Below are 85,948 nucleotides of genomic sequence, written 5' to 3'. Positions count from 1 at the left end.
AATTGGCAGAGCAGCGGATTCCAAATCCGCGTGTTGGGAGTTCGAATCTCTCCACCCCTGCCATATTTAAGGCTCTAGCAGAAATGCTAGAGCCTTTTTGGTATATGAAGGAAAGAGTACCAGTCTAGCTGGAAGAGTAGCAGATTCCCCTAATGCCTAAATAGTGCGTGTTGGGAGCTGAGCCGCCAGCCCGCTTGGTAGCAAGTCATATCGAATTTCCGGAGTGCCGGTCCAATCTACCCCTGCTACCTTGTAAAGCCTCAGCAGAAATGCTGGGGCTTTTTGCGTTTTTGTCTTTTCAGACTAACTCTGAGTGCTTGCTCGATAATTTACTCGAATCTGTTAGTTACCGACCTAGTTCTTCTGGGATCTTCTAAGTCTTCAACAGAAGTCCTGAAGCTTCTCCGCATCTTCGTTATTTAAAGTGAGTGTTGCCAGAAGCTAACGTGATAAGAGGTCGACTTCCTGTTATTATCGGCGCTGAATTCTAATAATTAGGAAGCAAGTCTATGCCACATCTTCGATTTAGAGCGGTCGAGCCACAAGCGGTTCAAGCGCTATCAAAACCACTTACTGACGAACTACAGCCTCTTATGGATTGCCCTCGCGAAGATTTTACGTTCGAATATATCTACAGTACATTTTTCAACGAAGGTGAAGTAAGTGCTGCTTATCCTTTTGTTGAAGTTTTATGGTTCGATCGCGGTCAAGAAACGCAGAACAAGGTTGCAAAAGCAATAACTCAACAAGTACGTGGTATTGTGGGTGAAGATATCGATGTTGCGGTAATTTTCTCTGCACTCTCTCCTAAAGGCTACTATGATAATGGTGACCACTATTAAGGAATGAGCGTGATGAAGCTGAGTCTTTCTTTTTGTTTAAGTTTTCTATTCTCAGCTTCTCTTTATGCAACTCCGTGGGAGCAGGTCTCTGGTCCCACAAATAACACTTCTTCCTCTATCGGCAGTTATGCCAATGGCTGTCTAGACGGCGCATCTCCACTTCCTTTGGATGGTATTGGTTACCAAGTGCTACGTAGCAAAACGAAGCGTTACTATGGGCACCCACATACGATCAGTTTCATTCAAGAACTAGCAAAAAAAATGAATCAAGATTTAAGCACAACGTTGTTGGTTGGTGACTTGTCATTGGCTCGTGGCGGGCGTTTCTCTTCTGGACATTCTAGTCATCAAACAGGTTTAGATATCGATATCTGGTTGCGTCTAGCCGATGAACCTTTGTCGTACAATGAGCTCCAGCTGCCTAAACCAATGAGCGTAGTTGATCTTAAAAAATATAAGATTTTGGAAAACCGTTGGGAAACTCGACACTTTGAACTGATTCGTAGCGCAGCGCAAAGTGAGGGTGTAGCTCGTATTTTTGTTCACCCGGTGATAAAAGAGCAACTTTGTAAGCAGGAAGGGGGAAAAGACAGGGGGTGGTTACGCAAAGTTCGCCCTTGGTGGGGGCATCATTATCACTTCCACGTTAGATTAAACTGTCCGGAGTCGAGTGCTAACTGCATCAACCAGGCTCCTCCTCCAGTGGGTGATGGTTGTGGAGCTGAACTTGCGAGTTGGCAACCTAAAGCTACGCCACCTCCCGTGGCTAAAAAGACAGTCAAAACTACGCCCAAGCCTAAGAAGAAAAAGATAATGCCTGCACAATGTCAGCCATTGCTTACTAAGAAGTAAAGGGTAATTCCTTCCTATCAAGCTGCGATTAAACCTACTAGGTATCTCCATTATGAAACTGGAGAAAGATCATTCTTTTGTCTACAGTGAATAATACCAGTATAAAAACTAACCTAATTAGTTTTGGTGGCATATTACAGAAATCTAAATTAAACAAAGGGTTATGTGGTTTTTCTTGTAGTTATAACTCTGGTTTTACAAAGATCTTTTCGTCGCGATTCTCTGGTTTCTTAGCAATATGTCTGTTGGTTGGTGAAAGACAAATGGCAACGCAGACAAGTGTATTGAGGTGGGTATGGAGACTTTCCCCATCTAAGAGTTAATCAAGGACAAAACCATGACTATGATTTGTGCAAAAGAATTTGCAGAGTGGTTAAGACACAGATTTAGCAGTGAGAATAAGGGAGTCTATCTGACTCGAGAGGATGTTAATCACCTGACAGGACGTCAGCGTCTTGACCCGGGATTTGTTAATGATGTGCATTACGAACTAATGCAATATGGGATGGCTTTCGTTACGGATACGAGTCGAGAGAATTTCTATTTGATACCTGTCTCACAAGCTGAAAATTGGCGTGAAAGGCTAGAGTATCATTTCGAGAAAGAGCTCTTCTGCAACATTATTCCTATCGAGAAATCAGGTTAAAAAAAGGTTCAACTTTGAGCGCAAAGTTGAACCTCTTTCAATTACGCTAGCCCTTGAATAATCACGAACTTCTCTAGCAATTGCTCTTCAGTCTCGACATGATTTGGGTCGGTAATAATGCACTTCGTAATTGGACACACCGACTGACATGTTGGTTTTTCGTAGTGACCTTTACACTCTGTACATAGAGCAGGGTCAATTTCGAAAATGCTGTCACCCATAGTAATTGCACCATTAGGGCACTCAGGGTCACACATGTCGCAGTTGATGCACTTATCGGTAATAAGTAGTGCCATGATTACTTACCAGTTGGGTTACGGGTATCCTGACCTGCATTTAAGTTACGCATCAACAGACCGTATTCCAGATCCATGTCTTCTGGAACCGGGATAAATACAAAGTGACCGTTACCTTTTGCGTCTTCAATTGATTCTGACTTACGGTTTTCCATCGCTTCTAGCGTGAAGATTACGTTGCCTTTTGGCGTCATTAGCTCAAGGCTGTCACCAACGATGAACTTGTTCTTCACTTCAACTTCTGCCATGTCACCGCGACGTTTGCCAGTGAATTCACCAACAAATTGTTGTGCGTCAGATACAGAGTAACCGTAATCGTAGTTCTGGTAGCTGTCGTGAGTGTGACGACGTAGGAAACCTTCTGTGTAGCCACGGTGAGCTAGGCTTTCTAGCGTACCCATTAGGCTCTCATCGAATGGACGACCAGCAACTGCGTCATCAATCGCTTTGCGGTAAACCTGAGCAGTACGTGCACAGTAGTAGAATGACTTGGTACGGCCCTCGATCTTCAATGAGTGAACACCCATCTTAGTTAGACGTTCTACGTGTTGGATTGCACGCAGGTCTTTCGAGTTCATTATGTAAGTACCGTGCTCGTCTTCGAACGCCGCCATTTTTTCTTCTGGACGGTGACTTTCAGAAAGCAATACCACTTCGTCAGTTGGTTTGCCGCGACCGATAGTGGTTTCAGGGCGTTCGTCAGCAACTTCGATTGCTTGAGCTTCGTTTGGATCGAACGCTTCAACAATTTGACCAGCGTCGTTTTCTTTGCCTTCCTCGACTTTATATTCCCAACGGCATGCGTTAGTGCAAGTACCTTGGTTAGGGTCACGCTTGTTGATGTAACCGGACAGTAGGCAGCGACCAGAGTAAGCCATGCATAGAGCACCGTGAACGAAAACTTCTAATTCAGTTTCAGGACAATGCTCGCGAATTTCTTCGATTTCTTCTAGAGAAAGCTCACGAGAAACGATCACGCGCTCAACACCGTTAGCAGCCCAGAATTTAACAGTTGCCCAGTTTACTGCGTTCGCCTGCACAGACAGGTGAATTGGCATTTCTGGGAACGCTTCGCGAATCATCATGATGAGACCTGGATCAGACATGATAAGTGCGTCTGGACCCATTTCTACCACTGGTTTAAGGTCACGGATGAAAGTTTTAAGCTTAGAGTTGTGCGGTTGGATGTTGCATACCACGTAAAGCTTTTTGCCTAGGGCATGCGCTTCGTTGATACCGATTTGTAGGTTTTCGTGGTTGAACTCGTTGTTACGTACGCGAAGGCTGTAGCGAGGTTGACCAGCGTATACTGCATCTGCGCCGTAGGCGAATGCGTAACGCATGTTTTTAAGGCTACCTGCTGGAGATAGTAGCTCTGGTACGAATGCTTTCTCTGTTGTCATTGCTCAATTCTCTTAATATCTGATCACAAGTCAGGCCAATTCCACCTCATGGAAATGGGGCGCAAATTTTACGTCAAAATGTGACCTGTGACTAGGAGAATTATGTTTTAGATAAACAAACGCCCTCAAAAAAAGTGAGGGCGTTATGGTTAATCTTTGTACGAAATTAAGCGTTAGGGTTTGGCAGACCGCCCAATGCTTCGTATAGATTTGGTAGGAAAGCGCTGAACTCGCCACACATTAGAGAGAAGTCTGCGTCGAAGCGAGCAGCCTGATCTTCGCGTGGGATATCATCGTTTTGGTCTTTTAGTTCATCAGAGAACTTCAGACGTTTGATGCCAGAATCTTCTGCCATGATGAATTCGATACGATCTTGCCAGTTCAGTGCTAGCTTAGTCACAACTTTGTCTGCAGCGATGTGGTTGCGGATTTCATCGGTTGTAAGCTCTTGCTTCTTACAACGAATCACGCCGCCTTCTTCTAGCACAGACTTAAGCTCTGCTTCGTCCATCATTGTGATGCCTTGTGGTGTATCACCAGTTTTTACCCATTCAGTTAGAGTTGTTTCGATCGCAACTTCTGGGATTGCTGGTACAACAGGCAGGCTACCCATTGTCTTACGTAGTAGTGCCAATACGTCTTCTGCTTTTTTGTAGCTGCTTGCATCAACAAGGATGAAGCCTTCTTTTGGCATAATCAGCACGTAAGTGTGGCTGCTACGGCTGAACGCACGTGGCAGGAGGTCCATTACGATGTCATCTTTCAGGTTGTCTTTCTCTTTCTTTTTAAGAGGACGACCTTCCTGTGCTTCCATTGCTTCTACTTTTGCATTTAGTGAGTCTTTGATCACTGAAGCAGGCAGCATTTTTTCTTCTTTCTTAGCGCAAATCAGAATGCGGTTTTCAGAAACGTGCGTCATCATGTCGCCATTTCTACCCATCGCGCTAACCCAGCCAAACTTTTGCTTATCTTGGCTTCCACAAGGGGTGAATCGGAACTCGGCTAGTTGAGTTTCCAGTTGATCGGCGTTGAAGTTAACCTCGCGGTTAACGCGGTATACCAGACAGTTTTTAAACCACATAAATCTTCTCTAGGCTTGATGACAAGGGACTAATCATAGGGAATTTTCCCGGCGTTGTCCTAATTGAATTGAAAAAGATCATGATGAATCTCAAAAGAAAGTTATATGAAAATTTGTTTTCAAAGGTCACAAAAGTGTCATAATTGGTAGTAATAATGCTTATGCATAGAGGGGCGCTTTGTCCTTTAAATTCATTAGCTCAACTAACATAAGGTTATTCAATTATGTCTAGAAGGATTCTGGTTGTTGAAGACGAAGCTCCGATTCGCGAAATGCTATGCTTCGTGCTTGAACAGAAAGGTTATCAAGCAGTAGAAGCAGAAGATTACGACTCTGCGGTAACCAAACTGGCTGAACCCTTCCCGGATTTAGTGCTACTAGACTGGATGCTACCAGGTGGCAGTGGTATTAACTTCATCAAACACATGAAGCGCGAAGAGTTAACTCGCAACATTCCCGTTGTGATGCTGACAGCTCGTGGTGAAGAAGAAGACAAAGTGCGCGGCTTAGAAGTTGGCGCGGATGACTACATCACCAAACCTTTCTCACCAAAAGAGTTGGTTGCTCGCCTTAAAGCCGTTATTCGCCGCGTAACACCGACTGCGCTCGAAGATGTGATTGATGTACAAGGTCTGAAGTTGGATCCTGTTTCTCACCGTGTGACCGCAAATGATGAAGCGGTTGATATGGGACCAACAGAGTTCAAAATGTTGCACTTCTTCATGACGCACCAAGAGCGTGTTTACAGTCGTGAACAACTACTAAACAATGTTTGGGGCACCAACGTGTATGTAGAAGACCGTACCGTTGATGTACATATTCGTCGTTTGCGTAAAGCGCTTGAGGCCGCAGGTCACGACAAACTCATCCAAACTGTTCGTGGCGCAGGATACCGTTTCTCGACGAAGGCATAACATCGCTAGCAGCTTATCAATACCATTTCTGGAGTAATGAGTGGTTGAAAGATTGACTTGGAAAAAGCTGGCCTGGGAGCTGGCTTTTTTTTACACCCCTTGGGTGATAATAGGTTGGATATTCGGTTATATGCCGTGGTTGCTTTTGGCGGCCACGGCTTTGCAGCTTGTATGGCATTTGCATAATCAGGTGCGCTTGTCGGCTTGGCTGTGGGATGAAAAGCGTCTTACGCCACCGTCAGGTAGTGGCAACTGGGAATCGTTATTCAACGGTTTATACCGATTGCAACAACGTCAGCGTCGTAAGCGTAAAGAGCTTACCAATTTGATTCGCCGTTTCCGTAATGGTGCTGAATCGCTGCCGGATGCGGTGGTGGTGTTTCGTGCTGAAGGTAACATCGTATGGTGTAACAAGCTCGCGCAACACCTTTTGGGTTTCCACTGGCCGGAAGATTCTGGGCAACCTATTTCTAACCTCATCCGTACTCCAGACTTTATTAAGTACATCAATAAACAAGACTTCTCAGAGCCGCTAGAAATGCGCTCACCATTGAATGTCGAGCGAATGTTGGAACTGCGTATCGTACCTTACACCGAAGGGGAACACCTGATGGTGGTGCGTGATGTGAGCCAACTTAAACAGCTTGAAGGTATGCGTCGTAACTTCTTCGCCAACGTATCTCATGAACTTCGTACACCGATGACGGTACTGCAAGGCTATCTTGAGATGACAGAAGATCCAGATATGATTGTTGGTCCAATGTGGACGAAAGCGCATGGGGTGATGACAGAGCAGCTCAACCGCATGAACAGCTTGGTTAATCAGCTTCTGACGCTGTCTAAGATTGAAGCGGCACCAATGCATGAGTTGGAAGATGTGGTCAATGTCCCTAGCATGTTAGAAGTGCTAGAAAAGGAAGCGGTAAGCCTAAGTGGTGATGATCAACATCAGTTGAAGTTCGACGTGGATTCTAGTCTGCGCGTGCTCGGCGATGATGACCAACTGCGTAGTGCTATCTCTAACTTGGTGTACAACGCGGTGAAATACACCCCACCTGGTGCACACATCAACGTTCGTTGGTATCAAACCGCACAAGGCGCTTGTCTAGAGGTTGAAGACAGCGGTGATGGTATTGAACCACAACACTTACATCGATTGACCGAGCGTTTCTATCGCGTCGATAAAGCCCGCTCACGAGATACCGGCGGCAGTGGTCTTGGCTTAGCCATCGTGAAGCACGCGTTGAGCCACCATGACTCTCATCTCGAAATTTACAGTGAAGTTGGTGTCGGCAGTAAGTTCTCCTTCATCCTACCAAGTCGTTTGGTGGTGAAGTAATGAGTGTCGTATCCAAAGCAATTAAGAAAATCACTCTAGCCACGTTAGTGCTTTCCAGCGTAGCTATTGCACAAGATAAACCGTTGCCGAATTATCAAAAGACGACTGGCATAGCAGGTAACTTATTGTCTGTCGGCTCAGATACGTTAGCAGGCATGACTACGCTTTGGGTGGAAGAGTTTAAATCTATCTACCCGAACATTAATGCTCAGGTACAAGCGTCTGGCTCATCGACTGCGCCACCGGCGTTAACAGAACAAACTGCGCAATTCGGTCCAATGAGTCGCTCAATGCGTATGCGTGAGATCGAAGCATTTGAGCGGGTGCATGGTTACAAACCAACGGCGCTTCGTGTTGCGATTGATGCGATTGGTATTTTTGTGCACCAAGATAATCCAATCAAAGGGCTTAATTTCCATCAGTTGGATGCGATGTTCTCAGCGACTTTACGCTGCGGCGAAAGTGAGTTCATCACCAACTGGCGTGAGTTAGGCATCAAAGCTGAGTGGGCAAAACGTAACTTGCAGCTGTTCGGGCGTAACTCAGTATCAGGTACGTACGGTTATTTTAAAAGTAATGCCTTGTGCGGCGGCGATTTTAAAACTCGTGTGAACGAGCAACCGGGATCTGCCTCAGTGGTGCAGTCTGTGGCATCAACGATCAGTGGTGTAGGTTATTCAGGCGTAGGCTATCGCGTGGCGGGTGTTCGCTTAGTCCCAATTGCGAAAACAGGCACAGATTATGTTAGCCCAGTACGTGAAAATATCATTTCAGGTAAGTACCCACTATCACGTTATCTTTATGTATACGTGAATAAACATCCTGATTACCCGCTAAGCCCAATTGAAGCTGAGTTCATTCGCTTTATGTTCTCTGCCCAAGGGCAAGCACTGGTTGCGAAAGACGGTTATGTTCCGATTACTGCCGATTTCGCTGCAGAGGAATTAAAAAAGGTCGGTTTATAAGCCGACCTTTTTCTTTATCTCATTGAGTTCGTAGTTAGAAGTTCAATGTCCATCCTGCGCTTTCCCAGCGTTGCTGTTCTTCCTGCAAATCTGCATCGAGCAGTTTGTTATTCTCCAACCAATCTTCCTCTGCGCAGGTAAGTACCCACTTATCTTCTTCTATCGATAATGTCAGCTCTGGTAGCGGGTCATCATTGCGTTGACCGTTGACCACAATCGCTAGACGCAGAATCTTAATTAAGTTGATGATGTCACTCTCTTTGTAGAGGTTAAACTCTGGGAACTCATTCAACTTGAGGGATTTACGTTGGAAGCGAGCTAAAGTCGCCAATACCAATTGCTGCTCGCGGTTAAAGCCGGGTAAGTTGGAGTGCAGCAGAATGTAGAATGAGTGACGATGGAAACCGCGCAGACTGATACTCAAGCCGACTTCATGCAGCAAAGCCGCCCATTCCAGTAAATCAAACAACTCACTTTTCTTCTTGATACCTAGTTCAGAACGAACATTGCACAGCATCTCTCTTGCATGACCTTTTACGCGTGCAGCGTGTTCGATATCAACGCGATGTTGTTTTGCTAGGTTTTCTGTGGTGCGCATACGAATATCAGAACGAGCGAAGCGTTCTTCCATCTCGTAGAGCAGGCCTTCACGTAATGCACCATCCGAGAAGAACATCTGGTTGATTTTTAGTGATTGGAAGATGGCAGATAAAATGGCTACACCAGCGGCAAAGACTGGCTTACGTTCGTCGGTCAGACCAACTAGTTCAATATCATCAATGGACTCAAATTCGCATAATGTGTCGATGAGCTTACCCAAACGCTTGTTGGTGATCAGCCCATCTTCATGACCTAAACCTATCAAGACTTCGCGAATCGCTTTAATAGTACCTGAAGAGCCGAGAGCAATATCCCAGCCTTTCTTACGGTATTTTGCAGCAATGGATTCCATGCGCTGCTCTGCGGCGAGAATCGCTTTGCTGAAGTTCTTGCGCGACAGTTTGCCATTATTGAAGAACTGCTCGGTAAAACTCACACAGCCCATTTGCTTACTGTTGAGAAGCTCTGGCTCAAACTCTTGACCTATGATCATCTCGGTACTGCCGCCACCGATATCGACGACCAGTTTGGAGTTAGACTCCGCTTGAGTGTGCGCTACGCCGAGGTAGATGAGGCGAGCTTCCTCTTCGCCCGGAATGATTTCAATTGGAAAAGGCAGCACCTCTTTGGCTCGTTTTATAAAGAGGTGGGCATTGTTAGCGCGCCTTAAAGTGTGGGTGGCTGCAATTCTAACGTTTGAAGCTTCAAAGCCTTGCAAGCGTTCGGCGAACATTGCGAGGCACTCAAGACCTCGCTCCATTGCAGCATGGCTTAGGTTGAGCTCTGAATCGAGTCCGGCAGCTAAGCGCACTCGCTGTTTATGGCGGCTGACTAATTGCAGGTCACTTCCAACAACTTTCGCCACCACCATATGGAAGCTGTTCGACCCAAGGTCAATGGCTGCAATATGGCGTACATCTTGTTCAAGTATTTGAGGCATCTGCTTTTTGTTTTCTTGTTTGCTTCTCTATATTTTTAAGATAGTCGTAGATGGAAACTTGTGAGCGAACTTTTTTACGATTACCTCGCGGTACGTAGCTGTTGCTCATCTCTTTATCTATCAAACGAGCCTTTACTGTATCGGTAAAGTGAATGTTAGTTATATCAATAATTCGCTGTTTCAAACGTGGATCACGAACCGGAGCGGCAACTTCAATACGATGATCGATATTTCGCGTCATCCAGTCCGCTGATGAGATATAAACCTGCGGGTCGCCATCATTGTGGGTGATCACGACACGAGGGTGTTCAAGGAAGCGGTCCACAATACTGATGATGCGAATGTTCTCGCTCACGCCTTCAATACCCGGGACGAGTGAACACATACCGCGGATGATCATATTAATTTTCACCCCAGCATTGCTTGCTCCATAAAGTTTATTGACGATGCCTTTGTCGACTAAGTTATTCACTTTGATCGTCAGTGCTGCTTTCTTGCCGGCTTTGGCGTTGGCAATCTCCCCATCAATCAGACGGTAGAGTTGTTTACGCGAATTGCGTGGTGAAACGATGAGGTGATTAAACCTGACTGGACGATATGGGTTCTCGATATAGCCAAAGACGTTACGAACCTCATTGGTAATTTCTTGATCTGCAGTTAGCAACGCGAAGTCGGTGTAGATGCGTGCGGTTTTCTCGTGGAAGTTGCCTGTACCGATATGCGCATAACGTACGATTTCGCCTTCTTCGCGGCGGCTAATCAGGAGCAGTTTTGAGTGAATTTTCAAACCCGGCGCACCAAAGATAACGTGCACGCCTGCATCGGTGAGTACCTTTGACCACTCGATATTAGCTTCTTCATCGAATCGGGCTTGCAGTTCAACCACCACAGTTACGCTTTTGCCATTGTGTACCGCATCGATTAATGAGTTCATCAAGCGCGAATCTTTGGCTACGCGGTAAATGTTAATCTTGATCGCCAACACTTTAGGATCGAAGGAAGCTTGGCGAACCAGTTCAGAGATGTGATCAAAGGTGTGATAAGGGTAGTAAAGCAAAATGTCTTTGGCTTTGATCGCATCGAAACTGTTGGCGTAGCCTTCGAAGTCGGCACACTTCATCGGTGGCATAGGTTTGTTTTCTAGGTACTCACGACCAACATTTGGGAATCCAATGAAGTCTTTAAAGTTGTGGTAACGACCACCGGGAATCAAACTGTCGTAGTTAGAGATTTGCAGTTTGCTGCACAAGAAATCGAGCATCTCTTGCGGCATTTCACGTTCATAAACAAAGCGCACAGGCATGGCAGTTAAGCGTTGGTTCACTCCTTCAGACATCTGTTCGAGCAAGCTGTATTCGATCTCTAGGCGCAAATCGTATTCGGCATCGCGGGTCATCTTCATCGCGTAGCCATTTAGCTCGTCATAATCGAAGAAGCCTTTAAACAGCTCATCCAGACAGTAACGGATGATGTTGTCGAGCAGAATGATGGTCTTGCGACGTTTGCCTTTTTGCTCCGGAACCATAACAAAGCGGGGTAGGTGGTCAGTTGGGATTTCGAGTAAAGCGTATTGGGAATGATCGTCTTTGCGCAGATCGACGGTAATGTAGGCGTATTCGTCTTTTAGAAACTGCAACACATCGATGTCATCTTTAATCAAAAGCGGAGTGATGTGTGGCATGACTTCTTTGCGAAAGTACTTGGTGATCCAGCGTTTTTGCGTGTCGTCCAGTTGATTTTCATTAACCAAGAAAATGCGGCGTCGCGCCATTTCTCGGATCAAGTCACCGTACAGTTCGTCAAATTGTTCGTTCAGCCTCAATGCTTTGGTTTGCATCTTAGTTAACAAGTGCTTAGAGTTATCGCTTCCACCTCGTTCTTGGCTGATCAAGATCCGACGTTTTACGTCTGCAAAGCGAACCTTGTAGAACTCATCTAAGTTATTGGAAAAGATCCCCAGAAAGCGAATACGTTCGATTAGGGGGACGGTTTTATCAGCGGCTTCTTGTAATACTCTCTCGTTAAAAGACAACCAACTAAGTTCTTTTTCTATATAGAGTTTTTCTGCGCTCATAACCTTACCTAGCCTAAAATGAAGTAAATCCGCACTCATCTGTGGGATAAAAAAAGATGAGCCTGAACATTATGAGGTTTACGTTACAGATTTATTTCATAACACGGTCTGCATAAGAGTTGTATTCTTTTCAGTTGTTTAATGTGATCTGTAATATAATTGTCATCTTAACGACATATTCTAGTACTAAGTCAAAAAGGGTAGAGAGATCAATGGCACAAGCCGAGTTTTCATTGCAGGAAAAAGATAAAAAACGATTGATCAAAGATCGTTTGGTTCGATTTGCAGTGACATCCGGTGGTGTAGGCGTTCTTGCTGCTCTCGTGTTGATCTTCGTTTACCTTGCAATGGTGATCATTCCTCTGTTTTCTGATGCAGAGATCGAAACCAATTATGCCGCTCGTGCCACCCAAAGCGGGAAGCCACTCGCAATTTCCGTTGATGATTACTCTCAAATCGGTCTGGTGTTAACCCAATCCGGTGAAGTGCGCTTTCTTCCTCTCGATGATTCCAGCAAACCAGCGCTGTACACTCAGCAGATAGCCAACAACCCAGTGGCATTTTCTCAGTCTGCGCCGGGATTAGGTTGGTATGGTTTGGTTGATGACCAAGGCAAAGCGCACATCTTCAAACCGGAATTTAACGCAACACTGCGCGAAAACACTCGCCCACCAGAAGTAGTGCCGTTTCGCACTTCAATGGATATGCAACTGACAGATGCATCCGATCCTGTTAAGAAGTTTGTTTTTAGTGCTTCTACGCAAACGCCAACCCTTGTTTGGCAAACACAAAGCGGCGTAATAAAAGCGCGTTGGCAAGTTCCTCAACTATTAGATGCATCACCTGTTACCCATGATTACACCTTCTCTTCAGGTTTTGATGCGCCAGACCAAATGTTGCTGACGCCAGATGGCAATAACCTTTACTTGCGCAATGGTTCAGAGCTGATTGTCTTGGTGAAAGGTGACAATAAGTTCTCAGTGCGTGAAGTGATCGATCTGACTCAGGGGGATAAAAAGCACTCTGTGAGAACGATGGATTTGTTGGCTGGGGCGTATTCTCTGCTTGTTACGCATAACGATGGTCGTGTATCGCAATGGTTTGATACGTTGCAGGGCGACCAGCGAACTTTGACTCACATTCGTGACTTTAAGTTGGCGTCTGAGCTGAAGTATTTACTTCCCGATTCACACCGCAAAGGTTTCTACAGCTTTTACACCAACGGTACGTTGCAAAGCCACTACACCACCAGTGAGAAGTTGGTGTTGTTTAAACGTGCCTACAAACAAGCGCCAGTGATGGCAGGAATGTCGAATAACGAGCGCTACTTGATCACATGGCAAAACGACGAATTAAATGTCGCGTTTGTTGATAACCCGTACCCAGAAGTCTCTCTGTCCTCCTTATGGCAAAAGGTTTGGTATGAAGGTTACCCAGAGCCCGAATTTGTGTGGCAATCTACCTCAGCCAGTGATGACTTCGAGGCGAAATTCAGCTTAGTGCCAATTGCGTTTGGTACCATCAAGGCGGCAATGTTTGCAATGTTGTTCTCGGTACCACTGGCTGTACTGGGCGCAATTTATACCGCTTACTTTATGTCACCACGTATGCGCCGTGTGGTGAAGCCATCCATCGAGTTAATGGAAGCTTTGCCTACCGTTATCATCGGTTTCCTTGCCGGACTTTGGTTCGCCCCGATTGTGGAAGACCATTTGATTACTGTTGTGGTGATGCTGTTTGTTCTTCCATTGAGCACCATGGTGATGGGCGGTCTATGGGCGCTGATTCCACAGCCGATACGTAATCGCCTGCCAAACGGATGGCATGCTTTGGTCTTAATGCCTTTGATTTTGCTGTTGATCGGTTTGGGTGTGTGGGTATCACCAATGCTTGAACAAGCCTTCTTTGGCGGGGACATGCGTTTGTTCCTAACTGACCATGGCATTGGCTTTGATCAACGTAACGCGCTGGTGGTTGGCTTGGCGATGGGCTTTGCGGTTATTCCAACGATTTTCACCATTGCCGAAGATGCGATTTTCTCTGTGCCGAAACACTTATCGGATGGTTCATTAGCACTTGGCGCGACGCCATGGCAAACCCTGATTTATGTGGTTCTGTTAACAGCCAGTCCGGGGATCTTCTCGGCAATCATGATGGGACTTGGGCGTGCTGTGGGCGAAACCATGATTGTATTAATGGCGACAGGTAATACGCCATTAATGGATTGGAACGTGCTAGAAGGCTTGCGTAGCTTGTCGGCGACCATTGCGGTTGAATTGCCAGAATCGGAAGTGGGCAGTTCGCATTATCGATTGTTGTTCCTATCGGCATTAATTTTGTTTGTCTTCACCTTTGCGGTGAACGCCTTGGCGGAATGGGTTCGTCAAAGACTAAGAGATAAATATCGTGCGTTGTAATCAGTTAACGAAAGAGCGAGTAATAGCGTGTTAAATTGGATTCGTTCTGGCGCACCTTGGATTTGGTTAACCGGGGGAGCGGTAAGCATCAGTCTGCTTTCTGTCCTCGGTTTATTGCTATTGATTGGCTGGAAGGGGCTTACTTACTTCTGGCCTGCGCCACTTTATCAATGGAATGTTGCTGCGCTGACTCCGGTGCAGGGCGAAGTGCTGCATGAAAATTCGATTCTGGTTGGTCAGGTTTACGAGCGCAGCTTTGTGCCAAGAAGTTACCTACCAGAAGAAGCGGCGAATAAACTCGCGGATGACGAAGAGTTTGCGACGCGCCTAAACATCAAAATTGCCAACCGTGAATTGTACCCAGCGGACTTTATTTCTGTGTTGAGAATGCAGTTGGATGATCCAACTACGCCGGGCGAATGGGCAGTGATTGAACGCAGCAGCGGTGGCTACTTCTTCGGTAAGTTTGTGGCCTTCCAAGATGGTAACACGCGTTACGAAAATGACATTCAAAAGCTTTTGGATCAAAAGCTCGATGATGCCGAAACCTTGCATCACGAAATCGACATGCTGGTGGATGACCAAGTAAAAGACTTGGGATGGCAGTTAGAGCAGCTTCGCTTAGATAAACGTAAGCACGAGCTTAACGACACCATCACTGAAGAGTTTTTAGCAAACAACAGCAAGCGTAAGGCAGAAATTGAAGCAGAGTTAGCCAAGCTAGACATGCAACTTGACGGGCTGCGCTTAGGCTTCTCTGATTATGCGCTGATTGTCGAAGACATGACTGGGGCTCAAGTTTCGATTCCATTAGAAGACATTTTGGACTACTGGTATCCAAACCAAATGTCACTGCCTGAAAAGGTTACCCATTGGGGAAAACAGGTTTGGAAGTTCTTATCCGAAGACCCTCGCGAATCGAACTCTGAAGGTGGGGTTTTCCCAGCGATTTTCGGTACGGTTTTCTTGGTTATCATCATGTCGATCATCGTGATGCCATTAGGTGTGGTTGCGGCGATTTATTTGCATGAATATGCCAAGAATAATGCCCTAACTCGGGTGATCCGTATTGCGGTGATTAACCTTGCAGGTGTTCCTTCTATCGTTTACGGCGTATTTGGTTTGGGCTTTTTTGTTTATACCATTGGTGCCTCAATCGATAACCTGTTTTATGCCGAGCGATTACCCGCTCCAACCTTTGGTACGCCGGGCTTGTTGTGGTCTGCACTGACGCTAGCGGTCTTGACGCTACCGGTGGTGATTGTTACCACAGAAGAAGGTTTAACCCGTATTCCTAGTTCAGTTCGCCATGGCTCGTTAGCCTTGGGTGCAACGCAGTTCGAAACGCTTTGGCGTGTGGTTTTGCCTATGGCAACCCCTGCGATAATCACTGGTTTGATTCTCGCAATTGCTCGGGCTGCGGGGGAAGTGGCGCCATTGATGTTGGTGGGGGTCGTGAAGTTAGCTTCTAGCTTGCCAGTGGATGGGCAATTCCCTTACGTGCATTTGGATAGAAAGTTCATGCACTTAGGTTTCCACATTTACGATGTTGGATTCCAGACTTCGAATATCGAAGCTGCGCGTCCGTTGGTTTACGCGACTTCCTTCTTACTCGTGACGGTTATTGTCGGACTAAACTTAACAGCAATCAGTATTCGTAATAATCTGCGAGAGAAATACCGAACTTTAGGACAAGATTAAGCATGTTTAACTTTGATAATACATTAGGTTATGAGCCGCCATTGGATGTGCACAACCTGACGGATGAACAAACGGCTATCTCGATTGAGAACCTTAATCTTTTCTATGGTCAGACTCAGGCGTTGCATGATATCTCCATGCGCATCCCAAAAGGACGCGTAACCGCATTCATCGGACCGTCCGGTTGTGGTAAATCTACATTGCTGCGCTGTATCAACCGCATGAACGATTTAGTCGAAGGTTGTAAGGTGACGGGGAAAGTACGCTTGCACGGTAAGAATGTGTACAACCCAAGTGTGGATGTTGCCACGCTGCGCCGCCGAGTAGGCATGGTATTCCAGCGCCCAAACCCATTCCCTAAGTCAATTTACGAAAATGTGGTTTACGGTCTTCGTCTACAAGGGGTGAAGAACAGTCGCATGCTAGACGATGCGGTCGAGCGTTCACTACGTTCTGCGGCATTGTGGGATGAAGTAAAAGACCGTTTACATGAAAACGCATTTGGACTTTCTGGTGGCCAGCAGCAGCGTTTGGTGATTGCACGCGCCGTTGCGATTGAGCCAGAAGTACTATTATTGGATGAACCGACATCGGCGTTGGATCCAATCTCAACTTTAACTATTGAAGAGCTTATCAACGAGCTCAAGACTCAATATACTGTGGTTATCGTTACCCATAACATGCAGCAAGCGGCGCGCGTCAGTGACCACACTGCGTTCATTCATATGGGTAAGTTGATTGAATACTCGGATGCGGATTCGATCTTCACCTCTCCAATGAAGAAACAAACCGAAGATTACATTACCGGTCGTTACGGTTAAGCCGCGACCTTTCAAGGATTAAAAGGAAAGCCATGCACTTTGGACGTCACATCTCAGGACAATTTAACGTAGAGCTAGAATCGATTCGTACCCATGTACTCACCATGGGAGGCTTGGTAGAACAGCAGTTGTCGTATGCTATTCAAGCCTTGCACAAGGAAGACATCGAACTGGCGCGTAAAGTTGTGCGTGATGATCACAAAGTTAATGCGATGGAAGTGTCGATTGATGACGCTTGTACTCGCATCATTGCTAAGCGTCAGCCTACAGCAAAAGACTTACGCTTGATCATGGCTATCATTAAGACCATCACAGATCTTGAGCGCATTGGTGATGTTGCAACACGTATTGCCTATGTGGCGATTGAAAGCCCATCATCGAAAGAGCGCCAATTCCAAGTCTCGTTAGAGCCTTTATGTCGTCAAGCAATCCAAATGTTACACCAAGTGCTCGATGCGTTTGCTCGTATGGATGTCGAAGCCGCAGCAGAAGTACACAAGCTTGATGATAAGTTGGATGCGGAATACGAAGCGGTGATTCGTCAGTTGATGACTTACATGATGGAAGACCCGAAAAACATTCCACATATTCTGCAAGTGATGTGGTCGGCGCGAGCCATTGAACGCGTGGGTGACCGTTGCCAAAATATCTGTGAATACATTATCTACTTCGTGAAAGGAAAAGATGTACGCCATCTAGGTGATCAAAGCATCGATGACGTACTGAAGTAAGTCTTAGAGGCGCAAACCAAAGCCTAGAGAAAAGTTAATGGCAGTGTCTGTGTAGGTGTGTGTTTTATCGTTCATGAAAACGTCTAAATCCGCACCTGCTCGAACTGATAATATTGGGTTAACTTGATATACGTAAGCGCCACCAATACTCAATCCGTTCGCATCTCTTCGTTCATTGCGATATGTTCCATCGTACTGCGCTAATCCTAAGCTCGCTTGAAATCCCATCTGTGGTTGATGACCAAATAAGTGTTGAAAGCCAATACGGTAGGCGTCAATGGTTTCATCATAATTACCGCTCTTATAAGTAATCTGAGAGTAATCAAAATACAGCGCATCAAAGCCCGCAATATCGGTCGCCCCCAATTGGATACCTGCCCCTCGAAATGAGCCAATCTTAACTTCTGGAGAGACATAAATACCTGAAGCTTGGACACTAATAGGAGCGAGAATAAGGGCAGCGAGAAAGAATTTGCGTTTCATAGAGTTACCTAAATAAAAGCCTTCCTTGGCTATGAACTTATTGAGTGCAGTTTTTACTTAAAGCTAATTTGAACACCAACGCCGCCAGCAACGTCAGATGAAGAATATTTGCCTGATGATTCATAGTGGAATGTGCCCGACAGGCTTACTTGATCACTTAGACCGTACGCACCACCAATCGCTACTGCTTCTTTACTACCAGAAAAACCCACACCGGCACCGATTGCCAGTTCACCATTGGTTGCATAAGGGCGAGCGTTGGTGACTGCGTGTAGACTTGCGCGAATACCATCCATTTGTTCTGCTTGTTGGTTTAAGCGGTAGTCGTATTCTGCGGCTAAGCCTTCTAAGTGGTTCAGGCGGTCATCCGTCGGGTTATTTTCAATAGGGTTTGATGGCAGTTGCGGTGTTGGACGCTCTGGGACTTCAGGAATACCGTTGTCTGGTTCAGGAAGCGTTGGGTGCTCTGGTGCAGCTTCGATTGGTGGTGTTGGTGATTGATCTGGATGTGGACGATCTGGCACTCCAGGAACACCGTTATCAACTTCTGGTAGAACAGGTTGCTCTGGCACACCTTGAATTGGGTTGGTTGGAATGCCTGGGTGTGGACGATCCGGGATAACAGCTGCAATTGAGCTGAAAGAAGCAAGAAGGGTGCAAGCAGCGGTAAGCTTTACAATTTTTTTAGTCATGTCTGAACTCTCAATAAGTAAACGAGGGACAGCATCCTTACTGTAAGCAATCGCTTTTTGTCATTTCCCTTAAAAGCAGGGCTATCTTATTGAGAAGTATGATTTATGACTAAATGGCTATCGTTATCTCAGTGATAATTAAATCTTATCACCCTGTAATTTTAGACCTTGTTGAATAAGCTCTGTTAACCATTTTACTAGTGGGTTATTCCGGTTTCTCACATGCATATGAGCGTGAATAGACTTCATTTGTGGTTGACCATCAATCGTGACATCAACGGCTCTTAATCCCGGAAATTGCTCTACCGGAAGTAAATTGGAGTGAGGTAAATACATGTCGGTGTGTTTGACGACATCAAGTATTGCAGAGACCATTTCTGAGCGAAAGCCAATGCTGTGTTCAATGCCCATTTCGGTAAGAAGCTCAGATGCGTAACTGAACTTGTCGTTCCAACCTGGGGAAATCAAAGAAGCAATTGGGTATCCGCCAAGATCATGTGGCTCAACATGAGTCTTGGTGATTGGGTGATCTTCACGGACAAAAATACGCCCTTTCAAATCCAGTAGCTTCGGCGTGTAGATCTCTTTATTGGTCAGAAGTAACTCGTAATTTACTCCCATCAGTGTTTCACCTTTCAAGATCTCATCAACCGTGCTGTTCGACCAACCAACTAATTCAAGTTGAGCATTAGGTGCTAACGCTCTCATTTGTTCGAAGAGGAAACCGGGCAAGCAAGTCATTGTGATTGGTGCCAGTGCAATTCGAATTTTGTTGTCCACTTCGGCAGGATCAAACTGATGAGAGCGATTAACTGCGGCAGCTAAACCATCGAGATGGGGGGTAATATCATTGGCAAGAGATTCGGCGAACGGTGTCGGTTCAAGACCAGTTTTGACCTTCACAAACAGCTCATCATCGAAGTGATTACGTAGCTTTTGTAATGCCTGACTGATCGCTGGCTGAGAGACAAACAAGCGCTGTGATGCTTTACGCATGTTTCGCTCTTGCATCAAAACCATAAAGGTCTTGAGCAGATTCAGGTCAAGGGTGTGAAACAGGTCTTTCGCCATGATACATCTCTAATATTTATCAGGAACGAAGGTTTGATCGTCGATAGGCGCACGGACATAACCTTCTTTATTCAACTCTGGCAATTCGATAACTGGATGCTCAAGTTCTTCGTATTCGACTTGACTAAGCAGATGGCTGATACAGTTCAATCGAGCTTTCTTTTTATCATCAGAAGGGACTACCCACCAAGGACAGTTTTTCGTATCTGTGTAGGCAAACATCTTATCTTTTGCCTCTGAATATTCTGCCCAGCGATTGCGTGATTCCAAATCCATTGGGCTGAACTTCCAGCGTTTAATCGGGGTGTTGATGCGTTCTAGAAAGCGCTTTTCTTGCTCTTCATCGGAGACCGAAAACCAGTACTTAATTAAGATGATGCCAGAGCGCTGAAGCATGCGTTCAAACTCCGGGCAAGAACGGAGAAACTCTTCATATTGATCTGGGGTACAAAAGCCCATGACTTTCTCTACGCCGGCACGGTTGTACCAACTGCGGTCAAACAGTACGATTTCTCCAGCAGCAGGCAGATGTGCCACATAACGCTGGAAGTACCATTGTGTTTTTTCTTTCTCTGTTGGGGCGGGAAGGGCTGCGATACGGCAGACACGAGGGTTGAGTTTTTCAGTGATGCGTTTGATGGTGCCACCTTTGCCAGCGGCGTCACGTCCTTCAAAAAGTACCACGACTTTAAGCCCTTTGTGTTTGACCCACTCTTGGAGCTTAACCAACTCAATTTGCAGTTGTTCTAGTGCTTCTTCGTATTCCTTTTTCTTCAGTTTCGCCATGTTTCCTCCCGTCCTTAGTTATCAATATGTTAGCACTCAATAACCAAAGACGGGATTTGAAAGCTCTTAATTGAGAGCTGTTACCATGTTCGCGATAGCATCGGTGTTGGTGACTGGAATCGAAAAATCATCTATATCGGCAGCGCCCATTTTGCTTTGCTCGGCAATAAAGGTCATGTGACTTGGGCGAGTTGTCTTGCCAGATAAATGCACTTCAGTGACTTTGGCTTGTTCAACGATCTGACCAACATTGTCCGCATTCACACCGGCGCCCGCCATGATCGCAATGCGTCCTTGTGCTTGTTCAACTAAGGTTTTAAGCACATCGATACCTTGCGGTGCCGAAGGCGCAAGACCGGAGGTTAAAATACGTTCACAACCTAAGCTGATCACTTCTTCTAACGCTTTTTCAGCGTCGCGACACTGGTCAAAGGCACGATGGAAGGTCACGCCTAAGCCAAGCGCTTGAGCAAATTCACACAGCGCAGTTGCGTACGGCATATGAATGTTGCCGTCTTGAGTGAGCACGCCGAGTACGACACCATTCAAGCCTGCTTGTTTAGCGGCTTCAATATCCCAACGCATCATTTCGATTTCTTCCTCACTGTAGAAGAAGTCGCCTTGGCGAGGGCGAATCATCGCGTAAACCGGAATAGTAGAGCGTTTAGCGGCTTGCTGCATAAAGCCATAGCTTGGGGTTAAGCCACCCAAAGCAAGTGAAGAGCAGAGTTCGATGCGGGTTGCTCCACCGGCAATCGCGTTGTGGAGAGATTCAATGTTATCAATACAGACTTCAAGTTGAGTGTTCACTAGGTTGTCCTGAATTATTGTAATTACAGCAAATACTAGCAGGACAAAAGGGGAGAATCTGTACTGAGACGGAGGGAAATAGAGGTAAACTTTTTGCGTGATGCTTGCCTCTTTTGCTTTTCAAAAATGCAGATAAAAAGAAAGCCCAGAGTGAACTCTGGGCTTTTTTATGACTTTACTTAGACTGATTGGCGTTTGCGGTTTTTCCGCTATAGCTTTTTGCTTTATATATACATCCAACCAACACGCCCGTTGAGCTTGGGCTATGTAGTCTATTACTTGCTTAGGTCGTCTGCGTGCTCAGATAGGAACGCTGCAACACCTTTTGGAGATGCGTCCATACCTGCTTTACCTTCTTCCCATTGTGCAGGACATACTTCGCCGTGCTTCTGGTGGAAGTTTAGTGCATCAACCATGCGTAGCATTTCGTCGATGTTACGACCTAGTGGTAGATCGTTAACTACTTGGTGACGTACAAGACCTTCTTCGTCGATTAGGAAAGAACCACGGAAAGCAACGCCTGCTTCTGGGTGCTCTACATCGTACGCTTTACAGATTTCGTGTTTAACGTCAGCAACTAGAGGGTATTTAACTTGACCGATACCGCCATCTTCGATAGCAGTGTTACGCCATGCGTTGTGAGAGAACTGAGAATCGATAGAAACACCGATTACTTCAACACCTTTAGCTTGGAAATCAGCTAGACGGTTGTCGAATGCGATTAGCTCAGATGGGCAAACGAAAGTGAAATCTAGTGGGTAGAAGAATACTACTGCTTTCTTACCTTTAGTGAATTCTGCAAAGTTGAAGTTTTCAACGATTTCGCCGTTACCTAGAACAGCTGCTGCAGTAAAGTCAGGGGCTTGACGACCTACTAGTACCATTTTTTTGCTCCTAAAAAATTTGGTTTGATCCAAACCTACATTCAGTTATTTAGGTTTGGTCCTTGTTTGTGCGAGACAAACTATAGTACAGATTGTAGTATTGAAAAAAGCGAAATAAATAGATTGAGTTCATCGAAAAAAGCGATAATAACGAAACTATTATCTCGATCACTGGAACAGCAATAGATACAAATAGAATTATGAATAAATGGCCTAGCTTGAAGCAGTTACACTATTTGGTCACTCTGCATGAAACTCGACATTTTAGTGATGCTGCTGAGCGTTGTTTTGTCAGTCAATCTACCTTAAGTAAAGGCATCCAAAACCTTGAAGAGTTGATTGGTTGCCCGCTTTATGAAAAGAAAGATAAAAAAAGCCCATTAGTTTTCACCCAAGCTGGTGAGATGGTGGTGCAACATGGTCGAGAACTGCTCGCTAAAGGGCAAGATCTTGTTGAGCTGGGGCGTCTATGCCAAGGCGATGATATGGAAGGGCAGCTAAAAGTAGGTTGTATTCCGACCATTGCTCCTTTCTTATTGTGCGACCTTGTTCAGGAGGTGAACTACCGCTTCCCTCAATTAAACCTTCTATTAAGAGAAGACACGACGACTAACTTGCTGCAAGCACTTCGCCACGGTGAGTTGGACGTGTTGATTCTGGCTCTGCCTGTAGAGATAGAAGGAATGGAAAGCCGAGTAGTGGGACAAGACCCGTTCCGCATGGTGATCAGTGCCAATCAAGCGGATTCCGTTCCTGTGCCGATCCGTTATGCAGACTTGCCAGATGAATCCGTCTTCTTATTAGAGAAAGAGCACTGTCTTACAGAGCACGCGGTTTCAGCATGTAAGTTGACGGACAAAGAGAAGATCAACCCATTCACCGCAACCAGTCTTCATACATTGGTGCAAATGGTGGCGAATGGTCTGGGCACCACGTTTATCCCGCAAATGGCGATTGATCATGGTTTGCTACACAACCAGAACTTAGTGGTGATCGACCCTCCTGGTCAGCAAGCGTATCGCGATATTGGTTTGGTTTGGCGTCCGAGTTCGTCACGATCAAACACTTTCAATCAATTGGCAGAAGTCGTCTCTGAACTGCTTTAGCTATTAGTATTAGCCTGCTACTCCCGATCTAATATCAAAAAGCGCACTAGAAATAGTGCGCTTTTTAGCATTTTATTCTGTGCGTGAACTTTGACTTGTAAAATTTTACAGATGAACTTTCATGAAGCTTTCATAAAATAGTGAAATTTCACAATGTTAATTTTACACAACTGCCTGTGTAACGCGTTTAAGTCGCGTTTAATTTCCTCTTCCTAGCCCTTGTGAATACAAGGATTTTTCTCCTGCCTCACTATTCATACGCTTGTTTGAATTCAAAAATAACCTGTAAATTTGATGTAATTTAATTACGTAATAACTTACAAATTGAACTCAAAAATCAAACACTTGTTTGATACCGAATAAAACTTTGAATTTAACGTTTTGTTTACTTGAGGGGTTTCGCTTAAACCTTTGTTGGGTTAGCTTAATTAAAGGCTTGTAAGACTTATGTCTAGATTGAAAAAGCAATTCAGGTTGCGCAAGGTATAGACACAACGAAACGAAGTGGACACCAAATCTAAGGATCTAATTTGTTGTTCATAACTTACAAATGTAGCTTTAGGCTGACTGCCCAAGATGGATAAAGCACGTTAAGGATGAATGATTATGCTTGCTCAGACAGAACAAAAAACACAACAACTAAAGCAAACCCAAGGCATGCTTGAGGTGAATGGAGTCGTTGCTCCTGAACATCAAGCAATTTTCCCTGTTGAAGCCCAAACCTTTTTATCTCTACTGTGTGAAAAATTTGCCGGACGTGTTGAACAGTTACTGGAAGCACGAGAAGAGAAGCAAGCACGCATCGATGCTGGTGAACTGCCAGACTTTCTACCAGAGACACAAGACATTCGTGAAGGAAGCTGGAAGATCCTTGGAATCCCGCAAGATCTGCAAGATCGCCGAGTGGAAATCACTGGACCAACCGATCGCAAGATGGTGATTAACGCACTGAATGCGAATGTAAAAGTGTTCATGGCAGACTTCGAAGATTCGATGTCCCCTGCGTGGAGTAAAGTTCTGGATGGTCAAATTAACTTGCGCGATGCTGTTAATGGCACCATCAGCTACACCAACCCTGGCAATGGTAAACACTATCAGCTGGCAGAAGACCCAGCGGTGTTGATCTGCCGTGTTCGCGGACTGCATTTAAAAGAAAAACACGTAACGTGGCACGGTCAGATCATTCCAGGTGCGCTATTCGATTTCGCTCTGTACTTCTACAACAACTACAAAGCGCTACTGAAAAAGGAAAGCGGTCCTTACTTCTACATCCCAAAACTGCAATCGCATCATGAAGCGAAGTGGTGGAGCGAAGTGTTCCACTTCACCGAAGAGTATTTCGGTTTGGATACAGGCACCATCAAAGCGACTGTCCTGATTGAAACCTTACCAGCCGTATTCGAAATGGATGAGATTCTGTTCTCCCTGAAAGAGCACATCGTTGGTTTGAACTGTGGTCGCTGGGATTACATCTTTAGCTACATCAAAACACTGAAAAACCACCCAGATCGCGTACTACCGGATCGCCAAGTGGTGACCATGGACAAGCCATTCCTCAACGCTTACTCAAGATTATTGGTTCGTACTTGTCATAAACGTGGCGCATTTGCAATGGGCGGTATGGCAGCCTTTATTCCGGCTAAAGACCCACAAGAAAACCAAAAAGTACTGGATAAGATCCACAACGATAAATCGCTAGAAGCTACCAACGGTCATGACGGCACTTGGGTTGCACACCCAGGCTTGGCAGACACCGCAATGGAAGTGTTCAGTGCCACACTGGGGAACCGTACCAACCAATTGGACGTGAGCCGTTCAGAAGACGCACCAATAACCGCCGCAGAGCTGCTTGAACCGTGCGAAGGTGAACGCTCAGAAGAGGGCATGCGCCATAACATCCGCGTTGCGCTGCAATACATCGAAGCTTGGATCTCTGGCAATGGTTGTGTGCCGATTTACGGGCTGATGGAAGACGCTGCAACGGCAGAAATCTCCCGTGCTTCTATTTGGCAATGGATTCAACACGGTAAGTCGCTCGACAACGGATTGAAGGTCACTAAAGAGCTGTTCGAACTCTATCTTAAAGAAGAGATTGAAGTCGTGAAGCAAGAAATTGGTGAGCAGCGTTACCAAGCTGGTCGATTTGAAGAAGCGGCAGACTTGATGGCAAGGCTCACCACAAGCGATGAACTGACCAACTTTTTAACCATTCCAGGTTATGACTACTTGGATTAACCCAAAGACTTAGAACACTCAACTTATTTAACTAATACATGTTCATTTAACTAATACGTGTTTGTTTAACGACTACGTGAAAGATTCGAGGCAGATAAGGATGTACTGCCTGAGAACGGAAAACTCAACGCACATGCACAAGTGCACATTATAAGAGGGATAGACCAATGACTAACTTAACTCGCCGCCAACAAATTGAAGCTCTGGAAAAAGATTGGGCAACCAACCCACGCTGGAAGAACGTAAAGCGTACTTACACAGCAGAAGAAGTGGTAGAACTGCGTGGCTCTATGGTGCCTGCGAACACAATCGCACAACGTGGTGCTGACAAACTTTGGTCACTGGTCAACGGTAGTTCCAAGAAAGGCTACGTAAACTGTCTTGGTGCACTAACGGGTGGTCAAGCCGTACAGCAAGCAAAAGCGGGTATTGAAGCAATCTACCTATCAGGTTGGCAGGTAGCGGCGGACAACAACACCGCTTCGACGATGTACCCAGACCAATCTCTGTACCCAGTAGATTCTGTACCGTCGGTAGTAAAACGCATCAACAACTCATTCCGTCGTGCAGATCAAATTCAGTGGTCAGCAGGTAAGTCACCAGAAGACGAAGGCGGTATTGATTACTTCCTACCAATCGTAGCGGATGCGGAAGCAGGCTTTGGTGGTGTATTGAACGCTTACGAGCTAATGAAATCGATGATCGACGCAGGTGCGGCAGGTGTTCACTTTGAAGACCAACTGGCATCCGTGAAGAAGTGTGGTCACATGGGCGGTAAAGTACTGGTTCCAACTCAAGAAGCAGTGCAAAAACTGGTAGCAGCTCGTCTTGCTGCGGACGTTGCTGGCACGACAACGCTGGTAATCGCACGTACCGATGCAAACGCAGCAGACCTTCTAACGTCTGATTGTGACCCATACGATAAAGACTTCATCGAAGGCGAGCGTACTCAAGAAGGTTTCTACCGTGTGCGTGCAGGTATCGACCAAGCTATCTCGCGTGGTCTGGCTTATGCGCCATATGCGGATCTTATTTGGTGTGAGACAGCAACGCCATGTCTAGAAGAAGCACGCAAGTTTGCAGAAGCGATTCATGCAGAGTACCCAGACCAACTGTTGGCATACAACTGTTCGCCTTCATTCAACTGGGAGAAGAACCTAGACGCAGAAACCATTGCTAAGTTCCAACAAGAGCTGGCTAACATGGGCTACAAGTACCAGTTCATTACGCTAGCAGGTATCCACAACATGTGGTTCAACATGTTCGAACTGGCACACGCTTACGCTCAAGGCGAAGGTATGCGTCATTATGTTGAGAAGGTTCAACGTCCTGAGTTTGAAGCGGCAGAAAAAGGTTACACGTTCGTAGCGCACCAACAAGAAGTTGGTACGGGCTACTTCGATAGAATGACCAATACAATCCAAGGTGGTAACTCATCAGTGACAGCACTGACAGGTTCTACTGAAGAAGACCAATTTTAATCATCATAGAGTCGACTATTACTACGTTAGTAATGACATCTTTGAGCGGCGATTGAGCCGCTCTTTTTTTGTCTACGATTCGAGAAACACGTAGTGGCGTATTAATCCGCTTCGATTTCTTCCGGCTCGGTTTCTTCTTGAAGCTCTAACAAGTTAATTGCAATAGTCACAAAGTCTGTATCAGTGATGATGCCGACCAAGTGACCTTTATTGACCACTGGCAAACAGCCGACTTTATGCTTTTGCATATAGATTGCGCTTTCTTTTAAACCTGCCCTTGGTTCGGCAGTCATGATGTTGGTGTGCATCATTTGGTAAAGCGGAGTATCGAGGGTAAAAGATTGTTCTGCCTCATCTGGGTGCAAGCAGGATTCTTGTGCGGCAAGAATATCGCGTTGAGTCACCAAGCCTTTTAAGTGTTTATTGGCATCAACAACCGGAATATGTCGAATATCAAGCGCGTCCATCATACTTTTTGCGTCACGTAATGTGTGCTCACGCAGCAAGGTATGAGGGTTGCGAGTCATCATGTCTTCAACCTTGATCATAGAGACCTCCAGCGGCATTGTCCTTCTCTTAAATATAGAGAATATTTTGCTGTATATCTGGGAGCTAACTCGTTTTTCACTAATAAAATAATACGATTAGATGGAGATCAATCAGAGGTGAAAATGGACTGGTGTTTTCCATAAATCCAGCTACTCATTTAGGGCGATGTTAGGATGTAAGCGCTATCATAAATAACCAAAGCTAAGGCGTTGAAACCTTAGCTTTGGTTACTCTTAACGTTGCTTGAAATGCACACAGATAAGACCATACGCTTTCGCATCGACACAGCGACCAATGTAGTGTTTACCAGGTTCGTTCACAGCGCAGTGGCGAGGGACTTGTTTTAAGGCACAAGCTTGTTGCTGAGCTCGAAACAAATCTGTTCTCTCATCGCCAAAACTGCTGACAGAAAACAACAATATTGAAGCACTTAAAGTGGCTAGAAAGATCTTCATACTTACCTCAATTTATCATCAAAGAGCGTATCGCTCACTCTCAATATAGTCGCCCTTATCTCTATTGATAGGTTTGTTTTTAATTGGTAATTGCAGGGTGGAAACTCAATGCGAGTCAGTTTGCACTTTTGACTGATAAGGTGTGTAGACCGCAGTTAATCCAATGAATTGAATCGCACATTTTTACTTGCTTGATTTTCCAAGATAAGCCTGTGGAAGAAGATACGCTCAGGCTTACCAGATTGAAGATAACAACCTAAATGAAACGAACAACGTGTAACAAACTCATTGCGCTGACAGTAGCGGCATTCAGCATGCAATCTGCTCAGGCAATTGTGCTAGGAGATGAGCAAACCGACCCGGTAGATCGCGTGACTTTACGAGCAAGTAACATGGCAGAGTTCCCGTTGTGTGGCGGCACTATGCTGACTGAACGATGGGTGTTGACTGCGGCACACTGTGTGGTGATGGGGCAGGGAACCAACGAAGCGAGCTACTATGTGACTCCGCCGGGAGAACTGTCGGTGAATGCCAACGTTTATGAACTTAACTCTGCTGGGCTGGATAACTTCTATCCTGTGTCTCACGTTGTGGTTCACCCCGACTACACGCGGATTTCAAAGGCTGAGATTGACAGCAATGGCAATGTGAAACCTATCCAAACGGGTTTAGACTCAGACATCGCGTTATTGTATCTCACACGCCCAGTAGCAAATGCACGCTTTGCTGACTTAGCGAATAAAACTGATATGGAGAATATCGAAGCGCGTCTGGCAGCGGATTGGAACGATAACGACCTGACCAATCAACGTGTCGAAAACGTGCAAGTATTTGGGTGGGGAACCACTCAGCCGGATGCATCTGAACCTTCCAATACGCTCAAAACTACCATCAGTACATTTTTACCTATCGATAAATGTTATGAGCGTTTAGAAATTGGCAGCAGTTTTCCGGGGATCATTGATTCCAGAGAGAACCAAACCAAAATCTGTACACTACCAACGAAAAACCGAGTGTTAGAACCGGATAGCCACACTCAGTATGGCAACTCCGCGTGTAAAGGTGATAGTGGTGGTCCGCTGGTGGATGTGGCGACGGGCAAACAGATTGGAATTGTTAGTGGTGCGCCTCTTATTCTGCCAACGTGTGGCTCTTTGACGATCCCAAGCTTCTACACCAAAGTGAGCCAATATTACGATTGGGTGCAGTCTTACATCACCGCCGGTGGCCCACCGAGCAGTTACATCATTGAGCCGAATTTCATCAAAGAAGCGAATAGTGGAAGTGGTGGTGGGGAAGAGGAGTGCCACGATGGCATTGCGACCAACAATTGTGATTTCAGAGGTTCTGAGGACGACGGTGGTAGCCTAGGCGCTTGGCTATTCGGCTTATTGGTTCCACTGGTGTGGGCGCGCCGACGCAAAAGTTAAACGATCAACGACTGATAAACATTTTAAAAAGCAGCGAACTTCGCTGCTTTTTTTATGCGCGTCTGTTTTGCGTCTTTCACGTTTTATTACACTCTTGGTGAAAGCTTTTACAGTCAATCTAGGGGGATTTGCTTGCTATTGCAGCATGTAAACATATACTAGTCTGCTGCGAAAAACTCGTCGCAATTTTATCGTCGTCTTTGACGTGATTTGACCAATAGATAAGACAAGTAACATGCAAGTATCAGATTTCCATTTCGACCTTCCAGATGAACTCATCGCTCGCTACCCTCAACCAGAGCGTACCGCTAGCCGACTGCTGCAAATGGACGGCAATACTGGTGAACTTATTGATGGCACGTTTACCGATGTGCTGGAGCAGGTTCAAGCCGGTGACCTAGTGGTTTTCAACAATACTCGCGTTATTCCTGCGCGTTTGTTTGGTCGTAAAGAATCAGGCGGTAAGCTAGAAGTGTTAGTGGAGCGCATGCTCGACGAGAAAAGCATTCTGGCACACGTTCGTTGTTCGAAATCGCCAAAACCAGGTACAACGATCTTTGTTGGTGAAAACGATGAATACTCAGCACAAATGGTCGCTCGTCATGATGCACTGTTTGAACTGAAATTTAATTCTGATAACACGGTACTAGAGATTCTGGAAGAAATTGGTCACATGCCACTTCCTCCATACATCGACCGTCCAGATGAAGACGCGGATAAAGAGCGTTACCAAACGGTTTATAACCAAAAGCCTGGTGCGGTTGCTGCGCCAACGGCGGGTCTTCACTTTGATGATGTTCTGCTTGAAAAAATCAAAGCGAAAGGCGCTGAGCTAGCATACGTTACTTTGCATGTGGGAGCGGGTACGTTCCAGCCAGTTAAAGTGGATGACATCAATGATCACCACATGCACGCAGAATACGTTGAAGTACCACAAGACGTAGTGGATGCGATTAACGCAACTAAGGCGCGCGGTGGTCGCATCATCGCTGTAGGTACAACGTCTGTTCGCTCACTAGAAAGTGCAGCGCAAGACGCGCTTAAGAAAGGCACAGAACTGGTTCCATTCTTTGGCGATACTGAAATCTTTATCTACCCTGGTTACGAGTACCAGCTGGTGGATTGCTTGATCACCAACTTCCACTTACCTGAATCAACCCTGATCATGTTGGTAAGTGCGTTTGCAGGTTACGAGAACACCATGAATGCTTACAAGCACGCGGTGGAAAACAAATACCGTTTCTTCTCGTACGGTGATTCAATGTTTATTAAAAAGAAGACCGCATAATGTTTTGACCCCTCTCTAGCCCTCCTCTCAAAAAAGGGGGAGGCTAGGAGGGGGAGAAAGTTAACGATTTACGAGTGCTAGCAGTAAGCTAGGAAATAAAGTGGAATCTCTGCTTTGTCTCTCGCACGGAAAAGCGACCGCTCCTTAAAGTAGGGTTTATCACCCTGTATACATAGTCAGACTGTTTCTCTGACACCCGGAGGCATCGTGAAATTAAAATTCGATCTTAAGAAGAAAAACGGCAATGCACGTCGTGGTCAATTGACCTTCGAACGTGGCACTGTTCAAACTCCTGCGTTCATGCCAGTAGGTACTTACGGTACCGTTAAAGGCATGACACCAGAAGAAGTGAAAGGTACTGGTGCAGAAATCCTGCTAGGTAACACTTTCCACCTATGGCTACGTCCTGGTCAAGAAGTGATGAAAATGCACGGTGACCTGCACGATTTCATGAACTGGCACGGTCCTATTCTTACCGATTCAGGCGGTTTCCAAGTATTCAGTCTAGGCAAAATGCGTAAGATCACTGAGAAAGGTGTTCACTTCCGTAGCCCTGTAAACGGTGACAAGATTTTCATGGACGCGGAAAAGTCGATGGAAATCCAAAAAGACCTAGGTTCTGACATCGTAATGATCTTCGACGAGTGTACGCCATACCCGGCGACACACAACGAAGCGAAAAAATCGATGGAAATGTCACTACGCTGGGCACAACGCTCACGTGATCACTTCAACAAACTAGAAAACCCGAACAACCTATTTGGTATCGTTCAAGGTGGTGTTTACGAAGATCTACGTGATGTGTCTATCAAAGGTCTGACAGAAATCGGCTTTGATGGTTACGCAGTTGGTGGTCTTGCAGTAGGCGAACCGAAAGAAGACATGCACCGTATTCTTGAGCACACATGTCCACAACTTCCAGAAGATAAGCCTCGTTACCTAATGGGTGTAGGTAAACCGGAAGATTTGGTTGAAGGTGTTCGTCGTGGTATCGACATGTTTGACTGTGTAATGCCAACGCGTAACGCGCGTAATGGTCACCTATTTGTTACTGGTGGTGTGATCAAGATCCGTAATGCGAAACATAAAACGGATACAACTCCGCTAGATCCGCATTGTGACTGTTACACTTGTCAGCACTACAGCAAATCGTACCTTCACCACCTAGAGCGTTGTAACGAAATCTTAGGTGCTCGTCTGAACACTATCCACAACCTACGCTACTACCAGCGTCTGATGGAAAGCATTCGTAAGGCGATTGATGAAGATCGTTTCGATGAGTTTGTTACTGAATTCTATGAGCGTCGTGGTCGTGAAGTGCCACCGCTTGCAAAAGAGCAGTAATTGACAGATTAAAAGAATTAAAGCCTTTGGCATGTTGCCAGAGGCTTTTGCTAATAAAGTAGGCTAACGTACGTTATTTTTGAGAAGGTGATCTCTATTACTTAATCTCAAACTTGAATCTAAATTACGAAAGCCCAACTTGTTGGATTATCAATAAAATATAATGAGGATGTTTTAATGTTTATTTCTCAAGCTCACGCAGCAGCAGAAGGCGCACCAGCAGGCGGCGGTTTTGAAATGCTAATCATGCTAGGCATGTTCGCGGTGATCTTCTACTTCATGATCTACCGTCCGCAATCTAAGCGTGTTAAAGAACACAAGAACCTAATGTCTTCTATGGGCAAAGGTGATGAAGTTCTAACAAGTGGCGGTCTAGTGGGTAAAATCACTAAGATTGCTGAAGACAACGATTTCATTTCAATTGAGCTAAATGCAAACAATGAAGTTGTAATCAAGAAAGACTTCGTAACTGCAGTGCTACCAAAAGGTACGCTGAAGTCTCTATAAAACAGCTAAAGGATCCTCGCTGTGCTAAACCGTTATCCATTATGGAAGTACTTGATGGTATTTTTTGCCATCATCACCGCTGCGTTGTACGCACTTCCAAATATCTACGGTGAAGATCCGGCTATTCAAGTTACAGGGGCGCGTGGCGCCTCTGTAGATATGTCAACGCTGGATGCTGTCACCAAAGCTCTTGATAAAGAGCATCTCTCTCATAAATCCATTGCTCTCGAGAATGGATCAATCCTTGTTCGTTTCAATGACACTGACACTCAAATCAGTGCCCGCGATATCATCAGCGAAGCGCTTGGCAAAGATAAAATTGTTGCACTAAACCTTGCTCCATCTACGCCAGATTGGCTAGAAGCAATCGGTGCGTCGCCACTTAAGCTAGGTCTTGACCTGCGCGGTGGTGTTCACTTCCTAATGGAAGTTGACATGGACGCGGCGATGGAGAAGTTGGTTGGTCAACAAGAAGAAGCTTTCCGTAGCGAACTTCGTGAAGCTAAGATCCGTTACCGTGCAATCCGTCCTTCTGGTACAGAAGGTGTGGAAGTACTGCTACGTAATGAGGAGCAGCTAGCGGAAGCGAAAGCAACGCTAGAAAAGAATCACCCAGACATGAACTTTGTCGACTCTGATTCTAATGGTCGTTACGCGTTGATTGCCACCTTTACCGAGCAACGTTTACAAGAGATACGTAACTACGCAGTTGAACAAAACATCACGATTCTTCGTAACCGTGTTAACGAACTGGGTGTTGCTGAACCATTGGTTCAACGTCAAGGTGCTAGCCGCATCGTAGTTGAGCTACCAGGTGTTCAAGACACAGCTCGTGCGAAGGAAATTCTAGGTGCTACAGCAACACTAGAGTTCCGCGAAGTTGACGATAAAGCTGACCTATCAGCGGCGGCAAATGGTCGCGCGCCAGCAGGTAGCGAAATCAAGATGGACCGTGATGGTCGCCCAGTTGTGCTTAAGAAGCGCGTTATTCTTGGTGGTCAAAGCATCACGGATGCAAGTTCAAGTGTTGATGAATACGGTCGCCCACAAGTTAACATCTCGCTAGACAGCGAAGGTGGCAACAAAATGTCCGCGTTCTCTAAGAAGAACATCGGTAAGCTAATGGCTACCGTGTTTGCAGAATACAAAGACAGTGGTCGTCGTACGCCTGAAGGCAAAGTTATCCTTGATAAGCATGAAGAAGTTATCAACCAAGCAACGATTCAATCGGCTCTTGGTCGTAACTTCCGTATCACGGGTATCGACTCTGCAGCAGAAGCGCACAACCTAGCACTTCTACTTCGTGCTGGTGCACTAATCGCACCGATCTCTATCGTTGAAGAACGTACCATTGGTCCATCAATGGGTCAGCAAAACATCGATATGGGTATCCAAGCATGTATCTGGGGTATGGTTGCGGTAATGCTGTTTACGCTGCTTTACTACCGTGGCTTCGGTCTGATTGCTAACATTGCGTTGATGGCAAACTTGGTTCTTATCATTGGTGTAATGTCGATGATTCCAGGCGCTACCATGACGTTGCCAGGTATTGCCGGTATCGTCTTAACCGTCGGTATGGCGGTCGATGCGAACGTGCTGATATTCGAGCGTATCCGTGAAGAGCTTCGAGATGGACGCAGTCCTCAGCAAGCGATCCACCAAGGTTACGCAAACGCATTCAGTACCATTGCCGATGCGAACATCACAACGCTTATCACTGCAATCATTCTATTTGCAGTGGGTACAGGCGCAGTGAAGGGCTTCGCGGTAACACTATCTATCGGTATCTTAACTTCAATGTTCACCGCTATTGTGGGTACACGTTGTATCGTGAACCTGATTTACGGTGGCAAACGCGTTGATAAATTGTCGATCTAAGGCTGGGAATTAATATGTTTCAAATTCTAAAAGCAGAAAACACGATCGGCTTTATGCGTTGGTCGAAAGTCGCGTTCGTATTCTCCATCTTTATGATCGCTGCTTCTATCTTCACGCTATCAACCAAATGGTTGAACTGGGGTCTAGACTTTACTGGTGGTACGCTAATCGAGGTAGGTTTTGAACAACCTGCAAACCTTGAAGAAATTCGTGCAGCACTAGATTCAAAAGGCTTCGGCGATGCGACAGTTCAAAACTTCGGTAGTGCTCGTGAAGTGATGGTTCGTCTTCGTCCACGTGACGACGTTTCAGGTGAAACGCTAGGCAACCAAATCATTGGTGCGATCAAAGAAGGTACTGGCGAAAGCGTAGAAATGCGTCGTATTGAATTCGTAGGTCCAAACGTTGGTGATGAGCTAACAGAAGCGGGCGGTCTGGCGATCCTTGTATCGCTAATCTGTATCCTGATCTACGTATCAATGCGATTTGAATGGCGTCTAGCGGCTGGTGCGGTAATGGCACTGGCACACGATATCATCATCACGCTGGGTGTATTCTCATTCCTACAAATCGAAGTTGACCTTACCATCGTAGCGGCGCTACTAACGGTAGTCGGTTACTCGCTCAATGATACCATTGTTGTATTCGACCGGATTCGTGAAAACTTCCGTAAGATGCGTAAGGGTGAACCTTCGGACATCATGGACGCTTCAATTACTCAAACATTGAGCCGTACTTTGATTACGTCTGGTACGACGTTGTTCGTGGTAATTGCACTGTTCATGCAAGGTGGTGCGATGATTCACGGCTTTGCAACAGCGCTATTACTAGGTATCACTGTTGGTACTTACTCTTCTATCTACGTAGCATCAGCGCTAGCGCTAAAACTGGGCATCCAGAAAGAGCACTTGATGCCACCTCAAGTAGAAAAAGAAGGTGCAGAGTTCGACGAGATGCCATAAGGCAGATTGAGAACCGAAAACAAAAACCGCTGAGCAGTCAGCGGTTTTTTTATGCTTGATAGATTTGATTGTTTCACTTTTCTTTGAAGTATTTCCAGCTTGAATTGTAGTTTTTTGATTGAGTTGAATATCGGAAGTATGTTCAACAATTTCGGGGGGAAATAATGTCAAGGCAAGCTGAAATAAAAGTACAGTTACTGAAGTTTGTAGAGATTTCTTACAAACACTATAAAGGCGTTACCACCAAGCTAGTTACTGGGCAGGTAAATGTCCGAGAGCTTTTAGAGCAGTGCGAGTGGGGGCTTTGTAAGTACAGATTTAAGCCGAGTAAAATTGATCAAGCGCTCCGTGAAGCTGGGGTTTAGTTGATTATGCTAAATAGAATTCTACCTATTCCGGTTTTACTCAGTGTTTCAGGGCCCTGCATAGCAAGCCCACTCCACGATACTTACCTTGATATACGCAATAATTTATACAAGATGCAGTATATCGAGGTGGTAGAAGCTATGGCAGGACCAAACCTATCGATTGAAGAGCTAAATAGTATTAAATCTCACCCAATAAAATTTGGTCATCAATTTCCATTTTTATCATCCATCCCATCAAGTTTGGTTACGGAGCTGTCTTACTTTGAAGCATACAGTGAGGATGGAGGCGTTGGGTGTCTTTCCGTAAACGGATTTGGAGATGTATACCAGCCAGTCACGGTTTCGTTGCAGTTTCTAATGAAGGAACAAGTATGGAAGGTTAAGCACGTAAAAATAGACCACTTACCTGACTACGACCGTTTCTATAAACAGGCAGATTGTTCGATATAAAAAAGCCCCGCTCAATGAGCGGGGCTATTCAAAAGTTATCAGCGTGACGGGCTTAGTATGACTTCAGAATCTTACTTAAGGATCGCGCTGTTGCCGTTTTCGCGAACGTGTTTAAGGATAGATTTCACGCCACGAGCACTAGAAGCAACAATGTTACCAGACTTCATGTAGTCAGTACCGCCAGCGAAGTCAGTTAGGATTGCGCCAGCTTCACGAGCGATAAGCTCACCTGCAGCCATCTGCCAAGGTTTTAGACCTAGCTCAAAGTAACCATCTACACGACCAGCTGCCACATAACATAGGTCAAGAGCAGAACAACCGCTACGACGGAAGTCAGCACACTCAGTGAATAGAGAACCTACGATCTTGATGTAAGACTCAGAGTGTTGCTTCTGTTTGAATGGGAAACCAGTCGCAAGAACAGTACCGTGTAGGTCTTTAAGTTGAGTAACACGGATACGAGCGTTGTTTAGCTGAGCGCCAGCACCGCGTTGTGCAGTGAATAGCTCGTTTTGCATTGGATCGTATACACAAGCCACTTCAGTTTTACCTTTGAAGCGAACCGCGATAGATACTGCGAAAGTTGGGTAACCTTTTACAAAGTTATTAGTGCCATCCATTGGGTCGATGATCCATTGTACGTCTTTATCTTTACCTTCGATAAGACCAGCTTCTTCAGCAACGATGCAGTGCTCTGGGTAAGAGTGCTTGATAGTATCGATGATGATAGCTTCTGCTTCTTTGTCTACATTAGTAACAAAGTCATTAGTGCCTTTTAGCGTAGATTCAATTTTATCTGTGTTTTCTAATGATTTAGCAATGTGATTGCCTGCCTTTCGCGCAGCGCGAATAGCAATGTTTAGCATTGGATGCATACGAATTTCCCAACGGATGTTAAAGAACAATTTAAAGCGGCGGCGAGTATACCAGAGTCAAACGAAAAGGGAAGTGGTTATTTTTTGTGCGCAAGCAAAACGAGTTGTGATAGCTATGTCAATAGAGAAGAAAACAATTGATGAGAATGCGAATAGAAGCCCGCTTCACTCTAGGGTGTATTAGAAAATTATGATAATATCCCTCGGTTTTAATTCAGGTAGCAAACACAGATGTTGGATCAAGTAAAAATCGTACTCGTCGGAACTTCTCATTCAGGCAACATTGGCTCGGCAGCTCGAGCAATGAAAGTCATGGGTTTAAGCCAACTAGTATTGGTTGATCCGCAATGTGAAGTCGATGATCAAACCCTTGCGCTTGCTGCTGGTGCTGGTGATATTGCTCAAAATGCCACTGTAGTAAGTACGCTTGAAGAAGCCATTGAAGATTGCGGTCTTGTTGTGGGTTCAAGTGCTCGCTCACGTACACTTGAATGGCCAATGCTTGAGCCACGTGAGTGTGGAGAAAAGTTTGCAGTTGAAGGGCAAAAGCACCCAGTCGCATTGGTCTTTGGTCGAGAAAGAACCGGTTTAACGAATGATGAACTGCAAAAGTGTCACTATCATGTTTGCATTCCTGCTAACCCTGAATACAGTTCGCTTAACTTAGCGATGGCCGTCCAAACGTTGAGCTATGAAGTTCGCGTTGCACACCTCAACCTAGAGCAAAGTCAATACGCCCCAAGTGAGCCTGAAGAGTATCCACGTCATAAAGAGCTAGAAATGTTCTTTGAGCACCTTGAAAAGGTGATGGTTGATACCCAATTTATCAACAAAGAACAGCCGGGTCAGGTGATGAACAAGCTGCGTCGTTTGTACTCACGTGCACGACCAGAGGCGCAAGAGTTGAATATTCTGCGCGGTGTTTTGACGGCGATCGAAAAGAAACTCTGAACAAATAATAACCACTTTAGGTGTAAGGATGAATACCTGACTAAAATAGTCAAATAAATACTTGACCGTTTTAGTCGGGTATGGAAAAATCCTAATCATTACAAACCATGTGGATACGGTGTGGTATGAAACTTACATCTAAAGGAAGATATGCGGTGACAGCCATGCTGGATGTGGCACTGCATTCGCAACAAAACCCAGTACCTCTTGCAGATATCTCAGAGCGTCAAGGGATCTCGCTCTCATACTTAGAGCAGCTTTTTTCAAAATTGCGTAAAGCAGGTCTTGTAGCCAGCGTTCGTGGTCCTGGTGGTGGTTACCGACTTGGAGCAGACGCGCACAGCATTGCCATTGGCACTGTGATTGCCGCGGTTGATGAGTCAGTAGACGCAACCAAATGCCAAGGCAAAGGCGATTGCCAGGGTGGCACTCGTTGCTTAACTCACACCCTATGGCGTGACCTGAGCTCTCGTATTAGTGACTTCTTGAATAACATTACGCTCGGTGAGCTAATGACAGACAATGAAGTTTTAGAAATTTCTGATCGTCAGGACATTGATCTGGCGGTAACTCATGGGCTTTCAAACAAAAATACAACCGCCGCGCCCATCGGTGTAAACGTCCGCTCTTAGCGGTCAGCATTTTACATTGGAGTAGAGAATGAAACTGCCGATTTATCTTGATTATTCCGCTACATGTCCAGTAGATCCTCGTGTTGCTGAAAAAATGGTTCAGTACATGACAATGGATGGCACATTTGGCAACCCAGCTTCGCGTTCGCACCGTTACGGCTGGCAGGCAGAAGAAGCTGTAGATACTGCTCGTGAGCAAATTGCTGACCTTCTAAATGCAGATCCTCGCGAAATCGTATTCACATCTGGTGCGACAGAGTCTGACAACCTTGCTATCAAAGGTGCAGCACATTTTTACTCTAAGAAGGGTAAACACGTAATCACTTGTAAAACAGAGCATAAAGCGGTTCTTGACCCATGTCGTCAACTAGAACGCGAAGGCTTTGAAGTGACTTACCTAGAGCCAGAATCAAACGGTCTGATCGATCTAAACAAACTTCAAGCAGCGATGCGAGAAGACACTGTTTTGGTATCAATCATGCATGTTAACAACGAGATTGGTGTAATCCAAGACATCGCTGCAATCGGCGAACTATGTCGTGAACGTAAGATTGTGTTCCACGTGGATGCGGCACAGTCTGCGGGCAAACTGCCAATCGATGTTCAAGAATTGAAAGTTGACCTAATTTCACTGTCTGCGCACAAAGTATACGGTCCTAAAGGCATTGGCGCACTTTACGTACGTCGTAAGCCTCGTATCCGTCTGGAAGCGCAAATGCACGGTGGTGGTCATGAGCGTGGTTTCCGTTCGGGTACACTTCCAACTCACCAAATCGTGGGTATGGGTGAAGCGTTCCGTGTAGCGAAGGAAGACATGCAAAAAGATTACGATCACGCGCTAGCACTTCGTAACCGTCTTTTAGATGGCGTTAAAGATCTAGAAGCAGTAACGGTGAACGGTGATCTTGAACAGCGTGTTCCACACAACCTAAACGTGAGCTTTGCATTCGTAGAAGGTGAATCTCTACTGATGTCACTGAAAGACCTAGCAGTATCTTCTGGTAGTGCTTGTACATCAGCGAGCCTAGAGCCATCTTACGTTCTTCGTGCACTTGGTCTAGACGACGAATTGGCGCACAGCTCAGTACGTTTCTCATTTGGTCGTTTCACGACTGAAGCAGAAATTGATTACGCAATTGAACAAATCCGCGTTGCAGTGACTAAGCTACGCGACATGTCTCCTCTATGGGATATGTACAAGGAAGGGGTTGATCTGAGCACTGTTGAATGGGCTCACCATTAATCTCACGGACTGAATAGAGGATTCGAGGTAATTTATCATGGCATACAGCGAAAAAGTAATTGATCACTACGAGAACCCACGTAACGTTGGTTCGTTCGATAAAGAAGACCCATCAGTAGGCAGCGGCATGGTTGGCGCACCAGCTTGTGGTGACGTAATGAAGCTTCAAATCAAAGTGACGCCAGAAGGCATCATTGAAGACGCGAAATTCAAAACATACGGTTGTGGTAGTGCAATCGCTTCAAGCTCACTAGTAACTGAGTGGGTAAAAGGCAAGTCTATCGACGAAGCGGCATCTATCAAAAACTCTGAGATTGCAGAAGAGCTAGAGCTTCCACCAGTGAAAGTTCACTGCTCAATCCTTGCGGAAGACGCAATCAAAGCAGCGGTTGCTGACTACAAGAAAAAACACCAGGAATAATTATTCCGTATATAATGGGAGCCCTTGAAATGCTCCCATTCCAAAACGTAATTTAGACAGACTAAGGTGCAGTATGGCCATCACAATGACAGAATCAGCGGCAAGTCGCGTAAAAGCATTCCTAGATAACCGAGGTAAAGGTATCGGTTTGCGTCTTGGAGTGAAGACGACAGGCTGTTCCGGCATGGCTTACGTTCTTGAGTTTGTTGATGATCTAAACGAAGAAGATGAAGTTTTTGAACTGTCGGATGTAAAGATCATCATTGATAAGAAAAGCCTAGTATACCTAGACGGTACTGAGCTGGATTACGTTAAGGAAGGGTTGAATGAAGGTTTTGAATTCAACAACCCTAACGCGAAAAGTGAATGTGGTTGTGGTGAAAGCTTCAACGTCTAATTGACTGTCCTTCTGGGCAAGCGAGTCCAGAAGGCTTTACTAGGACCCGATCTTAATGAATCACTTTGAATTATTTGGGCTACCAAGTCAGTTTCAGCTGGATGGTAGCCTTCTTTCTTCTCAGTTCCGAGAACTACAAAAACGCTTCCACCCAGACAACTTTGCGACTGCCTCAGAGCGTGATCGCTTGATGGCTGTTCAAAAAGCAGCGCAAATCAACGATGCGTATCAAATACTTAAGCATCCAATCTCTCGCGCTGAATACATATTGGCAGAAAACGGCACAGAAATTCGTGGTGAGCAACAAACCATGCAAGACCCGATGTTCCTAATGGAACAAATGGAACTGCGTGAAGAACTGGAAGACATTGCTGACAGCTCTGATCCTGAATCAGCGCTTTTTGACTTCGATTCTAAGGTCAGCAAAATGTACAAACAGCATTTGGCGAGTGTAGAACAAGAACTTGACCAAGGTCTTTGGGCGGAAGCTGCAGACCGAGTTCGTAAACTCAAATTCATTGCCAAGCTAAAGAACGAAATTGAACTGGTTGAAGACAAGCTCCTCGGCTAGTTAGCGCGACAAGGACCCATCATGGCATTACTTCAAATCGCAGAACCGGGCCAAAGCTCGGCACCTCATGAGCACAAGTTAGCAGCGGGTATCGACTTAGGTACTACCAACTCTTTGGTTGCGTCTGTTCGCAGCGGTGACGCAAAAACACTGAAAGACGATCAAGGTCGTAGCATTTTGCCTTCTGTGGTGAACTACGCACAGGACTCGGCTTTAGTTGGTTACGAGGCAAAAGCAAAAGCAGAGCAAGAACCAGAAAACACCATTATTTCGGTAAAACGTCTGATTGGTCGTTCACTAAAAGACATTCAAGCTCGCTACCCATCTTTGCCTTACCAATTTAAAGAAAGCGACAACGGTCTGCCTATTTTGCAAACTGCGCAAGGTGACAAGAACCCGATTGAAGTGTCTGCCGATATTCTTAAAGCACTAGGCAAACGTGCAGAAGAGACACTCGGTGGCGAGTTAGCTGGCGTGGTTATTACTGTTCCTGCTTACTTTGATGATGCTCAACGTGCTGGTACAAAAGATGCGGCGAAATTGGCGGGGCTTCATGTGCTACGTCTGCTTAACGAGCCGACAGCTGCAGCGATCGCTTACGGCCTAGACTCTGGTCAAGAGGGCGTGATTGCGGTTTACGATCTAGGTGGCGGTACGTTCGATATCTCCATCCTACGTTTGTCAAAAGGCGTATTTGAAGTATTAGCAACAGGTGGTGATTCTGCGCTAGGCGGTGATGATTTTGACCACCTATTAGCGGATTACCTAATGGAGCAAGCTGGTCTAGAAGCACCGCTTTCTGCTGAGAAAAACCGTGCACTACTGAACATTGCAACAGCAACTAAGATTGCTTTCTCTGAGCAAGACAGTGTTGATGTTGATGTATTTGGTTGGAAAGGTTCTGTGACTCGCGAGCAGTTCGAAGATCTGATTCGTCCGCTAGTGAAGAAAACCCTGATGTCTTGCCGTCGTGCATTGAAAGATGCGGATGTGGATGCGGAAGACGTACTTGAAGCGGTTATGGTTGGCGGTTCAACTCGCACATTGCTTGTTCGTGAAATGGTAGGCGAATTCTTCGGTCGTACACCACTGACAAGCATTAACCCAGATGAAGTTGTTGCAATCGGCGCGGGTATTCAAGCAGATATCCTAGCGGGTAACAAACCTGACTCTGAGATGCTGCTTCTGGACGTTATTCCTTTATCTCTTGGTATTGAAACCATGGGCGGCTTGGTTGAGAAAATCATTCCACGTAACACCACTATTCCTGTGGCTCGTGCGCAAGAGTTTACGACGTTCAAAGATGGTCAAACGGCAATGAGCGTGCACACCGTACAAGGTGAACGAGAAATGGTGGATGACTGTCGTTCATTGGCTCGTTTCTCATTAAAAGGCATTCCACCGATGGCGGCTGGGGCTGCACACATTCGCGTGACGTACCAAGTGGACGCTGATGGTCTGTTGTCTGTCACTGCGATGGAAAAGAGCACGGGTGTTCAGGCTGAAATCCAAGTGAAACCTTCTTACGGTTTAAGCGATGACGAAGTCGCAAACATGCTGCGTGACTCGATGACTTACGCGAAAGAAGACATGCAAGCTCGTGCACTGGCTGAGCAGCGCGTAGAAGCGGATCGTGTGATTGAAGGTTTGATTGCTGCGATGCAAGCTGATGGTGATGAACTACTATCAGACCAAGAGAAACAAGACCTATTAAAAGTGATTGAAGCGCTGATTGAACTGCGCAACGGCGAAGATGCGGACGCTATCGAGCAAGGCATCAAAGACACCGACAAAGCAAGCCAAGATTTTGCGTCGCGCCGTATGGATAAATCGATTCGAGCTGCACTGTCAGGTCAGTCAGTTAATGATATATAAGAGATAAGTAGTTATGCCTAAGATTATTGTATTACCACACGAAGATTTGTGCCCAGAGGGTGCAGTGTTGGAAGCAAACACTGGTGACACCGTTCTAGACGTAGCGCTAAAAAATGGCATTGGTATCGAACACGCATGTGAAAAGTCATGTGCATGTACTACCTGCCACGTGATCATTCGTGAAGGTTTTGATTCGCTAGAAGAGAGTGAAGAGCTAGAAGATGACATGCTAGATAAAGCATGGGGTCTAGAGCCTGAATCTCGTCTTGGTTGCCAAGCAAAAGTAGCGGATGAAGATTTGGTTGTTGAAATTCCAAAATACACGCTAAACCACGCGTCGGAAGATCACTAATACTATCTCCCCAACATAGGGGCGAAGCAAAAGGAAGATGAGCAATGAAATGGACAGATTCTCGCGATATCGCGATTGAGCTTTGTGACAAGTTTCCCGACTTAGATCCTAAAACCGTACGTTTTACCGATCTTCACCAATGGATCATGGAGTTGGATGAGTTTGACGATGAGCCAAACCATTGTAATGAAAAGATTCTAGAAGCGGTTATCTTGTGCTGGATGGACGAAGCAGATTAATGCTCAATTCGGCGGTAAAACGCAGCAGAGTTAACAATTCTCACTAAAAAAAGCGGACCTTTAGGTCCGTTTTTTTATCAAGTTGACATTTTTACCCTACATAATGCTAACATCCGTTAGTTATTAAAAAAGAAGAGGCGTAGGCAACGCCGTTATAAGACAAGGAGAAACCATGTCTACACAGATGTCTGTATTTCTTAGCCAAGAACCAGCGGCACCACATTGGGGCGACAAAGCACTGCTTTCTTTCGCTGAGAATGGCGCAACCATTCACCTAGGTGAAGGTCACGATCTTGGTGCGATTCAACGTGCAGCGCGTCAACTCGATGGCCAAGGAATTCGTTCAGTTTTACTTGCTGGTGATAACTGGGATTTGGAGAGCGTTTGGGCATTCCACCAAGGTTACCGCAACCCGAAAAAACACGGCACACTAGAATGGGTTGAGCTTTCGGAGCAAGATCAAGCAGAGCTTCACGCTCGCATCACTTCTACGGACTTTACTCGCGATATCATCAACAAAACTGCAGAAGAAGTGGCGCCACGTCAATTGGCAACCATGGCAGCTGAATTCATCAAATCTATCGCGCCACAAGGTACAGTAACGGCTCGTATCGTTAAAGATAAAGATCTGCTTTCAGAAGGTTGGGAAGGTATTTATGCCGTAGGTCGTGGCTCTGAGCGCACATCGGCAATGCTGCAACTTGATTACAACCCAACAGGCGATGAAAACGCACCAGTCTTTGCATGTCTAGTAGGTAAAGGCATCACCTTTGATTCAGGTGGTTACAGCTTGAAACCATCAAACTTCATGACAGCTATGAAAGCGGATATGGGCGGTTCAGGTACGATAACTGGCGGTCTTGGTCTTGCTATTCTTCGTGGTCTTAATAAGCGTGTAAAGCTTATCCTTTGTTGTGCGGAGAACATGGTCTCTGGTCGCGCACTTAAACTTGGCGACATCATCACTTACAAAAATGGTAAGACCGTTGAGATCATGAATACCGACGCAGAAGGTCGTTTGGTTCTTGCTGATGGTCTTATTTACGCAAGTGAGCAAAACCCTGAACTGATCATTGACTGTGCGACCCTAACGGGCGCAGCGAAGAATGCACTAGGGAACGATTACCATGCATTAATGAGCTTTGATGATGAGCTTTCTCATCAAGCGCTAACGGCGGCAAACCAAGAGAAAGAAGGTCTGTGGCCACTGCCTCTTGCTGATTTTCACCGTGGCATGCTGCCGTCAAACTTTGCTGACCTATCTAACATCAGTTCTGGCGATTACTCACCTGGCGCAAGTACAGCGGCAGCATTCTTGTCTTACTTCGTCGAGGATTACAAGAAAGGTTGGTTGCACTTTGACTGTGCAGGCACGTACCGTAAGTCAGCGTCTGATAAGTGGGCTGCAGGCGCAACAGGCATGGGTGTTCGCACACTTGCTCGTTTCTTGAACGAACAAGCAGCAAAATAAGACTTTTACCAGTGCAGACACCCCGTCTGTACTGGTATAACTAAGAGAGACGCAAGTCACTCATATAAAACTATTATTACAAGTACAAAAAGGAAACTTTATGGCTCTAGAAAGAACGTTTTCAATTGTTAAGCCCGACGCTGTAGAACGCAACCTGATTGGTGAAATCTACCACCGTATCGAAAAGGCGGGTCTACGTATCGTTGCTGCAAAAATGGTTCATCTGACAGAAGAACAGGCGAGCGGTTTTTACGCAGAACATGAAGGCAAACCTTTTTTCCCTGCACTGAAAGAGTTCATGACATCTGGTCCTATCATGGTTCAGGTTCTTGAAGGTGAAGATGCAATCGCACGCTACCGTGAGCTAATGGGCAAAACAAACCCAGAAGAAGCAGCATGTGGCACTATCCGTGCCGATTACGCACTAAGCATGCGCCATAACTCTGTTCATGGTTCGGATAGCCCTGAGTCAGCAGCTCGTGAAATCGAGTACTTCTTCCCAGAGTCAGAGATTTGCCCTCGCTAATCTTGTACTAATTTGCTTCCTAAGCCTCGGATCTTTCCGGGGCTTTTTCTTATCTGTTACTTAGAAAGAATGAATGATAATAATTGGCTAAAATTTAATCATTAATATTTTAATGCCTTAGCGAAGTCGGGGTCTTACAGCCCTTGTTGTAGCTGCATAAAGGCTGTACAATTCGCGCCCTTATTCTTGTTTCAGTCATTGAGAGGCAACATGACCACTGAAAAAATCAATCTACTCGACTTTGATCGCAAGGGCATGCGTCAATTTTTCGCGGAAGAGCTAGGCGAAAAAGCGTTCCGTGCTGATCAGGTTATGAAGTGGATCTACCATTTCGGTGTTGATGACTTCGATAACATGACGAACATCAACAAGAAACTACGTGAAAAACTGCAGTACAAGTGTGAAATCAAAGCACCAACGGTAGCAGAGGCTCAACATTCTTCAGACGGCACAATTAAGTGGGCGATGAAGGTGGGTGACCAAGACGTAGAAACGGTCTACATCCCAGAAGATGACCGCGCAACATTATGTGTGTCTTCTCAGGTTGGTTGTGCGCTGGAGTGTAAGTTCTGTTCAACCGCTCAACAAGGTTTCAACCGTAACCTAAAAGTATCTGAAATCATTGGTCAGGTATGGCGTGCTGCACGTGAAATCGGCTTACAGAAAGAAACGGGTCGCCGTCCAATCACTAACGTAGTGATGATGGGGATGGGTGAGCCACTTCTTAACATGAAGAACCTTATCCCTGCGCTTGAAATCATGCTTGATGATCTTGGTTTCGGTCTTTCTAAGCGTCGAGTTACCGTATCAACGTCAGGTGTTGTTTCTGGTCTTGATCAGATGACCGGTAAAATTGATGTAGCATTGGCGATTTCTCTTCATGCACCAAACGACAAGCTACGTAGTGAAATCATGCCGATCAACGACCGTTGGGATATCCAAGATTTTCTCGCGTCTGTTCGCCGTTACATCGCGTCTTCAAATGCTAACCGCGGTAAAGTTACGGTAGAGTACGTGTTGCTTGATCATGTGAACGATGACATGGACCACGCACGTGAGTTGGCAGAGCTGATGAAAGATACGCCATGCAAGATCAACCTGATTCCATTTAACCCGTACCCAGGTTCACCTTACAAGAAACCAAGTAACTCACGTATTGACCGTTTCCAAAAAACATTGATGCAATATGACCACACCGTAACGGTTCGTAAAACACGTGGTGATGATATTGATGCTGCGTGTGGTCAGTTAGTCGGTGATGTTATTGACCGTACGAAACGTACCGCAGCTTTAAAAGCAGCACGTGGTGCTGAAACTATCGATGTAAAAGCGGTTTAAGACGCCAAGAATAAAGAAATAGCCAGAGCCTTATGCTCTGGCTATTTTGTTTATTACAAGTGGATTGTCATTTGATGCTGACAGACTGAACGGTGCTAATTTTACTTTGCTGTGTCAATTTTTGGACAAAAGCTTGAGCTATCTGTTAATTTGAGAGCAAAGAGTTTTTGTCTTCGTTAAACATTCGCTTATCATGGTGAGTGAAATATAACTACGACATTGACTATTCTCAGTATTTTTTCCAATACGCTTTGCTGAACCATTGCAAGACGAGCATTCTTACTCTGACTACTGAGAATTTCTAAAAGATTATTTTTGGTTAACGCGTTTAGGCTAGCTATCTTTAAGTGAGGCTTAATTAGAACAAAAACGAAAATAAATAACTGCGTTAGCCACCAAACAGATTAAATACCGCCATTATGACAGAACACGAAAAGACTAATGAAGTGCCGCTTTCTATGGAAGCAGGCACAATACTAAAAAACAAACGCGAATCTCTAGGCATGACTCAGAAGCACGTTGCTGATCGCCTTAGACTTCGCGTTTCTGTTATTGAAGACATTGAAAACAATCGATTTGAAGAACAACAGGTCACGACATTCACGCGTGGCTATTTGCGTTCGTATGCAAAGCTCGTTGGTCTTGATGAAAAGATTGTTTTGGCAGCTTTAGAGCAAACATCTGAAGTTCATGTGAAGCCGCAAGAAACAGAGATGCAAAGCTTCTCTCGTAAAACCAAGCACGAGAAACACAACAGCCGAATTATGTTGCTGACTTGGGCCATCGCGATCGTGATTACCGGTATCTCCGCGGCATGGTGGTGGCAAAACCAACAAGAGAATAGCCTTACACAGTTGAGTTCTGAAACGGCAGAAACAGAACATGTTGCCAATGATGCTGATATCGATCAGATGAGCGCAGATGAGCTAATCGCAAGCACTCCAGCTGAAATTGCTCCTGTATCTGCTGCGCCAGCGGTTGTTTCTGAAGCTGATACGACAATGAGCGCGACTGATGAGGGGATGGCTGAGTCAACAGTAACTCTGACAGCTGAAGCTGTTGAGGAAACCGCTCAAGAGCCTGTTGCGGTTATCGAAGATGCTCAAGCGGCAGAAGAGCCAGTAACTCCAGTTATTCCAGAAGGCATGACGTTACTGACTATGAAATTTAAAGCTGATTGCTGGATTCAAGTTAAAGACGCAAACGGCAAAACACTGGTAAGTGGTACTCGCAAACCGGGTCAAGATGTAGAACTTGCCGGAAAAGCACCGTTTAAAGTGATATTAGGCGCACCTGAAGGCGTAACAATGACATTTGCAAGTGAACCTGTCGACCTTTCTGGGTATACTTCAGGCAAAGTAGCTAGATTCACTTTACCGTTATAAATATTATGCAACACGAATCTCCAATTATTCGTCGTAAATCGACGCGTATTTATGTGGGTGATGTGCCAATTGGTGATGGTGCACCAATTGCTGTACAGTCAATGACAAACACTCGCACGACTGATGTGGAAGCCACAGTCGCACAAATCCGAGCATTAGAAAAAGTGGGTGCAGACATTGTACGTGTTTCTGTTCCTACCATGGATGCGGCGGAAGCCTTTAAGCTTATCAAACAGCAAGTGTCAGTGCCGCTCGTTGCGGACATCCACTTCGACTACCGTATTGCACTGAAAGTGGCAGAGTACGGTGTTGACTGTTTGCGCATTAACCCAGGTAACATTGGCAACGAAGAGCGTATTCGTTCGGTTGTTGATTGTGCCCGTGACAAAAACATCCCAATCCGTATTGGCGTCAACGGTGGCTCTTTAGAAAAAGATCTGCAGATGAAATACGGTGAGCCAACGCCAGAAGCATTGGTGGAATCGGCGATGCGTCATGTGGATCATCTAGACCGCCTTAACTTTGACCAGTTCAAAGTTAGTGTGAAAGCGTCGGATGTATTCCTAGCGGTGGATTCATACCGCCTATTGGCAAAGCAGATTGACCAGCCACTACACCTCGGTATCACCGAAGCTGGTGGTGCAAGAGCTGGTGCTGTGAAGTCATCGGTTGGTCTTGGTATGCTTTTAGCTGAAGGCATCGGTGATACGCTACGTATCTCGTTGGCGGCAGATCCGGTAGAGGAGATCAAAGTTGGCTTTGATATTCTTAAGTCTCTGCGTATTCGCTCACGTGGTATCAACTTTATTGCCTGTCCAAGCTGCTCACGTCAGGAATTCGACGTGATTAACACAGTAAACGCATTGGAAGAGCGCCTAGAAGACATCATCACACCTATGGATGTGTCTATCATCGGCTGTGTCGTAAACGGCCCAGGTGAAGCTGAGGTTTCACACCTAGGTCTGGCAGGCAGCAACAAGAAGAGCGCATTCTACGAAGACGGCAAACGTCAGAAAGAGCGTTTTGACAACGATGATCTAGTGAATCAGCTAGAAGCGAAAATCCGTGCGAAAGCATCTGTATTAGATAAAGCTAACCGCATCGATATCAAACAAGAAGATTAATCTCATAGCTTGAGCACACTAAGTGTGCTCGGGTTACTAAGCGACGGTAATAATTGTGGCAAAGAAAATCCAAGCAATCCGAGGCATGAACGATTGCCTTCCAACTCAGTCTCCGCTGTGGCAAAAACTTGAAAACGCAGTAAAAAGTACTGTGAGCGCATACGGCTATAACGAAGTGCGCATGCCAATCGTTGAAGAAACAAACCTATTCAGCCGTGCGGTTGGTGAAGAGACTGATGTCGTTTCAAAAGAAATGTACACTTTTGATGATCGTAACGGAGACAGCCTAACACTTCGCCCTGAAGGTACGGCGGGTTGTGTGCGTGCATGTATTCAAAACAGTCTGATCAACCGTGACGAACAGCGTCTGTGGTACATGGGACCTATGTTCCGCCATGAGCGTCCGCAGAAAGGTCGTTACCGTCAATTCCACCAGTGTGGTGTTGAGGTGTTCGGTCTAAATGGTCCAGACGTTGATGCTGAGCTTATCATGATGACTGCACGTCTATGGCGTGAGCTGGGGATCAATGAGCATGTTCGTCTTGAGCTTAACTCTATCGGTTCTCAAGAAGATCGCGCAGACTACCGCACGGCACTGGTTGCATTCCTTGAGCAACATATCGATGTGCTAGACGAAGATTGTAAGCGTCGCATGCACACGAACCCACTGCGAGTTCTGGATACGAAGAACCCTGATGTTCAGGCTATTTTAGGTGATGCACCTCGCCTTTCTGAGTACTTAGGTGAAGAATCTAAAGCACACTTCGCAGGTCTATGTGAACTTTTAGACGCTGCAGGTATCGAATACACAGTTAACGAGCGTCTAGTTCGTGGTCTGGATTACTACAACCGCACGGTATTTGAATGGATCACTGAGAGCCTAGGTGCTCAAGGTACAGTATGTGGCGGTGGTCGTTACGATGGTCTTGTAGAACAATTGGGTGGCAGTGCAACACCAGCCGTTGGCTTTGCTATGGGTCTAGAGCGCCTTGTACTGATGCTAGAAACGCTAGAGCTAACAGACGTTCGTCGCAGTGTAGATGTTTACGTTGTGACAGCAGGCGAAGGCACAATGATGGTTGGTATGAAGCTAGCAGAACAGCTTCGTGAAGCTATTCCAGGCGTTCGTGTGATGAGTCACTTCGGTGGTGGTAACTTCAAGAAACAGTTTAAGCGCGCAGATAAAGTCGGTGCTGTAGTAGCATTGGTTCTGGGCGAAAACGAAGTTGCAGAAAACACCGTAGTACTAAAAGACTTGGTGGGTGGTGAGCAAGAGACTTACAACCAAACAGAAGTTGCTGAGAAGATCGCAGCACTGATTTAAGTCTTTTAATAAGCTAAAGATTAAAATCCTAATTCGTAATAGTAAGGCTCCCAAGATAGGAGCCTTTCGACGAAATAGGAACAATGGCAGCCTCGCTGTCATTTACATGTTTTAAGAGGACAGGAAGTGGAACTTTACGATACTGAAGAACAACAAGTTGAAGCCATTAAAGACTGGTGGAAGGAAAACGGCAAAGCCGTCATCATCGGTGCGGTTGTTGGTTTAGGTGGTCTATTTGGCTGGCGTTACTACCAGGATTCTGTGATTCAGGCGAGTGAAGCAGCTTCTCAAAGCTACACAACAGTAATGAACGCCCTGCAAACCAAAGGTGCAGACGCACAAGCAGATATTCAAGCGTTCATCGACTCAAACAAAGTTAAAGAATACTCAGTACTTGCTGCGCTTCAGTTAGCAAAAGTACAAGTAGATGCCAAAGATCTTTCAGCTGCACTTGAGCAACTTAAGTGGGCTCAAAGCAACACTAAAGATGCCGCGCTAACTCCACTTATCAGCTACCGTATTGCGCGTATTGAAGCAGAAATGGGCAACTTTGACGCTGCAAATGCAGAACTAGGCAAAGTAACTGACGCTGCATGGACGGGTCGTATTGCAGAACTTCGTGGTGATATCGCTCTTCGTCAAGGTGACAAAGAGGCAGCATACACGGCATACACTGAAGCTCAACAAGCTGCAGATGCTAGCCCTGCACTACAAATGAAATTGGACGACCTGGCGAAATAAGGACCGCATTGGATGAAAAGAGTCTTTAAGAAAGCCTTGTTAGGGGCATTAACAGTGGGAATTCTGGCTGGTTGTGCTGGCGAGGAAGACACCATTGTCATGGCTCCATTGCCTCAGGTAGATAGTCAGTTTACGCCAAGTGCGGAATGGTCAACGTCGATTGGTGATGGCGTAGGTCATTATTTCTCGAAGCTGTCTCCTGTTGTTGCTAACGACACATTGTTTGTTGCAAGTCGTGATGGTCTAGTCAAAGCATTAGATCCAGAAAACGGTAAGCTCAAATGGCAAACTGACCTAGAAGAAGATGTGATTGCACGCCTTTCTGGTGGTATCACAGCTGCGTATGAACACCTTTACATTGGTTCTGAAAATGGTGAAGTGATTGCACTTGAGCAAGAAACCGGTGACATCATCTGGCGTATCGAAGTAGGTGGTGAGGTGTTAGCGAAACCCGTCGCTGACTCTGGTTTGATCATTGTAAATACTAGCCGAGGCACTTTGATTGCTTTGGATGAAAGTACTGGTGAGCAACGCTGGGCGCTGAGCACAGAAGTTCCAAACCTAACGCTGCGTGGCGATAGCACGCCAACGGCTATTGGTGGTGGTGTATTCTGGGGGACAGCAAACGGTCGACTAGCTGCGGCAATTGTTGAACGTGGTCAATTGATCTGGCAACAACCAGTAGGTACTCCAAAAGGTGCTACGGAAATCGATCGTCTTGTAGACGTTGATTCTTCACCGATTGTACTGGGCGGCACTCTTTTCACTGTTGGTTACAACGGTCAACTTATTGCAATCGACTTACGTTCTGCAAATCCAATTTGGAAGCGTAACTACTCGTCAGCAACTGATATTGCTACAGACGGTAGCCGTATCTTCGTGATCACAGAAAAAGATCACGTAGTTGCAGTAGATGCACGCAGCGGTACAGAGCTTTGGGAAAACAGCAAGTTGGAATACCGCCAGCTTACTGCTCCAGTGATTGTTGATAACTATCTAGTGGTAGGCGACACATTAGGTTACCTACACTGGATGGATCGTTCGACTGGCGAATTCGTTGCACAACAATATGTCGATGACAGTGGTTTTGCTGTTGGTCCGACACTATTGTCTGATGGTTACGTGATTACAACTCGCAATGGCGATGTAAAGAAACTAACCATCAACGAATAATATCGTGATATAATTCACATTCGGCTCCTGGCTGGTAACAGTTAGGAGCCGTTTTGTTGTTTGAAATTTTTATTTATTAACCGTTATTCCTGACGTGGTTATAGGTAAAAAGCTGGTTTGATTTGGCATCAAGCAAGTCGTTACCTATAACTACAGAAGAAAGATTATTGTAGAGGTTGTTATGGTACCTGTTGTTGCTCTTGTGGGGCGTCCGAACGTAGGTAAATCTACACTATTTAACCGATTGACACGTACGCGTGATGCGTTGGTTGCGGACTTCCCTGGCCTAACGCGAGACCGTAAATATGGCCAAGCTCGCCTTGGCGAAGAACATGAATTCATCGTTATTGATACCGGCGGTATTGATGGCACGGAAGAAGGTGTAGAAACAAAGATGGCGGAACAATCGTTAGCAGCGATTGATGAAGCTGACGTAGTGCTATTCCTTGTTGACGGTCGTGCTGGATTAACACCATCTGATGAAGCGATTGCCGCGCATCTGCGTAAAATCGAAAAACCAGCAATGCTGGTAGTAAACAAGATCGATGGTATTGATGCTGATGCTGCTTGTGCCGATTTCTGGCAACTTGGTGTTGATGACATGTACCAAATCGCTGCGGCACACGGTCGTGGTGTGACAGCATTGTTGGAACGAGCGTTAGCGCCATTTTTCGATGATCTTCTAGCAAGCGAATCTGAAGAAGGTGAGATTGAAGATCTGACTGAATTCGAAGATGAAGAGCTAGCGATTGAAGATTACACCGAAGAAGATGCTGAAGCGGAGTTCAAACGTTTGCAAGACCAGCCAATCAAATTGGCAATCATTGGTCGTCCTAACGTTGGTAAATCAACACTAACAAACCGTATTCTTGGTGAAGAGCGCGTCGTGGTATACGACATGCCAGGCACCACTCGTGACTCTATCTATATCCCAATGGAACGTGATGGTCGTGAATACGTGTTGATCGATACTGCAGGCGTACGTCGTCGTGGTCGTATCAACGAAACAGTAGAGAAGTTCTCTGTTGTTAAAACACTGAAAGCCGTAGAAGACGCAAACGTGGTTCTATTGGTTATCGACGCGCGCGAAAACATTTCTGATCAAGACTTGAGTCTACTTGGCTTTGCATTGAACGCAGGTCGTTCAATCGTACTAGCCGTGAACAAGTGGGATGGTCTAGATAACGAAGTGAAAGAGAACGTGAAGAAAGAACTCGACCGCCGTTTAGGCTTCGTTGATTTTGCACGTATTCACTTTATCTCTGCGCTTCACGGTACAGGCGTTGGTCACTTGTTCGAATCGATTCAAGAAGCGTACAAGTCAGCAACGACACGCGTTGGTACTTCTGTTCTAACTCGTATCATGAAGATGGCAACAGACGATCACCAACCGCCAATGGTCCGTGGTCGCCGTATCAAATTGAAATATGCGCACGCGGGTGGTTACAACCCACCAATCGTGGTTATTCACGGTAATATGGTTCGCGATCTACCAGATTCGTACAAACGTTACTTGATGAACTACTTCCGTAAGTCTCTGGAAATCATGGGTACACCAATCCGTATTAACTTCCAGAACAGCGATAACCCGTACGAAAACCGTGGTGGCAAGCTGACTCTTTCTCAAGAACGTAAGCGCAAGCGTATGATGTCTGCGGTGAAAAACCGCAACAAGTAATCGCTAAGATTTTCTGAATACCCAAGTTTCGACTTGGGTATTTTTTTATAAGCAGATTTTTGCTCGAACCAATGCATTAGAAGTATGACTAACATGACGATCACAGCTACCAAAACTCGCTTCTGTCATCAAACTTGGCAACTGGAAGCACCAGTACAACTTTCTCACTCAACTGAAGAAGTCACTTACGTTGTTACTGAGGAGAGCCCTTTTCATCCTGTCAGCCACATTTGGCCAGATCATCCTGCTGACAAAGGCACATTAACTATCAAGGGTATGAGCTTTGAAGTGCTCGATTGCCAAGTTGGTGCGGTAGAACTTGCGAGTGGAAAGTTGTTCGTCGGTACTGAAATTCCGGTAAAACGTGATACGGAAGGGTGGGTGTTTGTTGTGGTACATGTGTTGCCACGTACAGAAGCTATTTCCGTTGGTGATGCTGCATTACTAGAAGTAGATAAGGAATACCAACTGTCACTGAGTCGTGGTCATAGTGCTGGGCACATCGCATACCTTGCGCTCAACAAGGTACTTGCACAAAACTATTGGCGAAAAGATGCAGATCGTAAAGACCCACATGGTAATTATGACTTCAACAGCTATGCCCAAGAGACCAGCTTTGTTACCCCAGATAAATGTCTGGATACCTATCGTTTAGGTAAAACACTCCGTAAAAGGGGGTTAAACAGTGCAGATATGCTGTCTGACCTAAAAAGCATCGAACAACAGGTGAATGTTCTGTTGAGAGATTGGCTAAAAAGGGACGTTGCGATCACCATCGATTGCCATGGTGAACACCTTACCGATTCACGTTACTGGCAGTGTGATTTAGGCGAAGGTGAAATCGCTGTCATCCCTTGTGGGGGAACGCATGCGAGCCATTTGAATGACTTTGGTTCCATCCAAGTAACACTGGTGGAGATAGACTCACAAACCATCGAAATGCACACCGATGTAATTCGCTAATTTAGCTTTTTGATCTTTTTATTATATTCTGTTTGTGTGTTTTTTTGTGCTGAAGTGTGGTTTTAAATTCTGTTTTAAATTGAGGGACAGAATATGTAACTTATGCTTTCGGTGTGTGGTTATATAAATATTCTTTTAAGGGGTGATCGCTGATCAAAAGGGTAATATCCGATGATCAGCATGCGATCTTTTATAGTGCCGCGTTCGCATAATGTGAGTTAGTTACCTGTGTCATATTAATAGATTTATTATATTTCAGGTTAATAAACATAATAACGATATGATTACGCCATTATGGATAAAGATAGACTGTTAGATGCTCACCGAGCAGTCAATCGTCTTTTAGGTAAGCTTGCTCTGGGAATGGAACGCAATAGCCTCAACAATGAGGTTATTAAGTTAAGTGAACACCTATTCGGTAAGAGGCAAGCTTCCATACTTCGATTGCACCCCGATACCAATACATTGCACTTGGAATTTGCTCCGCATTTACCTGATTTCTACAACCAAGCTATTGAAGGAGTCCCCATTGGACCAAAGGTCGGGTCTTGTGGTGCTGCTGCATTCTTAAAACAAACTGTGGTTGTTAGCGATATCGATCATCATGTTAACTGGGCACCTTTTCTTAAACTCACTCAACAAGCCCAACTTCATGCGTGCTGGTCAGTGCCGATTATTGCATCGGATGGTCATGTTCTGGGTACATTTGCTATTTACAGTAACGCCCCTTCCAAGCCTCACCCTTATGAACTTGAAGTGCTCGAAATGCTAGCTGCCTTGTATGCCGTTGCGCTAGAGAAATACCGTTTAGAAGAACAGCTTCATTTTCATGCCAGTCGAGATCCTCTCACGCACTGCTTTAACCGTCGTGCTTTGTTGTCAGAAGTTGACCGGAAAATAAACGGTAAATGTGGTCGTAATGCCTTAGTCGCCTGTTTCTTCGTTGATATTGATGAGTTTAAGTATATTAATGACCGATTTGGTCATGAGACTGGTGATCAAGTTTTAGTACTAGTAGCTGAACATTTAAAACAAGCTTTTCGCTCTTGCTCGGTGATCGGACGTTACGGTGGTGATGAATTTGTCGGTTTTTGTTGTTTCCCAGATGAGCAGACCTACTTTCACTTTGTTTCTCGTTTAGCGGATGAGCTTAATCAGATTTACCAATTAGAAGAATATCAAGTCAAAGCCAGCATTGGCGCTTCTTGTAGTACAGCTAGTGAGCGTGCAGTGTTGCAGCAGCTTATTCAACAAGCTGATGTTGCTATGTATCAGAACAAGCGTGCTAAGCGAGCGTGATAAAGATCAAGGCGTTAAGCTGGCTTATGATTAGACTGTAAGTCAGTGAATTGAAGTTATTTAGAGGAAGTTATGCAACCAAATATTTGCCCAACTTGCAACGTAGAACTGGAATGGACTGGGCAATATCACTGTAATCAGTGCGACTCAGATTATAAGAAGGTAGGGTTTTGCCCAGATTGCGATGCGGAGTTAGAAAAATTACAGGCTTGTGGTGCGGCAAACTATTTCTGCAATAGTTGTAATGAACTCAAATCGAAATCACGTGTTCGATTTGAGTTTCAAAAAGTCAGTTAATTAACCGTTGAGCGAAGCTCACCATCAGATAAGCGGGTGACTAAAACGTCGCCCGTTTTTACATCCTTTGCTTGGGTAACAACCTGACCTTGCTCAGTCTGAGTAATTGAGTAGCCACGTTTTAGTGTTGCCAGTGGGCTTACCGTATCTAGCTTCTCTGCCGCGATTGCCAGTTGGTGACGTATAGTCAGTAACTTGCGATCCATTGCATCCATTAGCTTTTGCTCAACGCGGTCAAGCTTCGACTTCTGCTCAGCCAAATGTTTTACTGGTGAGTTCAGTTGTAGGCGATGATGTTTGCGTTCTACCGCTTGTTGGCGTGTCGTGATGAATCGTTGCATCGCGCGTTGTAGGCGCATGTCCAACTCATCAAGTTGTTGCGTCTGACGCTGCAATTGATAGCTTGGATGCTGGCGCTCTAAACGGTGCATCAGTTGAGCCGATTGCTGTTTCTGTTGCGCTAGGTAGTAACGCATTGCACTGGCTAGCTTATGTTGGCGAGTCACCAAAGCTTGATCTTTGTGGCTGTTATCGCGGCTTACCAATTCAGCCGCCGCTGATGGAGTCGGCGCTCGCATGTCCGCTACAAAGTCAGCAATTGTCACGTCAACCTCATGACCAACTGCACTGATGATCGGAATTTGGCTTGCTGCAATAGTGCGAGCAAGGATTTCGTTGTTAAAGCACCAAAGGTCTTCTAACGAACCGCCACCACGACCAACAATCAATACATCACATTCGTCACGACTGTTTGCACGACCGATTGCCTGCGCAATTTGAATCGCGGCTTCTTCACCTTGCACCATGGTTGGGTAAACTACCACGGGTAGGGAAGGATCACGACGTTTCAATACGTCTAAGATGTCGTACAGTGCTGCACCGGTTTTTGAGGTGATCACACCAACGCGTTTTGGGTGCTCAGGTAAAGGCTGCTTATTGGTTTGAGCAAACAAACCTTCTGCTGCCAATTTCATCTTAAGTGCTTCGAACTCTTGTTGCAGACGACCATCACCTTCAGGCTGCATGCTCTCAATGATCAATTGATAGTCACCACGAGGTTCGTACAGAGACAGACGTGCTTTAACTAATACTTGATTGCCGTTAGCAGGTTTGAAAGTGACGCGACGATTGTTACCACGGAACATGGCACATTTAACTTGAGCGCGAGAATCTTTAAGAGTGAGGTACCAGTGACCAGAGACGGGAGCTGAAAAGTTGGATATCTCTCCGACAAGCCAGACGATCCCCATTTCGTTTTCGAGCAGCAGACGCACTTCGGCATTGAGACGAGAAACAGTGAAGATGTTTTGATTGGTCTGGGAGAGCACAGCTAATTCCGTAGACGTGAGTATGGAAATTAGCGGCAATATAATACATATCAAGGGGGTAATTGCAAGAAAAAAATTAAAAAATTTGTGGTCAAGCGATTGCGTTAACCGTATAATCCCTCCGCAATATCTAATCCAAATGTAGCCAACAACCTAAAACTGGTTACCCTCATTACGCGAAACGATGAGATTGGATTGTCTTTTTACTCCTCTAATTGTGAGATATTGCAAATGCTAAGAATTGCCAAAGAAGCGCTGACATTCGATGATGTACTACTCGTGCCAGCTCACTCCACCGTTCTCCCAAACACAGCTGATCTTCGCACTCAGTTGACTAAGAACATCACCCTAAACATCCCAATGATTTCAGCGTCTATGGACACTGTTACAGAAGCTCGTCTAGCTATCGCGCTAGCGCAAGAGGGTGGCATTGGCTTTATCCACAAAAACATGTCTATTGAGCAGCAAGCTGCTGAAGTTCGTAAAGTTAAGAAGTTTGAAGCTGGTGTCGTTTCTGATCCAGTAACTGTTAGCCCTGAAGCGACTATCGCTGACGTGGTTGCACTGACTGAAAAACACGGCTTCGCAGGTTTCCCTGTCATCACAGAGAACAACGAGCTTGTAGGCATTATCACTGGTCGTGATGTGCGCTTTGTTACTGACCTTTCTAAGAAAGTGTCTTCAGTAATGACAGCAAAAGAAAACCTTGCAGCAGTAAAAGAAGGTGCAACACGTGAAGAAGTGCAAGAGAAGATGCACGAAGCACGCGTTGAGAAAGTATTGGTTGTGAACGATGAGTTCCAACTAACCGGTATGATCACTGCGAAAGACTTCCACAAAGCAGAACGTAAACCAAACGCATGTAAAGATGAGCGCGGTCGTCTACGTGTTGGCGCAGCCGTTGGTGCTGGCGCTGGTAACGAAGAGCGTGTTGCTGCTCTAGTTGAAGCGGGCGTTGACGTTCTACTTATCGACTCTTCACACGGTCACTCTGAAGGTGTACTAAACCGTATCCGCGAAACTCGCGCAGCTTACCCAGATCTAGACATCATCGGCGGTAACGTTGCGACAGGTGCTGGTGCTAAAGCACTTATCGAAGCGGGCGTTAGTGCTGTGAAAGTGGGTATCGGTCCTGGTTCAATCTGTACTACTCGTATCGTAACGGGCGTTGGTGTTCCTCAAGTAACAGCAATCGCAGACGCAGCAGAAATGGCGAACTCATTCGGTATCCCAGTTATCGCTGACGGCGGTATCCGTTTCTCTGGTGACATCTGTAAAGCAATCGTAGCTGGCGCATCATGTGTGATGGTTGGTTCAATGTTCGCAGGTACAGAAGAAGCACCGGGTGAAGTGATTCTTTACAACGGTCGTTCTTACAAGTCTTACCGTGGCATGGGGTCTCTTGGTGCGATGTCTCAAGGTTCATCTGACCGTTACTTCCAGTCTGACAATGCAGCAGACAAGCTAGTACCAGAAGGTATCGAAGGTCGTATCGCATACAAAGGTCGTCTAAAAGAAATCGTACACCAGCAAATGGGTGGTCTACGTTCAAGCATGGGTCTTACTGGCTCTGCAACGATTGAAGATATGCGTACTAAAGCTGAATTTGTTCGTATCTCAGGTGCGGGCATGGCTGAATCACACGTACACGACGTTCAAATCACTAAGGAAGCTCCAAACTACCGTCGCGGTTAATTTTTACTGTTGTAAAAATAAAACCTATACACTCGACGTAAACGTTTGCTTTTTTTCCTTGAAGCATTAATAAGAGGCGAGTACACTCGCCTCCGTTTTAATAACCTAGCTTATAAGACTGCTCAAAATGACTAAAAATATTCATGACCAACGTATTCTGATCTTGGACTTCGGTTCTCAGTACACTCAGCTAGTAGCGCGCCGTGTACGTGAAATCGGTGTTTACTGTGAACTGTGGAGCTGGGACGTTGAAGAAGCGGATATTCGTGAATTCAATCCAGACGGTATTATCCTCTCTGGTGGTCCAGAAAGCGTAACGGAAGATAACTCTCCACGCGCTCCTCAATATGTATTTGACTCTGGTGTGCCAGTATTAGGTGTATGTTACGGCATGCAAACTATGGCTGAGCAGCTAGGTGGTAAAGTAGCGGGTTCTACAGAACGTGAATTTGGCTACGCACAAGTTAAAGTTTCTGGTGAATCTGCACTATTTAAAGATCTTGAGCTAACTCAAGACGTGTGGATGAGCCACGGTGACAAAGTAGTAGAAATTCCTGCTGACTTCGTGAAAGTTGGTGAGACAGACACATGTCCGTACGCTGCGATGGCGAACGAAGAGAAGAAGTACTACGGCGTTCAGTTCCACCCAGAAGTAACGCACACGAAAGGCGGTCTACAAATGCTAGAGAACTTTGTTCTTGGCGTATGTGGCTGTGAGCGTCTATGGACTTCTGAATCTATCATCGAAGACGCGGTTGCTCGTATTAAAGAGCAAGTGGGTGACGACGAAGTTATCCTAGGTCTATCTGGTGGTGTTGATTCATCGGTAGTAGCGATGCTAGTTCACCGTGCAATCGGCGACAAGCTAACGTGTGTATTCGTAGATAACGGTCTTCTTCGTCTAAACGAAGGTCAACAAGTAATGGATATGTTCGGCGACCAATTTGGTTTGAACATCATCAAAGTTGACGCTGAAGAACGTTTCCTAAAAGCACTTGAAGGCAAATCGGATCCAGAAGAGAAGCGTAAGACAATCGGTCACGTATTCGTAGACGTATTTGATGAAGAGTCTAAGAAGCTGAAAAACGCGAAATGGCTAGCTCAAGGTACGATTTACCCAGACGTTATCGAATCTGCTGCATCTAAGACTGGTAAAGCGCACGTGATCAAATCACATCACAACGTGGGCGGTCTTCCAGATGACATGGAAATGGGTCTTGTTGAGCCACTACGTGAGCTGTTTAAAGATGAAGTTCGTAAGATCGGTCTAGAGCTTGGTCTTCCGTACAACATGCTTTACCGCCACCCATTCCCGGGTCCTGGTCTAGGTGTTCGTGTTCTTGGTGAAATCAAGAAAGAGTACTGTGACTTGCTACGTCGTGCAGACGCTATCTTCATTGAAGAGCTACACGCTGCAGACCTATACAACAAAGTATCTCAAGCGTTCACGGTATTCTTACCAGTTCGCTCTGTAGGTGTAATGGGTGATGGTCGTAAGTACGATTGGGTTGTATCTCTACGTGCGGTAGAAACTATCGACTTTATGACTGCGCATTGGGCACACCTACCATACGACTTCCTAGGTAAGGTTTCTAACCGTATCATCAACGAAGTTGACGGTATTTCTCGCGTGGTTTACGACATTTCTGGTAAGCCACCAGCGACAATCGAATGGGAATAATATTCCCTTCATATTTGAAGTAGCAACGTTGTTGATTTGTCCATTTCACCCTAATCACATAGTAAACCTATGCTGATAGGGCTGAAATGGCTTGTTGCCTAGTTGCAACTCCAACTATTTTGGGAATTAGTTGGAGTACTTGACGTAAAGATTAAAATAGTAAAACCAGCCTTCGGGCTGGTTTTTTTATGCCTGAAAAGTGTGAACGCAGGTCTCAACTTTTTTATTAGAAAATATATACATGCGACATTGTTGAATGTATATTCATTTTTGGTGTCTAAATATTAAAGTTGGTATTGCTATGGAACAGGCAGACGTTACCTCCCTCATCCCCATCATTATTACGTTAGTCCTTGCGCTAACTACAAGAAACGTTGTTGTCGGTCTTTTTGCCGGTGTTGTTAGCGGTGTGGCTATGTTAGAAGGCACATTCGTTGATAAAGGTCCGCTCGATTCGTTTAGCGCACTGATGAAAAGTTACCTGTTGCCGCAACTGACAGTTACAATGCGGGCGTCATCCTTCTTTTGGTTTTCATTGGTGGTTTTGTTGCCTTGATGGAGAAATCTGGCGGTGGCGTGGCGTTCGCTAAAAAGGTCACTCAGTGGGTTGCAAGCAAATGCCAAGCACAGCTTTCTGCTTGGTTTGGCGGCGTTGTTATTTTCTTTTCAGACCTTGGTACACCGTTAATTGTTGGTCCTGTCTTTCGTCCTCTTTTTGATAAACTGAAAGTCTCTCGCCAGAAGCTAGCCTTTATCATCGATTCAACTTCATCCCCAGTGGCGATCCTCATCCCTTTCATCGGTTGGGGCGTTTATATCATGAGCCTGATTCAAAAAGAGTTTGCTGCACTGGATGTAGGTATCAGTGATTGGGATGCTTTTATTGGCGCGCTCCCTTACCAGTTTTATGCCTTTTTAGCGATCGCGATTGTTCCGATTGTCTCTTTCTTCAAGCTGGATTTTGGACCAATGGCGAAAGCCGAACAGCTTGCAGAGCAGGGTTCTGATTTTGGAAAAGTGCAAGATTCATTAAATGTGTTTGAGCATAAAAATGCAAAAACAAGTTTTGTTTGGGCACCGCTGCTCGTCATGCTAGTTGTGCTTTGCTCGATTCTAGTGCCTCACGGTTTTCCATTTCAGAAAGTCGCAGGCTCGACCTTCCGTGCTGCATTGTCGTCGGCGTATTTCTTTGCTGCAATTACCCTAATTAGCTTGATGGCGTTTTATGGCGTGAGAAAGCTCTCTGATGGCATTCAGGTTTACCTAAAAGGGATGTCGAACATGATGTCCGTTGCGGTGATTTTGGTTCTTGCTTGGTCATTGAGTTCGGTTGGCAAGGAGCTTGGCGCAGCGGCGTACATTGCAGAACAAGCGCAGGCTGGTTTCCCTTATTGGTTATTGCCAGCGGTGGCATTTTTGTTAGCTGGTATTATTTCGTTCGCAACAGGATCGTCGTGGGGGACATTCGCTATTATGATGCCGTTGGTTATCCCAACTGCAGTTGCGATTGATGCACCATTGTTGGTGTGTATTGGTGCGGTTCTGTCTGGCGGTCTATTTGGTGATCACTGTTCGCCAATTTCTGAAACCACCATCTTGTCTTCGACTGGTGCTGGTTGCGAGCAGTACGAACACTTTAGAACTCAATTTCCTTATGCGGTGCTTAATGGTGCCATTGCCCTAGCAAGTTTTCTTGTCGCTGGGGTAATGGCTTCGCCTGTGATTGTACTGGTGGCGGTTGTGGTTCAGTTTGCTGTCTATTTATTGCTTTCTAAACAGAAATCTTCGCAGGCTTTAGAGTCGATAACAGCCAACCAATAACCAAGAATAAAAACGGGGGAAGGTTCTCCCGTTTTGTTTTGAGTCAAGGTAACAGTTTTTGTGATACCCGCTGTGTAACAGTATTTATTTATAAACTTTGCGTCGCAGAATGAATGGGCTTTACTCGGCGTTTTTTCTACATGATCCACTATGTGTCTAGTTATTCCTTGTATATTGTATTGATAAATACGGAGATTAGACATGTTTGCACTCAAACATCTGCCTCTTGCATTAAGCTGTGTGCTCGCGGCACAAGCTCATGCCAGTATGAATATCCAACCTGATCCTCAAAACCCGAATGGCTACGTGATCGCTCGTGGTGACATTCAAGCGGTTGAGCAAAGCAAAACATCTGACCCAATGTATGCCATCTGGGCACAGGCGTTAGAGACTCGTCCGAACAGCGTTGTAGAAGCTATCGTACCGGGCGCAGCAGGTAACCTAGAAAACGTTAAACGTGTTGAACGTGTATTCCCCGAAAGTGAGTGGGACTTCCTAACGCAAATGGCTGCGCCTGAATACACTTATACTCGTTTCTTACGTGCGATAGGTAAGTTCCCTGCATTCTGTGGTGAGTACACCGATGGTCGAGACTCTGACGCAATCTGTAAGAAATCCATCGTGACAGCATTTGCGCATTTTGCTCAAGAAACTGGTGGTCACATTGCGGTTGATAACGTATCAGACAACCCACTTGCATTAGAAGAGTGGCAGCAGGCACTCGTGCATGTACGCGAAATGGGATGGTCTGAAGGTCAAGAGGGTTACACCACAGGCTGTGGTCAGAACGATTGGCAAAATAAGCGCTGGCCATGCGAACCTGGTCAAGGGTATTTTGGGCGTGGTGCCAAACAGCTTTCTTACCACTTTAACTATGGCGCATTCTCTGAAGTAATGTTTGATGGCGATGCATCGGTGCTGCTGAAGAATCCGGGTTTAGTCGCTGACTCTTGGTTGAACTTGGCTTCTGCAATTTGGTTCTTCTTAACCCCTCAAGCGCCAAAACCAGCGATGTTACACGTAATTGATCGTACATGGGTGCCATCGCAACGTGAGATCGATGCGGGCATTGGTTACGGTTTTGGTACCACTATCAACGTCATCAATGGCGGTATTGAATGTGGCGAGCAAAACAAAGACAAAGGTCAGCCTGTTAACCGTATTCGTTACTGGGAAGGTTTAGCAGCGCATTATCAAATTCCTATCGAAGCTGATGAAACCAATACTTGTTGGCAACAAACGCCGTACGGTAGCTTAAACCTTAACGGTGCGACTGATGTGCTTTACACCAACTGGGATGGTAACTGGAAGTACTACTCAGATCGCCCTGGGGGTCATTCATTTGAGTGTGAATTGGTTGGCTTCCAAACCGCATATTCGGCTCTGGTAGCAGGAGATTACGAGAAATGTGTTACCAACTTCTACCAATCTCACGCGGGTTGGCCTGAAGTACGCATTGTCGACAAACTAGACCCAGTCGATCCGGTTGACCCACCTGTAGGTGGTGTTGCTGCATGGGATGCTGGCAAGGTTTATAACACAGGCGACCAAGTCTCTTACAAGGGGGCGGTATATGAAGCTAAGTGGTGGTCACAAGGCAATGAGCCGACCAAAGGTGACCCTTGGAAGCTCGTTTCGGGCACGCCAACCGAGCCACCAACGACTGAACCTCCTGTGACAGAGCCACCAGTAACTGAGCCTCCAGTAACCGAACCACCGGTGACGGAGCCTCCTGTTTCAGGGGACTTTATCGCATGGGAACCAGGTGTCACTCAAGTAGCCAATGGTGACAAAGTGACTTATCAAGGTAAGTGTTTTATTGCGAAAAATGGTCCGGGTGTATGGGAAACGCCAACCCAGAGTAACTGGTTCTGGGATGAGATCTCTTGCCAGTGATTGAACAATAAATAGTCTAAGTATCTATAAAGACTCTGCTTTTTAGTAGGGTCTTTTTTTATTCATTTAATTGCCTATTTGTGCAATCTAAGTTTCCAATAACGTCTTTTCTCTTTTGTTTTTTAGTCCATTAAAATTCGCGCGCAATTTTTATCAACATTTTTGAAAACAGGTACGCTTACATGTCTACTAAACTGGCTAACCCAGCGCCGCTAGGCCTAATGGGTTTCGGTATGACCACGATTCTGCTTAACATCCACAACGCAGGATTCTTCCCAATTGACTCAATGATCCTAGCAATGGGTATCTTCTACGGTGGTCTTAGCCAAGTTCTTGTTGGCATGATGTGCTTCAAACGTGGTGATACTTTTGGTACGACTGCATTTACGTCTTACGGTCTGTTCTGGCTAACACTGGTTGGCCTAATCGTAATGCCTTACATGGGTCTTCCTGCAAGCCCTGCACACTTTATGGGTTGGTACCTACTGCTATGGGGCATCTTCACTGGCTTCATGTTTATTGGTTCTCTATGCTACCCAGTAGCGAAGCAAGTCGTATTTGGCTCTCTTACTATCCTGTTCTTCCTATTAGCTGCACGTGACTTTACTGGTAGTGAGCTGATCGGCACTATCGCAGGCTTTGAAGGTATCTTCTGTGGTGCAAGCGCAATCTACTTCGCAATGGCTCAAGTACTAAACAACGAGTACGGTCGCACGGTTCTTCCAATCGGTGAAAAGCAAAAGCCTCAAGTTGCAACGCAAGAAATCGCAGCATAATCGCTTCGAATTGAATGCAAAAGAAAAGGGTTAGCCACTGGCTAACCCTTTTTTAATGTCCTTTTCGGACCACTGCTTTTTCTTATATACCCGCCAACCTGCTGGGGGAGGAGGTTAATGAGGCATTAGGTAGATGGTTGTTCTACTGTTTCTGCCGTGTCGCTATCCGCTGTAGGCGCTTTGCCTGTTTTACGTTTGTACTTTTCTTCCCAGTAGTCAGCACCTTTGATACCAAGCGCAACAGGGTTGAATGTGTACTCTGTAACCCCACGTTTTTGCTGCTCTTCATAATCAGCTAGAGCTTTTAGTGCTGGCTTAGACATGAAGAAGATGATCAGAATGCCGACAATATTTAGCCATGCCATTAGACCTACGCCTACGTCACCCATTGCCCACGCAAGGTTAGCTGTTTTAACCGTACCGTAGAATACCGCTGAGATCAGAATGACCTTCAAGATAAACATCAGACCGTTTACTTTTACTGTGCGACGGATGTAAGCGATGTTGGTTTCTGCGATGTAGTAGTACGCCAAAATCGTTGTAAAGGCGAAGAAAAACAGAGCAATCGCGATGAATGGTTTACCCACACCCGGAAGGGCACTTTCAATCGCCATTTGCGTAAATACAGGACCATTTGCACCGATATCTGCTGGAAGGTTCTGTACTAAGAACGCACCTTCGACTGCACCGTGTACGTTGTACGCACCCGTGATAAGAATCATAAATGCGGTTGCTGAACACACTAGCAGTGTATCGATGTAGATAGAGAATGATTGAACCAGACCTTGCTGTGCTGGGTGATCAACACTTGCTGCTGCTGCAGCGTGAGGACCAGTACCTTGACCTGCTTCGTTAGAGTAAACACCACGTTTTACACCCCAACCAATCGCAGCACCAATACCCGCCATCGGTGTGAATGCATCACCAATGATCATGCCAACAATACGTGGAATTTCACCGATGTTAAGTAGGATGATAACGAATGCTGTGATGATGTACGCCAGAGCCATGAACGGAACTACGATTTGAGTGAAGTTCGCGATTCGTTTCACACCACCAAAGATAATGAAAGCAAGAATGACACAGACAACCGTACCAGTGAAAATTTTAGCGAAACTGAAGGTACCAATAGCGGTTTCAATCATGTCACCTGAGCCAAATGCTGCTTCTACTGCGTTACCAATACTGTTCGATTGAACGCCAGGAAGCAGAACACCACATGCAAAGATGGTTGCGATAGCGAAGATCCAAGCGTACCACTTTTGACCCATTGCTTTTTCGATGTAATAAGCTGGACCACCGCGGAATTCGCCTTCGTCTTCTTCTTTATAAATCTGTGCGAGTGTTGATTCTGCGTATGCGGTTGCTGCGCCAAAGAAGGCGACAACCCACATCCAGAAAACAGCACCTGGACCACCGAAACCGATAGCGGCTGCAACACCTGCAATGTTACCTGTACCTACACGGCCAGATAGTGAAACGGCCAAAGCCTGAAATGATGAAATCCCCTTGGTTGAACTCTTACCAGAAAGTAGCAAGCGCCACATTTCAAAGAAGTGACGAATCTGCACAAAGCGCGTCATGATCGAGTAGAACAAACCAGCGCCAAGGCACAAATAAATCAGTACCGGACTCCAGATAATTCCATTCAGAAAATCAACTAATGACTGCATGAGTATTTTCCCTGTTTGTTATGGTTGTGGTTGTTTTTCGTACAACACATTACCCTTTTTTGTAATGTAATTGTTAACCTTTTTGACTAAAAATCCTTTGTAGCGTGATGATGAACACAGAATGGTTAAATATTGTTAAAAATTGGTTCTTGTTATGTTTGTGTGTGGTTTTTATTGGAAATGACAATGAATTGATTGAATATGCAGCACATTGTCATGAAAATGTGCTGCGAGATATGGAAGTCATATCTTCTGAATGCTATTCAACATGTGGAATAATGTTCTATTTGAAATGGTTTGCAGGTGTTTAGGCGTAACGGCTTAGGCTCAATTCTGAGTGATTTGTTACTTTGCTTTCTGCACCGATCATAATGTCGGCAAGGAGTTGTCCTGACCCACAAGCCATGGTCCAACCTAGCGTCCCATGTCCGGTATTCGTGAATAAATTGTCGTAAGGGGTCGCACCAATGATGGGTGTACCATCGGGCGTCATGGGGCGAAATCCTGTCCAAAATTCGGCTTTAGTGAAATCGGCACTTTGCGGAAATAAATCTCGAATCACCATTTCAATCGTATTCTTGCGCTTTTGCGGTAATGAAGGATCAAAGCCCGCAAGTTCAGCGGTCCCTGCGACCCGGATGCGATCGTCAAAGCGTGTCATTGCCACTTTATAGGTCTCATCCATGACGGTAGATCGCGGTGCAAATTGTTCACATTCAATCGGAACCGTCAGTGAATACCCTTTGACGGGATAGATCGGAATATCGATCTCAAGCTGCTTGAGTAACGCCGTTGAGTAACTGCCCGAAGCAAGTACAAACTGGTCTGCTTTAAATAAACCACGATCCGTTTGGACACCCATGACCTTTTTGCCTACGGTAACCCAATTGCTTACCTCTGTATTGAATTCAAACCTGACACCATAAGCTTTCGCCAGCTTAGTTAACTGCTGACAAAACTGGAAACAATCTCCGGTTTCATCATCGGGTAGGTACAACCCACCGACCAGTTTTTCTTTTACTAACGCTAACCCAGGCTCTTGTTTGATGCAGTGCTCGACGTTCATTAGCTGAAAACGTGTACCGCTTTGTTCTAACAACTTAAGGTCTTTTTCTATGGCGTCTAACTGCTGTTGAGATCGAAATACTTGTAACGTTCCGAGTTGGCGACCTTGGTATTCAATCGCATGATCACGTCTTAGCTGCTCTAAACAAGTGCGGCTGTGATTGGCGATGGATAGCATTCGTGCTTTGTTGATCTGATAGCGAGATAAGGTGCAATTAGACACCATTTTCGTAGCCCAGCGGATAAGCTCTGGGCTGAGAGACGGTTTTATTTTGAGTGGGGCATGCTCTTCGGTTAGCCATCTCACGGCTTTGAGTGGAATGCCTGGGGCTGCCCATGGTGAGGAGTAGCCGTAAGAGATTTGTCCTGCATTGGCGAAGCTGGTTTCCATCGCACTGCTTGGTTGGCGATCGATCACGGTGACCTGATAACCTGCTTGAGCTAGATACCAAGCTGAGGTCAAACCGATAACACCACTACCTAATACGATGACTTCCATTGATGTGCTCCACACATTTTCGATGTGCGCAGTTTGTCTTCTTTACCTTTTGTTAACAATCGATATAAATTACATCCAGTGTTTAGAAAAACTATAGGCTCAGGATGAAAAGTAGTGTCGTAAGTGGATTGTGGTTATTTAGCCAAGTAGCGGAACACAACAGTTTTACTAGTGCAGCAAAGGTATTGCACTTGACGACAGGCGCAATTAGCCAGCAAATTATCCAATTGGAAGAGCAACTAGGCTTTACTTTGTTTGAACGCCATTCGCGAGGAATTAGGCTGACACCTAAAGGTTTGCAGTTATCTCAGGCTTCGCAATTTCACTTCTCTGAACTTGGGAAAGCACTTGAAGAGCTACAGATTGAAAAGCCCCACAATGAAATTCGCCTCAAACTGACACCTTCTTTTGCATTTAAATGGCTGGTTCCTAGGCTTGAAAGCTTCCACCTAAATAACCCCGACCTGCAAGTACAGATTTTTGCAGAGGGAGCGCTTGTGAATAGTGAGCTGAAGGATTACGACGTTGCAATTGACTATGGTCCGCACCCGTATCGAGACAAAAACGCGAAGCGGATTCTTGATGAGCAACTTCTTCCAGTGATGAGTGTCAAATACCTTGAGGATCATGGGTGGCTAAAAACACCTAAAACGACACCAGAGCAATGGCGAGATGCGACGTTATTGCACGATGCTATGCCATGGGATAAAGCGCCGCGTGACTATGAGTGGCTCTATTGGGCATCAAGTATGGGGCTGGATTTTAAAACGGATTCTGGGCATTTTTTTAATCGAACGGATATGGCGATGTCCGCAGCTGAAGCCGGCGTTGGTATTGCGATGGCACGTATGGCACTGGTGGAGGATGAACTTAAAAATGGTCGTTTGGTTTCACCATTTGAACCCGTTGATGCCAACGCAGGGTACTACTTGATCATTAACACGAAAAGCGAACCAACCCAACGATTTAAAAAGTGGCTTTTACAACAAGTCCGGTTGTAACTACCGAGAGTTATGTTTGGTTCATGTGTTTAAGAAGCCACAATGAGTGAACACAGAAGATTAACAATGCGGAGTTATAACCTCAGATAAACCGCCTCTTACGAGGCGGTTTTTTTATGCATTTAAGCTTTATGCGTTTTGAGGTACGGCTTGAACCGGCGTGGGTGCCGTGGTCAGTTGTACAGAATCTGCTGCGAGATACGTGGTAGTGGAAGGGAAAGCAAATTCAGCTCCTTCTGCCGTAATGATCTTATCAATCAGCATCAGAAGTTCTTGTTGCAGGTTAAGGAAGGTTTCCCTATTTGTGGTGTTTAAATGAGCGAGAACCTCAATATCCAGACTGTACGCATTGAAGGCACTAAAGTGAACTCGAAGGGGAGAATCTAAAACATCTGGATGTTCTTGGAGTAATGCCGTGATTTTCTCTGTAATGAGCTGTAATTGCGCCATGCTAGTCTCATAGCGCAACCCGATAGTCGCTTTGAAAGGATAACGGTCACGGCGGCTATAGTTGATGATCTCTCGCTTGATAAGGTCACCATTAGCAATCGTGATTTGCGTTCTGTCTTTTGCTCTGATGCGTGTTGAGCGCACTCCTATTTGTTCTATGACTCCTGACTGGCTGCCAATTTGGCAGTAATCTCCAACTGACAAGGATTTATCTAAGAACAAGATAACCCCACCGATTAAATTCTCCATAGTTGGACGGATAGCGAGCGCGATTGCCATCCCCCCTAAACTCAACCCCGTCACGATGCCGTAAACGGGAACGCCCAAGCGATTCAAACCATAACCAAGGCAAGCAATAGCGGCCATCGAACCCAGCAAAGTACCGATAATTTGTGTCAGGCTTTGGCGCAGTGTGGTGTTAGTGCGTTGTTTACTCATTAGTAGGCGACACGTTTTGTAAATCAACAGATAAGCGACTTGGCTGAGCAATAGCCAACAAATGAGCTCTATGACGATATTGAGTGTCGACATTAGTACGCCAGTTAAATTGAGTTGGTAGTCTGCGAGATAAAGAAAACCGCTTAGTGTGAGTACGGCAAGTATCGCTTTTGAAATTGGCGACTGGATATGGTTGTAGAGTAAAGCAAGCACAGAGATGGTCGCAGAAAGAGACAACGCCAGCCCTAACCATTGCCAGATTGCTTGGTCGCCATATTCCAGCATAAATACGCTAGGTAATGCTTCTACGAGGTGAAACCATGTTGGCGGAATAAGTCTTCCCGCGCTTAGCGAGTAATATTGATAGTAATCTAAGCTAGCTCCGGAATGAGAGGGTAAGTGTTTAACCAGCAAATAATCACTGTACAAGCCGTGCACGGTTTGCTCGGAAAAACGATACTGACCATCGGGTTGCTTGATCAACTCTAACCCCGTATCTGGAATTTGCCAGCGGGTTAGGGTGTTGTTATCGGGAATGAGAGATAAGTCTGTAGGTGGAGCTCGGTCGAGTATTTCCTTCATCAACATGACAGATTCAATAGCGACTCGAGTTTGGCTAGATTCTGGGACTTTAGACAGATCGAAGGCTTGCGTTGCTTTATCGAACAACGCGTAAATACGTTGTCGGTTTTGCTCTGTATTTTGAGCTGGATCTTCAATGATTTCGGTTAGTTGCTGATTGGCTTGTGACACCAAAGTATCAAAGCTTGTGAGTGCTTTTCTAGGGCTAGAGAGATCGGGAGGTGCGAGGGGGAAAGTCTCATTTGCCTGAGTGAAGAAAGCGAAAAGCACCAAACACCCAACGATCATCCATGATGTGATTGTTTTCATAACATTATCCTAGCCTTATGATTATTGGATAAGTTTAGTCAATGATTTTCATATGCGGAAAAAGCTAACGTTGTTATTCCTCTCTTTTGGACCATCTGAACAGAAATAATCCACTCCCCTGTGACTTGAGCTGCTTTTCTTTGTTGAAAAAATCGGCAATATAAAAGAATAACCATTCACTCAATAGTTCAGGGAAGATGCATGAAAGACGAAACACTCTCGATCCATTTTGGCTACGAAACCGACCCAACAACCAAATCAGTAGCGACACCGATTTACCAGACGGTAGCGTATGAGTTTGATAATGCGCAACATGGTGCGGATTTATTCAACCTTGAAGTTCCGGGCAATATTTACACTCGTATTATGAACCCAACCAATGACGTGTTGGAAAAACGCATGGCAGCGTTGGAAGGGGGGATTGCTGGTTTGGTTGTGAGTGCAGGTAGTGCGGCAATTAACTACGCTATTCTCACGCTCGCGCAAGCTGGCGATAACATCGTTTCTACTCCTCAATTATATGGTGGTACTTACACCTTGTTTGCGCATATGTTGCCAAGCCAAGGTATTGAAGTGCGTTTTGCCAAGGACGATAAGCCTGAAAGTCTTGCTGAGCTTATCGATGAGAATACCAAAGCGGTTTACTGTGAAAGCATCGGTAATCCGGCAGGGAACATCATAGACCTAGAACGTGTTGCCGAACTGGCTCATGCGCAGGGCGTGCCTGTGATTGTAGACAATACGGTCGCAACTCCTGTGCTATGCAAGCCAATCGAATTTGGTGCCGATATCGTGGTTCATTCGCTCACTAAGTATGTTGGTGGGCATGGTACGACGCTGGGTGGCATCATCATTGATTCTGGGAAGTTCCCGTGGGCACTGCATAAAGATCGCTTCCCAGTATTTAATCAGCCTGAGCCTTCTTACCACGGCGTGGTTTACACCGAAGCATTTGGTGAGGCGGCTTTTATTGGTCGTGCTCGTACCGTTCCTTTGCGTAATACTGGTTCTGCTTTGTCACCAATGAATGCCTTTATGCTGATGCAGGGGCTGGAAACGCTGTCGCTGCGTATGGAGCGTCATACCGAAAATGCGCTGAAAGTCGCGGAATACTTAAGCCAGCACGAGAAAGTGAGTTGGGTAAGCTACGCGGGTTTACCTACTTCGGAATTCTATCCATTGGCAGAAAAATACATGCAAGGTAAACCATCAGCGATATTGTCGTTTGGCTTGAAAGATGGTTATGAAGCTGGTGTGCGCTTTTACGATGCATTGAAGATCTTTAAGCGTTTAGTGAACATTGGTGACGCAAAATCGCTTGCATGCCATCCGGCGTCGACTACGCACCGTCAATTGAGTGAAGCGGAGCAAAAGCAAGCGGGCGTCTCCCCAGAGATGATTCGCTTGTCCGTCGGTATTGAACACATTGATGACATCTTGGTAGACCTTGAACAAGCCCTTAATGCTTAATTATTGAATTAAAAGTGAAAAGCAGCTCTCTGATAGGGCTGCTTTTTGAAGACACCGTCGATATTCAACTTTCATTTCAGACCCTATTTCTTTTTCAAATCCCATTTCGTTTTCTATTCCAAATTGTGACCGAGCAGCATGCCTTAATCCCATAAATTCATTATGGTTGAATGGATAAATGATAATAACTATCATTCTCAGTGTTTATTTTTAAATAGGTGAATAGTCATGTCGGGACTCAACTCAGTAGACAGCTTCGATCCAAGCAGCAGTTGGCAAGGGCTAACTCTGACCGATAAAGCTGCCAATCAAATTAACAAGCTGCTCGAAAAAGACGAATCTCTATGTGGCTTGCGACTCACAATTAAGCCTTCAGGTTGTGCGGGCTACGCGTATGTACTGTCCACCGTGGATGAAGTCATCGCTGACGATCTTGTATATGAGCATCTCGGCGCCAAGTTATTTGTGCCTCTTGATGCCATGCCTTATCTCGATGGAACAGAAGTGGACTTCATTTCACAAGGGTTGAACCAGATGTTCCAGTACAACAATCCTAAAGTACAAAGTGCTTGTGGTTGTGGTGAAAGTTTTAATGTGTAAAAGCGAGCACTGCTCTAGGGCAGTGGCTGGTTTTAAATGGTACCGACAATGACACAAAGTGGTATTGAGATCCAAGAAGATGTTCAAGCTTGGGTTGATGATGATAGTTACAAACAAGGGTTCTACAGCAATATTGCGACAGACCAGTTAGCAAAAGGCATCAATGAAGATGTTGTACGTGCGATTTCTGCCAAAAGAGACGAACCTGAATGGATGCTGGAGTTCCGACTTCGGGCGTTTCGAATTTGGCAAACCATGGAGGAACCGCATTGGTTAAAAGCGCACTACGCCCCGCTTAACTATCAAGATTATAGCTATTATTCCGCGCCATCTTGTGGTCAGTGCGATGATACTTGTGCTGGCGATGAAGCATCGCAAGACCCGGAGTTTTTGACTAAAGAAGTCGAACAAGCTTTTGACCTGCTGGGTGTGCCAGTTCGTGAGGGAAGCGAAGTCGCTGTTGATGCAATCTTTGACTCCGTATCGGTCAAAACCACGTACAGTGAAAAATTGGCAGAGAAAGGCATCATTTTTTGCTCATTCAGCGAAGCGATTCACAAGTACCCTGAGTTAGTACAAGAGTACCTAGGGACAGTCGTCCCGCCAGAAGATAACTTCTTTGCAGCGCTAAATGCTGCCGTTGCGTCGGATGGCACCTTCGTTTACATCCCCAAAGGTGTTGAGTGTCCTATGGAGCTCTCGACCTATTTCCGGATCAATGCTGCAAAAACAGGTCAATTTGAACGTACGATTTTGATTGCTGATGAGGGCAGCTATGTCAGCTATATCGAAGGATGTTCAGCACCATCGCATGATAATTACCAGCTGCATGCTGCGGTGGTAGAAGTGATCGTCCTCAAAGATGCTTACGTGAAGTATTCGACCGTACAAAACTGGTTCTCAGGCAAAGATACCAACGGCGGTATCCTCAACTTTGTGACCAAGCGAGCGCTGTGTAAAGGCAGTGGTTCAAAGATGTCTTGGACTCAATCCGAAACGGGATCTGCCATTACATGGAAGTACCCAAGCGTCATTCTCCAAGGGGATAACTCGATCGGTGAGTTTTATTCCATCGCGTTAACGTCGGGTAAGCAGTTGGCCGACACTGGCACTAAGATGATCCATATCGGTAAAAATACCAAGTCCACCATCATCTCAAAAGGCGTCTCCGCTGGGTACAGTGAAAACAGCTACCGCGGATTAGTGAAGATCTTACCGAGCGCTGAAAATGCGCGAAATTTCACTCAATGTGACTCGATGCTCATCGGTCCGGATTGTGGGGCGCATACCTTCCCTTACGTTGAAGTAAAAAACAACTCCGCTCAGGTCGAGCATGAAGCAACCACAACCAAAATTGGTGAAGACCAACTGTTTTACTGTTCACAACGAGGCATTGCTGAAGAGGATGCGATCTCAATGATTGTGAACGGTTTTTGTAAGGATGTGTTTTCCGAATTACCGCTGGAGTTTGCCGTAGAAGCACAAAAATTATTGGCAATCAGCTTAGAACACAGCGTTGGATAATGAAAAATGTTAACAATTAACAACTTAAAAGCCCAAATTGAAGAACAAGAAATTCTAAAAGGAGTCAATCTTCAGATTAACCCTGGAGAAATTCACGCCATCATGGGACCAAACGGTTCCGGTAAAAGCACGCTGGCAAGCACGCTCGCAGGACGTGAAGACTACGAAATTACCGATGGATCTGTCGATTTCAACGGCAAGGATTTATTGGAATTAGATCCTGATGAACGTGCAGGCGAAGGCGTGTTCTTGGCATTCCAATACCCTGTCGAAATTCCGGGAGTGAGTAACCATCTCTTCTTACAAGCATCAGTGAATGCGGTGCGAAAATACCGTGAACTTCCGGAATTGGAACGCTTTGAACTTGCGGATTTAATTGAGGAGAAAATTGAGCTTCTCAATATGCCGAAAGACTTACTTTCTCGCTCGGTAAACGTCGGCTTTTCTGGCGGAGAAAAGAAGCGTAATGACATCTTGCAAATGGCGGTACTTGACCCACAACTTTGCATTTTGGACGAGACCGATTCTGGATTAGATATTGATGCACTTAAAGAAGTTGCTAATGGCGTAAATAGCCTAAAAGACGGCAAACGTTCTTTCATCATTGTGACCCATTACCAACGCATTCTTGATTACATCAAACCTGACTTTGTGCACGTGCTGTATCAAGGAAAAATCATCAAATCGGGTGATTTCTCTATGGTGGCTGAGTTAGAGGAGAAGGGCTATGGTTGGCTCACCGGAGAGGAGTAATTGTCTATTGCCATTCAGTGACTATTTAAAGCCTCGTCTGATTGAGTTAGATGAGGTTGCCAAATACCATTGGCAAGCCGCGTTAGCACAAGGATTACCGACTCGTCAGCATGAAGATTGGAAATACACCTCGCTTGAAGGCTTCGATGCCATTGATTTTTCCAGCCAGCGTGAGACTGATGTATCGATGGCTTTCGTTCAGGCTCACAAGCTTGATATGGATGCAGAAAGGTTAGTTTTTGTGAACGGTCAGTTCCAACCTAATTTGAGTGATATTGATGGCGAGGCATTTCGACTTTCTTTACTTAATGGTGATGCAAAACAAGCGTTGCCTGCCGCGATTGCACCAGAAATCTTTTTGCATCTCACGGAAGCATTTTCCGATACGACTTTGTTGATTGAGGTCGATGCCAAACATACCGTAGCCAAGCCTATTTACTTGATGCAAATTGAGTCTCGACCTCAAGGTGGTATGGCACACCATCGCGTACACCTAAAAGTCGGACAAAGTAGCGAAGTTAAAATTGTTGAGCACCTTCTTTCTGCTTGTCATGGCAATCGTGTGGCAGCAAGTTATTCCGGTTCGCGGCTTACGATGGAGGTTTCGGACAACGCTGAACTTACCCATTACAAGCTCTGCTTGGGTTCTGCGGAACATTACCATTTTGCTCACAATGATCTTTTCGTTGGACGAGATGCAAATGTATCAAGCCAGACCTTTTTGCTCGCTGGTCAATTGACGCGCCACCACACCAGCTGCCAGTTAAATGGCGAAAATACAGAGATTGAAATCAACAGTCTAGCGCTACCTAGCCATCAGCAAACGTATGACACGCGTACTTACCTTGAACACAACAAAGGGCATTGCACGAGTCAGCAACTGCACAAAATTATTGCTAGTCAGCAAGGCAAAGCAGTATTTAACGGCATGATCAAAGTCGCCCCAAACGCGCTCAAAACTGACGGACAAATGGACAATCACAACTTGTTGCTAAGTAAAGCGTGTGAGGTCAACAGTAAGCCTCAACTGGAGATCTATGCGGACGACGTGAAGTGCAGTCACGGTACTACCACAGGAGCATTGAGCAAAGAGCAGGTGTTTTATTTGCAGGCTCGCGGATTGCCAAAGCACCAAGCTGAACAATTGATCACCCTTGCCTTTGCCGCGGAAGTCGCAGAGGCGATTGATATTGACGTTATTCGTACGCTGGTTTTACAGCATATAGAGTCCAAGCTAGCAGAGGTAAATGCATGAGCTCTTCCATAACAGCGCAACGAGCACACTTTCCAACCTTACATCAGGAAGTGAACAACAAGTCTTTGGTTTACTTAGACAGCGCAGCAAGTGCACATAAACCATCGGTTGTGATTGAACGAGTCGACACCTTTTATCGACATGAAAACGCAGCGGTTCATCGTGGAATCCATCATTTGAGTGCTCATGCGACAGACTTGATGGAACAAGCGCGTGATAAGGTTCAGCAATTCATTAGTGCCAAGCTGCGTGAAGAGGTGGTTTTTGTTCATGGAACCACGCATGGCATTAACCTTGTTGCGAATGCTTATGCGAAAGCGCAGTTGACGGAAGGCGATGAGATCATCGTGTCTGAAATGGAGCATCACGCCAATATCGTGCCTTGGCAAATGCTAGAACAAGACATCGGGATCAAAGTGGTGGTGTGGTCGCTAGAGCTTGATGGAAGCTTGAGTTTGGATACGCTGAAAACGCTGATGACTGGGCGTACTCGCTTATTAGCGGTCACCCACGTCTCTAATGTGCTTGGTACCATTAATCCGGTCAAAAATATCATCGAGTTGGCTCATCAGAATGGCACCCGAGTGCTGGTAGATGGGGCACAAGCAGTGATGCACCAAGCGGTCGATGTACAAGAAATTGACTGCGACTTCTATGTCTTTTCAGGGCATAAGCTCTATGGTCCGACAGGGGTAGGGGTGTTATACGCGAAGAAAGAGCTGCTTGATATTATGCCTCCGTGGGAAGGTGGCGGCGCGATGATAAAAGAGGTCGATCTTTACCAAGGAACCACTTATAACGACGCGCCATGGCGTTTTGAAGCTGGCACTCCTAATGTTGCAGGCATTATCGGTTTGGGGTGTGCGATTGATTATGTGCTCGATCTTGGATTTGAAGCGATTGGTTGCTATGAACAAGCATTGGTTGACTACCTCTACGATCAATTAAAGACGGTGCCGGATATTGTCATTTATGGTCCTCAAGAGCGCTGCGGCGTAGTGTCATTCAACCTTGCACAAGTGCATGCCTTTGATGTGGGTAGCTTTTTAGATAAGTACGGTGTTGCGATTCGAACGGGACATCATTGCGCTCAACCTCTGATGAAATACTACCAAGTACCTGCGATGTGTCGTGCATCGGTTGCTTTATATAATAATCAACAAGATATTGATGTTTTGGTTTCTAGTCTAAAACGTATCCATACCTTGTTAGTCGGATAGGAAAGAGAAAGCAGTGGACCAAAAACAATTAATTAAAAACTTCAATCGATGTATTGATTGGGAAGATAAGTACTTATACATCATTTCGCTTGGCGAGAAGTTTGCTCGTTTACCAGAAGCGTTACAGACTGAACAGACGGCCATTTACGGCTGTCAAAGCCAAGTATGGATTCAGGTACAAGTAGAACAAGGAAAAGTGCAATTGTTGGGTAGCAGCGACGCGGCTTTAGTGAAAGGGCTTGTCGCTGTGGTGTGCTTGTTATTGCAAGATAAAACACCGAAGCAGTTGTTGGAGACTAACATTAAAAGCATTTTTGCTGAGTTAGGTTTACAGCAACAATTAACTCCGGCCAGAAACCAAGGCATTGAAGCTATGGTTAAGAGTATTTTTAAGCAAGTTCAAGCGCTAGAGATGGCGTGATTTCCGCAGAGCTTCTGTGTTAGGTAATGGACGAGCGTTTGGCAAAGTCAGAGCGAAGGATCTTGGCTTTGTCCATCACGTCATAGCCTTTGTAGAGTTGACAAGTGAGATTGAGTGAATCAAGCGCGTAGGCTTTGCATTGGGAGCGGCAGCAAAGCTCGTTATTGGTGTCATTCAATTCAGCCATCATTCTGGTGTAGAGTTTTTTTAGGCAAAGTAGATAACTCATATCATCACCGCTATCACGAGCAGTCAGGGCGACGTCGAGACTCGCATGATAATATTCTGATAACCGTTTTTCAGACGGACCATGACGATTAAGATTCATCTCTGCAAGAAAGAACTCTGAAGTGGCCGTTTGTAATCTATCCTTATAGTCGTCAATCTCTGCAGTTAGCCATGTCATCACGCAATCCATAAAACACCTTCCGTCTGTTACTTGATCTTAATGATAATTATTATCATTTATAAATCAAGGCTTCTTATACATTTTTATCGTTACTCCAGCGGTCTATTCCAAATGCTCATCGCGGTGCACTTTTCTTACCTTGCGTATAAATCGCATCTTCCTGACTATGCTTAGCAAATAGTCACGAGGAAGGGACGCTCATGTCTTATGTGTTTCACCGCCATTGTCACGCCAAGTTGCCTACTATCGCCAGAGGGGAAGGGGTTTATCTGTTCGATAGCCAAGGTAATCAATATCTCGATGCTTGCGGTGGCGCTGCCGTATCAAACCTTGGGCACAGCCACCAAGCTGTTAAACAAGCCATGCTCGACCAAATCGAAAAAGTACCTTTTGCTCATACTGGCTTTTTTACTAGTGAAGTAAGTGAGCAGTTGGCTGAGTTGATTTGCCAGCAAATGCCATCGCAATTCAATCACGTCTACTTAGTCTGTGGGGGCTCTGAAGCGGTTGAATCTGCACTAAAGATGGCAAGACAATACTTTGTGGAATGTGGTAAGCCAGAGAAAAAGCAGTTTATTGCTCGCCAGCAAAGTTATCACGGTAATACGCTTGGTGCGTTGGCTGTTGGTGGTAACGAATGGCGGCGTGAGCCTTTTAAACCCATTTTGCACCCAAGCCATCACATTGCGCCGTGCTATGCCTATCGTCATCAAAGAGAAGGTGAATCAGAGCTCGATTACTCACTGAGAGCTGCCAATGAACTTGAAGCTAAAATTTTAGAACTGGGCTCGGATAACGTCATGGCATTTGTTGCAGAGCCGATTGTTGGCGCAACAGCTGGCGCAGTACCTGCCACTCAAGGTTACTTCGAACGAATACGAGAGATTTGCGATCGCTATGATGTGTTGCTGATCATGGATGAGGTGATGTGTGGCGTTGGACGTAGCGGTAGCTTTTTTGCTTTTGAACAAGAGCAAGCCGTCCCAGATTTAGTCTGCATGGCGAAAGGATTAGGTGCGGGTTATCAACCTATCGGAGCCGTTGTTGCCAATGACAGAGTCTATCAAGCAATCGCGTCTGGTAGTGGCTTCTTTCAACATGGGCATACTTTTATGGCGCATCCCGTCGCATGCGCAGCCGCCGTTGCAACCATTCAGACCATCGGTGACCAAAAGCTCCTGCAAGCCGTCAACCAACAAGGAGCAATGTTAAAAAGAGAACTCGAGTCAGCACTTTCAGACTTCCCGTATATTGGGGATATTCGTGGTAAAGGGCTGTTTCTTGGCATTGAACTTGTGGCAGACAAAGTAAGTAAAATCCCTCTGCCTAATTCAATTTTGGCAGACAAAAAGATCAAACATCAAGCGATGGAAAATGGACTGATGTGCTATCCAATGGGGGGCACGATTGATGGTATCAATGGGCATCATATCCTTCTGGCACCGCCTTTTATCATCGAGCGAAGCCACATTGACGAGCTGGTGGAAAAGCTCACTCGTACACTCAGAGAGGTGTCGCAAACATGGTAATAAATTCCCCTACAGAAAGAGCTCGAATCGCGATTATTGTTGCGCCTAATGGAGCAAAAAAAAACAAGCAAGACCATGCTCAATTGCCGATGAATACTGAAGAAATGGTTGCCGAGGCGAAAGCATGTCAAACGGCAGGGTCTACCATGATCCATTTGCACGCGAGAGATGTGCAAGGCAGGCATTCTCTAGAGGTTGATGACAACTTAGAAATCTACCACGCGGTGAAAGCTGCGGTTGGGAATTCGATGATTGTTCAGCTCACAACTGAGGCTGTTGGTATGTATTCACCACAACAGCAAATGGCGCTGATCAAAGTGGTAAAACCAGAAGCCGCTTCTTTTGCTTTGCGTGAACTGATTCCTGATGAGCAGAGTGAGGAGCAAGGTCTTATCTTTTTTGATTGGGTCGCTGCTCAGGACATCCTCAGCCAAATCATTTTGTATGATCAGGCAGACATCGAGCGCTATTTCTCCCTAAGAGAGCGAGGCGTTTTACCAAAGCAAAACCAACACGCGTTAGTGGTACTTGGTCGATATCATGAGGCTCAACAATCTTCACCATGGAATTTACGGGCACTGCATTTGGAGCGATTTATCGAAGAGAATGTTAGGTGTGCCGTGTGCGCGTTTGGCGCGAGAGAGCAAGACTGTTTAACCCATGCAATGTTACTGGGATTGGATGTTCGGGTAGGCTTTGAGAACAACCATTTGAGTTCGGATGGTCAGCTTGCGAAAAGCAATGCAGAGCAAGTTCGGCGATTAAAAGAGATTTGTGAATTGCTCGATGTGCCCCTGCATGATGCGGAGAGTTTTCGCCTTAGCCTGAGTGGTAGTTGATTTGAGAGATTCCCGACTCAGTCGTTCCTCCTTCTCGAGAATGACGGAATTAGCCTTGGTTGATGCTTGGTTTTACATAGCGTCATTATCTAGAGCGGCGAAGGAGCGAGTAGGGAATCGCTTCTTTTCTTAAGACACAAAAAAGGCTCCAACTGGAGCCCTTCTTCAAATTTAATTTTAGCTTTCAGTCTGAGGGACAGGCTGACGTGCCGGATGCTTGATAAACACCGCCACGATAGCTGCAATTGCAAGCGTGAAACAGTAATAAGAATTCGCGACAACTTCTAGTGGAGAAAGGTTAAATACCGAGCCCAATAGCAGAACTTGTGCACCGTATGGCAATACACCTTGGATAACACACGAGAAAATGTCCAACAAACTTGCAGAGCGACGCGGTGAAACGTTGTTCTCTTCTGCCAGCTGACGAGCCACGCTACCTGATACGATGATTGCAACGGTGTTGTTGGCGGTACAGGTATTCACCATCGAAACCAGACCAGCAATACCGAGCTCACTTGCACGACCATTTGCTTCTTTCGAGTGGCTAGAGCCAAACGTACGGATGATGCCGCTCACTAGGTTAGTTAGAAACGCGAGACCGCCTTGGCGACGCATAAGCTCACTCAGACCACCAATCAGCATGGATAGCAGGAAGATCTCTTGCATGTTGCCAAAGCCTGAGTAGATGTCTTGCGCGAAGTTGGTTAGACCGTAATCATCGATAGAAGACAAGCTCACGCCGCCTGCCAAAACGATACCAATAGTAAGCACGACAAACACATTCATGCCTGATACAGCAAGGATAAGAATCGTCACATATGGCAGCACTTTCAACCATTCAATAGGACCGGTTTCTGGTACTTGAGTCGCTGTGCTGTTGAAGGCGAAGATCACAAGCGCAACCAGTGCTGCTGGTAGTGCGATACGGATGTTTTCTTTGAATTTGTCCTTCATCTCACAGCCTTGAGAACGGGTTGCCGCAATCGTGGTGTCCGAGATGATCGAAAGGTTATCACCAAACATTGCGCCGCTAAGTACTACACCAGCAGTCAATGGAAGACTCATACCTGCTGATTGAGCAATGCCCAGAGCAACAGGCGCAACTGCTGCGATGGTGCCCATTGAGGTGCCCATCGCTGTCGCAATAAATGCCGAAATCAGGAAGATACCCGGCAAGATCATGCTGGTTGGAATCGCAGATAGACCAAGGTTAACTGTCGCATCTACGCCGCCAGATGCTTTTGCTACTGCAGCAAAGGCACCAGCAAGCAGGTAGATCATACACATCGCGATGATGTCTTGATGACCAACGCCACGCATAAAGTGTTCGATAGAGCGATTGAGTTTGTCTTTGCTTAGGATGAGCGCAAGGATCACAGCAGGCAATACCGCGATAGGCGCTGGTAGTTGGTAGAAGGCGAAATCGACGCCTTGCAAGGATAAGTAAGTGCCCACGCCAATAAACAGCGCAAGGAATAGCACTAAAGGTAAAAGTGCGACCGCTGATGGTGCGATTGCTTTATTAGAATTTTTAGAACCAGACATGTGAACGACAACATAATCAACAAATAAGGCGAGCAGACTAATCTGACACCAAAGACTTGTCAACGTCTAGACGTCTAAATGGCTGGTTATTTTTAATCGAAAAGACCAAGAAAAAAGACTCACATAACATATCTTATTGATACTGTGAGCCTTTGTAGAATTTTACTTGTGTAGAGTATTTATGCTTTTTTTCGTTTGAGGAGCGCGAAGATCATCAGTGAGAACAACAACGCTGCGCTCGACCAAACCACGTAGCGATGCTCGGTATAGAACTGGCTGAGAACGCTTAGATGCTCAAACGCAAAGTTAGTGAGCAAACTGAACACGGCAACCCAAATGGTGGTTGCAAGGGCGTTGCCCAATAAGAACTCTTTACGCGACATCTTAGCAATGCCACAAGCAAGCGGCATAAACTGTTTCATTCCTTCAATAAAGCGGCTGACAACCAAGCAAGCAGGACCATACCTCTGAATTGTATTTTGTAGCTTCAGCATTTTAGGGCCAGAAATATAGCCTTTCTTGTCTAACCAACCTTCAAAGTAATAGCCAATCAGGTAGCCGCACGTGTTGCCAAAAAAGCAACTCAACCAAGAGACTATCATCACTAGGCTAAGGTTCATGACATGCTCAGATGAGATGATAGATGCCGCAATCATCAGCGATTGCCCCGGCATCGGAATGCCAATACCTTCAAGAAAGATGCTGACGATAAGGGCGAGATAGCCATATTGCTCAAGCAGCGGCTTCATCGCCATCAGTAAATCATTAATGTGTTCCAAATGCTTTCCTCTAACCAAAGTGGAACGAAGCTGGAGTGATACTCCTGTTAGTTAGCTTGGTCAATCGACGTTGTTCTCAAATAGTCAAATCTGACATTCCGTTGATAATAGTGGCGCGTATTTAGTCTTTTAGGTTACGCCTTACTAAGTCGTGCATTTGCTTAATCGTCATCAATGCTAACCAGATGATCTCTTCGACAGAGCGCTGTCCTGCGGTCGAGGAGGGATGATTGGCATCGGTTTTATTGCTCAGTGCTGGCAGCTCATGAACACGATTGTCACGAATCGTACTGATCAACGCATCCATCGCATCATGAATCAGGCGTTCTACTTGCAATGAACCTTGGTAATGGGTGCCCGCTCTCACTAGAGGGATCAGCAAGCAGAGGTAGTGACTCAACAAGCGATAATGGCTCAACATATCTTCATAATAATGCGGATCGGCGCGAGTGTGCCTTGGCTCTTGCTGCATCTCGTTGTAAATCAGTTCAAGGTCGCTTTCAGCGGTGAGCATAGCGGCACGTTGCTTAGTGAGCGCCATGTGATCACGTTGCTCTGTGTCGACTTGTAACTGCTCATAGCAATACACAAATAAGTTTTTTGAACTATCGAGCGCTTTTAATGCTTGGGTATGAATCTCCTTACCTCGCCACTGCGGCCACAATAAGCCATAACCGAGTAGGACAATTGCGCCACCGACGACATTGTCGATCAAGCGCGGAGCGGCAAAGTCGAGCCCCTGATGTGCCATGGTTTGATAAACCAAAATCAACAGCGCGGTAATACAGCCAATAGCCAGCGAGTAATGGCGCATAATATTGAGCATTGCGATGGGTAATAGGACCGCGATTAATACCAACAGGATGGTCGTTGGTACGCCTAGATGAATCAATGAGGTCGCGAACAATACCCCAAGCGCCGTACCTAAACAGCGTTGCCAAGTTTTACTTCGGGTTGCCAAGAAACTCGGTTGAATGACCATCAACATGGAAATCAACACCCAATCCGGGCGAATCAATTCAAAGTATTCAGCAATCCCAGCTCCAATAGCAAACATCAAACTAACGCGAGTCACATGGCGCCAAATCGGGTTGCCTCGACTTGGCAAACGAAA

77 protein-coding genes and 1 pseudogene (1 of these 78 only partly in view) are annotated in these 85,948 nt (G+C 45.7%); 56 read left to right on the top strand and 22 right to left on the bottom strand.

Annotated features, from left to right (window positions below; genetic code table 11):
* Positions 1-509: 509 nt before the first annotated feature.
* The 3 genes from MHO32_RS07310 to MHO32_RS07300 all read left to right on the top strand — a co-directional run bounded on the left by MHO32_RS07310 (position 510) and on the right by MHO32_RS07300 (position 2,340).
* On the top strand, positions 510-842 hold the full coding sequence (locus MHO32_RS07310) for a DUF1904 domain-containing protein (protein ID WP_009697655.1): 333 nt from the start codon (positions 510-512) through the stop codon (positions 840-842).
* 12 nt (positions 843-854) lie between these two features.
* Positions 855-1,694: a penicillin-insensitive murein endopeptidase gene (gene mepA / locus MHO32_RS07305; protein WP_005445269.1), complete on the top strand. Its 840-nt coding sequence runs from the start codon at positions 855-857 to the stop codon at positions 1,692-1,694.
* A gap of 337 nt (positions 1,695-2,031) precedes the next feature.
* A complete protein-coding gene (locus MHO32_RS07300; protein WP_005445270.1) occupies positions 2,032-2,340 on the top strand; it encodes a hypothetical protein in 309 nt (102 codons plus the stop codon).
* Positions 2,341-2,381: 41 nt separating this feature from the next.
* Here MHO32_RS07300 and MHO32_RS07295 read toward each other — a convergent pair whose 3' ends face one another.
* The 3 genes from MHO32_RS07295 to rdgC all read right to left on the bottom strand — a co-directional run bounded on the left by MHO32_RS07295 (position 2,382) and on the right by rdgC (position 5,120).
* Positions 2,382-2,636 (bottom strand): YfhL family 4Fe-4S dicluster ferredoxin, encoded by a 255-nt coding sequence (locus MHO32_RS07295; RefSeq protein ID WP_005445273.1) that lies wholly within the window; start codon positions 2,634-2,636, stop codon positions 2,382-2,384.
* 2 nt (positions 2,637-2,638) lie between these two features.
* Complete coding sequence (gene trhP / locus MHO32_RS07290; RefSeq protein WP_239211028.1) at positions 2,639-4,039, bottom strand: prephenate-dependent tRNA uridine(34) hydroxylase TrhP; 1,401 nt, start codon at positions 4,037-4,039, stop codon at positions 2,639-2,641.
* Positions 4,040-4,205: 166 nt separating this feature from the next.
* A complete protein-coding gene (gene rdgC / locus MHO32_RS07285; RefSeq protein ID WP_005445276.1) occupies positions 4,206-5,120 on the bottom strand; it encodes a recombination-associated protein RdgC in 915 nt (304 codons plus the stop codon).
* A gap of 224 nt (positions 5,121-5,344) precedes the next feature.
* Here rdgC and phoB point away from each other — a divergent pair, with 224 nt between their 5' ends.
* From phoB to MHO32_RS07270, 3 genes are read left to right on the top strand one after another with little or no spacing between them, the layout of a single operon-like run.
* Positions 5,345-6,034, top strand: coding sequence for a phosphate regulon transcriptional regulator PhoB (gene phoB, locus MHO32_RS07280; protein ID WP_005424836.1), 690 nt, complete (start codon positions 5,345-5,347; stop codon positions 6,032-6,034).
* A gap of 40 nt (positions 6,035-6,074) precedes the next feature.
* On the top strand, positions 6,075-7,373 hold the full coding sequence (phoR, locus tag MHO32_RS07275) for a phosphate regulon sensor histidine kinase PhoR (protein WP_005445279.1): 1,299 nt from the start codon (positions 6,075-6,077) through the stop codon (positions 7,371-7,373).
* Complete coding sequence (locus MHO32_RS07270) at positions 7,373-8,338, top strand: PstS family phosphate ABC transporter substrate-binding protein (RefSeq protein WP_005440360.1); 966 nt, start codon at positions 7,373-7,375, stop codon at positions 8,336-8,338. The genes phoR and MHO32_RS07270 overlap by 1 nt, the downstream gene beginning before the upstream one ends.
* Before the next feature lie 34 nt (positions 8,339-8,372).
* Here MHO32_RS07270 and ppx read toward each other — a convergent pair whose 3' ends face one another.
* Positions 8,373-9,878, bottom strand: a complete 1,506-nt coding sequence (ppx, locus tag MHO32_RS07265) for an exopolyphosphatase (protein WP_239211027.1) — start codon at positions 9,876-9,878, stop codon at positions 8,373-8,375.
* Positions 9,862-11,952 carry a polyphosphate kinase 1 gene (ppk1, locus tag MHO32_RS07260; protein WP_239211026.1) on the bottom strand — a complete coding sequence of 697 codons (2,091 nt, stop codon included), beginning with the start codon at positions 11,950-11,952 and terminating at the stop codon, positions 9,862-9,864. The genes ppx and ppk1 overlap by 17 nt, the downstream gene beginning before the upstream one ends.
* 212 nt (positions 11,953-12,164) lie before the next feature.
* On the opposite strand from ppk1, the gene MHO32_RS07255 reads away from it, so the two are divergent.
* The 4 genes from MHO32_RS07255 to phoU are packed head-to-tail and all read left to right on the top strand — an operon-like array spanning position 12,165 to position 17,622.
* Positions 12,165-14,369, top strand: a complete 2,205-nt coding sequence (locus MHO32_RS07255; protein ID WP_050936957.1) for an ABC transporter permease subunit — start codon at positions 12,165-12,167, stop codon at positions 14,367-14,369.
* 27 nt (positions 14,370-14,396) lie between these two features.
* The gene (gene pstA / locus MHO32_RS07250; protein WP_239211025.1) at positions 14,397-16,070 is read left to right on the top strand and encodes a phosphate ABC transporter permease PstA; all 1,674 of its coding nucleotides are present in this window, start codon (positions 14,397-14,399) and stop codon (positions 16,068-16,070) included.
* 2 nt (positions 16,071-16,072) lie between these two features.
* Positions 16,073-16,891 carry a phosphate ABC transporter ATP-binding protein PstB gene (gene pstB, locus MHO32_RS07245; protein WP_009705559.1) on the top strand — a complete coding sequence of 273 codons (819 nt, stop codon included), beginning with the start codon at positions 16,073-16,075 and terminating at the stop codon, positions 16,889-16,891.
* Between the two features lie 32 nt (positions 16,892-16,923).
* A complete protein-coding gene (phoU, locus tag MHO32_RS07240; RefSeq protein WP_005440349.1) occupies positions 16,924-17,622 on the top strand; it encodes a phosphate signaling complex protein PhoU in 699 nt (232 codons plus the stop codon).
* A 3-nt stretch (positions 17,623-17,625) separates the two neighbouring features.
* Here phoU and MHO32_RS07235 read toward each other — a convergent pair whose 3' ends face one another.
* The 6 genes from MHO32_RS07235 to MHO32_RS07210 form a co-directional block, all read right to left on the bottom strand.
* Positions 17,626-18,105 carry a hypothetical protein gene (locus tag MHO32_RS07235; protein ID WP_009697662.1) on the bottom strand — a complete coding sequence of 160 codons (480 nt, stop codon included), beginning with the start codon at positions 18,103-18,105 and terminating at the stop codon, positions 17,626-17,628.
* Between the two features lie 53 nt (positions 18,106-18,158).
* Complete coding sequence (locus tag MHO32_RS07230) at positions 18,159-18,797, bottom strand: YadA C-terminal domain-containing protein (protein ID WP_005445292.1); 639 nt, start codon at positions 18,795-18,797, stop codon at positions 18,159-18,161.
* 138 nt (positions 18,798-18,935) lie between these two features.
* Complete coding sequence (locus MHO32_RS07225) at positions 18,936-19,868, bottom strand: LysR family transcriptional regulator (protein ID WP_050934805.1); 933 nt, start codon at positions 19,866-19,868, stop codon at positions 18,936-18,938.
* A gap of 9 nt (positions 19,869-19,877) precedes the next feature.
* Complete coding sequence (ppk2, locus tag MHO32_RS07220) at positions 19,878-20,654, bottom strand: polyphosphate kinase 2 (protein WP_005445296.1); 777 nt, start codon at positions 20,652-20,654, stop codon at positions 19,878-19,880.
* Between the two features lie 66 nt (positions 20,655-20,720).
* On the bottom strand, positions 20,721-21,464 hold the full coding sequence (locus MHO32_RS07215; protein WP_047514992.1) for a copper homeostasis protein CutC: 744 nt from the start codon (positions 21,462-21,464) through the stop codon (positions 20,721-20,723).
* 275 nt (positions 21,465-21,739) lie between these two features.
* The gene (locus MHO32_RS07210) at positions 21,740-22,348 is read right to left on the bottom strand and encodes a peroxiredoxin C (protein WP_005445301.1); all 609 of its coding nucleotides are present in this window, start codon (positions 22,346-22,348) and stop codon (positions 21,740-21,742) included.
* Between the two features lie 200 nt (positions 22,349-22,548).
* On the opposite strand from MHO32_RS07210, the gene MHO32_RS07205 reads away from it, so the two are divergent.
* The 3 genes from MHO32_RS07205 (at position 22,549) to aceA (ending at position 27,170) form a co-directional block, all read left to right on the top strand.
* Entirely contained in the window at positions 22,549-23,454 is a 906-nt protein-coding gene (locus tag MHO32_RS07205; RefSeq protein ID WP_005440336.1) for a hydrogen peroxide-inducible genes activator, read from the top strand.
* A 606-nt stretch (positions 23,455-24,060) separates the two neighbouring features.
* Positions 24,061-25,689, top strand: a complete 1,629-nt coding sequence (gene aceB / locus MHO32_RS07200; RefSeq protein WP_239211024.1) for a malate synthase A — start codon at positions 24,061-24,063, stop codon at positions 25,687-25,689.
* Between the two features lie 167 nt (positions 25,690-25,856).
* Entirely contained in the window at positions 25,857-27,170 is a 1,314-nt protein-coding gene (aceA, locus tag MHO32_RS07195) for an isocitrate lyase (RefSeq protein WP_005440333.1), read from the top strand.
* 101 nt (positions 27,171-27,271) lie between these two features.
* Here the strand turns inward: aceA and MHO32_RS07190 are convergent, their stop codons facing one another.
* A complete protein-coding gene (locus tag MHO32_RS07190) occupies positions 27,272-27,718 on the bottom strand; it encodes a CBS domain-containing protein (RefSeq protein WP_009697664.1) in 447 nt (148 codons plus the stop codon).
* Positions 27,719-27,952: 234 nt separating this feature from the next.
* Positions 27,953-28,174 (bottom strand): hypothetical protein, encoded by a 222-nt coding sequence (locus tag MHO32_RS07185; protein WP_069686840.1) that lies wholly within the window; start codon positions 28,172-28,174, stop codon positions 27,953-27,955.
* Between the two features lie 260 nt (positions 28,175-28,434).
* Here MHO32_RS07185 and MHO32_RS07180 point away from each other — a divergent pair, with 260 nt between their 5' ends.
* From MHO32_RS07180 to MHO32_RS07150, 7 genes are all read left to right on the top strand, one after another.
* Positions 28,435-29,604 (top strand): trypsin-like serine protease, encoded by a 1,170-nt coding sequence (locus tag MHO32_RS07180; RefSeq protein ID WP_005445304.1) that lies wholly within the window; start codon positions 28,435-28,437, stop codon positions 29,602-29,604.
* A 235-nt stretch (positions 29,605-29,839) separates the two neighbouring features.
* Entirely contained in the window at positions 29,840-30,892 is a 1,053-nt protein-coding gene (gene queA, locus MHO32_RS07175; RefSeq protein ID WP_038898477.1) for a tRNA preQ1(34) S-adenosylmethionine ribosyltransferase-isomerase QueA, read from the top strand.
* Between the two features lie 207 nt (positions 30,893-31,099).
* The gene (tgt, locus tag MHO32_RS07170) at positions 31,100-32,236 is read left to right on the top strand and encodes a tRNA guanosine(34) transglycosylase Tgt (RefSeq protein WP_009697666.1); all 1,137 of its coding nucleotides are present in this window, start codon (positions 31,100-31,102) and stop codon (positions 32,234-32,236) included.
* Positions 32,237-32,413: 177 nt separating this feature from the next.
* Complete coding sequence (gene yajC / locus MHO32_RS07165) at positions 32,414-32,743, top strand: preprotein translocase subunit YajC (RefSeq protein ID WP_005424903.1); 330 nt, start codon at positions 32,414-32,416, stop codon at positions 32,741-32,743.
* Between the two features lie 21 nt (positions 32,744-32,764).
* Positions 32,765-34,621 (top strand): protein translocase subunit SecD, encoded by a 1,857-nt coding sequence (gene secD / locus MHO32_RS07160; protein WP_005447728.1) that lies wholly within the window; start codon positions 32,765-32,767, stop codon positions 34,619-34,621.
* A gap of 14 nt (positions 34,622-34,635) precedes the next feature.
* The gene (secF, locus tag MHO32_RS07155) at positions 34,636-35,583 is read left to right on the top strand and encodes a protein translocase subunit SecF (RefSeq protein WP_005447727.1); all 948 of its coding nucleotides are present in this window, start codon (positions 34,636-34,638) and stop codon (positions 35,581-35,583) included.
* Between the two features lie 479 nt (positions 35,584-36,062).
* Positions 36,063-36,401: a hypothetical protein gene (locus tag MHO32_RS07150; protein WP_033002896.1), complete on the top strand. Its 339-nt coding sequence runs from the start codon at positions 36,063-36,065 to the stop codon at positions 36,399-36,401.
* Positions 36,402-36,472: 71 nt separating this feature from the next.
* On the opposite strand, the gene suhB is transcribed toward MHO32_RS07150, so the two are convergent.
* Complete coding sequence (gene suhB / locus MHO32_RS07145) at positions 36,473-37,276, bottom strand: inositol-1-monophosphatase (RefSeq protein ID WP_005447724.1); 804 nt, start codon at positions 37,274-37,276, stop codon at positions 36,473-36,475.
* Positions 37,277-37,507: 231 nt separating this feature from the next.
* Between suhB and trmJ the strand changes: the two genes are divergently transcribed.
* The 21 genes from trmJ to MHO32_RS07040 all read left to right on the top strand — a co-directional run bounded on the left by trmJ (position 37,508) and on the right by MHO32_RS07040 (position 57,276).
* Complete coding sequence (gene trmJ / locus MHO32_RS07140) at positions 37,508-38,227, top strand: tRNA (cytosine(32)/uridine(32)-2'-O)-methyltransferase TrmJ (RefSeq protein ID WP_009697671.1); 720 nt, start codon at positions 37,508-37,510, stop codon at positions 38,225-38,227.
* A 125-nt stretch (positions 38,228-38,352) separates the two neighbouring features.
* Entirely contained in the window at positions 38,353-38,859 is a 507-nt protein-coding gene (gene iscR, locus MHO32_RS07135) for a Fe-S cluster assembly transcriptional regulator IscR (protein WP_005381720.1), read from the top strand.
* Between the two features lie 28 nt (positions 38,860-38,887).
* Complete coding sequence (locus tag MHO32_RS07130) at positions 38,888-40,102, top strand: IscS subfamily cysteine desulfurase (RefSeq protein WP_005447719.1); 1,215 nt, start codon at positions 38,888-38,890, stop codon at positions 40,100-40,102.
* A gap of 37 nt (positions 40,103-40,139) precedes the next feature.
* Positions 40,140-40,523, top strand: a complete 384-nt coding sequence (gene iscU / locus MHO32_RS07125) for a Fe-S cluster assembly scaffold IscU (RefSeq protein ID WP_005424883.1) — start codon at positions 40,140-40,142, stop codon at positions 40,521-40,523.
* Between the two features lie 73 nt (positions 40,524-40,596).
* Entirely contained in the window at positions 40,597-40,920 is a 324-nt protein-coding gene (gene iscA, locus MHO32_RS07120; protein WP_005424893.1) for an iron-sulfur cluster assembly protein IscA, read from the top strand.
* A gap of 55 nt (positions 40,921-40,975) precedes the next feature.
* Positions 40,976-41,491 (top strand): co-chaperone HscB, encoded by a 516-nt coding sequence (hscB, locus tag MHO32_RS07115; protein ID WP_005447715.1) that lies wholly within the window; start codon positions 40,976-40,978, stop codon positions 41,489-41,491.
* Positions 41,492-41,512: 21 nt separating this feature from the next.
* Entirely contained in the window at positions 41,513-43,366 is a 1,854-nt protein-coding gene (gene hscA / locus MHO32_RS07110; RefSeq protein WP_050940962.1) for a Fe-S protein assembly chaperone HscA, read from the top strand.
* Between the two features lie 13 nt (positions 43,367-43,379).
* The gene (gene fdx, locus MHO32_RS07105) at positions 43,380-43,718 is read left to right on the top strand and encodes an ISC system 2Fe-2S type ferredoxin (RefSeq protein WP_005424889.1); all 339 of its coding nucleotides are present in this window, start codon (positions 43,380-43,382) and stop codon (positions 43,716-43,718) included.
* A gap of 44 nt (positions 43,719-43,762) precedes the next feature.
* Complete coding sequence (iscX, locus tag MHO32_RS07100) at positions 43,763-43,957, top strand: Fe-S cluster assembly protein IscX (RefSeq protein ID WP_005424887.1); 195 nt, start codon at positions 43,763-43,765, stop codon at positions 43,955-43,957.
* Between the two features lie 172 nt (positions 43,958-44,129).
* Positions 44,130-45,428: an aminopeptidase PepB gene (pepB, locus tag MHO32_RS07095; protein WP_005447710.1), complete on the top strand. Its 1,299-nt coding sequence runs from the start codon at positions 44,130-44,132 to the stop codon at positions 45,426-45,428.
* A 100-nt stretch (positions 45,429-45,528) separates the two neighbouring features.
* Positions 45,529-45,954, top strand: a complete 426-nt coding sequence (gene ndk / locus MHO32_RS07090) for a nucleoside-diphosphate kinase (protein WP_005440311.1) — start codon at positions 45,529-45,531, stop codon at positions 45,952-45,954.
* Positions 45,955-46,164: 210 nt separating this feature from the next.
* Complete coding sequence (locus tag MHO32_RS07085; protein WP_005447708.1) at positions 46,165-47,292, top strand: bifunctional tRNA (adenosine(37)-C2)-methyltransferase TrmG/ribosomal RNA large subunit methyltransferase RlmN; 1,128 nt, start codon at positions 46,165-46,167, stop codon at positions 47,290-47,292.
* Between the two features lie 419 nt (positions 47,293-47,711).
* Positions 47,712-48,677 carry a cytoskeleton protein RodZ gene (gene rodZ, locus MHO32_RS07080; protein ID WP_239211023.1) on the top strand — a complete coding sequence of 322 codons (966 nt, stop codon included), beginning with the start codon at positions 47,712-47,714 and terminating at the stop codon, positions 48,675-48,677.
* A gap of 5 nt (positions 48,678-48,682) precedes the next feature.
* Positions 48,683-49,801 (top strand): flavodoxin-dependent (E)-4-hydroxy-3-methylbut-2-enyl-diphosphate synthase, encoded by a 1,119-nt coding sequence (gene ispG, locus MHO32_RS07075; protein WP_050903976.1) that lies wholly within the window; start codon positions 48,683-48,685, stop codon positions 49,799-49,801.
* A 55-nt stretch (positions 49,802-49,856) separates the two neighbouring features.
* A complete protein-coding gene (hisS, locus tag MHO32_RS07070; RefSeq protein ID WP_005447704.1) occupies positions 49,857-51,125 on the top strand; it encodes a histidine--tRNA ligase in 1,269 nt (422 codons plus the stop codon).
* A 126-nt stretch (positions 51,126-51,251) separates the two neighbouring features.
* Positions 51,252-51,866, top strand: a complete 615-nt coding sequence (locus tag MHO32_RS07065) for a YfgM family protein (protein ID WP_009697674.1) — start codon at positions 51,252-51,254, stop codon at positions 51,864-51,866.
* Positions 51,867-51,878: 12 nt separating this feature from the next.
* Positions 51,879-53,039, top strand: a complete 1,161-nt coding sequence (gene bamB / locus MHO32_RS07060; RefSeq protein WP_239211022.1) for an outer membrane protein assembly factor BamB — start codon at positions 51,879-51,881, stop codon at positions 53,037-53,039.
* 181 nt (positions 53,040-53,220) lie between these two features.
* The gene (der, locus tag MHO32_RS07055) at positions 53,221-54,717 is read left to right on the top strand and encodes a ribosome biogenesis GTPase Der (protein ID WP_005447700.1); all 1,497 of its coding nucleotides are present in this window, start codon (positions 53,221-53,223) and stop codon (positions 54,715-54,717) included.
* A 93-nt stretch (positions 54,718-54,810) separates the two neighbouring features.
* A complete protein-coding gene (locus MHO32_RS07050) occupies positions 54,811-55,680 on the top strand; it encodes an alanyl-tRNA editing protein (protein WP_239211021.1) in 870 nt (289 codons plus the stop codon).
* Between the two features lie 294 nt (positions 55,681-55,974).
* Positions 55,975-56,979 carry a GGDEF domain-containing protein gene (locus tag MHO32_RS07045; RefSeq protein WP_239211020.1) on the top strand — a complete coding sequence of 335 codons (1,005 nt, stop codon included), beginning with the start codon at positions 55,975-55,977 and terminating at the stop codon, positions 56,977-56,979.
* Positions 56,980-57,051: 72 nt separating this feature from the next.
* On the top strand, positions 57,052-57,276 hold the full coding sequence (locus MHO32_RS07040) for a zinc ribbon domain-containing protein (protein ID WP_074051091.1): 225 nt from the start codon (positions 57,052-57,054) through the stop codon (positions 57,274-57,276).
* Here the strand turns inward: MHO32_RS07040 and xseA are convergent.
* Complete coding sequence (gene xseA, locus MHO32_RS07035; protein ID WP_239211019.1) at positions 57,273-58,604, bottom strand: exodeoxyribonuclease VII large subunit; 1,332 nt, start codon at positions 58,602-58,604, stop codon at positions 57,273-57,275. The two genes, MHO32_RS07040 and xseA, sit on opposite strands and share 4 nt — an antisense overlap.
* A gap of 231 nt (positions 58,605-58,835) precedes the next feature.
* Here xseA and guaB point away from each other — a divergent pair, with 231 nt between their 5' ends.
* The 5 genes and pseudogenes from guaB (at position 58,836) to MHO32_RS07010 (ending at position 66,473) form a co-directional block, all read left to right on the top strand.
* Positions 58,836-60,299: an IMP dehydrogenase gene (guaB, locus tag MHO32_RS07030; RefSeq protein WP_239211016.1), complete on the top strand. Its 1,464-nt coding sequence runs from the start codon at positions 58,836-58,838 to the stop codon at positions 60,297-60,299.
* A gap of 127 nt (positions 60,300-60,426) precedes the next feature.
* Entirely contained in the window at positions 60,427-61,980 is a 1,554-nt protein-coding gene (guaA, locus tag MHO32_RS07025) for a glutamine-hydrolyzing GMP synthase (RefSeq protein ID WP_005447693.1), read from the top strand.
* Between the two features lie 301 nt (positions 61,981-62,281).
* Positions 62,282-63,801: pseudogene (locus tag MHO32_RS07020) on the top strand (Na+/H+ antiporter NhaC family protein).
* A 201-nt stretch (positions 63,802-64,002) separates the two neighbouring features.
* The gene (locus tag MHO32_RS07015; RefSeq protein ID WP_239211013.1) at positions 64,003-65,697 is read left to right on the top strand and encodes a chitinase; all 1,695 of its coding nucleotides are present in this window, start codon (positions 64,003-64,005) and stop codon (positions 65,695-65,697) included.
* Positions 65,698-65,879: 182 nt separating this feature from the next.
* Positions 65,880-66,473 carry an acetate uptake transporter gene (locus MHO32_RS07010; protein ID WP_005447690.1) on the top strand — a complete coding sequence of 198 codons (594 nt, stop codon included), beginning with the start codon at positions 65,880-65,882 and terminating at the stop codon, positions 66,471-66,473.
* Positions 66,474-66,598: 125 nt separating this feature from the next.
* Here the strand turns inward: MHO32_RS07010 and MHO32_RS07005 are convergent, their stop codons facing one another.
* Both MHO32_RS07005 and MHO32_RS07000 read right to left on the bottom strand, forming a co-directional pair.
* On the bottom strand, positions 66,599-68,146 hold the full coding sequence (locus tag MHO32_RS07005) for an alanine/glycine:cation symporter family protein (protein ID WP_005447683.1): 1,548 nt from the start codon (positions 68,144-68,146) through the stop codon (positions 66,599-66,601).
* 307 nt (positions 68,147-68,453) lie between these two features.
* Positions 68,454-69,710 (bottom strand): D-amino acid dehydrogenase, encoded by a 1,257-nt coding sequence (locus MHO32_RS07000; RefSeq protein ID WP_239211012.1) that lies wholly within the window; start codon positions 69,708-69,710, stop codon positions 68,454-68,456.
* 104 nt (positions 69,711-69,814) lie between these two features.
* Between MHO32_RS07000 and MHO32_RS06995 the strand changes: the two genes are divergently transcribed.
* Positions 69,815-70,711, top strand: a complete 897-nt coding sequence (locus MHO32_RS06995; protein ID WP_239211011.1) for a LysR substrate-binding domain-containing protein — start codon at positions 69,815-69,817, stop codon at positions 70,709-70,711.
* Between the two features lie 129 nt (positions 70,712-70,840).
* Here the strand turns inward: MHO32_RS06995 and MHO32_RS06990 are convergent, their stop codons facing one another.
* On the bottom strand, positions 70,841-72,490 hold the full coding sequence (locus tag MHO32_RS06990; RefSeq protein WP_239211010.1) for a mechanosensitive ion channel family protein: 1,650 nt from the start codon (positions 72,488-72,490) through the stop codon (positions 70,841-70,843).
* Positions 72,491-72,691: 201 nt separating this feature from the next.
* Here MHO32_RS06990 and MHO32_RS06985 point away from each other — a divergent pair, with 201 nt between their 5' ends.
* The 7 genes from MHO32_RS06985 to sufE all read left to right on the top strand — a co-directional run bounded on the left by MHO32_RS06985 (position 72,692) and on the right by sufE (position 79,733).
* Positions 72,692-73,960 (top strand): O-acetylhomoserine aminocarboxypropyltransferase/cysteine synthase family protein, encoded by a 1,269-nt coding sequence (locus MHO32_RS06985; protein ID WP_239211009.1) that lies wholly within the window; start codon positions 72,692-72,694, stop codon positions 73,958-73,960.
* Between the two features lie 228 nt (positions 73,961-74,188).
* A complete protein-coding gene (sufA, locus tag MHO32_RS06980) occupies positions 74,189-74,560 on the top strand; it encodes a Fe-S cluster assembly scaffold SufA (protein ID WP_005447677.1) in 372 nt (123 codons plus the stop codon).
* Between the two features lie 48 nt (positions 74,561-74,608).
* Complete coding sequence (sufB, locus tag MHO32_RS06975) at positions 74,609-76,084, top strand: Fe-S cluster assembly protein SufB (protein ID WP_239211008.1); 1,476 nt, start codon at positions 74,609-74,611, stop codon at positions 76,082-76,084.
* Positions 76,085-76,090: 6 nt separating this feature from the next.
* Positions 76,091-76,837 carry a Fe-S cluster assembly ATPase SufC gene (sufC, locus tag MHO32_RS06970; RefSeq protein WP_005447675.1) on the top strand — a complete coding sequence of 249 codons (747 nt, stop codon included), beginning with the start codon at positions 76,091-76,093 and terminating at the stop codon, positions 76,835-76,837.
* Positions 76,812-78,092, top strand: a complete 1,281-nt coding sequence (gene sufD, locus MHO32_RS06965; protein ID WP_239211006.1) for a Fe-S cluster assembly protein SufD — start codon at positions 76,812-76,814, stop codon at positions 78,090-78,092. Before sufC ends, sufD begins: the two co-directional genes overlap by 26 nt.
* Positions 78,089-79,312, top strand: coding sequence for a cysteine desulfurase SufS (sufS, locus tag MHO32_RS06960; protein WP_239211001.1), 1,224 nt, complete (start codon positions 78,089-78,091; stop codon positions 79,310-79,312). The genes sufD and sufS overlap by 4 nt, the downstream gene beginning before the upstream one ends.
* Positions 79,313-79,325: 13 nt before the next feature.
* Complete coding sequence (gene sufE / locus MHO32_RS06955) at positions 79,326-79,733, top strand: cysteine desulfuration protein SufE (protein ID WP_005447670.1); 408 nt, start codon at positions 79,326-79,328, stop codon at positions 79,731-79,733.
* A 19-nt stretch (positions 79,734-79,752) separates the two neighbouring features.
* Here the strand turns inward: sufE and MHO32_RS06950 are convergent, their stop codons facing one another.
* A complete protein-coding gene (locus tag MHO32_RS06950; RefSeq protein WP_049535705.1) occupies positions 79,753-80,151 on the bottom strand; it encodes a hypothetical protein in 399 nt (132 codons plus the stop codon).
* 191 nt (positions 80,152-80,342) lie between these two features.
* On the opposite strand from MHO32_RS06950, the gene MHO32_RS06945 reads away from it, so the two are divergent.
* Positions 80,343-81,671 (top strand): aspartate aminotransferase family protein, encoded by a 1,329-nt coding sequence (locus MHO32_RS06945; RefSeq protein ID WP_239210999.1) that lies wholly within the window; start codon positions 80,343-80,345, stop codon positions 81,669-81,671.
* The gene (locus tag MHO32_RS06940; protein WP_239210997.1) at positions 81,665-82,510 is read left to right on the top strand and encodes a 3-keto-5-aminohexanoate cleavage protein; all 846 of its coding nucleotides are present in this window, start codon (positions 81,665-81,667) and stop codon (positions 82,508-82,510) included. The genes MHO32_RS06945 and MHO32_RS06940 overlap by 7 nt, the downstream gene beginning before the upstream one ends.
* 177 nt (positions 82,511-82,687) lie before the next feature.
* Here the strand turns inward: MHO32_RS06940 and MHO32_RS06935 are convergent, their stop codons facing one another.
* The 3 genes from MHO32_RS06935 to MHO32_RS06925 form a co-directional block, all read right to left on the bottom strand.
* Positions 82,688-84,055, bottom strand: coding sequence for a Na+/H+ antiporter NhaC family protein (locus MHO32_RS06935; protein WP_239210995.1), 1,368 nt, complete (start codon positions 84,053-84,055; stop codon positions 82,688-82,690).
* 179 nt (positions 84,056-84,234) lie between these two features.
* A complete protein-coding gene (locus tag MHO32_RS06930) occupies positions 84,235-84,810 on the bottom strand; it encodes a DedA family protein (protein ID WP_029789196.1) in 576 nt (191 codons plus the stop codon).
* Between the two features lie 145 nt (positions 84,811-84,955).
* Positions 84,956-85,948, bottom strand: partial view of an FUSC family protein gene (locus MHO32_RS06925; protein WP_239210993.1) — the final stretch only. It continues 1,050 nt past the right edge of the window; only the last 993 of its 2,043 coding nucleotides appear in the window; its start codon lies beyond the right edge, outside the window; the stop codon is at positions 84,956-84,958.

The organism is Vibrio sp. MMH1-50, assembly GCF_022347645.1.
Taxonomy (GTDB): Bacteria; Pseudomonadota; Gammaproteobacteria; order Enterobacterales; family Vibrionaceae; genus Vibrio; species Vibrio harveyi.
The sequence above is the reverse complement of the archived record's forward strand: the minus strand, read 5'-3'. Positions and strand labels throughout refer to the sequence as shown.

Coding starts and splice junctions, on each gene's coding strand:
- MHO32_RS07310 (WP_009697655.1), top strand. CDS start 510: ATGCCACATCTTCGATTTAGAGCGGTCGAGCCACAAGCGGTTCAAGCG.
- mepA (WP_005445269.1), top strand. CDS start 855: ATGAAGCTGAGTCTTTCTTTTTGTTTAAGTTTTCTATTCTCAGCTTCT.
- MHO32_RS07300 (WP_005445270.1), top strand. CDS start 2,032: ATGACTATGATTTGTGCAAAAGAATTTGCAGAGTGGTTAAGACACAGA.
- MHO32_RS07295 (WP_005445273.1), bottom strand. CDS start 2,636: ATGGCACTACTTATTACCGATAAGTGCATCAACTGCGACATGTGTGAC.
- trhP (WP_239211028.1), bottom strand. CDS start 4,039: ATGACAACAGAGAAAGCATTCGTACCAGAGCTACTATCTCCAGCAGGT.
- rdgC (WP_005445276.1), bottom strand. CDS start 5,120: ATGTGGTTTAAAAACTGTCTGGTATACCGCGTTAACCGCGAGGTTAAC.
- phoB (WP_005424836.1), top strand. CDS start 5,345: ATGTCTAGAAGGATTCTGGTTGTTGAAGACGAAGCTCCGATTCGCGAA.
- MHO32_RS07270 (WP_005440360.1), top strand. CDS start 7,373: ATGAGTGTCGTATCCAAAGCAATTAAGAAAATCACTCTAGCCACGTTA.
- ppx (WP_239211027.1), bottom strand. CDS start 9,878: ATGCCTCAAATACTTGAACAAGATGTACGCCATATTGCAGCCATTGAC.
- ppk1 (WP_239211026.1), bottom strand. CDS start 11,952: ATGAGCGCAGAAAAACTCTATATAGAAAAAGAACTTAGTTGGTTGTCT.
- MHO32_RS07255 (WP_050936957.1), top strand. CDS start 12,165: ATGGCACAAGCCGAGTTTTCATTGCAGGAAAAAGATAAAAAACGATTG.
- pstB (WP_009705559.1), top strand. CDS start 16,073: ATGTTTAACTTTGATAATACATTAGGTTATGAGCCGCCATTGGATGTG.
- phoU (WP_005440349.1), top strand. CDS start 16,924: ATGCACTTTGGACGTCACATCTCAGGACAATTTAACGTAGAGCTAGAA.
- MHO32_RS07235 (WP_009697662.1), bottom strand. CDS start 18,105: ATGAAACGCAAATTCTTTCTCGCTGCCCTTATTCTCGCTCCTATTAGT.
- MHO32_RS07230 (WP_005445292.1), bottom strand. CDS start 18,797: ATGACTAAAAAAATTGTAAAGCTTACCGCTGCTTGCACCCTTCTTGCT.
- MHO32_RS07225 (WP_050934805.1), bottom strand. CDS start 19,868: ATGGCGAAAGACCTGTTTCACACCCTTGACCTGAATCTGCTCAAGACC.
- ppk2 (WP_005445296.1), bottom strand. CDS start 20,654: ATGGCGAAACTGAAGAAAAAGGAATACGAAGAAGCACTAGAACAACTG.
- MHO32_RS07210 (WP_005445301.1), bottom strand. CDS start 22,348: ATGGTACTAGTAGGTCGTCAAGCCCCTGACTTTACTGCAGCAGCTGTT.
- MHO32_RS07205 (WP_005440336.1), top strand. CDS start 22,549: ATGAATAAATGGCCTAGCTTGAAGCAGTTACACTATTTGGTCACTCTG.
- aceB (WP_239211024.1), top strand. CDS start 24,061: ATGCTTGCTCAGACAGAACAAAAAACACAACAACTAAAGCAAACCCAA.
- aceA (WP_005440333.1), top strand. CDS start 25,857: ATGACTAACTTAACTCGCCGCCAACAAATTGAAGCTCTGGAAAAAGAT.
- MHO32_RS07190 (WP_009697664.1), bottom strand. CDS start 27,718: ATGATCAAGGTTGAAGACATGATGACTCGCAACCCTCATACCTTGCTG.
- MHO32_RS07185 (WP_069686840.1), bottom strand. CDS start 28,174: ATGAAGATCTTTCTAGCCACTTTAAGTGCTTCAATATTGTTGTTTTCT.
- MHO32_RS07180 (WP_005445304.1), top strand. CDS start 28,435: ATGAAACGAACAACGTGTAACAAACTCATTGCGCTGACAGTAGCGGCA.
- queA (WP_038898477.1), top strand. CDS start 29,840: ATGCAAGTATCAGATTTCCATTTCGACCTTCCAGATGAACTCATCGCT.
- yajC (WP_005424903.1), top strand. CDS start 32,414: ATGTTTATTTCTCAAGCTCACGCAGCAGCAGAAGGCGCACCAGCAGGC.
- secF (WP_005447727.1), top strand. CDS start 34,636: ATGTTTCAAATTCTAAAAGCAGAAAACACGATCGGCTTTATGCGTTGG.
- MHO32_RS07150 (WP_033002896.1), top strand. CDS start 36,063: ATGCAGTATATCGAGGTGGTAGAAGCTATGGCAGGACCAAACCTATCG.
- suhB (WP_005447724.1), bottom strand. CDS start 37,276: ATGCATCCAATGCTAAACATTGCTATTCGCGCTGCGCGAAAGGCAGGC.
- trmJ (WP_009697671.1), top strand. CDS start 37,508: ATGTTGGATCAAGTAAAAATCGTACTCGTCGGAACTTCTCATTCAGGC.
- iscR (WP_005381720.1), top strand. CDS start 38,353: ATGAAACTTACATCTAAAGGAAGATATGCGGTGACAGCCATGCTGGAT.
- MHO32_RS07130 (WP_005447719.1), top strand. CDS start 38,888: ATGAAACTGCCGATTTATCTTGATTATTCCGCTACATGTCCAGTAGAT.
- iscU (WP_005424883.1), top strand. CDS start 40,140: ATGGCATACAGCGAAAAAGTAATTGATCACTACGAGAACCCACGTAAC.
- iscA (WP_005424893.1), top strand. CDS start 40,597: ATGGCCATCACAATGACAGAATCAGCGGCAAGTCGCGTAAAAGCATTC.
- hscB (WP_005447715.1), top strand. CDS start 40,976: ATGAATCACTTTGAATTATTTGGGCTACCAAGTCAGTTTCAGCTGGAT.
- hscA (WP_050940962.1), top strand. CDS start 41,513: ATGGCATTACTTCAAATCGCAGAACCGGGCCAAAGCTCGGCACCTCAT.
- fdx (WP_005424889.1), top strand. CDS start 43,380: ATGCCTAAGATTATTGTATTACCACACGAAGATTTGTGCCCAGAGGGT.
- iscX (WP_005424887.1), top strand. CDS start 43,763: ATGAAATGGACAGATTCTCGCGATATCGCGATTGAGCTTTGTGACAAG.
- pepB (WP_005447710.1), top strand. CDS start 44,130: ATGTCTACACAGATGTCTGTATTTCTTAGCCAAGAACCAGCGGCACCA.
- ndk (WP_005440311.1), top strand. CDS start 45,529: ATGGCTCTAGAAAGAACGTTTTCAATTGTTAAGCCCGACGCTGTAGAA.
- MHO32_RS07085 (WP_005447708.1), top strand. CDS start 46,165: ATGACCACTGAAAAAATCAATCTACTCGACTTTGATCGCAAGGGCATG.
- rodZ (WP_239211023.1), top strand. CDS start 47,712: ATGACAGAACACGAAAAGACTAATGAAGTGCCGCTTTCTATGGAAGCA.
- ispG (WP_050903976.1), top strand. CDS start 48,683: ATGCAACACGAATCTCCAATTATTCGTCGTAAATCGACGCGTATTTAT.
- bamB (WP_239211022.1), top strand. CDS start 51,879: ATGAAAAGAGTCTTTAAGAAAGCCTTGTTAGGGGCATTAACAGTGGGA.
- der (WP_005447700.1), top strand. CDS start 53,221: ATGGTACCTGTTGTTGCTCTTGTGGGGCGTCCGAACGTAGGTAAATCT.
- MHO32_RS07050 (WP_239211021.1), top strand. CDS start 54,811: ATGACGATCACAGCTACCAAAACTCGCTTCTGTCATCAAACTTGGCAA.
- MHO32_RS07045 (WP_239211020.1), top strand. CDS start 55,975: ATGGATAAAGATAGACTGTTAGATGCTCACCGAGCAGTCAATCGTCTT.
- MHO32_RS07040 (WP_074051091.1), top strand. CDS start 57,052: ATGCAACCAAATATTTGCCCAACTTGCAACGTAGAACTGGAATGGACT.
- guaB (WP_239211016.1), top strand. CDS start 58,836: ATGCTAAGAATTGCCAAAGAAGCGCTGACATTCGATGATGTACTACTC.
- guaA (WP_005447693.1), top strand. CDS start 60,427: ATGACTAAAAATATTCATGACCAACGTATTCTGATCTTGGACTTCGGT.
- MHO32_RS07015 (WP_239211013.1), top strand. CDS start 64,003: ATGTTTGCACTCAAACATCTGCCTCTTGCATTAAGCTGTGTGCTCGCG.
- MHO32_RS07010 (WP_005447690.1), top strand. CDS start 65,880: ATGTCTACTAAACTGGCTAACCCAGCGCCGCTAGGCCTAATGGGTTTC.
- MHO32_RS07005 (WP_005447683.1), bottom strand. CDS start 68,146: ATGCAGTCATTAGTTGATTTTCTGAATGGAATTATCTGGAGTCCGGTA.
- MHO32_RS07000 (WP_239211012.1), bottom strand. CDS start 69,710: ATGGAAGTCATCGTATTAGGTAGTGGTGTTATCGGTTTGACCTCAGCT.
- MHO32_RS06995 (WP_239211011.1), top strand. CDS start 69,815: ATGAAAAGTAGTGTCGTAAGTGGATTGTGGTTATTTAGCCAAGTAGCG.
- MHO32_RS06990 (WP_239211010.1), bottom strand. CDS start 72,490: ATGAAAACAATCACATCATGGATGATCGTTGGGTGTTTGGTGCTTTTC.
- MHO32_RS06985 (WP_239211009.1), top strand. CDS start 72,692: ATGAAAGACGAAACACTCTCGATCCATTTTGGCTACGAAACCGACCCA.
- sufA (WP_005447677.1), top strand. CDS start 74,189: ATGTCGGGACTCAACTCAGTAGACAGCTTCGATCCAAGCAGCAGTTGG.
- sufB (WP_239211008.1), top strand. CDS start 74,609: ATGACACAAAGTGGTATTGAGATCCAAGAAGATGTTCAAGCTTGGGTT.
- sufC (WP_005447675.1), top strand. CDS start 76,091: ATGTTAACAATTAACAACTTAAAAGCCCAAATTGAAGAACAAGAAATT.
- sufD (WP_239211006.1), top strand. CDS start 76,812: ATGGTTGGCTCACCGGAGAGGAGTAATTGTCTATTGCCATTCAGTGAC.
- sufS (WP_239211001.1), top strand. CDS start 78,089: ATGAGCTCTTCCATAACAGCGCAACGAGCACACTTTCCAACCTTACAT.
- MHO32_RS06950 (WP_049535705.1), bottom strand. CDS start 80,151: ATGGATTGCGTGATGACATGGCTAACTGCAGAGATTGACGACTATAAG.
- MHO32_RS06945 (WP_239210999.1), top strand. CDS start 80,343: ATGTCTTATGTGTTTCACCGCCATTGTCACGCCAAGTTGCCTACTATC.
- MHO32_RS06940 (WP_239210997.1), top strand. CDS start 81,665: ATGGTAATAAATTCCCCTACAGAAAGAGCTCGAATCGCGATTATTGTT.
- MHO32_RS06935 (WP_239210995.1), bottom strand. CDS start 84,055: ATGTCTGGTTCTAAAAATTCTAATAAAGCAATCGCACCATCAGCGGTC.
- MHO32_RS06930 (WP_029789196.1), bottom strand. CDS start 84,810: ATGGCGATGAAGCCGCTGCTTGAGCAATATGGCTATCTCGCCCTTATC.